This is a genomic window from Devosia sp. (assembly GCF_035944845.1).
GTDB lineage: Bacteria > Pseudomonadota > Alphaproteobacteria > Rhizobiales > Devosiaceae > Devosia_A.
On sequence record NZ_DASZAW010000016.1, the window covers coordinates 1 to 94,432 of the forward strand.

Annotated in this window: 86 protein-coding genes and 1 pseudogene; 45 read left to right on the forward strand and 42 right to left on the reverse strand. The window is 65.8% G+C overall.

Annotated features, from left to right (window positions below):
- The 3 genes from VGV07_RS02685 to VGV07_RS02695 form a co-directional block, all read left to right on the forward strand.
- Positions 1–514, forward strand: a 514-nt coding sequence (locus tag VGV07_RS02685; protein WP_326867147.1) for an ABC transporter permease subunit, incomplete at its 5' end; no start/stop codon positions are given.
- Positions 515–518: 4 nt separating this feature from the next.
- A complete protein-coding gene (locus tag VGV07_RS02690) occupies positions 519–1,547 on the forward strand; it encodes an ABC transporter ATP-binding protein (protein WP_326867148.1) in 1,029 nt (342 codons plus the stop codon).
- A complete protein-coding gene (locus tag VGV07_RS02695; RefSeq protein WP_326867149.1) occupies positions 1,544–2,467 on the forward strand; it encodes an ABC transporter ATP-binding protein in 924 nt (307 codons plus the stop codon). Before VGV07_RS02690 ends, VGV07_RS02695 begins: the two co-directional genes overlap by 4 nt.
- Here VGV07_RS02695 and VGV07_RS02700 read toward each other — a convergent pair.
- A complete protein-coding gene (locus tag VGV07_RS02700) occupies positions 2,452–2,709 on the reverse strand; it encodes a hypothetical protein (RefSeq protein ID WP_326867150.1) in 258 nt (85 codons plus the stop codon). The genes VGV07_RS02695 and VGV07_RS02700 overlap by 16 nt on opposite strands.
- A gap of 264 nt (positions 2,710–2,973) precedes the next feature.
- Here VGV07_RS02700 and VGV07_RS02705 point away from each other — a divergent pair, with 264 nt between their 5' ends.
- Together VGV07_RS02705 and VGV07_RS02710 are read left to right on the forward strand one after the other, a co-directional pair.
- A complete protein-coding gene (locus VGV07_RS02705) occupies positions 2,974–4,020 on the forward strand; it encodes a trypsin-like peptidase domain-containing protein (protein WP_326867151.1) in 1,047 nt (348 codons plus the stop codon).
- Positions 4,017–7,382, forward strand: coding sequence for a serine/threonine-protein kinase (locus VGV07_RS02710; protein WP_326867152.1), 3,366 nt, complete (start codon positions 4,017–4,019; stop codon positions 7,380–7,382). Before VGV07_RS02705 ends, VGV07_RS02710 begins: the two co-directional genes overlap by 4 nt.
- Positions 7,383–7,419: 37 nt before the next feature.
- Here the strand turns inward: VGV07_RS02710 and VGV07_RS02715 are convergent, their stop codons facing one another.
- Entirely contained in the window at positions 7,420–9,492 is a 2,073-nt protein-coding gene (locus tag VGV07_RS02715) for a hypothetical protein (protein WP_326867153.1), read from the reverse strand.
- Between the two features lie 428 nt (positions 9,493–9,920).
- Here VGV07_RS02715 and VGV07_RS02720 point away from each other — a divergent pair, with 428 nt between their 5' ends.
- Complete coding sequence (locus tag VGV07_RS02720) at positions 9,921–11,951, forward strand: hypothetical protein (RefSeq protein ID WP_326867154.1); 2,031 nt, start codon at positions 9,921–9,923, stop codon at positions 11,949–11,951.
- A gap of 295 nt (positions 11,952–12,246) precedes the next feature.
- On the opposite strand, the gene VGV07_RS02725 is transcribed toward VGV07_RS02720, so the two are convergent.
- The 7 genes from VGV07_RS02725 to VGV07_RS02755 form a co-directional block, all read right to left on the reverse strand.
- The gene (locus tag VGV07_RS02725; RefSeq protein WP_326867155.1) at positions 12,247–13,542 is read right to left on the reverse strand and encodes a S8 family peptidase; all 1,296 of its coding nucleotides are present in this window, start codon (positions 13,540–13,542) and stop codon (positions 12,247–12,249) included.
- Positions 13,543–13,599: 57 nt separating this feature from the next.
- On the reverse strand, positions 13,600–16,623 hold the full coding sequence (locus VGV07_RS02730; RefSeq protein WP_326867156.1) for a peptidoglycan-binding protein: 3,024 nt from the start codon (positions 16,621–16,623) through the stop codon (positions 13,600–13,602).
- Positions 16,620–19,334, reverse strand: coding sequence for a hypothetical protein (locus VGV07_RS02735; protein WP_326867157.1), 2,715 nt, complete (start codon positions 19,332–19,334; stop codon positions 16,620–16,622). The genes VGV07_RS02730 and VGV07_RS02735 overlap by 4 nt, the downstream gene beginning before the upstream one ends.
- Positions 19,335–19,344: 10 nt before the next feature.
- The gene (locus tag VGV07_RS02740; protein ID WP_326867158.1) at positions 19,345–20,391 is read right to left on the reverse strand and encodes a MoxR family ATPase; all 1,047 of its coding nucleotides are present in this window, start codon (positions 20,389–20,391) and stop codon (positions 19,345–19,347) included.
- A 10-nt stretch (positions 20,392–20,401) separates the two neighbouring features.
- Positions 20,402–22,054: a serine protease gene (locus tag VGV07_RS02745; RefSeq protein ID WP_326867159.1), complete on the reverse strand. Its 1,653-nt coding sequence runs from the start codon at positions 22,052–22,054 to the stop codon at positions 20,402–20,404.
- A 206-nt stretch (positions 22,055–22,260) separates the two neighbouring features.
- The gene (locus tag VGV07_RS02750; RefSeq protein ID WP_326867160.1) at positions 22,261–23,235 is read right to left on the reverse strand and encodes a substrate-binding domain-containing protein; all 975 of its coding nucleotides are present in this window, start codon (positions 23,233–23,235) and stop codon (positions 22,261–22,263) included.
- The gene (locus VGV07_RS02755) at positions 23,232–24,566 is read right to left on the reverse strand and encodes a serine protease (RefSeq protein ID WP_326867161.1); all 1,335 of its coding nucleotides are present in this window, start codon (positions 24,564–24,566) and stop codon (positions 23,232–23,234) included. The genes VGV07_RS02750 and VGV07_RS02755 overlap by 4 nt, the downstream gene beginning before the upstream one ends.
- A 420-nt stretch (positions 24,567–24,986) precedes the next feature.
- On the opposite strand from VGV07_RS02755, the gene VGV07_RS02760 reads away from it, so the two are divergent.
- Genes VGV07_RS02760 through VGV07_RS02780 form a run of 5 tightly spaced genes read left to right on the forward strand, consistent with a single transcriptional unit; the run spans position 24,987 to position 31,293 of the window.
- Positions 24,987–25,916, forward strand: coding sequence for a trypsin-like serine peptidase (locus tag VGV07_RS02760; RefSeq protein WP_326867162.1), 930 nt, complete (start codon positions 24,987–24,989; stop codon positions 25,914–25,916).
- 8 nt (positions 25,917–25,924) lie between these two features.
- Positions 25,925–26,200: a carboxypeptidase-like regulatory domain-containing protein gene (locus tag VGV07_RS02765; RefSeq protein WP_326867163.1), complete on the forward strand. Its 276-nt coding sequence runs from the start codon at positions 25,925–25,927 to the stop codon at positions 26,198–26,200.
- On the forward strand, positions 26,181–27,242 hold the full coding sequence (locus tag VGV07_RS02770; protein ID WP_326867164.1) for a hypothetical protein: 1,062 nt from the start codon (positions 26,181–26,183) through the stop codon (positions 27,240–27,242). Before VGV07_RS02765 ends, VGV07_RS02770 begins: the two co-directional genes overlap by 20 nt.
- Complete coding sequence (locus tag VGV07_RS02775) at positions 27,239–30,193, forward strand: hypothetical protein (protein ID WP_326867165.1); 2,955 nt, start codon at positions 27,239–27,241, stop codon at positions 30,191–30,193. The genes VGV07_RS02770 and VGV07_RS02775 overlap by 4 nt, the downstream gene beginning before the upstream one ends.
- A complete protein-coding gene (locus VGV07_RS02780; protein WP_326867166.1) occupies positions 30,190–31,293 on the forward strand; it encodes a trypsin-like peptidase domain-containing protein in 1,104 nt (367 codons plus the stop codon). The genes VGV07_RS02775 and VGV07_RS02780 overlap by 4 nt, the downstream gene beginning before the upstream one ends.
- A 35-nt stretch (positions 31,294–31,328) precedes the next feature.
- Here VGV07_RS02780 and VGV07_RS02785 read toward each other — a convergent pair whose 3' ends face one another.
- Positions 31,329–32,045: a GntR family transcriptional regulator gene (locus tag VGV07_RS02785; protein ID WP_326867167.1), complete on the reverse strand. Its 717-nt coding sequence runs from the start codon at positions 32,043–32,045 to the stop codon at positions 31,329–31,331.
- A gap of 298 nt (positions 32,046–32,343) precedes the next feature.
- On the opposite strand from VGV07_RS02785, the gene VGV07_RS02790 reads away from it, so the two are divergent.
- The 7 genes from VGV07_RS02790 to VGV07_RS02820 are packed head-to-tail and all read left to right on the forward strand — an operon-like array spanning position 32,344 to position 41,622.
- Positions 32,344–33,624 carry a hydroxymethylglutaryl-CoA reductase gene (locus tag VGV07_RS02790; protein ID WP_326867168.1) on the forward strand — a complete coding sequence of 427 codons (1,281 nt, stop codon included), beginning with the start codon at positions 32,344–32,346 and terminating at the stop codon, positions 33,622–33,624.
- The gene (locus VGV07_RS02795) at positions 33,621–34,547 is read left to right on the forward strand and encodes a UbiA family prenyltransferase (protein ID WP_326867169.1); all 927 of its coding nucleotides are present in this window, start codon (positions 33,621–33,623) and stop codon (positions 34,545–34,547) included. The genes VGV07_RS02790 and VGV07_RS02795 overlap by 4 nt, the downstream gene beginning before the upstream one ends.
- A complete protein-coding gene (locus VGV07_RS02800) occupies positions 34,544–36,994 on the forward strand; it encodes a PEP/pyruvate-binding domain-containing protein (RefSeq protein WP_326867170.1) in 2,451 nt (816 codons plus the stop codon). The genes VGV07_RS02795 and VGV07_RS02800 overlap by 4 nt, the downstream gene beginning before the upstream one ends.
- Positions 36,991–38,088, forward strand: a complete 1,098-nt coding sequence (locus VGV07_RS02805) for a DUF3419 family protein (protein WP_326867171.1) — start codon at positions 36,991–36,993, stop codon at positions 38,086–38,088. Before VGV07_RS02800 ends, VGV07_RS02805 begins: the two co-directional genes overlap by 4 nt.
- Positions 38,085–39,386 (forward strand): hypothetical protein, encoded by a 1,302-nt coding sequence (locus VGV07_RS02810; protein ID WP_326867172.1) that lies wholly within the window; start codon positions 38,085–38,087, stop codon positions 39,384–39,386. Before VGV07_RS02805 ends, VGV07_RS02810 begins: the two co-directional genes overlap by 4 nt.
- The gene (locus tag VGV07_RS02815; RefSeq protein WP_326867173.1) at positions 39,383–40,225 is read left to right on the forward strand and encodes a hypothetical protein; all 843 of its coding nucleotides are present in this window, start codon (positions 39,383–39,385) and stop codon (positions 40,223–40,225) included. The genes VGV07_RS02810 and VGV07_RS02815 overlap by 4 nt, the downstream gene beginning before the upstream one ends.
- Positions 40,222–41,622: an AMP-binding protein gene (locus VGV07_RS02820; protein ID WP_326867174.1), complete on the forward strand. Its 1,401-nt coding sequence runs from the start codon at positions 40,222–40,224 to the stop codon at positions 41,620–41,622. Before VGV07_RS02815 ends, VGV07_RS02820 begins: the two co-directional genes overlap by 4 nt.
- 212 nt (positions 41,623–41,834) lie before the next feature.
- On the opposite strand, the gene VGV07_RS02825 is transcribed toward VGV07_RS02820, so the two are convergent.
- The 5 genes from VGV07_RS02825 to VGV07_RS02845 are packed head-to-tail and all read right to left on the reverse strand — an operon-like array spanning position 41,835 to position 43,986.
- Positions 41,835–42,071 carry a hypothetical protein gene (locus VGV07_RS02825; protein WP_326867175.1) on the reverse strand — a complete coding sequence of 79 codons (237 nt, stop codon included), beginning with the start codon at positions 42,069–42,071 and terminating at the stop codon, positions 41,835–41,837.
- On the reverse strand, positions 42,071–42,463 hold the full coding sequence (locus VGV07_RS02830) for a hypothetical protein (protein WP_326867176.1): 393 nt from the start codon (positions 42,461–42,463) through the stop codon (positions 42,071–42,073). Before VGV07_RS02830 ends, VGV07_RS02825 begins: the two co-directional genes overlap by 1 nt.
- A gap of 2 nt (positions 42,464–42,465) precedes the next feature.
- Positions 42,466–43,035, reverse strand: coding sequence for a hypothetical protein (locus tag VGV07_RS02835; RefSeq protein ID WP_326867177.1), 570 nt, complete (start codon positions 43,033–43,035; stop codon positions 42,466–42,468).
- On the reverse strand, positions 43,032–43,724 hold the full coding sequence (locus VGV07_RS02840; RefSeq protein WP_326867178.1) for a terminase large subunit domain-containing protein: 693 nt from the start codon (positions 43,722–43,724) through the stop codon (positions 43,032–43,034). Before VGV07_RS02840 ends, VGV07_RS02835 begins: the two co-directional genes overlap by 4 nt.
- Positions 43,702–43,986, reverse strand: coding sequence for a hypothetical protein (locus VGV07_RS02845; protein ID WP_326867179.1), 285 nt, complete (start codon positions 43,984–43,986; stop codon positions 43,702–43,704). The genes VGV07_RS02840 and VGV07_RS02845 overlap by 23 nt, the downstream gene beginning before the upstream one ends.
- Positions 43,987–44,702: 716 nt before the next feature.
- Here VGV07_RS02845 and VGV07_RS02850 point away from each other — a divergent pair.
- Both VGV07_RS02850 and VGV07_RS02855 read left to right on the forward strand, forming a co-directional pair.
- Entirely contained in the window at positions 44,703–44,951 is a 249-nt protein-coding gene (locus tag VGV07_RS02850; protein WP_326867180.1) for a BrnT family toxin, read from the forward strand.
- Positions 44,948–45,250 carry a BrnA antitoxin family protein gene (locus VGV07_RS02855; protein ID WP_326867181.1) on the forward strand — a complete coding sequence of 101 codons (303 nt, stop codon included), beginning with the start codon at positions 44,948–44,950 and terminating at the stop codon, positions 45,248–45,250. Before VGV07_RS02850 ends, VGV07_RS02855 begins: the two co-directional genes overlap by 4 nt.
- 2 nt (positions 45,251–45,252) lie before the next feature.
- Here VGV07_RS02855 and VGV07_RS02860 read toward each other — a convergent pair whose 3' ends face one another.
- A complete protein-coding gene (locus VGV07_RS02860; protein WP_326867182.1) occupies positions 45,253–45,849 on the reverse strand; it encodes a hypothetical protein in 597 nt (198 codons plus the stop codon).
- Between the two features lie 286 nt (positions 45,850–46,135).
- Here VGV07_RS02860 and VGV07_RS02865 point away from each other — a divergent pair, with 286 nt between their 5' ends.
- Together VGV07_RS02865 and VGV07_RS02870 are read left to right on the forward strand one after the other, a co-directional pair.
- Positions 46,136–46,348, forward strand: a complete 213-nt coding sequence (locus VGV07_RS02865; protein ID WP_326867183.1) for a hypothetical protein — start codon at positions 46,136–46,138, stop codon at positions 46,346–46,348.
- Between the two features lie 69 nt (positions 46,349–46,417).
- Entirely contained in the window at positions 46,418–46,951 is a 534-nt protein-coding gene (locus tag VGV07_RS02870; protein ID WP_326867184.1) for an AAA family ATPase, read from the forward strand.
- 25 nt (positions 46,952–46,976) lie between these two features.
- Here VGV07_RS02870 and VGV07_RS02875 read toward each other — a convergent pair whose 3' ends face one another.
- Positions 46,977–47,492, reverse strand: a complete 516-nt coding sequence (locus tag VGV07_RS02875; protein ID WP_326867185.1) for a PadR family transcriptional regulator — start codon at positions 47,490–47,492, stop codon at positions 46,977–46,979.
- Between the two features lie 83 nt (positions 47,493–47,575).
- Between VGV07_RS02875 and VGV07_RS02880 the strand changes: the two genes are divergently transcribed.
- From VGV07_RS02880 to kduD, 8 genes are all read left to right on the forward strand, one after another.
- Positions 47,576–47,995: a DUF6194 family protein gene (locus VGV07_RS02880; RefSeq protein ID WP_326867186.1), complete on the forward strand. Its 420-nt coding sequence runs from the start codon at positions 47,576–47,578 to the stop codon at positions 47,993–47,995.
- Between the two features lie 52 nt (positions 47,996–48,047).
- Positions 48,048–48,716: a hypothetical protein gene (locus VGV07_RS02885; protein ID WP_326867187.1), complete on the forward strand. Its 669-nt coding sequence runs from the start codon at positions 48,048–48,050 to the stop codon at positions 48,714–48,716.
- A gap of 245 nt (positions 48,717–48,961) precedes the next feature.
- Entirely contained in the window at positions 48,962–49,942 is a 981-nt protein-coding gene (locus tag VGV07_RS02890; protein WP_326867188.1) for a TRAP transporter substrate-binding protein, read from the forward strand.
- Positions 49,943–50,034: 92 nt separating this feature from the next.
- Positions 50,035–50,613 (forward strand): TRAP transporter small permease, encoded by a 579-nt coding sequence (locus VGV07_RS02895; RefSeq protein WP_326867189.1) that lies wholly within the window; start codon positions 50,035–50,037, stop codon positions 50,611–50,613.
- Position 50,614: 1 nt separating this feature from the next.
- The gene (locus tag VGV07_RS02900) at positions 50,615–51,901 is read left to right on the forward strand and encodes a TRAP transporter large permease (RefSeq protein ID WP_326867190.1); all 1,287 of its coding nucleotides are present in this window, start codon (positions 50,615–50,617) and stop codon (positions 51,899–51,901) included.
- A 3-nt stretch (positions 51,902–51,904) separates the two neighbouring features.
- On the forward strand, positions 51,905–52,663 hold the full coding sequence (locus tag VGV07_RS02905; RefSeq protein ID WP_326867191.1) for a FadR/GntR family transcriptional regulator: 759 nt from the start codon (positions 51,905–51,907) through the stop codon (positions 52,661–52,663).
- Positions 52,660–53,517, forward strand: a complete 858-nt coding sequence (gene kduI / locus VGV07_RS02910; RefSeq protein ID WP_326867192.1) for a 5-dehydro-4-deoxy-D-glucuronate isomerase — start codon at positions 52,660–52,662, stop codon at positions 53,515–53,517. Before VGV07_RS02905 ends, kduI begins: the two co-directional genes overlap by 4 nt.
- On the forward strand, positions 53,514–54,275 hold the full coding sequence (gene kduD / locus VGV07_RS02915; protein WP_326867193.1) for a 2-dehydro-3-deoxy-D-gluconate 5-dehydrogenase KduD: 762 nt from the start codon (positions 53,514–53,516) through the stop codon (positions 54,273–54,275). Before kduI ends, kduD begins: the two co-directional genes overlap by 4 nt.
- A 196-nt stretch (positions 54,276–54,471) precedes the next feature.
- Here kduD and VGV07_RS02920 read toward each other — a convergent pair whose 3' ends face one another.
- A complete protein-coding gene (locus VGV07_RS02920; protein WP_326867194.1) occupies positions 54,472–57,918 on the reverse strand; it encodes an autotransporter domain-containing protein in 3,447 nt (1,148 codons plus the stop codon).
- Between the two features lie 178 nt (positions 57,919–58,096).
- On the opposite strand from VGV07_RS02920, the gene VGV07_RS02925 reads away from it, so the two are divergent.
- Positions 58,097–58,753, forward strand: coding sequence for a response regulator transcription factor (locus VGV07_RS02925; protein WP_326867195.1), 657 nt, complete (start codon positions 58,097–58,099; stop codon positions 58,751–58,753).
- Positions 58,740–60,665 carry a sensor histidine kinase gene (locus tag VGV07_RS02930; protein WP_326867196.1) on the forward strand — a complete coding sequence of 642 codons (1,926 nt, stop codon included), beginning with the start codon at positions 58,740–58,742 and terminating at the stop codon, positions 60,663–60,665. Before VGV07_RS02925 ends, VGV07_RS02930 begins: the two co-directional genes overlap by 14 nt.
- Before the next feature lie 89 nt (positions 60,666–60,754).
- Here VGV07_RS02930 and VGV07_RS02935 read toward each other — a convergent pair whose 3' ends face one another.
- The 8 genes from VGV07_RS02935 to VGV07_RS02970 form a co-directional block, all read right to left on the reverse strand.
- Entirely contained in the window at positions 60,755–61,417 is a 663-nt protein-coding gene (locus tag VGV07_RS02935; protein ID WP_326867197.1) for a dienelactone hydrolase family protein, read from the reverse strand.
- Positions 61,414–62,568, reverse strand: a complete 1,155-nt coding sequence (locus VGV07_RS02940; protein WP_326867198.1) for a mandelate racemase/muconate lactonizing enzyme family protein — start codon at positions 62,566–62,568, stop codon at positions 61,414–61,416. Before VGV07_RS02940 ends, VGV07_RS02935 begins: the two co-directional genes overlap by 4 nt.
- The gene (locus VGV07_RS02945) at positions 62,565–63,449 is read right to left on the reverse strand and encodes a phytanoyl-CoA dioxygenase family protein (RefSeq protein WP_326867199.1); all 885 of its coding nucleotides are present in this window, start codon (positions 63,447–63,449) and stop codon (positions 62,565–62,567) included. Before VGV07_RS02945 ends, VGV07_RS02940 begins: the two co-directional genes overlap by 4 nt.
- A 131-nt stretch (positions 63,450–63,580) precedes the next feature.
- Positions 63,581–64,621, reverse strand: a complete 1,041-nt coding sequence (locus VGV07_RS02950; RefSeq protein WP_326867200.1) for a dipeptide ABC transporter ATP-binding protein — start codon at positions 64,619–64,621, stop codon at positions 63,581–63,583.
- Positions 64,618–65,679: an ABC transporter ATP-binding protein gene (locus tag VGV07_RS02955; RefSeq protein ID WP_326867201.1), complete on the reverse strand. Its 1,062-nt coding sequence runs from the start codon at positions 65,677–65,679 to the stop codon at positions 64,618–64,620. Before VGV07_RS02955 ends, VGV07_RS02950 begins: the two co-directional genes overlap by 4 nt.
- A 13-nt stretch (positions 65,680–65,692) precedes the next feature.
- On the reverse strand, positions 65,693–66,817 hold the full coding sequence (locus VGV07_RS02960) for an ABC transporter permease (RefSeq protein ID WP_326867202.1): 1,125 nt from the start codon (positions 66,815–66,817) through the stop codon (positions 65,693–65,695).
- Positions 66,814–67,806 (reverse strand): ABC transporter permease, encoded by a 993-nt coding sequence (locus VGV07_RS02965; protein ID WP_326867203.1) that lies wholly within the window; start codon positions 67,804–67,806, stop codon positions 66,814–66,816. Before VGV07_RS02965 ends, VGV07_RS02960 begins: the two co-directional genes overlap by 4 nt.
- Positions 67,807–67,863: 57 nt before the next feature.
- Entirely contained in the window at positions 67,864–69,912 is a 2,049-nt protein-coding gene (locus tag VGV07_RS02970) for an ABC transporter substrate-binding protein (RefSeq protein WP_326867204.1), read from the reverse strand.
- Between the two features lie 143 nt (positions 69,913–70,055).
- On the opposite strand from VGV07_RS02970, the gene VGV07_RS02975 reads away from it, so the two are divergent.
- A complete protein-coding gene (locus tag VGV07_RS02975) occupies positions 70,056–70,784 on the forward strand; it encodes a GntR family transcriptional regulator (protein ID WP_326867205.1) in 729 nt (242 codons plus the stop codon).
- A 99-nt stretch (positions 70,785–70,883) separates the two neighbouring features.
- Here the strand turns inward: VGV07_RS02975 and VGV07_RS02980 are convergent, their stop codons facing one another.
- Positions 70,884–71,795 (reverse strand): LysR family transcriptional regulator, encoded by a 912-nt coding sequence (locus VGV07_RS02980; protein ID WP_326867206.1) that lies wholly within the window; start codon positions 71,793–71,795, stop codon positions 70,884–70,886.
- Between the two features lie 97 nt (positions 71,796–71,892).
- Here VGV07_RS02980 and VGV07_RS02985 point away from each other — a divergent pair, with 97 nt between their 5' ends.
- The 3 genes and pseudogenes from VGV07_RS02985 to VGV07_RS02995 form a co-directional block, all read left to right on the forward strand.
- On the forward strand, positions 71,893–72,222 hold the full coding sequence (locus VGV07_RS02985; protein ID WP_326867207.1) for a nuclear transport factor 2 family protein: 330 nt from the start codon (positions 71,893–71,895) through the stop codon (positions 72,220–72,222).
- Positions 72,219–73,007 (forward strand): SDR family oxidoreductase, encoded by a 789-nt coding sequence (locus VGV07_RS02990; protein ID WP_326867208.1) that lies wholly within the window; start codon positions 72,219–72,221, stop codon positions 73,005–73,007. The genes VGV07_RS02985 and VGV07_RS02990 overlap by 4 nt, the downstream gene beginning before the upstream one ends.
- A gap of 36 nt (positions 73,008–73,043) precedes the next feature.
- Positions 73,044–73,163: pseudogene (locus VGV07_RS02995) on the forward strand (integrase); the annotation flags it as partial.
- A 118-nt stretch (positions 73,164–73,281) separates the two neighbouring features.
- Here the strand turns inward: VGV07_RS02995 and VGV07_RS03000 are convergent.
- Entirely contained in the window at positions 73,282–73,953 is a 672-nt protein-coding gene (locus tag VGV07_RS03000) for a class I SAM-dependent methyltransferase (protein ID WP_326867209.1), read from the reverse strand.
- A 57-nt stretch (positions 73,954–74,010) separates the two neighbouring features.
- Positions 74,011–75,558: an MFS transporter gene (locus tag VGV07_RS03005; protein WP_326867210.1), complete on the reverse strand. Its 1,548-nt coding sequence runs from the start codon at positions 75,556–75,558 to the stop codon at positions 74,011–74,013.
- 100 nt (positions 75,559–75,658) lie between these two features.
- Between VGV07_RS03005 and VGV07_RS03010 the strand changes: the two genes are divergently transcribed.
- Complete coding sequence (locus VGV07_RS03010; protein ID WP_326867211.1) at positions 75,659–76,108, forward strand: Rrf2 family transcriptional regulator; 450 nt, start codon at positions 75,659–75,661, stop codon at positions 76,106–76,108.
- 13 nt (positions 76,109–76,121) lie between these two features.
- Here the strand turns inward: VGV07_RS03010 and VGV07_RS03015 are convergent, their stop codons facing one another.
- Positions 76,122–76,751, reverse strand: a complete 630-nt coding sequence (locus tag VGV07_RS03015) for a TetR/AcrR family transcriptional regulator (protein WP_326867212.1) — start codon at positions 76,749–76,751, stop codon at positions 76,122–76,124.
- Between the two features lie 68 nt (positions 76,752–76,819).
- On the opposite strand from VGV07_RS03015, the gene VGV07_RS03020 reads away from it, so the two are divergent.
- Entirely contained in the window at positions 76,820–77,539 is a 720-nt protein-coding gene (locus VGV07_RS03020) for an SDR family NAD(P)-dependent oxidoreductase (protein ID WP_326867213.1), read from the forward strand.
- Between the two features lie 103 nt (positions 77,540–77,642).
- Here VGV07_RS03020 and VGV07_RS03025 read toward each other — a convergent pair whose 3' ends face one another.
- Positions 77,643–77,981, reverse strand: coding sequence for a hypothetical protein (locus VGV07_RS03025; protein ID WP_326867214.1), 339 nt, complete (start codon positions 77,979–77,981; stop codon positions 77,643–77,645).
- Positions 77,982–78,485: 504 nt separating this feature from the next.
- Between VGV07_RS03025 and VGV07_RS03030 the strand changes: the two genes are divergently transcribed.
- Positions 78,486–80,918, forward strand: a complete 2,433-nt coding sequence (locus VGV07_RS03030; RefSeq protein WP_326867215.1) for a membrane-bound PQQ-dependent dehydrogenase, glucose/quinate/shikimate family — start codon at positions 78,486–78,488, stop codon at positions 80,916–80,918.
- A 3-nt stretch (positions 80,919–80,921) separates the two neighbouring features.
- Here the strand turns inward: VGV07_RS03030 and VGV07_RS03035 are convergent, their stop codons facing one another.
- The 5 genes from VGV07_RS03035 to coxB are packed head-to-tail and all read right to left on the reverse strand — an operon-like array spanning position 80,922 to position 86,350.
- A complete protein-coding gene (locus VGV07_RS03035; RefSeq protein ID WP_326867216.1) occupies positions 80,922–81,935 on the reverse strand; it encodes a c-type cytochrome in 1,014 nt (337 codons plus the stop codon).
- Positions 81,932–82,546, reverse strand: a complete 615-nt coding sequence (locus VGV07_RS03040) for a cytochrome c oxidase assembly protein (protein ID WP_326867217.1) — start codon at positions 82,544–82,546, stop codon at positions 81,932–81,934. The genes VGV07_RS03035 and VGV07_RS03040 overlap by 4 nt, the downstream gene beginning before the upstream one ends.
- Complete coding sequence (locus tag VGV07_RS03045) at positions 82,543–82,947, reverse strand: hypothetical protein (protein ID WP_326867218.1); 405 nt, start codon at positions 82,945–82,947, stop codon at positions 82,543–82,545. Before VGV07_RS03045 ends, VGV07_RS03040 begins: the two co-directional genes overlap by 4 nt.
- Entirely contained in the window at positions 82,944–85,439 is a 2,496-nt protein-coding gene (gene ctaD, locus VGV07_RS03050; protein WP_326867219.1) for a cytochrome c oxidase subunit I, read from the reverse strand. The genes VGV07_RS03045 and ctaD overlap by 4 nt, the downstream gene beginning before the upstream one ends.
- On the reverse strand, positions 85,436–86,350 hold the full coding sequence (gene coxB, locus VGV07_RS03055; RefSeq protein WP_326867220.1) for a cytochrome c oxidase subunit II: 915 nt from the start codon (positions 86,348–86,350) through the stop codon (positions 85,436–85,438). Before coxB ends, ctaD begins: the two co-directional genes overlap by 4 nt.
- A 141-nt stretch (positions 86,351–86,491) precedes the next feature.
- Here coxB and VGV07_RS03060 point away from each other — a divergent pair, with 141 nt between their 5' ends.
- Positions 86,492–87,001, forward strand: a complete 510-nt coding sequence (locus VGV07_RS03060) for a cytochrome b (protein WP_326867221.1) — start codon at positions 86,492–86,494, stop codon at positions 86,999–87,001.
- A 350-nt stretch (positions 87,002–87,351) separates the two neighbouring features.
- On the forward strand, positions 87,352–88,737 hold the full coding sequence (locus VGV07_RS03065; RefSeq protein ID WP_326867222.1) for an amidase family protein: 1,386 nt from the start codon (positions 87,352–87,354) through the stop codon (positions 88,735–88,737).
- A gap of 65 nt (positions 88,738–88,802) precedes the next feature.
- Here the strand turns inward: VGV07_RS03065 and VGV07_RS03070 are convergent, their stop codons facing one another.
- From VGV07_RS03070 to VGV07_RS03095, 6 genes are all read right to left on the reverse strand, one after another.
- Entirely contained in the window at positions 88,803–89,063 is a 261-nt protein-coding gene (locus VGV07_RS03070; protein WP_326867223.1) for a hypothetical protein, read from the reverse strand.
- Positions 89,064–89,224: 161 nt separating this feature from the next.
- A complete protein-coding gene (locus tag VGV07_RS03075; protein ID WP_326867224.1) occupies positions 89,225–90,145 on the reverse strand; it encodes a DMT family transporter in 921 nt (306 codons plus the stop codon).
- A 132-nt stretch (positions 90,146–90,277) separates the two neighbouring features.
- A complete protein-coding gene (locus VGV07_RS03080; RefSeq protein WP_326867225.1) occupies positions 90,278–90,595 on the reverse strand; it encodes a hypothetical protein in 318 nt (105 codons plus the stop codon).
- Positions 90,596–90,674: 79 nt separating this feature from the next.
- Positions 90,675–90,845: a hypothetical protein gene (locus VGV07_RS03085; RefSeq protein ID WP_326867226.1), complete on the reverse strand. Its 171-nt coding sequence runs from the start codon at positions 90,843–90,845 to the stop codon at positions 90,675–90,677.
- A gap of 42 nt (positions 90,846–90,887) precedes the next feature.
- Complete coding sequence (locus tag VGV07_RS03090) at positions 90,888–91,271, reverse strand: response regulator (RefSeq protein ID WP_326867227.1); 384 nt, start codon at positions 91,269–91,271, stop codon at positions 90,888–90,890.
- 53 nt (positions 91,272–91,324) lie between these two features.
- Positions 91,325–91,561: a hypothetical protein gene (locus tag VGV07_RS03095; RefSeq protein WP_326867228.1), complete on the reverse strand. Its 237-nt coding sequence runs from the start codon at positions 91,559–91,561 to the stop codon at positions 91,325–91,327.
- Between the two features lie 390 nt (positions 91,562–91,951).
- On the opposite strand from VGV07_RS03095, the gene VGV07_RS03100 reads away from it, so the two are divergent.
- The 4 genes from VGV07_RS03100 to VGV07_RS03115 form a co-directional block, all read left to right on the forward strand.
- Positions 91,952–92,317, forward strand: coding sequence for a hypothetical protein (locus VGV07_RS03100; RefSeq protein ID WP_326867229.1), 366 nt, complete (start codon positions 91,952–91,954; stop codon positions 92,315–92,317).
- A gap of 60 nt (positions 92,318–92,377) precedes the next feature.
- Positions 92,378–92,518: a hypothetical protein gene (locus VGV07_RS03105; protein WP_326867230.1), complete on the forward strand. Its 141-nt coding sequence runs from the start codon at positions 92,378–92,380 to the stop codon at positions 92,516–92,518.
- 55 nt (positions 92,519–92,573) lie between these two features.
- A complete protein-coding gene (locus VGV07_RS03110; protein WP_326867231.1) occupies positions 92,574–93,539 on the forward strand; it encodes a class I mannose-6-phosphate isomerase in 966 nt (321 codons plus the stop codon).
- A partial coding sequence (locus VGV07_RS03115; protein WP_326867232.1) for a glycosyltransferase family 4 protein occupies positions 93,536–94,432 on the forward strand: 897 nt, incomplete at its 3' end. The genes VGV07_RS03110 and VGV07_RS03115, both read left to right, overlap by 4 nt.

Here is a 94,432-nt window from a genome sequence, read left to right on the forward strand (position 1 = left end):
CATCTTCGTCGCCGTGCCGATCTTCCCGATCCTGGTGCTGTTCTATTTCGTGCTGCGCAACCACATGGACAGCTTCACCATGGCGCTGATCATGGCCTGCTTCGGCTGGCCGTTCGATGCGCGGCTGATCCGCTCGGTGGCGCTGGGGCTGAAGCATCGCGAGTTCACCCGCCATGCGGTGTTTGCCGGCATGAGCACCCGCAAGGTGCTGCTCGAGGAGCATCTGCCCTATGTGATGCCGATCGTGTTCGCCACCTTCATGAACAACATGCTGTGGTCGATCGGCATGGAGGTGACGCTGGCCGTGCTCGGCTTCACCAATATCAACAACCCGACCATCGGTACGGTGCTCTACTGGGCCAACTCGCACTCGGCCATGGTGGTGGGCGTGTGGTGGTGGGTGGTGATCCCGGTGATCCTGATCGTCATCACCTTCCTCGGCCTGTTCCTGCTGGCCGTCAGCATGAACGAGTATATCGACCCGCGCAGCCGGCTGCGCCGCATGGGAGCCTGACGCGATGGCCGACAATATTCTCGAGGTCGAAGCGCTCAAGGCCTATTACCAGATGAGCTATTTCGGGGTGAACCGCGAGGTGCGCGCCGTCGATGGCATCACCATGAGCGTCAAGCGGCGCGAGGTCTATGGCATTGCCGGCGAGAGCTCATCGGGCAAGACCAGCTTCATCAAGGTGCTGGCTGCCGCCATCCGCCCGCCGCTGCGGGTGATCGCCGGCAGCGCCACCTATGACTTCGGCGGCAAGACGACCGACGTGACGGTCGCCACGCCAGCCGAGATCGACGCCATCCGCTGGCGGCACCTGAGCTACATCATGCAGGGCTCGATGAGCACGCTGAACCCGGTGCGCCGCATCGGCAAGATCTTCGAGGATTTCGCCGCCCGGCCGCTGGGCCTTTCGGGCAGCGCCTTCCGCCAGCGGGTGGTCGAGCACCTGGGGCACCTGAAGCTGTCGCCGAGCGTGCTCAACGCCTATCCGCACGAGCTCTCGGGCGGCATGCGGCAGCGCGTCACCATCGGGCTCGCGACAGTGTGCAAGCCCGATTTCATCATCGCGGACGAACCGACCACGGCGCTCGACGTGGTGGTGCAGAAGGATGTGCTGTCGCTGATCAAGAACCTGCAGGCGGAAATGGGTTCGTCGATCGTCTTCGTCACCCACGATATGAGCGTGCACGCCAATATCGCCGACCGCATCGGCATCATCTATGCGGGGCGGCTGGTCGAGGAGGCGCCGACCCGCGCGCTGTTCACCGCGCCCAAGCACCCGTACTCGGCGCACCTCGTCGCCAGCCTGCCGCGCATCGGCGACACCACGCAGCGCCCGGCGCTGGAAGGGCGGCCGCCCAGCCTTGCGGCACCGCCTGAGGGGTGCCGGTTCCATCCGCGCTGCCCGCTCGCCATCGACAAATGCAAGACCGAGGCGCCGCCGCTGGTTGCCGTCGGGCCCGACCACCGCAGCGCCTGCTGGCGTGCCGACGATGTCGAGCCGCTGATCAAGGGGCACGATCGGGTGGGAGTTTCCGCATGAGTTCGCTGCTCGAAGTCGCCAATGTCTCGAAGCGCTTCCAGATGGGCGGCATTCTCGGCCGCCAGGAGGTGCGCGCCGTCGACGCGGTGAGTTTCGGCATTGCCGTCGACAAGCCCGAGATCTTCACCATCATCGGCGAGAGCGGCTCGGGAAAGACCACTCTGGCCCGCATGATCCTCGGGCTCGAACGGCCCAGCGAGGGCAGCATCCTGTTCCGCGGCGAGCCGGTGCACCACGAGCGGCGGGCCGACCGGCTGAAGTTCATGGCCAATGTACAGCCGGTGTTCCAGAACCCGTTCGAGGCGTTCAACCCGCTGAAGCGGGTCGATCGCTACCTGCAGTCGACGGCGCAGCGCTTCCTCGCGACCCGCGACAAGGCGGCGATCGATGCGGCAATGGATGGGGCGCTGCAGAAGGTGGGGCTGAGCCTTGCCGAAATCGGCGGGCGCTTTCCGCACGAACTCTCCGGCGGGCAACTGCAGCGCGTCGCCATCGCTCGGGCGCTGATCCCCAATCCGCCGCTGCTGATCGCCGACGAGCCGGTGTCGATGGTCGATGCGTCGCTGCGCATGGCCATCGTCAACCTGCTCAAGTCGCTGCGCGACGATCTTGGCGTCTCGGTGATCTACATCACCCACGACCTCGCCACGGCCTACTACATCTCGGATCGGCTGATCATCATGCAGAAGGGCAGGGTGGTGGAAATGGGCCCGGCCCGCACGGTGCTCGATCAGCCCGAGCACCCCTATTCGCAACTGCTCAAGGCCTCGGTGCTGTCGGCCGACGACGCGGGCGCCGGTAAACTGTCGCCGGCGGGAGACCTCCTGGCACTCAGCAACGACCGGTTGCGCCAGGCGGATGCCAGCCGGCTGGAAGAGCGCGGGGATGGGCGGCGCGTGCGGGTTTATTCGGCGGGATAGGCTAAGCGTGCGAGCGTGAGGCTTCTCCCTGATCTGAGTTGGCGCAGGGCGGCGTTCGCCTGAGGCGCTGCAGCATCCGGGCTCGCCGGCAACTTGCCGTTGCCGGCGGCGGCCTGTACTTCAGTCACGACCCCACTGAATTTGGCGAACGCCCTAGATTTCGACGCGGTGATACTCCCGGCGATGCGGTCGCCGACTTCGGCGAAGATCTGGCCGCGGATGGCCCCGCGGAATGTCTTCATCGATGCTCAGGTCGGCAAAGGAGCTCGCAACTGGTGCCAACACGAGCATGAAAAGTGGTGGCACTTGCAAAGATAGTGCCTTCACTTCGAATTCCGCTGAATTGACGCACTAGTTTCTTTGGTATTTGCTCCCACTATGACTGCGTTCCAGCTGGCAGATAAGAAACTCCCGCGCGGACCTGTTTTACGCGCTATCGAAAAGGCCGCTCAGGGTAACAATCGATACGCCGACTGACCGCTGCTTACGGGGCAAGGGCGGGTGCCATGTTTGAGGGTTTCAACTTCGTTGTGCTGAACGGGACGCAATTGGCGACCGTTTCGGAGACGATCGTCCTTGTTGTGCGCAACCGGCAGGATCTGAGCTTCTTTCTTAGGAAGAACGATCTGGGCGATGTCGAAGAGTTCCCAGCCGACTTGCGGCTCAGCCACCTCGTCTTCGAGCTTGTCCTTGAGAGCAGGGCCCGTGGCCGCCTGGGTCGTCTGCTGGATCGATTGCAGGCCGAGTATCCGGACTCTCCCTACATCGCCGCCTTGGCGCAGCGGCTCGAGGCCCTGCAGCCCAGCCCGGTGCCGGGCCAGGACGTCGATCGGAATCTGCAATGGCTCATCACCAAGGGCAAATTTCAGAGTCCCCTGGTGCTGGCCGACCGGATCGTCGCTGCGAGCTCGCAAGTCTGCAGGATCCAGTACCCCGTACCAGCCGGCATGGCTCAGGGAACCGGCTTCCTCGTTGGTGAGGACCTGGTTCTCACCGCCGGTCACGTGATGGATGGGGTGCTGCAGGGCAGGGGACAAAGCAGCCAGGTGCAGTTAACTTTTGGGTTCGTCGAGAGTTCGGCGAGCCGGGCCGAGCTACGGAACGTTCACCTTACCTCGGACTGGTGTGTCGCTCATCAACCGCATTCAGCGGCCGATCTCACCGCCGACAATCCAGCGGTGCCGACAGCAACGGAACTCGACTTCGCGCTGCTGCGTCTCGCGGAGCCGGTGGGCAAGGAGCGCGGCTGGGTCTCGCTCAACAATGTCCAACCACAACCGGCGGCTCCCGAACTGCTGACCGTGTTGCAGCATCCCCAGGGTCAGATGCTGAGCCTGGCGTTCGGTGCGCCGGTTACGCCTGCCGTGCCGCACCGGCTTCGCTACCGGGCCAACACCTTGAAGGGATCGTCCGGGGGGTTGGTGCTGGATGAGCAGATGATGCCCATTGCACTGCATCATGCCGGCGACCCCGAGGGACCGCTCAGGCCCAGATACAACCAGGGCATCCCCCTTATTGAGATTGCCCAAGCGATAGAGGCTGGCCATCAATGACCCGCCACGAGCTTAGGCCGGACGAACTGGGTGCGCTGCTGAGGGTTCTGCGGACGCTGTTCAGTCAAACGCGGAAACTGGACCAGGCGCTGAAAGTCGGCGATCAGACGGCCGGCCTGCTGCACTACACCAGCCGAACCGAGATCGACGAGGCCTATACCGAGGTCATTCAGACGATGACAGGCCGCGGGCATTTGGGTCGGCTACGCGACATTGTTGCCCAGCATGCCTTCGACAATACCGAGGCGGTCTCCACCTTCGACCAGGTCCTCACGGCTCTGCAAACAGCCGTGGTACCGCCACCGAATCCACCGTCTCCTCCGCCACCGGTCATTCGAGGTTACGAACTGCCCAGTCGATTGCTGGTTGAGCGACGTGCCGATGTTCGCAGTGTCGGCTATTCGCTGCTCTACTGCCGCATCGTCAATCAGGCTGCCTTACCGCCGATCGCAGAGACGCTGAAGAGCATCATCACTTCGAGGACACCCGTTCGGGAGTTCGAAGACTATTCCGACGGGTTTCTCGCCCGGATCGCCGCCCCCATTACCGCCGCCGAAGTCGCGTTGCTGATCCAGGCGTCGGCCGCCGCATCATCGGCGGGCGCCAATTCGCCGGTCATATCGGTTGCCCTGGCCCAGGCACAACTCGGAGAAAGGGAGCCGTTGCACGAGACCGACCGGCGCCTGCGCTTCGTTCGCGCCATCGCCGAGATGGGTGAGCACCAGCAGGTGCTGATCACTCGGAATGTCTATGAAAGCCTCGCGGGCGTGCAACTCGCGGCCCCCTCGGGGAACGCGGTGCGCATCGAGCATTTCGATGACTATGCCCTGTCGCAAGGTGACATCGCCGATATCTATGAAATAACCGATCCAGGCGTCAGGGCGCCAAGCGCTCCCTCAGGCGGCACCGCTGCCATGCCCGCGCAGCGGCAGCTTGTGGTTGCAGGCTTTACCGATCTCAAGCGGCTGACCCGCTCGAGCAGTTCGGTTGTGTACAGCGCCATCGACAAGAACGGCGACCACGTCGCGATCAAGGTGCTGACCGAAGATATCGGAGCGAACGAGAAGCTCAACGACGCGTTCATCGCCCCGGCGCGGGCCCTGATGGATTCGACGGACGAGGGTATCGTGCACATCCGGGAGGTGCAGGATTCCGGGCTGCCCTACTTCGTCATGGACTGGATCGACGGGGAGGATCTGGATCGGTCCATAGCCGAGGAGCGCAGCTTTGACCGCGCGCTCAGGATCGCCATCAGCATTGCCCGGTCGCTGCACCATGCCCACACCCGCAACGTTCTGCACGGCGACCTGAAGCCGTCGAACATCATCGTCAGACGTCAGGGCGACCAGCCGGTCCTGCTGGATTTCGGGCAGCTGGATTGGGCCCCCGGGGGTGCAGCCGAAACGAACCGGGGCGCCCTGGGAACGCCGCTCTATGTCGCGCCCGAATTCATCGACGACGAGGGTGAGCGGACGTCGGACCCCGACGCGCTGCTACTGACACCGCAGGCCGATATCTACTCCCTCGGCATCCTGCTGTACGAGATATTCCTCGGCGAGCCGCCCTTCGCCCTGCCGCCGACACCGCGGCCGCCACCCAGCAAGGAGCCGGCCTGGCGTGCCCTGAAGCCATATTTGCTGAGCCGGCAGGCGATCCTTGACGCACATCTGAACGCCGACCCGGTCCTGCCGCGCATCATAGATCGCGAGTTTCCCGCCGATCTCGAGGCAGTGATCCTGAAAGCGATCGAGAAGGATCCGGAAGCCCGGTATCAGACCGCGCTGGAGCTCGCCGAGGATCTGGAGCGGATCAAGAATGAGCAGGAGGTCGATGCACGGCCCCGCCTTTACGACAACATGACGGAGACGCGGGCGCGCTCGACCATGCGCGAGATCCAGCGCTGGCTTCGGCAGGGCCAGATCACGCTGCAGGAGTTCGGCCGGCTGCGGCGCGCCTTCGACCCGCTGTTGCGTCATGGACGCTCGGCCGTCGGAGAGTCGCGGCTGACCCATCTCTCCGTCGCACTCCTCTATCTGTTCGGCGCATTGCTCGTCAGTGGCGTCGGCCTCTTCCTCATAAACCATGCCCGGGCCGACCGGATCACCGATCTCGCGCAGCGCGTCCTTATCGGTCTCTCTATTCCGTTTGCCGCCGGACTGGTCTGGGCATTGATGCGGTGGCGAGGTCGCTACAGGTCGGCATTTGCCCTCGGGATCATGACGGTCTCGGCCATTCCGCTGGCGGTTATCAACACGCTCTACGAAATCAACTCGAACGCGCTTTCGTTCTCCCTCAATCGTGGATTCTCGCTGTTTGGTCGCACTGAGTTGCCGACACCAAATGCTGCTGCGCACGGCGTGGTGGAGCGCTTCGCGCATTATGCCAACTGGCAGATTTGGCTCGGGCTGGCGGCGGCGCTCGGTTGGGCAATACTGATCGCCGGGCAGTCGCGGACCATGACCATCGCGGTGGTTGGCGCGGTGCTTCTTTCGGCGATTTACGTCGTGTCGCTGGATTTTGTCGGGATCAAGTATTTTTACGAGAGGCCTGAACAGCTCTATAGTCTTGGGCTCTATCTGTTGGCCTTCATTCCAATCGCGCTGGCGTTGCCCCTGGTGGTGCGCCGCAGCGTCCTGCCGCTCGACGCGACGGTGAAGGTCACCGAAATTGCGCAGATGTCTCGCGACATGGAGCGCCGCCGGTTGTCACTGCCCTTTGTCTATGCAGCGATCATCTTCCTCGTTATCGGCACAACGATTGTGGCGATCGACTGGCCAGAGCGCCTGCTGCCATCTCTCAGCGCGGAACCCAACACCGCGCAACAGACCGTCCTTCGGTCTCTCGCTTTTGCGCTGGCGGGGAGCTTCTTCTACCTGGTTGCTGACCGGGTGGTTCGCGCCTGGTTTGCAGACGCCAATGCGGGGTACTGGTTGCTCTACTACCTGGGCAGCCTCTACGGGATCCTAGGTCTCCTCCTGGCCGACTGGTACTCACGAGCCAGCGGAGCGGGTCTGGCTATCTGGCCGCTGTTTGATCTGCCCGGCTCCGCCGATGAACAGGGCAATGCCGTGGGCATGAGCCTTGCGGTCCCCCTAGTGCTCATCGTCTGCGTGGCGCTCATCTTCGAGTCGAAGCGCCTCAATGCAAAGGCGCTGATGGCCTTCTCGGTGGCATCGCTGGTGGCCGTGGTCTGGTATGTCGAATACGCATTCTACCGGGACGGGTCGGGTCTGTGGGTTTTCCTGCTGATCGGCATCGGAGCTGGTTTCCTGGCGCTGACCTGCCTGTTCGTGATCCTGCCGGTCCGCAAGCCCGATATCGATGACGTGGCGGAGAGCCTGATCAAACCGCCCCGAAAGTAGGCGCAGGTGAACTTGCAGGCTCCGCCAGCCGCCGGCCCTAGATCTCGATCGAGGTGATGCTGCCGGTGATCCGGTCGCCGACCTTGGCGAAGATCTGGTCGCGCACCGCACGCAGGATCGATTCATCGATCGACAGGTCGGCGTAGGAGCTGCGCAGCTTGGCGTTGGTGCCGGTGAGCCTGAAGAACAGGATCTGGGTGGCGGTGGCCGAGGCTTCGACGCGGTAGGCGGCGAAGTTGAGCCGGGGTTGCTTGCCCGCGCCACCATCGACGTAGCTGATCTGGAACAGTGTCGCTTCGGCGCGCTGGCTGGCCCGGTCGAAGATGGTGAAGAAGGGCTGGTTCTCGTCCATCTTCTTGAGGCCGCTGAGCACCCCGAGGATGATGGAGGCCGCGGCGGCGCCGCCGAGTGCCGCGGTCAGCACGCTGATGATCTCCTGGTGCACCTTGAAGCCATCGCCGGATACCGATTTCAGCGAGGTCTCGTTGCGCTCGATCAGCCAGCCGCACTTCTTGAGCACGGCGACATAGCAGTTGTACCAGTTCAGCTCGTCGGCATCGGGGTGGGTGGCGACCCAGCGATCGGCCGCCAGTTGCGCGAGGAGGATGCAGTTGGCGATGGTGGAGCGCAGGTCCGCCGGCACGTTCTCGGAGAACTCGGCGATCTGCGAGCCGACGGTGATCACCTGCGGTACGCCCGGCTTGTAATCCGGTACCGCCGGCAGTTCGGCAGCGACCCCGGCCTCGAGTTCGGTTTCTGCAGGCAGTTCGAGCGCCGAAATCTCGGCGCGAATGGTGTTCAGATCCTGTGTCATGTTTCCATCCGAGATGAGGCGATGCAGCGCCCAGGCGGTGTAGCCGGTGGCGATGTCGCCATGGCCGTTGATCCGGTCGGCGGAGCCATCGAGCGCCACCAGCTTAATACCCTTGAGGTCGGGGTAGGCGTGCCCGGCAGCGGGGATCGGGCTCAAGAGCCGCTCGCCGGCGCCGCGCGGGCCGTAACCGCCCATGGCGGCATAGCGGCTGGGCGGCTCGCCCGCGGCGGCAATCTCGGCTTCGCCGAGATCCTGCCGGCGGCGCAGCGCCAGGTGGAATACGTCATGCAGCGGCATATCCTTGGCGCTGTAGGTGGTGAAGATCTGCCCAGAGACCTCGCTCAGCGCCGAGCGATAGCCGCCGGGCCCGTTGCGGCCGGGGACGCTCAACGCCATGGCAAGGTGCGACAAGGCCGGCTGCATCAACAGCATCGAGGTCACCGGGCGGCTCAAAGGGGCGCCGACGCAAACGGCCGACAGCATCACCTTGCAGCCGAACGAGTGGCCGAGCAGCCGGACCTTGGCGGCACTGGCGCCGAGCAGCTGGCGCAACAGGATGCTGACGCCGCGCGCCCCGACGGCGCCGGAGCGATCCTTCATCTGATAGAGCGAGAGCATCCTGATGATGTCGCGCGGATCGAACCCGCCATCGCCGCCCATCACCTCGGCATCGGGCAGGCCGGTCGCCGGATCGAAATTGGGTGCGCTACCGCCGCCCAGCGCGCCCAGCCGTTTCGAAGCAGCAAGCAGCGCCTCGGCATCGACTTCAGTGGCGGTATCGACCTCGTCCTCGGTTCCACCGATGGCCGGCAAGAGCAGCGTCACGAGGTCGAGCGCCTGTTCGCGGCTCAGCACGCCGGCATTGGCAAGCTCGTAGAGCCGTTGCCGATCCGGGTCTCCCAACGGCGCAGCCACCTCGGCCAGCACCTTGCCCTCCACATCGGCGGCAGCGACGGCAACGCTCTCGAGCTTGGGGCCGGGATCCTCGGCGAACCAGGCGCTGGGCCAGGTGATGCCGACAAAGATGGGGTTGAACCCGGCCACCGGGTGGGCCGCGCGCACCGTCTCGAAGGCGGCGAGGAAATCGCGATAGAGGGCCACCGCGCCCGAAAAGTCGGTGTTCCAGCCATGCGAGAACAACAGGATATCGGAATAGGGCGCAGCCCTCAGGTGATCGAGCAGCGCCCGGGCCGTCGCTGGCGATGTGCACTGTCCCCGCTCGTCGAAACGGATGATCCAGGTCGGCATCCTGGCGCCGTCAATTGGAAAGGGTCCCGTCGGCTGGAGTTGCGGCACTTCATCCCTCCTCGTACGGATACGATAAGCAGCCTGGGCGCCACTTACTAAACTGCGACGCAAATACAATTGGATATCGGTGGTTCTGGCATAACGCCGACGTCACGTTGCTTGCAACGCTGAGCAATCAATCTAGCTTTACGTCTTGATCGTTGCAAGTCATTGACAGCGCGATCGGTCGGATTGTTTGCTTGGCGGCAGGATCGGGGCTATCTAGACTGTTGAGCCAGCTGACGCCGATCGTTTGACCGGATGATTACCTCTTCGCCCGCGACATTGATGAAGATGTAGATCGGAGCGGTCGCCGGAACGCTTCGCCACTGCATCGCCTCCTTACGTCAGTGACGCGCTCTAAGTCTTTGATTGATCTCGCTTTCGAGGTGGAGAAGTCGGCAACTCTTCCTGAAGGCGCTTTCGGGAGAAAAGCGATGAACGACACCATGTCTGCAGCGGCGCTCGGCACCTCGGAGGGACAGTCCGAGGCGTTCGAAGCCCTTCTTGCCTATCGTGAACAGCAAGAGGTGGAACTCGAGGAACTGGGAGCGACGCCTGAGGTTTCGGTGCTGGCGGCGGCTCCCTCGCAGGCGGCAATTGAAGCGGCCAGGCGTGTTTCGGCCGCGGCGTTCAAGATGATCGTCGACTACGAGACGGGTGGCCGGGCGTTCTACGACAACGTCATCAAGCAGCGGCCGATCTGGCCCAAGGGTTCGTCCGGCATCACCATCGGGTTCGGCTATGACCTGGGCTATGTCAGCCTCGGTGAGTACGAGCGGGACTGGGCCACGCTGATCGCCGGGCTCTCGGCGAGCCAGCGCAGCGCGCTCGCGGCCTGCGTGGGCTTTCACAGCGGCAAGGATTCGCCCGCAAAGCTCCAGGCGCTGCTGCAGACGGTGCGCGATATCGTCGTCTCGTGGGAGGTGTCGCAGATCGAGTTCGAGGCACAGACCCTGCCCAAGTTCGCGCTGCTGACCCAGAACGCGCTGCCCAACACCGATCGGCTGAGCGGCGATTGCTTCGGCGCACTGGTGTCTCTGACCTTCAATCGCGGCGCCTCCTACTCCAAGCCGGTCAACCCCGCGAACCCGAAGGACCGCTACTTCGAGATGCGCGAGATCAAGAAGGCCATGCAGGGCCAGGATTTTGCCAGGATCCCGGTGCTGCTCAAAGACATGATCCGGGTCTGGGAGGGGACGCAGATCGAGGGTGGCATGAAGCGGCGCCGCAACGACGAAGCGGCGCTGTTCCTCGCCGGATTGGCGGCGGGCCCTGAGGTCAGCGCCGAAATGTCGATCCTCGAGGCCGGCGTTGCGGCGGCGGAAGCCGCGCTGCCGCCCGAGGCCGAGAGCACCACGGGCAAGACCGACGAAGACTTCTGGACCGAGACGGGCGAGGACGAACTGGCGGCAGCCGCCGCAGAAGGCTTCATGATCGGGGTCGCCGCCGCCGGCGCCAGCTGGGCAGCCGATGCCGTGCAGCCCGACTATGCGCATCTGGGGAGCCTCGACCAGGGGGTGCCGTTCGAACTGACCGCCGACGATCTGGCGCTGCTCGCCCGGCTCAACGATTTCGATGTCGGGGTGCTCGGCGAGGACACGCCGATCCTGTTCGGGTTGCGCGGGGCAGGGGTGGTGAAGGACCATACGAGCGGTGGCGTCGTGCTGATGGATCAGCGTCCCGACCATGTGGTGCCGCGCTGCACCATCGGGGTGTGGCACCGGCGCGAGGGCAAGGTATCGGTATTCCCCGGCTCGACCGTGCCGAACCAGGCTGCCGTGGCCAAGTTCAAGGCCGATGGCTCGGCGGGGAACCTCCTCGCAACCGGGCTCTACCACTATGTCTGCGGCCCGCACATCACCTCGCGCACCACGCCGGGGTGCTTCCTGTTGCGCAACCCGGATATGTCCAAGCGGGTGGTGGTGGTGCGCCGCTCGAAGGATGATCTCAGCTATCAGAAGACCGACGTCGTCGATCGCTGTGCGCCGGGCGACAACATCCATCCGGCGTTTTTCAGCAATGGCTCAGGGTTCAGTTCGCTCGGCTGCCAGACCGTGACGGGCACCTTCAAGGAGGGCGTGCATTCGGGGCCCTGGGCGGCATTCCGCAAGGCTGCGGGGCTCACCGATACCGATGGCGAGCCGGGCAAGCGCTATCTCTATATGCTGCTCACCGGGGCGGAGGCGCGCATCGCGTCGCGGCTGCGAGCCGATGGGCTCGCCGCCGACCCCATCGCGGCCCGCCGGTTGCGGCGGATTCGTTTCGGCTCGAGCAGCGAGGCGGCCAAGCGCTTGCAGGCCAAACTCAACCTTGCCGATCCCGATGGCGCCATGGGCCCGCTCAGCACCGAAACGCTGCACCGGGCCCAGGCCGGCATTGCCGGAGCGCAAGGCTCGGACGGTATCTACACCCCCGATATGGATGCAGCGCTGGGCTGGCAGGTGTTCGGAGCGTTGGGGATCTAGGGCGCGGTATCAGCAGTCGGCGCGCCCTCTCCCCGCAAAGGCGCGGCTATGGGCTATGGCTTATTCGCACCGGCCTCTCAGTGCTCCTCCACCGTGAAACGGGGGAGGGGGACCGCCGAAGGCGGTGGAGGGGGCGGCAGGATGCGCCGGTTTGTGTGGCCGCCCCCTCCACCAGCTTCGCTGGTCCCCCTCCCCCGCTACGCGGTGGAGGAGCACTGAGAGGCCGGTGCACAAAAGTCATACGCGAGTGCCCTCCCCCGCAGCGGGAGAGGGAAGCCTACTGAGGCATCGGTACTCACGGCGCCGTGGCGATGCCGCTGCCGCGGTCGGCGAAAGTGACTCGGGGCGTGAAGCCGCCGGATCGTGCGGTGGCCCTGATCCTCGCCCGCACGTTGGAGCCGGTGGCCGTCACCAGGTTGGCCGGCAGCCATTGCCACCAGAGCGCAGCGAGCCCTGCCACATGCGGGCAGGCCATGCTGGTGCCGTTCATCGATACCAGCCCGCCGCCCGGCTTGGCCGAGACGATGCCGACGCCGGGGGCGCAGAGCACCGGGTTGGTGTTGGAGAAGTTGGCAATATCGAACAGGCCGCCCGCCGCCTGCGAGACGGCGCCTACCGAGATGATGTCCTTGGACGCCGCGGCGGGCAGGCTGGTGTCGATGACGAAGTTGGGGTCGACCTGCCGCATGCTCTCGTTGCCGGAGGCAGCCACCACCACCATGCCTGGGCTGGCCGGGTTTTCCAGCATCAGGAAGGTCAGCAGCGCGTCGAACATGGCGAGGTTTTCGCGATAGGCCTTCAAGGCGATCGAGGTCGCGAGCTTGGGCGGCCGCCCGGCCTGCTGCAGCTGTTGCTGCATGCCGGGAAAATCGAAGCCGAGCGACATCGACACCACATTGGCGCCCTGGCCGCCGGCCCAGTGCAGGGCCTTGAGCACGGCGGCGGTGGAACCGCGCCCACTGTCGTCGAGCACCTTGCCGATCACTGCATTGGTGACGCCGCGGGCGACACCAATCCGTACGCCGTTGACATCGCGACCGAAGATCGTGCCGGCGCAGTGGGTGCCGTGGCCATGCTTGTCAGCGAAGCTGCCGCCGCCGGTGAAATCCTGGCCGACGATATTGACGCCAGCAAAGGCGGGATGGGCGGCGTCGATGCCGGTATCGAGCACTGCCACAGTCACGCCTTGCCCGGTCATGCCGGAAACATCCGCGCCGACACCGGCAACGCCCCACGAAGCCTTCGCGGCGCTCGCCGCCGCCAGCGGATCGGCCGCAGCGTCGATGCCGCCGTCCTCGGCCGATAGCGGCTCGATCAGCTCTACCGGCATCACCGGGACCACCAGGCTGTCGGGGTCGCGCTTGGCGTCCTGCGCCTCGGCTTCGCTGAACCTGGTCGATTCCAGCGCCAGCGCCCCTGCCAGCGGCTCCTCGGCTACAGCGGATTCGAGCGCGCCTCCCAGCACGCCGCCGAACTCATCGAATTCCAGCGGCGCCGCCGCCTTTTCACGCAGGCTGGTGATACCGCCGCTTCGTCCGCGCAGACCGGAATCAGCCTTGAGGCTCAATACGAAGTAATCGAGGTCGTCCATGATCGTCTCCCTGAGGTTCTTGCCTGGCAGTCTGTCGTCCTCGTCGAAGTCGGTAAGCTAGTTCGCGCTCTGGGCCGGCGGCGTCGCCTCGTTGAGCAGCGCTGCGTCGGGCAGCCCGGTCGGTGGTCGTCCGTTGTCGCGCTGCCAGCGGGCAATTGCGGCGCGGGTGGCGAGGCCGAGTACCCCGTCGGTCGGCACCGGCCCATAGCCGGCGGCCTCGAGAAACTGCTGCACCGACGGATCGAGGCTGTCGGGTTCGTCGGCCAACAGGGTTGGTCCGAGCGGCGCAGCCCGCTGCCCGATCGGGGCCGTCACCAAAGGCAGGGCGCCAATCTGGCGGGCCCGTTCGAGATCGGTAATCTGCACCACGCCATCGATGCTGGCCGATGCCAGAAGTCGGCCGTCAGCCGAAAGAAGCAGGCGCTGCACCATGGCGCCGTGCCCGGCAATGCCAATGCGGCGGAGCCCGTCGACGTCGATGAGGTAGATGCCGCCGGTGCTGTCGGCGACGACGACGAAGCTGCCATCGGGCGCCAGCTCGGCAGCGACGGCGGTGAGATCGGGGGCGAGGTTGGCGGTGATCACCTGCGGATTTCCCTGCTCTCGGATGTCCCACAGGTGTAGTCGGCCGTCCTGCTCGCGGGCCAACAGGACCGAACCGTCAGCCGAGAGTTTCAGGCCATGCTGCGCCAGTTTCGGCGGCGGGGCGTCGGCTGCAGGGTCCGGCTGCTCTTCGAACACCAGAGTTTCCATGCCCACCGCCACGGCGATGATCGCGGCGTCAGGGGACAGGGCCCAGCTTGTTGCACCCGGCACCGCAAGGGAGCCGAGCTGGATGCCGCTTTGCCGGTCAAATATCGTCAGCGTGCCATTGTCGCGGGAGGTCACCACGCGGTTGCCGTCAGCCGAGAGCTGTGTGCCGATGACCTCCGCTGTGTCGATGGGCCGCCAATCGGAGAACTGCCGAAGCCGAATGCCGTAAGTGGCGATGTCGGGGAAATTGGGGTTAAGCAGGACGAGCTGGCGGCCGGCGCCGGAATAGCGAACGTCCGGCGCCAGCACATTGATGGCTTGCTCCCCGCCACCCAGGCCATCGGGCGGCAGGACGATCTCCAGCAGGGTCCGATCCTCGGTTCTTACGAGGGCAATGGAGCCATCGTCGAGACCGATCGCAAGCTGCGTGCCCGATGGGTTGAAGGCAGCGTATCGGGCTCCGGCGGGGAGGCTGAGCTCGGTATCCGCGCCTTCGAACATCGTCGTGAGAATTGCCGTTCCGTCAGCGCGAATGATGAGCAACGCGCCGCCTGAAGGGCTGAAAACGCTCCTTGTCGGCGCTCCGCCATCGACTGCGATACTGCGGACGGCGGTGCGAAACAGGCCATCGAAGATGACGATCGAGCCGCTCGCGGGGTCATATCCGGAACTCCACCGGCCGTCGCTCGTGGAAGAGAATGGCGCTGCCAGGCCCGACACATCTGGAACAGGACCATTGCCCTCCGTCGGTGCAGTCGCGAGGGCAACCGTTCCATCGTTATTGATCGTCACTGCGTCGCCGTTTCGCACGGTCCGAAAGACGCGTATCTGCCGGCGCGTCGCGGTTGGCTCGGTCGTCGAACTGTTCTCGTCGGAGAGGACAGTTGCGTTGCTCCGGTTCCAGGAGCTGCCGCCGAGCAGCACACTGTCAGCAAGGAAGCGCTCGGGCCACCAGGCTGCAATTGTGCCTCTCTCCTCAGCGGTCACGAAACTTGGGTTACCCTGTGCGGGTCTCGACGCCACTGCCATGTCGGTGGCCGGCGAGCGAAGGCTGCCAAGGTTGCTGATGTACGCCTCGGGATTGGTACCCGACATCTGCACCGAGGCATCTATTGCGTAAATGGCGCCGGTGCCGTCGCCGGCATAGACCGTGTCGGTTCCGGGGTGCGGCGCCAGGACCCGCACATCCTCGAGCGTGCCCACCTCGCTCGATCGCACCGCTGTACCGACGAGTGGCCATTGGGCCAGCCTGATGATGTCGGTGGGCGGCGCGAACTCGAGGGCCTGCTTGGTGCTGGTATCCGATTGGGGGATTGAGGTCGTGCGCTCTCCCGCGATGATCGAGGTGGTGGCGACCGCGAACAGCCCGCGCTCGCCCACTATCGGGCCACCATCCACCGGCAGCTGGACGCGGCGCGTTCCCGCAAGGGCCGGAGCGGGCAGGAGCTTCCGGCTCTCGTGGCGCCGGTTCTGTTCGAGGATGGACGCAGCAATTTGCGGGGTGGTGCAGGCGGTGTCGTTGGGGTTGGCGTTGCGCGGCACCAGACCATCGGGGCAGCCGGCGGCGACGTTGCGCCCGGCTTCGGCCTCGGCGCGGTCGGCCAGGGCCTGGTCGCGCACATCCGGCGGCACGCAGACCAGATCGTCGACCGTGGCCTCGCGCCAGACAAAGCCGCTGCGGCAGGTTTCGGAGCCAAAACCAACGGCCTGGGCGAGCGAGCCGCTCGCCGTTGTCGTCAACTGGTCGGGCGCGAGGGTGACCGGCACCGGCAGCGCCCCCGCCAGGGCCTCGATGTCGACGACGGGGGCGCCGACATTGCGCCGCTCGCGCACGTTGCCCTGGGGCCCCAGCGTCACCGCCTCCCCGGACTGGGTGCCGACCACCAGGAACTGGTCGTCGCGGTTGCTCCACCACAGTGCGGTCACCGGATCAGCGGCGCCGTCGGGGCCGACAAGGGCGATTCCCAGCTTCTGCTGCACGCCGCCGATGTAAGCCTCGGCAACAAACCCCAGCACGGCCGGCACGATGAGGATCGCCGCGGTGGCCAACGCCACCGGCCGCGGGATGGCGGCGATTGCCTCCTGGCTCGCTGCATAGCGGGTGCGCAGTTCCGCGCTGAAACCCTCGAGCCAGCTCGGTTTGACGGGCTTCGTTTCGGGCGCGCTGTCCCTGGAAGCAGGTTGGGGCTCCGGCTTGCTGTCAGGCTCCGGCTTGGGCTTGCTCCCGGCGGCCTCCTTTGTGGCAGCCTTGGACCTCGCGCCTTCGACCTCGGAGTCGAGCTCCCAGCTCGGCCCCTTGTCGGACGGTGCGTCAGCAGGCGCGGTCATGTCGTCGCTTCCCGCTGCGTTGCCGTCGCAAGCGGCCGCCTGAAGAACCACAGGATACCGCACACGCCGCCGATCACTGCCGTCGCAACGACATAGAGCACCAGCGGCAGCCAGTGGCCGATCGGCTGCGGCGCCGGGCCGGGGGCGGGGACGAGCAAGAAGGCGATGAGGCACCAGATCAGCCCGGCGCCGAGCAGCATCAGCCGCAGTTGCTGGGCTCGCACGGCCACATCGCGGAAGATCGCCGAGAAGGCGCCACCCCTGATGACGGGATCGACCTCGGCGCGATCGCGGAACAACAGGTCGGCCATCACCGCGTCGGCGGGGATTTCGACACCCATCGCGGCTTGCCGCCAGATCGGCAGCTGCGCTTCGTGGGGCAGGTCGGCAAAGTCGGTGTGACCGGCGCCAGTTAGCATGTCGTCGATGGCGGCGCGGACACGGACGCGCTGCGGGGCGGTCAGCGCCGCAAACAGGGCGCGCCGCAGCCAGGGCGGCATCCGGCCGGCGCGGAACCAGGGCAGCAGGGAGAGCTGGGCGAGCCCTGGCTCGGTATAGAGCGGCTCGCGCACCGGCCCCCGCTCCACGACGATACGGAGCCCCAGATAGACAGTGATGGCAAAGCGGAGTTGTGGATAGGCGGCGCAGGCAGCCAGCCAGGTAAAGCCGAGGGGCCCCAGCCATGACCGCAACCCGTCCACCAGCTCGGCCTGGAAATCGTCGGGCGGTTCCGCGTCGGAGGTCAGCATCGGGTCAGCAAGCCGAATGCTGCGCGGCCTGTCGGCGGCGGCAGCCCGGCCACCCAGCAGGCGCTCGGCGGCATCGACCCAGGAGAGGACCCGCGCAACGCTGGCCCGATCCGCTCCCTCGGCGAGGTCGGTGGGCTCCAGCCGGCTTGCCTCGGGCGGCGCTTTGGGATGTTCGCCGAAGGCAAGGGCGAGGTCGGCAAAGCTCTCGGGGCCGGCCCGGCCGACCAGCGCGTTCAACGCCACGCCGAGGTTCATCTCCCGCTCACCCCATTCGGCAATGGGGACCGGGGTGAGCAACATGCGGCTCGGCCAGGCGGCGAGCTCCTCGGCCACGAAGGGCAGGGGGCGGCTGGTGAAATAATCCACCAGCTCGGCCCCATCGGTCACCAGCACCAGCCGCGCGTCGGCATGCAGCTCGCGCACGGCGCGCAGGTCCAGCACGGTATCGGCGACGGCCCTGGGCCGGCCGATGGCGCTGGGGGTGAGCGTGCGCGGATCGGGAGCGTAATCATAGACGGTGATGCTGAGGCCGCCGCGGCGCAGGCTGTCGATCAGCCGGGCGGTTCGCTCGTACTCGTGATCATTGTCGCGCAGCCGCGGCACGAGGAACAGGAAATCGGACGTGCGGCGCCTCAAACGCGGTACCAGCGTCAGGTAACCGCCATTGCGGATGGTGGAGCGGATGCTGGCAGCGGCGTTGATGCGGCGGGCCGCGCCCGGCTCGCGCCAGGAAATCTGGCGGGTGAGCTTGCGCGCCGGCCGCGGATCGGTGAGCGTCAGCGTCTCGGCCGGCAGGCTGGTGGCGATACCGGTAGCGCCGACCTCGGGGTTGGTGAGCAGCGCCCGGAAGGCCGACAACTGCGTCAGCCGGGCCCAGGCGGCGACGCCGAGCATGGGCAGGAAGGCGAGCCATTTGAGCCAATCGGGCCAACTGAGCGCCGGCTGGACGGCTGGCGGCTCGGGCTCGGTTGCCGTGTCGTCGCCGATGCCGAAGGCGGTGACATCGTCCCTGAGGGTCTGGTCTTCTGTTGCATTGCGATCGAGCGCCGGTCGGTCGACGGCATAGGGATCGCCCCGCTCGAGCGCGTCGAACGTCGCGGCGTAGCGGGTCAGCGCATAGGCGCCATCGCGGTCGCGCGGGATGGCCCGGTCGGGCGGCAGCGGCCAATCCCTCAGCATGGCGGCGAGAAACAGCCCGGGATCGTCGATAACGGCGGATTCCGCCGCATAGACCCGGGCCAGTTCGATCGGGGTGATGCTGCCCTGCTGCTCGGTGGCGGCTTCCAGTGTGACCTGGAGCGCGGCGCGGTAGCCGCGTCCGGCCTCGTCGAGCGGGGCATCGTCGGGGCCGGGGCTGGTGCCGATCGGCTCGACGGCGCTGTCGGCGCGCTTGGGCTCGACGCTGACCACCGGGTTGGTCGGCGGCGCGCTGACGATGGGGCCGGAGTCGCGACCGACGAACCACAAGCCGAGGCCGAGGGCGACAAGCACCACTGCCGCAGCGCCGAGGATCCGCGGGTCACGCAGCACAGTGCGGGCATATTCGAGCACCAGCGGCGGCAGGGTTTGCCACCACGGGTCGGGCGGCAGGGGCTGCCATGGCGGGAGTGGCGGGTGCGGCTTCGGGGGCAGGCCCGGCTGGGTCGGCAGCTCCGGCTCGAACCGGCCAGGCAAGCCGCCTTCTATGGCCGCGGCAAGCGCAGCGGCCGAGTCCCGGGTTTCCGCCAGCACGGGGGTCAGATAGCGCAGCCAGACCTCGCCGCCGGTTTCACCCGCGTTCTGCCGCCATCCCCCAGCACTGTTGAGGCCGAGGATGGTGACGATGGTATCGATGCGCTGTTGGGGCGAGACGTGCGCGAGGCCGGTGGCAATGCCGCTCCGCTGCCGCTCCTGTTCATAGCGGCGGAAGAAGGCGTTGAGCGCCCCGGCCGTCGGCACGAACCTGTAACTCTCGCCGGACATGCTCGCCTCGTTAGTGGCCCTGCTTCAGTCTGGCTTCGATCAGTTGCGACAGCGCCAGCCGGTCGTTGCGCAGCTTGGCCAGCGCCGGCACGGTGCTGCGCAGCCGGTCGGCGAGCGGCGGCGGGTCGCCCGCCGGATAGGCCAACAGTGCCGCCGCATCGATGAGTTCGGAAATGCCGGGACGCTTGTCGAGCGGCAGGGCGCGAAAACTGCCGAGCAGCGAGGTCAGCAAGGCCCGCTCCGGCTCAGGCAGCGAGAACTCGCCGGCGGCTTTGGGCAAGCGCCGGTCGAGGCCGCTGGCGATGATCCGTCCCAGCACGTCGTCGCTGGGGAAGGCGATCTCGTGGAACACGCACCGGCGCAGGAACGCATCGGGAAGCTGGCGCTCCTCGTTGGAGGTGATGATGATGATGGGCTTCCTCGCCGCCGGGATGCTGCCCGGGGTCTCGGGCGCCTTGCCGCCAGCCCCGTCGTCTCCGCTGCCCATCTCCGGCACGGCAAAGGACAGGTCCTCGATTTCGCGCAAGAGGTCGTTGGGAAAGTCCCGCGACGCCTTGTCGATCTCGTCGACGATCACCACCGAGCGCTCCGGCTGGCCGGCATGGGCATAGGCCCGGCGGCCACGCAGCAGGTGGGCGATTTCGGCCTTGTCATGCGCGTCGAGAATGGCGCGGCCAAGCGCCTGGAACTCGACATAGTCGGCTGCATCGCGCGACTGCTTGCCGCTCGCGACGGGCGATTGGGCGTCGCGGAAGCGGCTCAGTGCGTCGTAGGTGTAAAACAGGTCGCGCGATTCAGAGTTCGATTTGGTCGAAAAGAAATGGACGCGCGGAATGCCCATGCGGCGGGCGACGGCATAGCCCAGTTCGGTCTTGCCGCACCCCGGCTCCCCCGACACCAGCAGCGGCCGGCCGAGCCCGACCGCAACATCCACCGCAGCGACCAGTTCGTCGGTGAACACGTAGTTGCGCCCCTTGTCCGGCACCACCCGGCCGTTCTCGACGATCTGGCCGTCGGCGGCGCCACCGGCATTGCGTGAAAAGCTCTCGAACCACATGGCTTGCCTCCTATGCCGATCCCGTCATGTTTCGCCTGAGGATCGGCGTCACGCCGCGCTCGGCTTCCAGCATGGGCAGCTTGCCGCTGCTGAACACCGTCTCCACCTCGTCGATGAAGCTTTGCTCGTCGCCCTGCCACAGGCCCAGCACCGTCCGGCACCAGCCGCCCAGGTCGAAACTGTCGATATTGTCGAGCAGCAGGCAGACGCCGCCACCGGGCGGCCGGTGGTCGGGCGTCCACAGCCGGGTGAGGGCCTTGCGCCGCTCGCGCGTCTTGTCGTTGTCGGGCGTCGCCTGGCGATCGTAGTAGACGATGAAGACCTGCATCCGCTCGGCGCTGGCAATCGTGGCGCAGAACTGGGCGAGCGCCGGCACCAGCTGCTTTTCGCGGTTGAGATTGGCGCTCGCCACATCGATGGCGATGTCGACCGCGGTGCGGCTCGGTGATCTGGCGATGCCTTCGAGGTCGCGGCGCATCAGCTGCAGGGCCCGCTCCGGCGTCTCGCGGGCCGGTGGCCAGGTGAGGCTCATCCGTTGCCAGGCCTCGCCCGAAACGGTGCCGGCGGTGGCGTTGAGGAAAGCCTGCTCGCGGGTCTGCCGTGCTTCGAGGCCTTCATCCTGCGCGGCCAGCGACAGCCGCACCAGGCGCTCGAGGAAGTTGCGATGGCTGTCGATGTGGCGGCAGGCCAAGACATGGACGATGCCGGGCGGGCCGTTCTGCCTGTCGCGCGCCCAGGCGATGCCATCCTCGTCGCTGTCGCGATCCATCAGGATGGTCGCGGCGCGGATCCGCTTCTCGATGATGTCGCTCTGCTGGGTGGTCCGATCGTTGGGCAGGGCGACGGGCAGCACGCGCACCGGCGCCGGCGGCAGCACGCCGATAAGGTCGGAATGCTCGCGCTTCAGGTAGGCGATGATGGCCCTGATCGGCACCGCCTGGTTCCACTTGCCCATCCGGTCGGCATCGAGCTTGGGATCGCCGGCGTGATGCAGGGCCACGAGGTCGAAGTTGGCATCAAAGCAGGCGGCGCCCGATGAGCCGTGCAGCGTCTTCACATCGTGGCGCAGCCTGAGGCCGGCATCGAGCACCGCGAGCACCGCGCCGGGAGCGCATTTCTGCGGCATCACCACGAGCTTCTTAGTCATCATGCTCTCGGGCACCGCCGGGTGCTGCCAGATGAAGAGCGGCGAGCCGACCCGCGGCAATGGCGGATCGGATGGCAGCGGCAGCCAGCCGCGCGAGCTGCGCTGGTACGAACCGCGGGCCACCGGCGCCTCGCCGATCGGCTCGGCCAGGTAGATGAGGGCAAAATCCAGCTTATCAGGCTCGAAGCCGGTTTCGGCGCCGGTCTCATCGAGCCGGCTGAACGGACTCCATGGCCCCTCCCAGCGCTTCGCGAAGGGCACCCGGATGCCCTCCAGCTCCTTGCCGGTCTCAGGGTCCTCCACGAAATCGAAGCGGCAGTTCGAGACGCGGGCGAGCTGCGGATCGCGCAGCAGCGGCGCGATGACGTGGTAGTTGGTAAGCACCATGTTGCGGCCGACCAGCAGGCCGGTTCCGCCGCCCTTGTCGCCGATCGAAATGGCGCAGGTCCAGCTGGCGCGCTCCTCGGCGCGCCGTGCCAGATCGTCTCCCGGCCGGAACTGGGACAACGGATTCACGCCGACTTCCAAGGCGCCCACGATCACTCCGCCGCAAAGTAGAGTTGTGATAATGGGATACTATTTTCCGCGTAGCACGCTGTCGAGTGCATATGACGACAGCAATCGATCGATTAACCGGCCTCACGCGGCACGAACTGTTGCCGAGCGCCGCCGCCAGGGTCCGTCAATTTCGACCGATTATTGGTCTCGATGGAGGTCGAGCGCTAGCGCGGAGCACTATCTTTGTTCATCACGACCGTGGGTACCATCAGCTCGGGAAGCGGCTGCGCATGCGTCGTGTCCCCATAGCGCTGACTGGCCATGAGCATCATGGACCAATAGCCCATCTCGTTGGGCTGCTGCACGATGGTGGAGGCGAACGAGCCGTCGTTGACCGCGCCGAGCGTCACCGGGTCCTCGTCGAAGGCAACGACGGTGATCTGACCGAGTTTGCCGGCGTCCCGCAACGCCTCGAATATCCTGGGCGGGTTGTAGGAATAGAACCCGACCATGCAGTTGATGTCGGGATTGGCGACCAGCACGTCGTCGACATTGCTGCGGGCTCTGGTGAAATCGACATCGTCGCCGCGCACATCGACCAACTCGATGCCTTTGCCTGTGATCGCCTGCCTGAAGCCGGCGATGCGCTGCTGGGCGTTGGCGGCGCCAAGGAAGCCGACAAAGCCCATGCACTTGCCTTGGTTGCCGGCCAGCGCCTTGACCATTTCGTCGCCTGCCTGCGCGCCCGCCTGCGCATCATCGGTGGCAACGCGCGGGAGGCCGGACAGTTCGTCGGGGATTATGCTGTCGAGACTGACCACCGCCAAACCAGCATCGCGCGCCCTCTTGATGGCTGGCTCCAGTGCCGCGAGTTCGGACGACTGAACGGCAAAGCCAAAGGCGCCGTCAGCAATCAGGGCGTCTATACCTGCCGACTGCACTTCTGCACTGCCAGCAACTTGCCTTAGTTCCAGTTTGTGTTCGCCGGCGAACTCGGCGGCGCCGGCGGTCAACGCCACGGCGTAGTCGCTGGCGTCGTCATTCAGGATCAGGCCGATCGTGCTACCTTCATTGGGCATACCGGCGGGCTTGGGGCATTCCGAAAGGATCGGCTTCGGACAGGGTTTGACATCCGCTAGTGCGGGTGTGCAGCCGAGCAGTAGAATGCCGACAATGCAGGCGATTGCCTTGAGATTCATTTCGAACTCCCATCGAGGGCACCGGCACGGCCGATGACGTCTGGTTGCACAAATCTGACGAAGCCCAGTTCGTTGTTGTCGCCGATGGCGAACAGTTCGCGCACCGAGTCGGTGGCGATTTCGTAGGTGTCGCGAACGATGCCGACGTCGAACGCGTGCGTGACTTCCACGAGCAGCTTGCGGTCTGGCATCTGGCGAACGAATTCGACGAAGCCGCCCCAACTCATGAAGTCGCGCTCGGACTGCGGGCGATACATGGTTTCCCTCGACAGCGACGCCTGGTGCGAAATCGGCGTGGGGTTCGCCGCGGCCACGTGACCGAGCCACCCCTCGCCGAAATCGGCCAGATCAACGAACCAGCCCCAGTGGAAGGCCGAGCCGTGTGGCAACTGAGGCAGGCGCAGGCTGGAACGCTGCAGCGTGACCTGCTGGTTCGCCGGCCGGGAACCGGAAACGGCAAGGGGGAGCAGGCTCACCATCAAGGCATCCTTGGTCCAGTTGGTCGTACCAGGGTCGGCGCGCCCACGAAAGTCGATGCGGTTCGGCAAGCTGATCGTCAGCGGCCATTGCTGGCTGACATAGACCGGCAAGGAGAGGCTCTTTGCGGCGAGGTCCGCGACAATCGCCTTGGCCGGAATGGCGGAATTGTAGGTCGGTTCGCGCGCCGGGTCGCCGGCATGGTGGATGGCGATCAGGGTCCAGTGGTCATCGAAGCACGGCGAGCCGGACGATCCGGGGAAGGAGCGGGTCAGATGCCGCAAGCGGGCGCCGCTCGGCGTCATCGAAACGATCGACTTGCTGCTTCGCTCTTCGCGTAGCGGCGCGCCGACCGGATGCCCCAGCAGCGTAAGGGCGCCGCCGATCTTGGGAGCGACATCCGAGGCAGGCATGTTGATCCAGCCCCTGAGGCGGGGAGCATTCGCCGAGCCGCCAACCTGATCGTAGGCGGCGTCGGCTGAAAGCCGCACCAGCGCATAGTCGAGATGCCCCAGGCCCGGATCGAGCGCGGAGTTCGACCTCCTGTCGAGATCACTTGGCGGAGACTGCGCGAGCGACCAGCCGTTGGCCGCGAGGGAATACTCGCGCGAGATGTTGATGCGTTGTTCGTCATCGACCTGAAAGTCGAACCTGAAAACAGTGACCTTCGGATCACCGATCTCGTCGATGACGTGCTGGTTGGTCATCACGAGGTCCGGACCCACCAGAAAGCCGGTGCCGAGGCTTTTGCCTCGCGGGGCTTCGATGCGGCAAACGCGCGGCGACATCGTTGCCCAGGTGCGCGAGGGATCGGTAACTGAGGCATCGCCGGCAACGACCTTTTCAAGCGCCATGCTGGATCTCGTCACCTGTCGAAGGACTTGCCGGAGGGCGGTCTATTCTTTGCTCGCAGGCGATCGCAAAATCAATATCGAGCAACAAGATCCGGAGACCCGCGGGAATGCTGGCGCAGTCGAGCTAACCCATTGCCTTGTATAGTACATGAGGTTTTGGCGCGCCGCTATTGGCGCTACTATTCATCCAGTTGAGAATTTTCGAATACTGTGCAATGCTGGATCCTGGCATTGTCGGTTGCGATGCACACCCTAACCAGTCGGCGGCACTCAAACACCTGCGGCACGCAGCATGTTGTCCGTCGCGCATCGCATAGCGGCAATGACGAGATCGACCGTTTCTTGCCGAGCGCCGGAATCTTCGGTCGTTGAGTAACGGAGAACGTCAGGGATATTCAACCGTAGCAGAGGGGAATGCGAATGCCGGCAATGCCATCGGGGCCACACACGCCGATCAGCAATCTCGTGCAGGACGCAGAGCCTGCGATGGGGGAGGAGATTTCGCAGCCGACGCCCGGCACCTTGAGCGACGTGCTGGAGCCGGTTGATGGCGTGGAGGCGGTGCAGGCGGAAGTCCTCGAGAGCGCCGTACTGGGCGCCGATACGATCAAGGCGCCTGACGCGCAATTACCGGACATAGGCATGGCGTCGTTCCCTGATCCGCAGGCCGTGCTCGAAACGGTGCACGGGCCGGACAACCGGAAACAGATCCACCAAACCTCGGCCTATCCCTATCGGGTGAATGCCTCGCTATTGATCACCGCCCGGGATGGATCGCAGTGGATCGGCACGGCGTGGTTCATCAGCCCACGCACCCTCGCGACTGCCGCGCATTGCGTCTACATCAAGAACTCCCAGGTCTCCGGTCGGGATGGGTGGGTCAAGAGCATCCAGGTGATGCCGGGGCGTAATGGGGCGCAACTGCCGTTCGGCTCGGTCACCAGCACCGAGTTCTGGACCGTTCAAGGCTGGGCCGGCGCCGGTGACGAGAACTACGACTATGGCGCCATCATCCTGCCGACGCCCGCCGGCGCGACGGTTGGCACGCTTGGCTTTGCCAGCCTGCCGGATGCGGCGCTGAACGGCCAGGTCGCCAATGTCACCGGCTATCCGGGCGACAAGCCGAGCGGCCAGCTCTGGTATGACAGGAAGGCCATCGCCTCGGTCACGGCGAGCAAAGTCCATTACGATATCGATACCGCGGGCGGGCAGAGCGGGGCGGCCGTCTACATCATCCGCAACGGCAAGCGCCTCGCCATCGCCGTGCACGCCTATGGCGGGCCGACCACCAATTCGGGCACCCGGATCTCGTCGCAGGTGTTTGCCAATCTCAGCAACTGGAAGAAGTGAGTGCGCTCGTGGTCAGCGTCGTCAACTCGGCGGGAAGACCCGTAGCAGGGGCGAGCGTGATGTTCACCCAGGCTCCGGTCGCGGTGCCTGACGTCGCCGGGCTCACCGGCACGGATGGCCGGTTCGTGCTCGGTGCGCCCGCCCCGGGGCGGTATCGCATCGGAGTGCGCGCCGGCGAGGCCTGGCGGGAACACGAGGTCGCGGTCGAGGCCGGCGGGGCGGCCAGCATTGAGGTGACGATCCAGCTCTCGGGGGAGATCAACGATGGCCCTAAGCCCGGATGAAGACGCCTTCATCTATGCAGCACTGGTGAACCTGGCGGCCAGCGTGGCCGAACCGCGCATCGCCATTACCGGTCCAATCAACGACATTGCCATCGCGGCCGGTATTGCTTCGGGTGAGCCTGCGACGATCGTACGGCAGGCGATGAACCTCTGCATTGCAGACGGCAATCGCCTGGCGCCGCCGGCGATCGTCCGGCTCATCCAGGTGGTCGCCATCATCGAGCCGCGGATCCCCGCGGTGATCGCACGAATAACGGCGAGCTTTGCCACCAATGTGCCGCCTCCAGACACCTTTGCCGACAGCGTGCTGGCGTGGAAGGCGCCGTTCCTCGAACGCCGTCGGCTGCGCCAGGCGTTGCGGGCGCTGCTGGCGCCGCTGCCGACTTCGCCGATCGTCGTGGTCACCGGCGCAGAGCAGCAAGGCAAGTCCTATACGGCGGAGTTCATCAGCCACGTGGTGCAGGCCCATGCCAACACTATCGCGCCCTGCGTGGTGCACCTCGGCAAGGCGCAGGGGGCGGCAGTCGGGCCGGCGGAGCTGGCGCGCGACCTGGTGGCGGGAATGGGCGGTCAGCTGCGTCTTGAACCGCCCAAGGTGACCAATCTCGACCGCTGGTACCAGGAACTGGTGAGCTGGGTGACCGATGCCGGCATCCACTCCTCGCAGTTTGTGTGGTGGATCGTGCTGGACGGGTTCAACGCCGATGAGCTCAGGGCCGATACGAAAGCCTTCATCGGTCAACTTGCCAGCCGCTTGATGAACGGCATCCCGCAGCGGCGCTTTCGGCTGATCCTGCTGGATTTCGATCGCACGTCGCTACCGGTGACGCCGGGCAAGATAACCCCCGACACCACGGCGTGGATCAGCGCCGGCCACGTGTCGGATTTCGTGACGCAGCTGTTTGCCGGCTCGGGCGCCGCCGTGGATCCGGCGGGAATTGCCAAGACCGTACTCGATGGACTTGGCGACCCGGTGACCGACTTGCCGACGCTCAACCAGCGTCTGACCGACCTGATCGAGGTGGCGGAGACAGGACAATGAGCGACATCGCCGCACGTGTCAGCCTGCACCAGGATCTCACCACCAACTCGGTCATCGAGGCGCTGAAGAAGCGCCAGGCCCGCTCGCCTGCCATCCAACCAGGCGAGGTATCGCCCAGCCTTGCGCCGTATCGCGCGGCCGCGGCGGTGCTGCATGTGTTCGACCCGGCCAGGCTCAATCCCCTGGGCGGCGGCCCCGCCGGGGCACCGCCGGAGATCGGCCTGATTTCCGCGTCGGCGGTCGGCTACATCAACAGGCTGCTGCGCAGTCTTTCCATCGAACAACGGAACGCCGCGCTCGACGCGTTTGCCGACCGGGAGCAGATCCGCGATGCCCTGGCAAGCAATCCCGATCGCGAGATGACGGTGGTGCAAGGCTTGTTCGAGGCCTGGCTGAACGACAGGCTCGATATCGAGGCGCTGAGCTACTCGGAACTGGAAGCCTTGGGGCAGCTCTACGATTGGCGCATCGAGCGGCTCGGACCGCTCCCATCGCGAGCTGCAACGGAGGCCGCGCGTGCCCGGCGAGCCAGTGTAGCGCTGTTCGAACATCTGGTCGATGCCAGCTTTGTGGGCCGAAACAACGAATTGCAGACCCTCAGGGACTATGTCGGGGTGGTTTCGCCGTCGGTGTGGAGCCGGCTGCGCTCCTTCCTGTTCAGCGGCCCGGTGGCGCCGCTGGTGCTGGTTGGCCCGGGCGGAGTCGGCAAGACGGCACTGATCGGTCACTTCCTGATCGAGCACGTCAATGCTCCGGCGCTCGGCTGGTTTCCATTCGCCTACCTGCCGTTCGACACGCAGACGCTGGATGTTCGAGAGCCATGGACATTGCTGAGCGTGGCGAGCGAACAGCTCGAGGCCCAGGCGATGCCGGGGCAGGACAGCAAGGCGGCGAATGCGAAGGTGAAGGCGGCGTTTGCCGCCTTTCGCGCGGCAGTGGGCGAGTACCGCGACGAGCGAGCCAACCTCAATTCGCGAACGGCACCGGTTCCGAGCCAGAAGGGGCGGTTCGAGCGGTCGGGGCGGGCACACGATCTGCTCTATGACCGCTTTGCGGAAATGCTGCACGCGCTGGCCGACAGGTCCGGCCTGCAGCAAGACGCGTCTCAGGTCCCGGTGGTGCTGGTCCTCGATACGTTCGAAGAAGTGGTGTTTCGCACCGACGAGGACCTCGAGGGCTTGTGGCGCATGCTGACCCGCATACAGGTCGGTTTTCCCGCCCTGCGGGTGATCATTTCCGGACGCTCGCCACCCCGGCCATTCAGCGTCGGTGGCCGCGCCCCGCATACATTGCCGCTCGGGGATCTGAACGAGGCCGATGCGGATACGATGCTCGAGCGGCTCGGGGTGAAGGACCGGCCGGTTCGACAGGGCATCATCCGGCAGGTGGGGCGCAGTCCGCTTACGCTGAAGCTCGCGGCGCGGGCTGCCGAAGATGTGACGTTGACAGCGAGTGGCTTCGAGGGGCTGCGGCCAAAACGCTCGTTCCTCATGAATGTCGCCCCCGAGATCGTGCGCGGGCAGCTCTACCGCCGGATCCTCAATCACATTCACGACCCGCAGGTGCGGGCACTGGCCCATCCGGGGATGGCGCTGCGCCGGGTAACGGCGGAGCTGATCCTCAGGGTGCTGGCGCCGGTCTGCGCGCTCGAAAGCGGTGCGGTTCCCAAGGAGGAATGGGCAGACCAGCTGTTCGAGGAGCTTCGCCGCGAACACACGCTGGTGCGGCTCGATGACGATCTTTCGCTGCGCTACCGGGAGGAGGTGCGGACGCCAATGCTCAGGCTGCTGGCGGCGGATAAGCCAACCCTGGTCGAACGGCTGCACCGCGAAGCGGCAGATTACTACGAGTCGCTGCCTGATGCCGGACCAGTCGAGCGCGCCGAAGAGCTTTACCACCTGATGATGCTGGGCGAACCCGTCGAAGAGCTCGAGCCGCGCTGGATGGATGGGGTGGAGCGTTACCTCGGCTCGGCCGTGGAAGAAATCCCGGACGAGCAGAAGGTCTGGCTGGCCTCACATATGAGCATCGAGCTGACGCCGGACGTCTATGCGCGCGCCGATGTGCAGGCATGGGAACGCCTGATCGGCCGCAGGGCGCTGGAGGCCGCGCGCTATTCCGATCCCAGGCAGGTCCTCGACTTGCTGGCGGAGCGCGCCGAGCGCAGTCCGGAGAGCCCGCTCTTCGCCATCGAGATGCGAGCCCGTATGAGCCTTGGCGAAGAGGACCAGGACGAGTGTCGGCGGGCCCTCGAGCTCGGCCAGAGGGTGATCGGCGACTGGCCGATGAACAACCTGGGGCGGCTGGCCGAGATCATCTGGCTGAGCGCCCAGGCGGCGCAGCTCACTGGCGAACAGGACACGGCGCGCGCCTTGCTCCGGGACCTCGTCGAGCTGGCGGGACGGCTCAGCAGCGCCCTACCGGGGATCCAGGCGCTGACGGAACTGGTCGCGGTGACAGAGGGGGAAGAGCGTGACGTCGTCCGCGGCGACCTCGCAACACGGTTGAACGAGGTGTCGTTCGAGGAGGTCGACCGCGAGCGGCCGCTGATCCGGCTGGCCTGCGTGCGCATGGGTGCAGAACATGCCGACGTGGTGCGACGGCTGCTGCCGGCCATCATGCGCGACCTGTTCTGGCGGTTCAGGCAGGATCCTTCGACGGTGGCCAAGGCCTGGCCGGCGGTGGTCGCGGCGCTGGCCGATGCCGCCGAAGAGCAATGGCAGAGCCTCTATCGGCAAGCGCTCGCGGCGCCAGACAGCGACGAGGCCCGCCAGTCGCTGTTCGATCAGGTGCTGGAGGCGGCCTCGCAGTCGCCGTCGGACGCAGGCATGCAGGCGGCGCTGGCCATTCTGGCGGCGGAAGAGGCAGACTTGCGCGCCGCAGGGCTGGCTGGCCTCGACGAATACCGCGAGAGTTTTGAACTGGGTGGTGCACTGGAGTCGGTGGCATGAGCGAGCATCTGCCGTTCGATGACGCCAACGCTGTCGCCGATGCCATTCTCGCGGCCACGCAATATGCTCCGGCGGCGCGGCAGCTGATGCTGCGTGGCTTGCCCACTGCTCTGGCTGGCCTGATGCCGGGGGGCGGCCTGCCACCCTTGCTGGGGGTCAGGGCCGATCTCGATTTTCTCAATCGGATCGAGCGGCTGGCCGACGGTTCGGTGCCGCTGCGCACGTTCCTGCGCAATGCGCTCGATATCGCGGGGATTCTCGAGGCGATGGCTCCCGTGCGGGCGGCGCTGGCGAGGATCGACCAGACCACCTCGGGCGCCCCGCCGGTAGATGCAACGGTGACGGCGGTTCCCGAGATCAAGGAACGCATCATCGGCGGACACAACGACATGGTGTCGGCCGAGTTCATGGCCCGCGCCGTGGCGGCAGGGGGCTCGGTGGCGAAACTGGAGGTGCCCCGTTTCGATGGCGGAGTGGCCCATCTCACCAGGGGCACGCAGACGATTTACCTCGGCACCGGGTGGGTGATCGCTCCCGGATTGCTGATCACCAACAACCATGTGTTCAATGCCAGGAACGACGGCGAAGCCGCCGCGTCGGACGATGATTTCAAGCAACAGGTGATGGGCACCACGGTGCGCTTCGACTACGAGCGGCGCGAGCAGCAGGGCTCGCTCGTCAAGCTGGTTGACCTCGTCACCCGCAACGCGGCGCTCGACTACGCCATCGTGCGCATCGACGACATGGGCCGCCCCGCACTCCCGCTGTCGAGCGCGCAACTGGCGCAGGTCGTCGGGCTCGAGCCCATCCCGGTCAATGTGATCCAGCACCCGAACGGCGAGCCGCGGAAATACGGCATACGGAACAACCTGATAACCGGCGTCACCGACACCGACGTGCGATACTTCACAGACACCGAGGGTGGCTCTTCGGGCTCGCCCGTGCTCAGCGACAATTGGGACGTCGTGGCGCTGCATCGCGGCTCGACCTTTGCCAAGGACGTCACCTACCAGGGCCGCAAAGAGGCCTATGTAAACGTGGGCACCAGCATTCTCGCCATCAAAGCGGATCTGCAGCAGGCGGGCGTGGTGCTGGGGTAGTGTAAACCTGGTCCGGCCCGCCAGGTCATCAACCCTCAGCTCGCGACCGCCGCCCGCGTGGCGCGCAGTTGCTCCAGCACGTGGCGGCCGGCGCCTTCGACGTGCTGCTCGATCAGCAGGGCGGCTCCGTCGGCGTCGCCCTGCCTGATCAGGCGGATCAGCTCGCGGTGTTCGCGCATCAGCTGCGAGCGGCGGGCCAGGGTGAAGCTGTAGCTGCGGGTGACGGCGCGCAGCACTTCGCGGTTCTTCCACCAGATTTCGGCGGCGAGCCGGTTGTAGTGGCGCTCATACATCAGGGTGTGGAACTCGGTGTCGAGATCGCTGTGCAGTACCGGATCGGCGAAATCGTTGGCTTCCATCGCCTGCTGCAGGCGCTCGAGCCCGGCGATATCGGCCGGGGTGGCCATGCCGACGAACCAGCGCACGAAGCGCGGCTCGAGCGCCACGCCGATCTCGTAGGTATCGCGCACGAAATCCTGGTCGATGGTGCGAACCCGCGCGCCGCGATTGGGCAGGATGGTGACAAAGCCCTGGCCGCGCAGCAGCTGCAGCGCCTCGCGCACCGGGTTGGAGGATGAGCCGTGCCGCGCCGCGAGATCGGCGACCACGAGCCGCTCGTTGGCCTTGAGGCGGCCCGAGATGATGTCGTCGCGGATCAGCTCGTAGACCGAGGCGCCTTCTTCGGAGGCGCCTGAGGCATCGATGCCGGCGGGGGGCCTGGCGTGGTAATGGCTTGGATCGTCGGCGTTCATCTGTGGAGCATGTCCGCAAGCAACCACCGATTTCAAGCGCCAAGCGAGCGATTGCACTGTCTTGCTGGGCCCCTGCAGCGGCGGGTGCGCTGCGTGGCAGATATGGCGGAGGCCAGGCCGCGCTCAAATCGCATCGGCAAGTCATCGCCGGCGCCCGAGGTTTGGCGCGATTTGGAAGCGCGCATAATCCTGGCGTTAACTGCTGGAGGGCGCGGCAGACTTGCAGCCGGCGGGTGTTCACGAGCCTTTCAGTATTGGCTCCGCATTGTCCGTCGCGCAAAACCCTTGGGGGGCAAACTTGGCGTCGCTATTGCCGGCACGCGTGCTGAACATGCTCGAGTTGCTGCGGGCCAAGTCGAACGACACCGATCTTGCGGCGCGGCTGCGGCCGTCGGCAGCGGCCGGACGGCCGAAACGGCTGCGCATGCACCAGAGCAGTGATGCCCAATCGGCCGAGGCGGTGTGGTCGCACCTGATCGAGGCCGGCGTCTCGCCGGCGGCCAAGGCGCGGCTGGGCGATGCCGCCAGCCTCGCGGCGGCCGAAGGCTATAGCCGCAACATCGAGAACTTCATCGGTACGGTGAAGGTGCCGGTGGGGGTGATCGGGCCGCTCAGGATCAACGGGGTCAATGCCAGCGGCGACTATTATGTGCCGCTCGCCACCACCGAGGCGGCGCTGGTCGCTTCTTATGGGCGCGGCGCCGATATCGTGTCGATGGCCGGCGGGGTAAGCGCCGGCATGCTGGGCGAGGGGGTGCTGCGCACCCCGGCCTTCGTGTTCAGCGGGCTCTATGAATGCGGCGCTTTCATCAGCTGGATTGCCGCAGAGGCCGAAGCGCTGCGCGCCGTGGCCGAGGCGACGACGCGGCATGGCAAACTGCAATCGCTCGAGCCGTTCATGGACAGCGACACGGTGTTCCTGATCTGCCGCTATTCGACCGGCGATGCCGCCGGACAGAACATGGTGACGGTCGCCACCGAAGCGATCTGCGCCTTCATCGCCGCGCACTCGCCGATCAAGCCACGCTTCTCGTTCATCGAGGGCAACTTTTCGGGCGACAAGAAGGCCTCGTATCTGGGGATGTTCGCCGGGCGCGGCCGGAAGGTCTCGGCCAGTGTCGAGCTGCCCTATGAACTGATGGCGCGCACCCTGCGGGTCACCCCCGAGGCGCTGGTCGCCTATGGCCGGGTGGCGGCGCTTGGCGCGGTGCTGAGCGGGCAGCTCGGCTCGCAGGCACATTATGCCAACGGGCTCGCCGCATTCTACATCGCCACCGGGCAGGATGCCGCCTGCGTGTCGGAATCGGCGGTCGGCTTCACCCGCATGGAACCGCGCGACAACGGCATGTTCTTTTCGGTGACATTGCCCAATGTGCTGGTCGGCTCGGTCGGTGGCGGCACGGGGCTTCCCAGCCAATCGGCAGCGCTCGAGCTGCTCGGCCTCGCCGGCCCGGGCAAGGCCGCGGCCCTGGCTGAGGTGGTGGCGGCGCTCTGCCTTTGCGGCGAGATCTCGATCATCGCGGCGATTGCCGGCGGGCAGTTCACCCGGGCGCACCACAAGCTGGCGCGGCTGAGATGAGCCCCACCGTCGAGGCCGGGCTGAGCCTGCCACAGCGCTTGTGGATCTATCAGGCCGAGCGTTTCCCGCTGGGCAAGACCGCGGTGCTGCTGGCGGTGTTCACCGCCGCCGGCCTGATACTCTCGGCGCATCTGGGGGCGCGGCCGCTGCCATCGGCCTGGGTGTTCGTTGCGGTGTGGCTGGTGGCGATCGGTTTTCTGTTCCAGCTGCGGGTGGCCGACGAGTTCAAGGATTTCGACGACGACAGCCGCTATCGCCCCGAACGGCCGGTGCCGCGCGGGCTGGTGAGCCTCAAACTGCTGCGGCGGCTGGGGCTCGCGACGGCCGGGCTTTCGGTTGTCCTGACCCTAGGCATTTCACCTTTGCTGCTGGTGCCGCTGGTGCTGGCCTGGCTGTGGCTGGGGTTGATGACGGCGGAGTTCTTCGTGCCAGCCTGGTTGAAGGCGCGGCCGCTGCTCTATCTCGTCTCGCACATGGCGATACTCGCCTTCATCGATTTCTACATCACGGCTGCCGAATGGCTGCCCAATACGGCGCTGCCGCCGCCGGGGATCTGGGTGTTCGTGGTGCTGAGCTGCGTCAACGGGTGCGTGCTCGAATTCGGGCGCAAGACCTGGGCGCCGGAAAGCGAGCGCCAGGGGGTCGAAACCTATTCGGCGCTCTATGGGCCGCAGCGCTCGGTCGCCATCTGGGCCGGCTGCTGCATGCTCTCCTATCTGCTCGTCGGCAGCATCGGTACCTTGGCCGGGGCAGGGTCGATCATCTGGGGCGCGGGGCTCGTGGCGCTGCTGCCGGTGCTGTGGTTCGCCGTTCGGTTCGCCCGGCAGCCCGACCTCAAGGGGCAAAAGCGGATCGACCTCTCGGCGGGGCTCTGGGTGTTCGTCTGCTATGTGCTCGCCGGCCTTGCGGGGCCATTGTCGTGAACCAGTTCATCCACAGCATGAAGGTTGCCGCGGGGCCCGCCGTGGTAGGCGGCAAGGGCGCAACGTTGATGCGGCTCGCCGGGCTCGGCTTCGACGTGCCGGCCTTCCTCGTGGTCGAGGCGGCAGCCTTCGGCTCGCCGGAAAGCGAGGCGGCAACGGCCACGGCGCTGCTGGCGCGGCTCGACGAAGTCGGCCCCGGCCCCTATGCGGTTCGCTCATCGGCACGCGAGGAGGATGGCGGCGCCGCTTCGCATGCCGGCCAGTTCCTGTCGCTGCTGAATGTACCGGCGGCCGAAGTCCCCGCTGCCGCGCGAAACGTGTTCGAGAGCGGCGCGGCGGCCAGCGTTGCCGAATATCGCAGCTCGCGCCGGCTCGGCGCCGATGGCGGCGCCCCGGCCGTGGTGGTGCAGCAGATGGTCAATGCGCGCTGCGCCGGCGTGCTGTTCACTGCCGATCCGGTGAGCGGCCGGCGGGACCGCATCATCGTTTCGGCGATCGCCGGGCTGGCCGATCGGCTGGTCGGCGGCGAGGAGGATGGCGAGCGTTATGTGCTCGGCAAAGCCGGTGGCGTGCTCGAGCGGCCGGAGCCGGGCACCTTGAGCGAGGCCGATCTCACCGCGCTCCGCGCCCTGGCGCTCGGCGCCGAAGCGGCGTTCGGGGCGCCGCAGGATCTGGAATGGGCCTTTGCCGGCAGCCGGCTCTATCTGCTGCAGGCGCGGCCGATCACCACGGCATTGCGGCCGGGCCCGATTGCCGACCCGCTGCCGGTGGTGCTCGACAATTCCAACATCGTCGAGAGCTATCCCGGGCTGGTGTCGCCGCTGACCTTCAGCTTCGCCCAATATGCCTATGCGCGGGTCTATCGCGCCTTCATGCGGCTGGTGGGGATCGACGCTGCGACCATCGGCAGCCAGGCGGCCTTGTTCGACAACCTGCTGAGCCGGGTCGACGGCCGGGTCTACTACAACCTCGGCAACTGGTACCGGGCGCTGGCGCTGCTGCCGGGGTTTTCGAGCAACAGCGCCAATATGGAACTGATGATGGGGGTGAGCGAGCCGCTGCCGGCGGACCTCGTCGCCGCCATGGCGCCACCGCCGCAATCGCGGCTCGCGCGCACGTTCGGCCTCGCCCGTGTCGGCTGGGCGCTGGGGCGCGAGAGTTTTGGGCTCAGCCGCACCAAGCGCGGCTTTTATGCCCGGCTGCAGGCCGCCCTGGCCGAGCCGGCGTCGGTGCTCGAACAGATGCCGCTGACGGCGCTCGCCGCCGAGTATCGGCGGATCGAGGCCGACCTGCTCGACCGCTGGGACGCGCCGCTGGTCAACGATTTCCTCTGCATGATCATGTTCGGCGGTTCGCGGAAACTCATGCAGGCCTGGGCCGGGGAGGCGGGCCTCGCGGTACATTCCGACATCATGATCGGGCAGGGCGATATCGTTTCGGCCGAACCGGCGCAGCGCATCCGCGCCATGGGCAAGCTGCTTGGCGGCGACCCGGCGCTGGTGGCGGAACTCGAGGCGGGGGAGGGCGGCGGGCTCGACCGCCACCCGGCGCTGCAGCAGGCGGTGAGCGATTATCTCGAACGCTTCGCCGATCGCTGCCCTGAGGAGCTGAAGCTCGAAAGCGTGACGCTCGACCGCGACCCCTCGCCGCTCTACCGGGCGATCGCTGCCGCGGCGGCGGCCGGCGAGGGGCACGCGGTCGAACGGGTCGATCCGGCGGCGGCGCTCAAGGCACTGTTCAAGGGGCAGCCGCTGCGACGCGCGATAGCCGCCCAGGTGCTCGGCATCGCCAAGCGCCGGGTGCGCGACCGCGAGAACCTGCGCTTCGAACGAACCCGTATCTTCGGGCGCGGGCGGCGGCTGTTCCGCGCCGTCGGGGTGCAGTTCCATGCGCTCGGGCTGCTCGATACGGCCGATGACATCTTCATGCTGACGGTGAGCGAAGTGCTGGGCGCCATCGAGGGCTTTGCGGTGAGCCACGATCTGGCAGCGCTGGCCCGGCTGCGGCGCGCCGAGATGGCCGCCGCGGCGACGCGGCCCGACCCGCCGGAGCGGCTGAGCCTCAGCGGCGCCGTGGCGACGGTCGGCAGCGCCATCGCGCCCGTGGCGCCACGGGCGCGGGATGCGGCGCGCGAGCGCAGTGGCGTCGGCTGCAGCGCCGGCGTGGTGCGCGCCGTGGCGCGGGTGATCGGCGATCCGCGCACCGGCAGCCTCAGGCGCGGCGAGATCCTCGTGGCGCGCCATACCGATCCGGGCTGGATTGCGCTGTTCACCAATGCCGCAGCGATCGTCGTCGAGCGCGGCAGCCCGCTGTCGCATTCGGCGATAGTGGCGCGCGAGCTCGGCATCCCCTGCGTCGTGGCGCTGAAGGGGGCGATGGAGTGGATTGCCGATGGTGAAATGATCGAGGTGGATGGCGCGACGGGCCAGGTGCGGAGGGTGGAATGAGCGGCGCCGAAATCGCGAGCCACGCCCGCTTCGACCAGATCCGCTATGCGCAGCTCTGGGAAGATGCAGATGTGCTGAACGCCGCCCTCGGCGACCAGCGCGGCAAGGTGCTCGTCTCGATCTGCTCGGCCGGCGACAATGCGCTGGGGCTGCTGCTGCTCGACCCGGCCAGGGTGATCACCATCGATCTGTCGCCGGCGCAGGTCGCGTGCCTGAGGATGCGGGTCGCGGCCTGGCGGGCGCTCGACCATCAGGGCTTTGTCGAGCTGATGGGCTCGCGGCCGTCGCAACGGCGCGGCGCGCTGTTCGACGCGGCTGCCGCGGGTCTGCCGGCCGAGCTCATGGCGTTCTGGGCGGAGCGGCGCGAGGCAGTGCTGCAATACGGCCTGGGCGGGGTCGGGAAGTTCGAGCGTTACTTCCGGATTCTGCGGCAATATCTTCTGCCCATTGTGCATAGCCGGGCGACGATAGACGAGGTGTTCGTTTCGAAACCGAAGGCGGCGCGGGCGCAGTTCCTTGATCGGCAGTGGAACAACTGGCGCTGGAACCTGTTGCTGAAGCTGTTCTTTTCCAACGTCGTGATGGGTCGGCTCGGGCGCGATCCGGCATTCTTCGAGCATGTCGAGGGCAGCCTCGCCGAGCACGTCGCCGGCCGGCTGCGGCATGCGGCGGTCGATCTCGACCCGGCCGAGAATCCGTACCTCCACTGGATCCTGAAACCGGGGCACGGCGCAGCGCTGCCGCTCGCCTGGCGGGCCGAGCATTACGACACCATCCGGGCGCGGCTCGACCGGCTCGATATCCGCGAGGGGGCGCTCGAAACGCTGGTGGCCAGCGGCGAGAAGGCCGATGGCTTCAACCTCTCCGATATCTTCGAGTATATGAGCCCCGAAGTGTTCGAGACGGTCTACGGTTCGATCCTCGCGGCCGCCAATCCGGGGGCCCGCCTCGTCTACTGGAACATGATGGTGCCGCGCCGCGTGCCCGCCGCCTATGCCGGGCGGGTCACCCGGCTCGAGCCGGAAATCGCCGCCGGCAAGGCGGCGGACAAGGCGTTCTTTTATTCCGATTTCGTGGTCGAGGCGGTGCAGTGAGCCTCACCTGGCGCGACGGCATCTTCATTGCCGCGGTAATTGTCGGCATGCTGTCGCTGATGGGTGGAGTGCGCTATTTCGGCCGGCGCTACCACATCGGCCCGGAAACGCAGCGCAAGCTCGTGCATGTGGCGACCGGCACGGCGGCGCTGTTCTTCCCGCTGCTGTTTTCAAACGCGCTGCCGGTGTTCCTGCTGATCGGCGCAGCGCTTATCCTGATGCTGGCGCTGCGCAGCCCGGCGCTCGCCTCGGTCGGCGGGGTGCTGCATGAGGTGAAGCGCGAGTCCTGGGGCGAGATCTACCTGGCGCTGGCCATCGCCTTCACCTTTTTTCGCGGGCTGGGGGAGCCGATTCTCTACGTGCTGCCGCTGCTGGTGATCACCCTCTCCGATACTGCTTCGGCGCTGGTCGGCACCACCTATGGCAAGCGCCGCTTCGCCGTGGAGGACGGCTCGAAAAGCCTCGAAGGCGTCGTGGCGTTCTTTGTCGTCACCTGGCTGGTGGCGCTGGTGACGCTGCTGCTCCTGACCGATGCACCGCGGCTCAACGTGGTGGTGCTCTCCGCCCTCGTTGCCGCCTTCTGCGCCCTGGTCGAGGCCGATTCCTGGCGCGGGCTCGATAACCTGTTCGTCCCCATCGGCGCGCACCTGCTGCTGCAGCAATACCTGAGCGCCAGCTCGGCCGAGCTGGTGGTGGTGGCGGTCGGGTTCCTGTTGTTCCTCGGGCTGATGCTGCTGGTGGCGGAAGCATTGCGCCTGCCGCAGCGTGCGGCGCGGGGCTATGCAATCCTTTTGTTCCTGATGATCTCGCTGATGGCGCCGCACAATGCGCTGCTCACCGGCCTCGTGATCGTCGGCCAGGTATGGGCGCGAGCCATGCGGCCGGGCACCAGCCAGCGGCCCGAGCTCGATCTGCTCGCCGTCGCCGCGGTGGTGGCGCTGTTCTGGCTGATCGCCGGCGAGCTCGCCGGGCGCTCGGTGCTGGCGCTGTTCAACCTTAGCTTTGCCGCAGTGGCGCTGGGCTTTGCGGCGCTGGCGACGCGCGGCTGGTGGCGGCTCACCCTGTTGCCGCTCGGCGCGGCAATCGCCGGGCTGTTCACCTGGATCTCGGTGCTCAACACCCCATGGCACCCGCCATGGTTTGCGGGAGATTGGCCCTGGGTGGTTGCCGCTTTGGCAGTGCCGGCGGGGCTCGCCACCTTGCGGCCGGAGTTCTTCACCACGCGTCGCAGCGCCAAGCTGTTCGCTGGGGCGATGCTGGTGCCGCTGGTGTTCTATGTGAGGGGAATGGTTTCATGATCGCGCCACAGCTCATTGCGTTCGAGGACGCCAAGGCCAGCATTTTTCGTGATGCGCCGAGCTGGGAGAACAAGCGCACCGCGGCCATCGGCGCCGTGGCGTTCGGCTCGCACGCGGCCGGCGTCGAGTTGCTGGCGCGTGCCGCCGCCGAGCTCAGGGGCGAAGGCTTCGAGGCGCTCATCGGGCCGATGGATGGCGACACCTGGCACAAATACCGGCTGGTGAGCGAAAGCGACGGCACGCCACCCTTTGCGCTCGAGCCGGTGAGCGGCCCCTACGATCATGCGGCTTTCACTGCCGCCGGCTTCGCGCCGATCTCCAGCTATGTGTCGTCGCGCGCCCGGCTCGGCGATACCATCGGCGAGGCCCCGGTCAACATGGCCGGGGTAAGCGTCACCGCGTGGGACGGGCAGGGGGCCGAGCTGTTGATCGGCAAGCTGTTCGATATGTCGGGCTCGGCCTTTGCCGGTAACCGCTTCTTCAAGCCGATCAGCCGCGAGGCCTTCCTCGAGCTCTACCGGCCGCTGCTGCCGCTGCTCGATCCGCGTCACATCCTGTTCGCCCATGGCCCGGCCGGCCAGCTGGTCGGCTTCCTGTTCGGCATGCCGGATCGGGCCTCGGCGGTGCCCACCGCCATCCTCAAGACCTATGCCAGCGGTCTGCGCGGCGTCGGGCACCTCTTGGCCGACAGCTACCATCGGCGCGCCCTCGAGCTGGGCTTTACCGAGGTGATCCACGCGCTGATGCACGAGGACAATGTTTCGCGCCAGCGCAGCGAGCGGCACAGCGCCCGGGTGTTCCGCCGTTACGCGCTGATGGGGCGCCGGCTCGCGCCATGAACCTGATCGCCGGCTTTCTCGACAAAGCCGCGAGCGTCGGCCCGCGGCCGGCCATCGTCACCGGCGCCGGCGAGACGATCAGCTACGACCAGCTGGCGCTGCGGAGCGGGCGGCTCGCCGCCTCGCTGCGGCAGCAGGGGGTCATGCGCGGCGATCGGGTGCTGCTGGCGCTGCCGATCGGCATCGAGCTTTACCTCGCCATCGCCGCGCTGTGGCGGCTGGGAGCGGTGATCGTCTTCCCCGAGCCGGCGATGGGGATTGCGGGGGTGCGGCGCGCCGTGGAGATCGCGGCGCCGGCGGCGGTGCTGGTGGGCGGCATCTATCGGCTGCTGCCGGTCCTAGTGCCGCAGCTCTGGGGCACGCGGCGGCTCGGCTTCGGCGTGGCTGAAGGCGATCCGCTCGAAGTGGTCGGGCCGGAGCACCCGGCGCTGCTCTCCTTCACCTCGGGTTCCACCGGCCGGCCCAAGGCGATCGTCCGCAGCCACGGCTTTCTCGCGGCGCAGAATGCGGCGCTCCATGATCTCATCGTGCCCGGGCGCGACGACGAGACCGATCTTGTCGCCTTCCCGGTGTTTGTCATCGCCAACCTGTCGCTCGGCACCACCTCGGTGCTGCCCAACTGGCGGCTCACCCGGCACGATGCGGCCGATGGCGCAGCGCTGCTACGGCACATTGCGGCGCATCGGGTGACTCGCGCGATGGTGCCGCCGGTGATCGCCGAACACCTTGCCGACGCGGGCGGCGCACCCCTCGATGTGCTGTTCACCGGCGGCGGGCCGATATTCCCGGATCTGCTCAAGCGCCTGGTCGAGGCGCTGCCGCGCACCGATATCGTCACCGTCTATGGCTCGACCGAAGCCGAGCCGATCGCCCACCAGCATGTCGGCGCCATCACCGCCGCCGAGTGGCAGCAGATGGAGGCAGGGGGCGGCATCCTCGCCGGCACCCCGGTGCCGGCGGTGCGGCTCGAGCTCATCGCCGACGAGATCATCGTTACAGGCCCGCACGTCAACCAGGGCTATCTCGACGGCATCGGCGATGCCGACAACAAGCTCAACCGCCACGGCGAGATCTGGCACCGCACCGGCGACGCCGGCCGGCTCGACACCGCAGGCAAACTCTGGCTCCGTGGCCGGCTCTCGGCCTCGGCGGCCGGGCACTACCCGTTCGAAATCGAGACGGTGGCCCGCCAATTGCCCGGCGTGCGGCGCGCGGCGCTGGTGCCGGGGCGCGAGCCGATGGTGATCGCGCTCGAAGGCGAGGAACCGGCGCCGGGCCGCTGGACCGAACTGGCGGAGCAGGCGTTCGGGGCACGAGCCGTGAAGCTCACGATGCCGCTCGATCGGCGCCATCGGTCGAAGGTGGATTATGTGAGGCTTGGGAAGCTGGTGGAGTAGCTCAGTGCTCGCAGTCGGCGACCCTCTCCCGCTTGCGGGGGAGGGGGACCAGCGAAGCTGGTGGAGGGGGGAGCCCCGCGCGCGGGGCCCTGCTGCCATCGAGCGGGCGGCAGCAGGGGTAGGGACGGCTCGAACGTGGGGCACCCCCGTCCGACCGCCTGACGGCGGTCCCCCCTCTCCCGCAGGCGGGAGTGGGTACCCGACTGCGCCTCCTACGGCCGCGACTCAGCCATCCGCTCCAGCCGATCCACCCGCTCCGACACTGCGGACAGCTCCGCCCCCTGCCGCACCTGCTCCACCAGCGTCGCTGTCGCGGTTTCGAGCGTCCGCTCCACGGCGCGCAGGCGGCCGTCGAAGGTGGCCCAGCCGATGGCCATGGTGACCAGGAGGCCGCCGAAGGTGATGACGTGGCCGAGGTTGATGGTGAGGTCGAGCTTGGGGGAGGGCATCACCACCTCCCCAGGTTGAGCAGTTTTTCGACGAGGGTCTGGCCGCGCCTGAGGATGGCGGTGTTGGCGAATTCCTCGACGGCGTTGACCGTACCGCCGGGCAGCTCACGGAGTTCCGCGCGCTGGCCGGCCTTGGTGACGATCTGCGGCTTCACCGTCGCTACGTAGGAGCGCCACTGGGTGATGGCCCAGATGAGAAAGCCGCCGGCCGAGGCGAGGCTGATCTCACCCCACCTGCCGCTGAGGATGGCGATGAGCGTGTGCTGCATGTCGGCCGGCATCAGGCCATAGAGGGCGAGGAGGCCGCCGAGCCAGCCGGCGAACTGGCCGCCCCAGTCCCACAGACGCCGGAGCCACCAGGTTATGGCGACGGAGGAGAAGAGGGTTTTCATGATCAGAACCTCACGGTGAATGCGGCGGCGGCGAAGGCGATGAGCAGCGCGAAGCCGGTGATGAGGGCCCAGCCGGGCCAGCCCCAGTGCTTGCCGGGTTTCGGGTTGGGCGGTTGCGGGGTGGGCTCGGGGCTTGGCGCCGGGGCTGGAGCGGGCGCGTTGAGCGCATTCAGCACCTTGGCCAGCACGGCTTCGGCCTCCGAGGCGCGGGCGAGGGAAGCGTTGATACCGTCGCCGGCATAGTAGCTTTCGCCGCGCTCGACGGTGCGATGCGCCCCCTGTTGCCGGCTCAGCACCGGAAAACTCGCCCACTCGCGCGCCAGCCGGTTGCCGAAATCGCGCGGCGACAGGGTGCCGGCGGCAAACTGGTTCCAGCCGCGGCGCTTGAGCAGCGCGAGGCCGAAGTGATCCTGCAGCTCGGGCGTGAACGTCGCCGAGAGCGGCATGCCGAGCTCGGCAATGAGGCTGAGCAGCGTCGGCCGGATGATCTGGTAGCGCCCGGCCGCGCCGCTCGGCGCGCGCAGGTTCTTCACCCAGCGCTTCTGCTCGGCCAGCAGCTCTTCGAGCGTCATCGCGGTGATCGGTTTGGGCAGTGTGCCCGGCTTCTCGTTGCGATAGCCGATGATGGTTTCATAGCCGGCCTGGCCCGGCCGATTGGTCTCGAGGCCAGCGATGAAGTCGAGCAGATGAAGGTCACCTTGACGAACTGGTGCCCGACCCCGCCGGGGTTGGCGCCACAGAGGATGCGCGGGAAGCGCCCCTGGTATTTCGCCGGCACGGTAATCCCGGTCATCCGCACGCGGTTGCGCAGGAACCGGTAGATCACCTCGGTGAAATGGGTGAGCTCGTCGATCAGCAGCACATGGATTTCGGCGCCCTGGTACTTGAAGCGGTCCTTCTCGTCCTTGCAGTGGCAGAGATAGATCTTGCTGCCGTTCCAGAAGCGGATCTCGTCCTCGACGATCTGCGCAAAGCCGCATTCCACCCAGCCGCTCAGCAGCGCCCGAAAGCCCGCGGGGCCTTCCATGTGGTTCTTGCTCAGGTCTTCGCGGATGCGGCGAAACAGATAGACCTGCAGCCCGGGGATCTCCGCACACCAACTGATCGCCGCCTGGCGGATCAGGTGCGATTTGCCGCCACCGGCCGCGCCGCCATAAAGGATTTCGGTCGCTGCCGAGCCGAACGCCACCCATTGCTTGGGGTGCAGCGCCACGCGCAACGCCTCGGGGCGTCTCGCCCTATTGCTTGCTCCCTTCGGCATCTTTCGGCATCCCCTCGAAGATAATGGTTGGCCGCATGCTGCCATCGGATGAGCGATGGTCGACGGTGGCGTGCTTGGAATGCAGGTACGGCGCCGCCTTATTGGCCGCATCCACCCGCTCGCTCCGCGTCGCCGTCTCGTCGCGCATGATGGCGAGGAGGAAATCGAGCGGGGTGAGCGACGGGGCGGCGGGGGTGGTGGCCGGGGTGTCGTTCGGCGCGTTGGGCGCATTCGAGCTGGGCTTGTTGCCGACACGAGGCATGGAGATCTTCCTCGCGGTTTAGGTGCATCCCGACTGATAGAGACGGCCCCCTCCCGGCCTCCCCCATAATGGGGGAGGTGAAGAAGAGGGGCTGTGGCTCGATCGTGCCGAATACACCGGCGGAGCACCTCCCCCTTTATGGGGGAGGATGGGAGGGGGCCGTCTCTATCAGCCTGCTTGTTCCTCTCCCCGTCGGGGAGAGGGTGGATCGGCCGAAGGCCGAGACGGGTGAGGGGAACGACCGCCAGGCCACCCCACCCACCGGATGTCATCCCAGCGAAAGCTGGGACCCATCTATCGGCTGGCGCGGGCTGTGAGATGGGCCCCAGCTTTCGCTGGGGTGACACCGAGTGTGGGGAGCAAATGGTGGAAAACCACCCAACGGCTGGGCCCACGCTCTGCAATTTCCAGACGAGCAAACAACACGCGGCAACCGGGCAACGCCTATCGGCAATCCCGTCACCGTGGGCCCGGAGGCAACCCGCCGAAGCGTCCCCTCACAGTCGACCCACATAGAGGCGGCGAAGCCCGCTGCCTTGATCCTGAAGCTAGGGTGATTGCGTTGGGGGTGCAAGCGACACGGTTTGCGCTCGCCACAGGGTTGTGGTGGCTGTGGTGAACGTTGGCATTGCGGCTACTGCCAGGGTTCGATCTTGCTGCAATTTGTCGTACACGCATATTGATTGCGTCCTCATTTGCGTGTACGGATATTCATCGTGCTGATCACCTACGATGAACCGAAGCGCCAGAGCAACATCGCCAAGCACGGCCTGGATTTCGCTTCGCTCACCCTCGAGTTCTTCGAGGCGGCGATGATCCTTCCGGCCAAGGACGATCGGGCGCTCGCGATAGGCGAACTCGACGGGCAGATCGTCGTTGCGGTGGTGTTCCGCGCGCTGGGTGTGGAGGCGTTGTCGATTATCTCGATGCGACCCGCCAGCCGAAAGGAAAGGACCCTCATATGAGCAAGCCAAAATCCAGGCACCTGCTCACCGACGCTGAAGAAGCCGAAGTGCAGCGGATGATCGCTTCGGATCCGGACAATCCCGAAGCCACCGATACGCAGATAGCTCAGGCGAAGCCCTTCGCCGACGCGTTTCCCGCTCTGGCGGAGGCAATCAAGCGAGGCCGCGGGCGGCCACGGCTGGAGAACGCCAAGGAGGCGGTGACCCTGCGGCTCGACCCCGATGTGGTGGCGCGCTTCAAGGCGCGCGGTGGCGATTGGCGCACGCGGATGGCCGAAGTGATCAAGGCCGCCTCGTAGCGTTACCTCGCCCGCCCCGCATACCACGCCTCGAACCCCGCCAGATCCGGCACCCCGTGGTCCATCACCGCCTCGTACACCAGCGCGCTGGGGAGCCGCGGCTCGGTGCCGTCGCCTTTCGCCAGTTCATGCTTGATGGCGAGGATGCTGCGGCGCGACTCGTCGGTCAGCCGCGGCAGCAACGTGCGCAGATGCGCCAGGTCGGGCTGGCGCTCGGGCTGGTCGACCAGCCAGATGTCGAAGGTCCAGCTGGCGCCTTCAGCCGTGCGGACCGTCAGCCCGAGATAGAGCCCGTCAGGATATTTCTCCGGCTCGGCGTTCCAGTTGCCGGCATCGTTGCGGAAGCGGACGCCCACCACCAGGTCGGTGCGCTGCATCAGCCGGGCGCCAAGCTCAGCGAAGGCGGCGAGTGTTGCCGCATCGAGCTTGCTGCAACTGACGGTGAGGTCGATATCGCGCCGCACCATCAGGCCGAGCGCCGAACTGCCGACCCGGGTGACCGGGCCGAGCTTTTCGAGCTCTGCCGTGAGGTCGAGCGCGGCGACAAGCGCATCGGCCTCAGCCTGTAGTCTTGCCTGGCTAACCAGCAGATCGTCCATCGCGCCCGCCTCCTCGGGCAGCATGGCTACCGCAGTTTCGGCCTCCGGCCTACAGCGAAAGACGCCGCACTGCGTCGATCCAGTAATACGCGCGCAAACGATTGCGGTTCGCGAAATGTTCTTGGCCGGAAAAGGGTATTTCCGCGGGCCATTCTCTAAATGTTCCCGGTACCAGACTGTTGATCGTCGATTGGTGACAACAGTAAGTCATCTGTCGTCTGCACTGCCGCGGCGGCAACCTTTTGCGCCGCCGGCCATTGGATTTGTGCAACCGCAGAGGCCAGCCATGCAGCTCAATCCTCCTCCCCCGCCCAAGAAACCCAAGGCCGCCTTTCGCGACGGCAAGGCCGTCGGCACGCGCGAGAGCGACCTGCAGGTGCGCGCCGCCGGCCCCGAAGCGATGCGCGACCGGACCATGCGCCCCTGGACACCGCTCGACGAGGCTTCCGACGAGTCCTTTCCCGCCAGCGACCCACCGGCGGCCAATCGATTCGACTAACGAGGCAAGGTCTCGCCAGACCCCAGGAAACGTGAGACAGCACGGCACGAGCCGGGTTGGGGAGAAAGCATGGCGTTCGAACACGGACAAATCCTTATCCTGTCGGGCTCGCCCGGCTCGGGGAAATCGACCGTTGCCGCCGCGGTGGCGGCCCAGGGGGGTAGCCGCAAGGTGCATCTCCACACCGATGATTTCTGGGGCTTCATCCGGCATGGCCATATCGAGCCATGGCTGCCGGAAGCCGGGGCGCAGAACCGGACAGTGATGGCGGTCGCAGCGGCGGCGGCCGAACGCTACGCGATGGGCGACTTCTTCACCCTTGTCGATGGGGTCATCGGGCCCTGGTTCGTCGAGGCGTTCACCGGCCTCGGCGTGCCCACCCACTACGTGGTGCTGCGCACTGCGCTCGACGACGCCATCGCCCGCTGCCGGCAGCGCGGCGGCGACACACTGAGCGACCCTGCCGTGGTGGCCGCGCTCCATGCGCAGTTCGCCGACCTCGGCGAGTTCGAGCGGCACGCCCTCGATGTCACGGGACTATCGCCGGGGGAGGTGGTGGGCCGGGTCGAGAGAGCGGTGCAGGGCGGGGAATACGTGCTCTAGACGGCACCGCCAGACACGCTGCAACTCACTCCCGCGCAATCCGCTCCAGCACCGCCGCCGACGCCGCGAGGTTGGCGCTCCACAGCGCCAGCAGATCCTGCGTTCGCGGCGTTCCCGATCCCGCCGGCACCGCAGCAATCGCCGCGAGCCGCGCCACGTTCTCGCGCAGGCGCTGCGCCGTTGCCGCCAGCCGTTCGCGACCCTCCGCCGCGGGCAGGGCGTCGACCAATGCCAGGCCGGCACTCAGTTCGATCAGGTCGAAGCTGCCGAGCGCCTCGCGCAGCAGCGCGAAGAACTCGGCTTCACCCGCGGGAGTGGTCACGAACAGCGTCTTGTCGGGGCCGCGATTGCCGGCGGCCTCGGCCGCGACAGCGAGTAGCCCCTCTTTTTCCAGCTGGGTCAGCGCATGGTAGACCGAGCCCGAACGCAGCCTGGTCCAGGTTTGGACCTGCCAGTCGTCGAGCGTCTGCCTGATAGCATAGCCATGGGCGCCGCCCTTGGCCCGGATGGCGCCGAGCACCAGCAATCGCGTGACGTTCATCTTCACCTCGTGATTCCCGAGGGTAGACAAATTTGGCCAAAGTCGATAGCCAGTAGCCAAATTTGGTTACCAGAGGACATGACATGGCCAGCATTGCCGAAATCCGCGCCTTCCTGCTCGGCTTCGAGGGCGTGACGGTGCACGAGACATCGCCTGATTACTTCTCCTTTTCCGGGGCAGGGCAGAAGTTCCCGTTCGCCACTATCGTCACCCATGACGATGCCTATGACAGCGCCTCGCGGCTCGATCGCGATGGGGTGTTCCGGCTCAACATGCCCACCGACAAGGCGAGCTTCGGCGCGCTGTTTCCCGCCATCACCAGCCGGCGGGAGCTCGAGGCCGCCAGCTTCGACTATCAGGCGCTGGACACGCTGTTCCCGCACCCGCTCTATGGCCGGATGCGCTGGGTCAGCGTCATCAATCCCGACACCACCTGGCCAGATTGCCGGCAACTGCTCGAGGCGGCGCGGCAGCTGCGCGAACTCAGGCCCGACAGCTGGTAGGCGCCTTGACGTAAACAGACAGGTCTGTCTATTCTGGTTAACGGAGGCGAGAATGGCACCAGCGAAACGCAAGGCCAGCGAGACCAGCGGGTTCCGTAAGCTGCTCAGTCTCGAGCAGCAACAGGGCTGGCTGGAGAGCGGGGCAGGGCTCGAAGATGCCGACGAGCGCCCGGAATCGGTCGAACTCCGCTTCAAATACCTGGCGCGCTATCAGAAGCTCTCGGCGCGTCCGCAGGCGGCGGCTCTGTTCAAACTGCTGGGCATCTATGGCCGTGATTGCCTGCCCATGCCGCGCCGGACCGAGCGCTACTGGTGGTCGGTCTCCTGCCTGCCGTCCACCTCCGACAAGCCGCTGGTGCGGGTCAATGCCAGCTGGATGGAGTTCTTCACCCTCTATGCCGAGGGCGACGGGCTGCGCGGCCGCTTCATCCTGCACCTCAGCGATTTCACCACCGACGGCTCGGTAACGCCGGAACAGCTCGATCAGGATTGGCTCCAGCAGTCGGTCGCGACGCCCGAGGATATCGGTTGGTTCTTTCCCGCCGGCGCCGACATGTTCGGCATCAAGGCGCGCGGCGCTGCGGCACTCGAGCAGTTGCTCGCCACCCCCCGCATGCTGCGCGCCATCCGCCGCTTCAACCTCACCCACCTCAACCGCGGCCGCAACGCCTACCAGGCGAGCCACAGCTACAGCGTCGCCGATCACATGCTGGGCGGTTGAGGCCAGCCCCTGGCCTCCGAAAAGTCATCACACAACATCGCCGAGCTTGTATGTTGACACGGCGGTGCCGGCTCCTCTACGACTTTGCGCCGAGGAGATTTTCGTACTGCGACACCGAGGGAACGGCTGATGGCTCGTGCTGTCCGGCCGAGGGAGGCAGTGCGTCCGGCAGGCCTCGATGAGCCAGGCAGACCTCGAGGTCGAGCAGCGCATCGAGCGACCGACTACAACAGGGAGGAAGACCAATGTTTCAGGTGACCAAACTGGCCGCGACCGCGATGGTCGCTGCCGCCATGATGATCGGTGGGGCCGCGGCCCAGACCGTGCTCGTCGCATCCGATACGCATCCGGATGGCTACCCCACCGTCGAAGCGGTGAAATATTTCGGCCAGCTGGTCAGCGAGCGCACCGCCGGCCGCTATTCGGTCGATGTGAAGTTCGGCGCCCAGCTCGGGCAGGAGGCCGATACGGTGGAGCAGGTTCGTGCCGGCGCCATCGCCATCAACCGCACCTCGCTGGGGCCGTGGAATGGCCTCGTCAAGCAGACGATCGTGCCGTCGCTGCCCTATATCTTCAAATCCACCGCCCATGCCCGCAGCGTCATGAGCGGCCCGGTCGGCGATGAGATCCTCGCCGCCTTCGAGCCCTATGGGGTCATCGGCCTCGCCTTCTACGATGGCGGCGCGCGCTCGTTCTACACCAGCGACAAGCAGATCACCTCGGTGGCCGATCTCAAGGGAATGAAGCTGCGCACCATGCAGTCCGACATCTTCGTGGACATGATGGCGGCTTTCGGCGCCACCGCTACGCCGATGCCTTATGGCGAAGTCTACTCGGCCATCGAAACCGGCGTCGTCGACGGTGCCGAGAACAACTTCCCCAGCTACGACACCGCCAAGCACTCCGAAGTGGCCAAGTTCTACACGCTCGACGAACACCTGATCGTTCCCGAAGTGCTGGTCATTTCCAAGATGGTCTGGGACGGCATCAGCCCGGAAGACCAGGCGGTGATCCGCCAGGCCGCCAAGGACAGCGTCGCCAGGCAGTATGAGCTGTGGGACGCCAAGGTCGCCGAGTCGCGCAAGATCGTCGAAGGTTCGGGCTCGACCATCGTCGAAGTCGCCGACAAGCAGGCCTTCGTCGACGCGGTGAAGCCGGTCTACGACAAGTATGCCGCCGATCCCGAGCTCAAGGCCCTGATCGAGAAGATTCAGGCCGCCGAGTAAGCAATCGAGCGGAGCCGGGGCGGCGCAAACTGCTCCGGCTGCCGCATGTCGCCGGGCCGCCTGGGTTCGCGGCCGGGCCGGGGGAGGATGAGTTGGCAGGCATCGACGATCTGACGGCGGCGCGGCCCAGGCTGCGTAAACTGGGCCGGGCCTTGAGTGCGCTGAGCACCGCCGCGCTCTATCTGGCGGGGTTCTTCCTGGTGCTGATGACGCTGTTCGTCGGCTGGCAGGTGTTCACCCGCTACGTGCTCAACTGGTCCAACGCCTGGACCGAGCCGGCTGCAGTGTTCCTGATGAGCTGGTTCATCTTTCTCGGCTCGGCCGTCGGTATCCGCGAGAACTACCATCTGGGCTTCGACGTGCTGCTCTATGTCCTGCCCAAGAGCGGCAAGAAGTACCTGCGCACCATTTCCGATCTGGTGGTGCTCGCCTTCGCCCTCGGCATGGTGGTCTACGGCATGCAACTGGTGCTGCTGTCCTGGGCGGCGCGGATGCCGACGCTCGGCATCCCGGAAGGCGCCAAATACCTCTCGGTGGTGGCGGGCGGGGCGCTGATCGTCATCTTCGCGCTGGAGCGCCTGGTGCTGCGCTGGTCGGGCGTCGATATCGACGCCGACGTCGATCTCGATCTCGATGCGGTGCCCGACACCGGCACGGTCAAGGAGGTCTGAGATGGAACTCTGGGTGCTGTTCGGCACGTTCGTGCTGCTCATGCTGATCGGGACGCCGATCGCCTTCTGCCTCGGTGTGGCGGCCTTTGCCACGGCGCTCTACATGAAGCTGCCGCCGCTGGTGATCTTCCAGCAGGTCAACTCGGGCATGAACATCTTCACGCTGCTCGCCGTGCCGTTCTTCATCTATGCGGGCGACCTGATGGTCCGCGGCGGCATCGCGCAGCGCATCATCGATTTCGCCGGTTCGCTGATCGGCCATGTCCGCGGCGGCATGGGGCAGGTCAACATCGCCACGGCGACGCTGTTCGGCGGCATCTCCGGCTCGGCGGTGGCGGAAGCCGCGGCGGTCGGCGGGCTGATGATCCCGCAGATGAAGGCGCGCGGCTACGGCGCCGATTACGCCGTCAACGTCACCTCGATGGCGGCGCTGATCGCGCTGCTGATCCCGCCCAGCCACAACATGATCATTTATTCGATCTCGGCCGGCGGCAAGATTTCCATCGCCGACCTGTTCACCGCCGGCATCATCCCGGGATTGATCTTTGCCCTGGTGCTGATGCTCACCGCCTATGTCGTCGCCCGCAGGCGCGGCTATCCGACCGAGCCGTTTCCCGGGTTCCGCAGGGTAGGATACCTGTTCCTCGTCTCGCTGCCCGGCCTGCTGCTGATCGCCATCATCTTCGGCGGGGTGCGCTCGGGTGTCTTCACCGCCTCCGAAAGCTCATGCATTGCGGTGTTCTATGCGCTGCTGGTCACCGTGCTCGTCTACCGGCGCATGGGCTGGCGGGATTTCGTCCATGCCACCATGGGGGCGGTCCGCACCACCTCGATGGTGCTGCTGATCATCGGCACGGCCGCGGCGTTTTCCTATCTCATGGCACGGCTCGGCGTGCCGGCGCTGATGATCGACGTCCTCAACAACATCTCCAGCGACCCGCTGATGATCCTCTTGCTGCTCAATGTGCTGATGCTGCTGCTCGGCACGTTCATGGATATGGGGCCGATGATCATCATCACCACGCCGATCTTCCTGCCGGTGGTGCAGGCGTATGACATCGACCCGGTGCATTTCGGCGTCATCATGATCCTGAACCTCGGCATCGGGCTCAACACGCCGCCGGTCGGGGCGGTGCAGTTCGTCGCCTGCGCGGTCGGCAAGATCACCGTCTGGCAGGCCATGCGATCGATCTGGCCATTCTATGGCGCGAGCCTCGTCGTGCTCGGCCTCGTGACCTACATCCCGGAGATCTCGCTCTGGCTGCCGCGTCTGTTCAGGGGCACATAAAGCATGGCATCCGACCTCGGCGCCCAGCCGCGCCAGAAGCTCTCGATCCGGGTCGCGTCGACGCTCAGGGCGCAACTGCTCGCCGGCGAACTCCCGCCGGGCCGGAAGCTGCCCACCGAGAACCAGCTCAGCGAACAGTTCGGCGTCAGCCGCACCGTGGTGCGCGAGGCCATCGCGACGCTGGCGGCCGATGGGCTGGTGCAATCGCGGCAGGGGGCCGGGGTGTTCGTCGTCAACCACCCGACCGCCGGGCTGGGCATGCTGGCGGCCGAAATGGGCAGCCGGGTCTCCACCGCGCTCAACGTGCTCGAAGTCCGGCTCGGCATCGAGGCCGAAAGCGCGGCGCTGGCGGCGCTGCGCCGTAACCCCTCGCAGGAGGCGGTGATCCAGGAGGCGTTCTTCGAGTTCGAACGCCTGCTGCGGCTCGAGCAGCCGACCGGTCCGGCCGATTTTGCCTTCCACCGCGCCATCGCGGAGGCCACCAACAACCCGTTCTATGTCGAAATGCTCGACGCCCTGGGCAAGCGGACCATTCCCTGCGACGTGACTTCGCCCTTCGCCACCGAGCTGGTGCAGAGCCTCGACTACCAGCGCGGACTGCAGCAAGAACACCACGCCATCCTGAGCGCGATTTCGGCCGGCGACGCCGATGCCGCCCGCGCGGCGATGCGGGCGCACCTGTCGCGCAGCCAGGCGCGCTATCGCCTGCGGCTGCATGAACGCACGGCGCACTACGCCATGACCACCAGGGACGAGCAATGAACGACAGCCCAACCACCAGCCACCAGTCGCGTTGGGCCATCGACCCCGCCGCCGCAGCCCGCATGGGCACCGACGAACTCAGGCAGAACTTCCTGATCGAAGAGCTGTTCGTCCCGGGCGAGGCGAGGTTCACCTACTCGCACTACGACCGGATGATCGTCGGTGGCCTCGTGCCAGGCAGCGAGAAACTGCCACTCGAGCCGATCCGGCCCACCGGCACGAGGAGCTTTCTCGAGCGGCGTGAACTGATCGCGGTCAATATCGGCGGCGCCGGCAGCGTCGTTGCCGACGGCCAGCGTTTCGAGGTCGGCACCCGCGACATGGTCTACCTGGGCATGGGGCTCAACGATGTCAGCTTCGCCTCGGACGACGCTTCGGCTCCGGCCAAGTTCTACATCCTCTCGGCGCCGGCTCATGCCAGCTACCCGGCCATGCTACTCGGGATCGAGCATGCCAGGCGGCTCGACCTGGGTACGGCCGAGACCTGCAACAAGCGCTCGATCTTCCAGTTCATCCACCCCGATGCCGAGGTGCGCACCTGCCAGCTGGTGGTCGGGCTCACCACCTTCGCCCCCGGCTCGGTGTGGAACACCATGCCCTGCCATATCCACGACCGGCGCATGGAGGCCTATCTCTATTTCGACCTGCCCGAGACGGCGCGGGTCTTTCACATGATGGGCGAGCCGGGCGAGACCCGGCACCTCGTGGTCGCCAACGAGCAGGCCATCCTGTCGCCGGGCTGGTCGATCCACTCAGGCGTCGGCACCGCCAGCTACACCTTCATCTGGGCCATGGCGGGCGACAATATCGATTACACCGACATTGATCCGGTGGCGATCACGGACCTTCGATGATGGATCTCAGCGCCTTCTCCCTTGCTGGCCGTACGGTGATGGTCACCGGCGCCAATACCGGCATCGGCCAGGGCATCGCGCTCGCCGCAGCCAGGGCCGGGGCGCGTGTCGTCGGGGTCGGTCGCTCATCGCTCGAGGAAACCGCCGGGCTGATCGCCGCCATTGGCGGCAGCTTCGTGCCGGTGGCCTGCGACCTCGGCGATCTCGATGCGGCGCGGCACATGCTGCGCGAGAGCTGGGCCGCCGCGCCGATCGATGCGCTGGTCAACAATGCCGGCATCATCCGCCGCGCCGACGCGGTCGACTATTCCGAGGACGATTGGGACGCGGTGCTGTCGCTCAACCTCAAGGTGCTGTTCTTCCTCAGCCAGGAGTTTGCGCGGCTGGTGCTGGCCGAGCGGCGGCGCGGCAAGATCGTCAACATCGCGTCACTCCTGAGCTTCCAGGGCGGTATCCGGGTGCCGGCCTATGCCGCCAGCAAGCACGGCGTCGCCGGGCTCACCCAGGCGCTCAGCAACGAGTGGGCGGGGCAGGGGATCAACGTCAACGCCATCGCGCCCGGCTATGTCGAGAGCAACAACACCACGGCGCTGCGCGCCGACCCCGACCGCTCGGCCGCCATCCTCAGCCGCATCCCTGCCGGCCGCTGGGGCCAGCCCGCCGATATCGGCGACGCCGCGGTGTTCCTGATGGCGCCGGCCTCCGACTACATCAACGGTGCGGTGCTGCCGGTCGATGGTGGCTGGCTGGGGAGGTGAGGGCTGCGGAGCACGGGCAGGGCTGAACTCGATGGTCACCCCAAACTCGGTGTCATCCCAGCGAAAGCTGGGACCCAACTCTCCGCTGGCGCGGGCTGTGAAATGGGTCCCAGCTTTCGCTGGGATGACAGCCGGTGGGTGGGAGGTTCTGTGCTCTCCATCAGAAGCGGGGTGCCCCCACGTTCGAACGTCGCCCCTAGAAACTCCCGCCAAGCGACGCGCTCGCCTGATGCGACTGCCCGTTCTCCGAGATGCGCCCGTCATAGCTCGCGCCAAGCGCCAGGCCATCGGTCAGCTCGAACGCCAGCCCACCGCCGACACGCACCCAACTGACATCCCCGGGCGCCCCGGCAATGGTGAATGGCGCGGCACCCCCGGCAAAGCTGAATTCCCCTGTCGCATCCGTACCGGCAAGGCTCTGCTCATACAAAGCCCGCCCCTCAAGCGACAGGGTGCCGCTTTCCAGTTCCACCTGCTGGCCCACCGATAGCCCAACTGCCGCTGCGGCGGAGATGCTGCTGCTGGCCTCGGCGGAGAGGTTGAAGGCGCCGGCGCCGGTTTCGGTGAAGCCGGGATGGCTGAGCCAGCCGACCTGAAGCGTGCCGAGCGGCGCGATGCTGAGGCCATGCCCGAGCTCGAAAGCGTACGAGGCCTCGAGCTCGAAGTTAGCCGATTGCGTCCAGTAGTCGGCATTGGCGACCTCAGTGCTGTTGCCGATGACAATCGTCCGGTCGGTCGCGACATGCCCGGCGCCGACCGACAGCGAACCGAGCAACGTCGAAGCGCCGTCGCTCCAGCCGCCATAGGCCGCCGCCGACAGACTATCGAACGCAGTCTCGGAATTGCGCGCGGCAACGATCCCCTGGCCGTGCTGGTAGCCGAGCGCCACGCCGCCAAAGCCGGTGCCCGAGCCGAGGTCGATCCCGTTCTCGTAGCCCAGAGCCAGACCGCCGGTGCTCCAGCCGATTTCGGCGGCATTGCCGTCGCCGCGCAGCTGGCCGGTGCTGCCGAGCGCACCGATCCATGGACGCGCCGTGCCCGTTGTCGTGGCATCGTCGATGGCGCGAACGCCGATATTGCCCGGCTCCGCCGCATAGCCCATCGGCCCTGCCGCCGCGCCGGCGCCCGCAAGCCCCGCCGCCGTCCGGCGGTTCACCATCTGGCCGAGCACGGCAAAGCTCTGCTCCAGCACGTGCTGCATGGACGCATGCGCCTCGCCCGAGATGGCGTCGAGCGCGGCCGGCGCGTCTTCCTCGCTGAGGCCCTGGAACAGGGCGAACCCGGCATTGCCGGGCCCGAGCGCGAACAGCGCATCGCCGGCGGCGCACTGGTTGGCGGTGCTGCCTGCAAGGCAGAAGCTCACCGCCTCCATGCTGGAGGTGAGGCGGAAATACTGCCCGTCATGGGCGCCGGCGAAGTTGAGATAGGCGAAATTGTCGATGATCTCGGGCGCTTCGGCCACCGAGAGGTTGCCCGGCGCCGTGGTGTCGATGATGGTGTAGACGAGCCCCGGCGTGTAGGTGCTGCCATCGTCGGTGCCGTTGCCGGCCAGCACCTTGATCTTGGCCCCCGCAGCAATGGTCGCGTTGCCGGTGACATGGGTGATGTCGTTGTGGGTGCCCGCGGTGTTGCCGCCATCGCTCAGTTCGACCTCGTAGATCGAACCGGCGTCGAGGCTCAACGTGCCCGTGGTCAGCGCGCCGATCGAGTTGCCGGGCGCCAGCACCGCGCCATCGCCCACGCTGATCGCGCCATAGCTGCCGCTGCCGCCGAGCCGGGTGCCGCTCTCAGCCGCAACGCTCGAAAGGAGCGTGCCGAGCACATTGAGCCCGCCGCCGCTGACCGTCACTGCGCCGGTAAAGCTGTTGTTGCCGCTGAGCGTCAGCGTGCCGGTGCCGGTCTTGATCAACTGGCCCTGTCCCGCGAGCACGCCGCTGAAGCTGGTCGAGGCGTCGTTGCCGCCAAGCGTCAGCTGCGCGCTGCCGGCCGGATTGTTGCCGAAAGCCGGACTACCGATCTGCACGGTGCCGGCGCCGGCGAGGCTGCCGATGGTCTGGGTCTTGTTGCTGTCGATCCTGAGCGTCGCGCCCGAGGCCACCTCATAGGCGCTCCCCGCCGACAGCACGCCAATTTCGCGCGCCCGGAGCGTGCCGGCGCTGATCAGTGTCGGGCCCTCATAGGTGCTGGCGCCATAGAGGTTCAGCGTGCCGGTGCCCTTCTTGGTGAAGCCGCCTTCGCCGACGAGGCCCGGGTCCATGTGAACGCTGTACGTGCCGGTGTCGATGGTGCCGCCGCCCTCTTCCAGGGTGATGTCGCCGGTCTGGAACCCGGAGAAGAGAAATGACTGGTTGGCCGTGAGCTTCAGCGTGCCGCCATCGAATGCCACGGTGCCGGCGCCGTCGTAGCGCTCCACCTGCTGGGCGCTCAGCTGCCCGCCGCTTTCGAGCCGCAGCGTGCCGGTGGCGCCGACCTCTCCAGCCATCATCACATAGTCGCTCACCACCTGGCCGCCATCCGAAATGGTCAGCGTGCCCGACGCGCCCTCGCGCATGCCGAGATAGATCTGGGCCGCTTCGAGGCGTCCGCCATCGGTCACCAGCAGCGCGCCACCACCTTCGAGGCCGATGGTCAGGCCATCGACGCCCATCGCCCAGCTGGAGCCGGCGCCGGTGACTGTGGCGGTCGCGGTCGCGGTGCCCTCGATGCCGAGACCAGAGTCGATATAGCCCGTGCTGCTCTCGACCGTGGCGCCGCCGCTGACCACGAAACCGTCCTCAGCCGGGCTGGTCACGACAACGCCGCCATAGGCCTTGAGCCTGGTCTCCGCCCCGTCCACGCTCACGGTGCCACGGTTGACATAGAGCGAGTTGAAGATCTCGACATAGGCGCTGTCGTTGATCTCCAGCGTACCGGTGCCGTCGCGGCCGACATACATGTCGCCTTCGTCGATGTAGCTTGAGCCCGTGCCAGTGACGACGAGCTTGCCGTCGGAACCGGTCCAGTAGCCCAACCAGGTGCCATTGGTGTTGACCGAGCCGCCATTCTGGACGGTGAGCGTGCCCTTGCCGCCATAGCCCACGAACATGCCGGCTCCCGGGATCCGGGTGCTCCAGTTGGAGCCGGCGCCGTCAATGGTCACGATGCCCTCGGCGCCGGCGGAGTCGCCGATCGTGCCCTGGTTGCTGCTCACCGTGCCGCCCTCGAGGATTTCGAGTTCGCCTTTGCTGGTGGCGTCGAGGCCGAGGGTGAGGGAGGTCATCGAGTCGAAGTAGGAGCTGGGCCCGACCACCGAGATCCTGCCGGCGCCACCGTCCATGCCGATGGTGGTGTGATAGGCCTGAAGCGTGCCTTCGGAGATGCCGAGCGTACCCGCCGCGCCCTCGCCGACGCGCAGGTTACCAGCGGTCGCGGTGTCGTCGGCGGCGATCTCCGCGGCGGTCGTGCCGTTCACCACCACATCGCGGGTATTGTCCGGTTGGGCGCCGCTCCAGTTGCCGCCGGTGAACCAGTCCGACGAGACACCGCCGCCCCAGATGGCGGTCTGCGCCAGCGCCGGGCTCGCGCCGAGCGCCGTCGCCGTCAACAGGGTCGCGGCGAGCGGAGCGAGGCGCGACGCGCGGTGGCGTTCGGTGCGGCAGTGCATGGATATTCCCCCGTCCATAGACCCCGCGTGCGGGCATGAAGCCGCCGCGGGGCAGGGGGGCACTATTGAGCCGATGGCCAAGCTCACATATCGCTAGAAATAGCGACAAGCACGCAGTGGACGCCGTGCTAAAAGCTCCGGGGCACAGCCCTCGAGGGCTGGGGGCAGGGGGAGTTCTGTGGCAACAGGGTCGGTGCCGCTCAAGGTGATGGTCGTCGAGGACGATCAATCGTTCCGGGGCAGCTTCACCGCTGCCATCGCAGCCGCAGAGGATATGCATCTGCATGCCGTCGCGGAAAATGTCGCGCAAGCGATGGCGCTGCTCGATGGACCGGCCGCCGATATCCTCGTGGTCGATCTCGGTCTGCCCGACGGCTCGGGCATCGAAGTGATCCGCGCCGCCCACGGCGCCTGGCCAGAGTGCGGCATCATGGTCTCGACCACTTTTGCCGATGACCGGCACGTCATCCCCTCGATCGAAGCTGGCGCTGCCGGCTATCTGCTGAAGGACAGTTCGCAAAGCCGGATGGCCGACGATATCCGGACGCTCCATTCCGGCGGCAGCCCGATCAGTCCGCGCATCGCGCGCAAGATCCTCATGCGGTTCATGCCGCCCAACAGGCTGCCGGTAGCAAATCGGCAGCCTATCCTGTCGCCTAGGGAGCAGCAGGCGCTCGAGCTGATCACCAAGGGGTTCAGCTATGACGAGATCGCCGAGCTGATGGGGGTGACGCGCAACACGGTGATGACCTTCGTGCGCCGCATCTACCAAAAGCTCGAGGTGAGCTCGAAGGCCGAAGCGATCTTCGAAGCGCGCAGCCATGGCCTTCTATAAGCTGCTCTGGCGCTATCTGGCCGCGCTCGGCATCGTCATTGCCGCCGCCGTGGTGCTGCATCTCATCACCCAGCCGAGCGGCATTCATCTCACCGAGGCCGAGCTCGCGGTGGAAAGCACGGTCGGTTATCAGCCGCCCCCGGCAATGGTCGATCCCGCTGCGCTCGCCGGCCCCTGGGCGCCGGTGGCGCTGCCCAATGCGGCGATGCCGAAACTGGCGCTGTCACAGCAGGGGATTGGCAGAGAACCCGATACGCAAGTCACCTGGTATCGCGCCACGCTGCCCCTGGCCGTGTCGCCGGCCGACAAGGGCTATCTCTACATCCCGCGCTGGAAATCCGACGGCACGCTCGCCGTCTATATCGATGGCCGCCTGCAGTACCAGTCGCATGCGAACCTGCAATGGAACGGCTCCAACCGGCCGCTGCGCATCGCACTCGATGTCACCGAAGGGGTGGCGCCGTTCAGTTCCATCGTCATCCGGCTGCAGCATGTCAGGGGCATCGGCGGAGCGCTGTCGAGCCTCTGGGTCGGCAATTTCGACGAGGTCGGCCCCGCCTATATGGTGCGCAACTTCTTTGCGGCCGAGCTCTCCTATCTCACCGGCGCAGCCTTCCTCGCGAGCGGCGTGTTCTCGCTCCTCGTCTGGTTCGGGCGGCGGCAGGAGCGGCTCTACCTCCTGTTCTTCCTGATGTCGGCGGCGACCTTCATCCGGGGCCTCCACAACCATCTCGGGCTCGAGCGGCTGCCGATCGACGATCAATGGTTCGGCTGGCTGACGGTCAATTCCACCATGTGGATGGTGGCGGTGTCGCACCTGTTCCTGATCAGTGTGTTGCATGTCCGGGCGCGCTGGATCACCGCCATCGTCGGTGGCGCGACGCTCGCCATGGGGCTCGCGACCCTGCCGCTGCTGGAAGGGGCGCTCGACCCCACGCTCACCGCGCCCTTTGCCTATGCGGCAGCCTTCATCGTCTGCAACCTCGTCGGCATCTCGTCGATCCGCGCTGCCTGGCGGCAGCGGTCGATGGAGGGGCTGGTGCTGGCGGTGTGGGTGCTGCTCACCGCGTATCTGGGGATCAACGAACTGCTGCTGCAGAACAACCTGATCAGCATCGAGGGTTATTTCATCCTGCCGTTCGTGCAGGTGGCGCTGGTTTTTGCCTTCTTCCACATCGTCATGGCGCGCTATCTGAAAGCAATGGATACGATCGAGCAATCGAACGCCCTCCTCGGCGAACAGCTCGCGGCGCGCGAGGCGGAACTGGTGGCCAGCCACGAGCGGGTGCGCGAAGTCGAGCAGCGCGAACTGCTGTTTCATGAGCGCCAGCGCCTCACGGAGGATATGCACGATGGGCTCGGCTCATCGCTATTGGGCGCGCTGCGCATGGTGGAGCGCGGCCGGCTCGACGAGGCCGAGCTCAAGCAGATCCTGCAGGGCTGCATCGACGATCTGAAGCTCACCATCGACTCGTTGGAGCCGGTCGAAACCGACCTGCTGCTGCTGCTCGGCACCCTGCGCTTCCGCCTAGAGCCGAGGCTCGAAAGCACCGGCATCAAGCTCAACTGGAATGTGCGCGACGTGCCGCCGGTCTCCTGGCTCGACCACCGCTACGCGCTCCACATCCTGAGGGTGGTGCAGGAGGCCTTCACCAACATCATCAAGCACGCGGGCGCCACCGAAGCGACGGTCAGCACCGGCGTCGTCGCCGGCGATATCGTGGTGAGCGTCGCCGACAACGGCAAAGGCTTCGACACCACCGCCCCCCGCACCGGCCGCGGCCTCGCCAACCAGACCCGCCGCGCCAGCGCCATGCGCGCCAAACTCACGGTGGAGTCGGGGCCGACGGGGACCAAGCTGACCCTGCTGCTGCCGATCAGGCAACTGGGAGAGGGTGTGGCGGCGCAGTAGGGGCTGTGGTGCGGCAGGGCAGGGGTAAGCTTCGGACCTGTCCATGTTGTCGGAGCGTCCGGCTCGCGCCAATGCCGAATTGGGAGAAGCTACTGCAGTTCTAGTTGCGATGTCTGGCGTCGCTTCGACAGCATCCACGACCAGAAATCGGGCTTGGAGTAGACAGTGCGGCCGATCGAGTGGCCGTGTCCGGTGAGTTTTTGGAATGTCGCGTTTGCGCCGGCGGCGTGGAGTGCGGCGGCCATCTCTTCGGAGCGGGCGACAGGCAGGACGTCGTCGTCCGAGCCGTGGAACATGGTGATCGGCAGGTCCTTAAGCACGGGGGCCAAGTTCGGGATGCCGAAGCCGCAGAGCGGCGCTGCCGCTGCAAGGAGGTGGTGGTGCCAGTAGGCCACCTCGAAGACGCCGCGACCGCCCATGCTCTCTCCGGTGAGATAAATGCGTAGGGGATCGGCACTCAGCTTGCGGCAAATCTCCTCGGCAAATATCGCGACGTGCTGCACAGGCCATCCAGGACCTGGCTTCGCGAGTGGACAGACCAGATGTGCTGGTATCTCGAGGCCTTCTGCCATGAGGGAAGGCAGCGACGATTCAGCCAGATATTCGAGACTCGTTCCCTTCTGTCCAGCACCATGGAGATAGATGACCAGCGGCAGCCGCGCCTCGAGCAGCGTCGGCTCGAAATGCAGGTACTCGAACGCCATCCGGCTCATGCGTTCGCGCGAGATGCTGGAATGCGTTGGCTTGCTCATGCTGCCTTGTATCCTGCAATTGTGCCTTCATCGATCACGCAGCCGATGCCGGGGCCTTCAGGCACCCACATCACTCCCTCGGCCTGCAGCGGCAGGGGACCGGCGAGGCGCTCTCGCAGCGGGTTGGGGAAGGTGTTGACCTCGAAAAAGCTGGCATTGGGGATAACGCTCAGAGCATGCAGCGACGCGCATTGCATCAATGCGGTGCCGACGCCATGCAGCGAGAGTTCCGCTCCCGAGGCCTCGGCCAGACGCGCGATTTTCATAACCCCGGTAATGCCGCCGGCGCGGGTGATGTTGGGCATGACGATGTCGACACGCGCCGCGCTGAGCAGCAGCGAGAAGTCGTCGGTCGAGAAGTCGTTCTCGCCGCAAGCGATGCGCAACGACGTGGAGTCCTTCACCCGTCGCATGTCGGTGGTCTGCGAGCAGGGTACGGGTTCTTCCAGCCAATAGATGCCGAGAGGTTCCAGTTCCTTGGCGAAGGCGATCGCCTCGGCGACCTCGTAGCCGCCGTTGACGTCGACCATGATCTCGATCTCCGGGCCGACCGTGTCGCGAACAGCGATAATGTGCTCAATATCGACTGCCACGCCGCGGCCAGCCTTGACTTTGATGGCGCGGTAACCGGCGCTGACGAAGTCCTGTGCCGCTTCTCGGGATTCGACGGTCGTATCCTTGAACATGATCGGGCTGACATAGCATTCGAGCGACCGGCGCTGCTGAGGCCCCAGCAGTTCGTAGACCGGGCGGTTGGCGAGCTTGGCGCGCAGGTCCCAGAGCGCGATGTCGACGCCCGCCAGACCCTCCATGGTCGCACCGCGTGTCAGGCCGAGACGACGGAAGTAGAGCTCGATATCCAGCCAGATCCGGTCGGCGTCCTCGATGTTGCGCCCCACGATCATGGGCGCCAGCATGCGGTTGACCACCAGCGCACTCGCCTCTGGCAGCGGCAGGCCCCAGGCCTCGCCATAGCCGACAGAACCGTCCTCGACCTCGACCTTCACCAGCGTGGAATACTGGCCGATGCGGGGAACGGACTGGAAATGCGCCGCCGGTCGCAGGATCGATGGGGGGATGTTCTCCACCCCCCCATAGAGGTCCGCGAACTTGGCAACCAGCGGCGTTGCCTCGACGCGAACGATCTTCATTCTTTGGCCTTCGCAAACTCTTCATCCCAGCGACTGCGATCGGGACGAGGATAGGAGTCGCGATCACCCTTGGGTCGGCGCAGCAGATACTTCTGCCAGGTACCTTCGGGGCTGGACTCGAACAGGTTTGTGTAGAGCCCGTCCTCACCCTGCGAGTTGGCGGAAGAGCCCGTCGAGAAGGACGAGAACATGCAGCGGCGGATATAGTCGAGATTGTTGCGCGAGCCGTGGTTCATGTCGTGGCTGAAGACCAGCGCCGAGCCTGCCTTCAGCGGCAACTGCTTACGCATGGACCGCAGCACGTCGACATCGGTCGGCAGCGGGTAGTTGGCCTTATGACTGCCAGGGATGACGTCGAGCGCCGCGCCGTTCAGGGGCACGTCCTTGAGTGCATAGACGACGGTGACGAGATTGGCGGTGACGCGGCCGGAGAAGAAATAGGCATCGACTGGGTTCATGGGCGTATGGTTCGAGTGGTAGCCGATGGCGCCACCCTTGCCGGCGAAGTCGAGCCAAGTGGATTTCATGCGCGGGTCCACGATCAGGTGGTCGATCAGCGAGATTACCTTCGGGTTCATCGCGACCTGCAGGAAGGCGGGGTTTTCCAGCACGATGCGGGAAAAGCGCACCTTCAGCCGCGCCTCCTTGTCATGGGTCTCGCCTTCACCCTCCCTCTTGTAGATGCCAGCCCGCTTCTCGTAACCGTCCACGAGGGCGTTCACCTCAGCGAGGAGGTCGGCACTGATGGCGTCTTCGACCACGACATAGCCGTTGAGGTCGAACTGGTAGAGCTGGTTCTGGATTTCCTGGCTGACGTCGATGTTGCTGAAGCGGCTGTAGCCGGACATCTCGCTCGGGCCGACATATTGGGGGGTATCCATGCGGGGTCTCCTCGTTGGAAAAGCTGGGGGTATTGAGGCTCGCGACATCGCGAGATTTCGGGCCATGTTCGCTGCGGGGCAGGCGCGCAACTCGGCGCATGTCGTGCAGGCACCGCATGGCTGGTGGTGAGTCACGCAATCGTCTCCTCGGCGACGCCGACAAGGTTCAGTTCGTCAGCGCGATGACAGGCGACACGCCGCCCGTTGGCGCGAGCATCAAGGCTCGGCTTTTCGATGCCGCAGCGCTCGACCGCATAGGGGCAGCGCGGATGGAAATGGCAGCCGGTCGGCGGGTTGGCGGCATCAGGCACTTCACCGGCCAACATGATCCGGCGCGATTTCGACCGGGGGTCCGGCTCCGGCGCAGCCGAAAGCAGGGCCTCGGTATAGGGGTGCATCGGCTGTTCGTAGAGACTGACCGTGTCGGTGATCTCGACAATGCGGCCCAGGTACATGACGGCGACGCGGTCGCTCATGTGCTTGACGACGCTGAGATCGTGGGCAACGAAGAGGTAGCTGATGCCGAGTTGGTCCTGCAGGTCGAGCAGCAGATTCACCACCTGGGCCTGCACCGACACATCGAGCGCGGACACCGGCTCATCGGCAACGACCAGCCGGGGGTTGAGCGCGATGGCGCGGGCAATGCCGATGCGCTGGCGCTGCCCCCCACTGAACGCATGTGGGTACCGCTGCATATACTCCGGCCGCAGACCAACGAGGCGCATCAGTTCGGCCACTCGGTCCTGACGCTCGCTGCGGTTCCTCACGCCGTGTACGAGCAGAGGCTCGGCGATGATGTCGAGCACCATCATGCGCGGATTGAGTGACGAGATGGGGTCCTGAAACACCATTTGTACGTCGCGGCGCAGGCGTCGGCGAAGCTCACCGGCGGCGGAGCGCGTGTCGATCGCTGCGCCGTTCTCGGCGTAGTAGGTAAGTTCACCGGCCGTCGCGTCGAGGGCACCAACGACGCAACGAGCCGTCGTGGTCTTGCCGCAGCCGCTCTCGCCGACCAGCGACAAGGTTTCGCCGGCCTCAACCTCGAAACTCACATCATCGACCGCGTGTACGGCCCCGGTCACCTTTCGCAGCAGGCCCTTGCGGATTGGAAAGCTTTTGCTCAGCCGCTTGACCTCGAGCAGTCGCTGTCCGGATTGAGGGCGCGCGGTCATGATGCGACTCCGGATGCGGTTGTCGACAAGCTCTCGGGGGGGTGGTGCAAGAAGCAGCTGACCTCGACATCGTTGCTGGCCGGCAGCAGCTGAGGCATGTCGCGATCGCAGGTGCCGGCCATCGCCTGCTCGCAACGCGGATGGAACGGGCATCCGGTCGGCCGCAGCACTGCCGAGGGAATGCTGCCCTGCAGCACCGGCAGCCGCGATCGCGGTTTGGCGCGGATGCTGGGAATGGAGCGCAGCAGCGCCCTGGTATAGGGGTGCCGCGGGGCGTGGAAGATCTTGTCAACCGGCCCGTACTCGACCAGTTTCCCCAGATACATCACCGCCACATCGTCAGCCATTTCGGCCACAACGCCCATGTCGTGGGTGATGAGCATCATGGCCATGTTGGTCTGCTGCTGCATGGACCTGAGCAGATCGAGGATCTGCGCCTGCGTGGTCACATCGAGCGCCGTCGTCGGCTCGTCGGCAATGAGAACGCGTGGTCCGCATGACAGCGCCATGGCAATCATCACGCGCTGGCGCAGGCCACCGCTGAGCTGAAACGGATACTCGTCGATACGTCGCTCGGGACTTGGGATACCCACCCGGCCGAGAATTTCGATCGTCCGCTCGCGGGTCTCTCGCTGCGAGAGCCGGAGATGGAGTCGGAGCATTTCGCCGATCTGGTTGCCGATCGTGTAGTGGTTCGAGAACGACGTCATCGGTTCCTGGAACACCAGCGCGATGTCCCTGCCACGCACCGCACGAAGGTCCTTGGAGTCCTGGCCGAAGCCGACCAGATCATCGACCTGTCCGTCCTTGCGGCGCAGCAGGATCTCGCCGCCGACGATCTTGCCGGGACGCTCGACGATGCGGAGCACGGAACGAGCCGTGACGCTCTTGCCGCAGCCGCTCTCGCCGACGATCGCCAGCGTCCTGCCCTCATGCATGTCGAACGACACGCCGTCCACGGCCGCAACAAAGCCGTCCCGCATGGCGAAGCCAGTCCGCAGGTCTCGAACCGAGAGGATCGGCCGGTTTGGCACGCTGCCTTGTGATCTTTGCAACATCAACGCGCTCCCATCAGTGACCGTAGGGATCGGCCGCGTCGCGCAGGCCATCGCCGAGGAAGTTGAAGGCCAGGATGGCGACCACCACCGGGATGACCGGGATCATCAGCCAGGGCGAAAGCGCCACGGCCTGGACGTTCTGCGCCTGCTGCAACAACACGCCCCAACTGATCGCCGGCGGCCGCAGGCCGAGACCGAGAAAGCTGAGGGCCGTTTCGCTGATGATCATCACGGGCAGCGCCAGCGTCACCGCCGCGATGATGTGGCTCAGGAAGGACGGCACCATGTGCCTGAAGATGATGCGGAGCTTGCTGGCGCCGATCAGTTCAGCGGCAACGATGAAATCCTCCTCGCGCAGCGCCATGAAGCGACCGCGCACCACGCGCGCCAGGTCGGTCCAGCCGATCAGCGAGATGATGATGGTCAGCGCGAAATAGACCTGCAGCACGCTCCAGTCGCGCGGCATGGCGGCAGCCAGCCCCATCCAGAGCGGGATCACCGGTACAGACCGAACCACTTCGATCAGGCGCTGGATCAGCATGTCGACGGTGCCGCCGAGCAGTCCCGACAATCCCCCCAGCAGCACGCCGAGCACCAGGCTGAGGCTGACGCCGATGAGGCCGATGGTCATCGAGACGCTTGTCGCCACCATGAGGCGGGACCAGAGATCGCGACCCTGCTCATCGGTGCCGAGCAGATGAATGACCTCTGCCGCGTTGCCGTCGGCAACGCCGACCAGGTGGATATTCGCCGGAATGATGCCGAACAGCCGATACTCGAAGCCGTGGGCAAAGAACCTCACCGGCACCTTGAGTTCGGGATTCGGCGCATAGACCAGCTTGAAGGTCATGGGGTCGCGAATGCGTTCGAAACCGATGACATGCGGATTCCAGCCCGTCTCATCGAAGAGATGGATCGGCTGTGGTGGGATGAGCGCCCTGTAGGCCTCCGACGCGCTCGGATCGGCATAGGCGAGAAAGCCCGAAAAGGCGGCGACCAGGTAGAAGGCGGCCACGACAAACAGGCTGATCATCGCCAGGTAGTGACGCTGGAAACGCCACCACATCAGCTGCCATTGGGTCGCGATGTAGACGGCCTGATGATCGGCCGGCTCGTTACGAGCGGTCAGGTCGCTCATGCGATTCTCCGGAAGCGAAGGCGGGGCTCGACCCACATCAAAAGCAGGTCCGAGAGGAAGGTGCCGATGACGGTCAGCACGCCGAGCAGCAGGATGATCGCGCCCGCGAGGTACATATCCTGTGACAGCAAGGCGCCCAGCAGCAGCGGCCCGACGGTGGGAAGTGCGAGAACCAGCGACACGATGATGCTGCCGGACACCACGGTGGGCAGCAGGTAGCCGATGGTGCTGACCAACGGATTGAGCGACGCACGCAGCGGATACTTCAGGATCACGTGGCTGCGTTTGAGCCCCTTGGCCTCGGCGGTCACCACATAGGGCTTGCGCAGTTCGTCGAGCAGGTTGGCTCGCATGACGCGCATCTGCGCGGCCATGCCGGAGGTGCCCAGGATAACGGCCGGGAGCCAGAGATGGGCAAGCAGATCCCAGGCCTTGGCAAGGCTCCACGGTGCGCGCTGGAACTCGGGGGAGAACAGCCCGCCCAGGTGCACACCGAACAACTCGTAGCCGAAGTAAAGGAAGACCAGCGCCAAGAGGAAGTCGGGGATGGCGAGGCCGAGAAAGCCCACGAAGGTGAAGACGTTGTCGCCCAGCGAGTACTGACGGACGGCGGAATAGATGCCGACCGGGATGGCTACGGCCCAGGCGAACAGGATCGCCGACAGCGAGACGATAATGGTCAGCAGCATACGCTCGCCGAGGAGATCGGCCACCGGCCGCTGCCACTCCATGGAGACGCCGAAATCGCCGCGCAGCACGCGGGTGATCCACTTGAAGTATTGCACCCAGACCGGATCATCGAGGCCATACTGGGCCCGAAGCGCCTCGGCTTCCTGAGCCGAAACAGCCGTGCCGGAATTCATCAATTGCTGGACGTAGGACGTGACGTAGTCGCCAGGTGGCAGCTGGATGATGACGAAGGACAACATGCTGACGATCCATATCGTCACCAATGCCGTGAACAGTTTTCTGGCAATGAAATCGGTCATCCAGGCCTCCCAGAAGGTTGCCGGCGCGGTGCCAATAGACACCGCGCCGGCGGTGCGTCAGTTCTTCCAGAAGAAGGTTTCGGGGCGCGAGATGCCCGGCGTCATCGCGTCGGTGTTGTTGAGCTGCCGGCTGGGTACGTTGCCCAGGTCGGTCTTGGCGACACGGACGCCCATGACTGCGGGAGCAAGTCCGATGACACCGATGCTCCAGGCCTCCTCGGCCATGGTTGCCCAGATCTTCTTGCCCACCGCGATGCGGTCCTCAGGGTTGGGAAGCGACGGGGCATCGCGCCAGGCCACCATGACATCCTTCATCTCGGCCGAGGGCTCGACGCCGGACGCTCCATTGGTGGCGAACCACTCGCCCCAGCGCGGCGCCATGAAACTGTCCGCGGCGGCGGGGAACAGGTTGAAGGGCGAGGAGTAGATGCGCTCAGAATTGCCGTTGTCCCACAGCGACATCATGTTCTCGTTGGCGGCATTGCGCGTGCCGTAGAGCGTGCGATCCATCTGCTGAACCACCGCATCGATTCCGATCTTCGCCCAGTGCTGGCGGATCATCTCGCCGATCGCCGGATAGTCCACGAACGAACCGGTAACCGCGGCGATTTCGATGGTCAGGCGCTTGCCGTCGGGGCGCAGGCGGAAGCCGTCATCGTCCTTGCTGGTGAGCCCGATTTCGTCGAGCAGCGCATTGGCCTGTTCGGGATCCGTGACGGCCCAGAGCTGCCGATACTCAGCGCCAGGACTGTACGCATTGTCCTCGGCTGGAACGATCGAACCCGGCGTGCCGATGCCGAGGAAGAACGTCTCGTTGATCTGGTCACGATCGATGCCCAGACCCAGCGCGTGGCGAAACGACTTGTTGGCGATGAGTTCGGCCACCACCGGATCGGCGTCATACGACATATTGAACGATGCCATGACATTGGCACCCGAGGCCGCAGGATCGAGGTAGAGCTTATAGGAGCCGCGCTCCTGGTTCTCGATGAAGAGCGGCAGCTTGTTGACAGACAGGTGGCGGGCCTGGAAGTCGATCTCGCCGGCAATAGCCTTGAGGTTGATCGCCTCGATGTCGCTGATGAGCGTATTCACGACTTCATCGACATAGGGCAACTGGTTGCCGTCGGTGTCGACTGCGTAATAGTAGGGGTTGCGCTCGAGCACCCAGACGTCCTGATTGGCAGCCGTGGACGATTTCCACGGCGTGACCACCGGCAGGTCCGGATTGAGCGTGCCGTTATTGCGCTCCGAGAACAGCAGCGGCCAGTTGTCGAACCCGGACTCTGCCACGAGCTTGTCCAGGTCAGCTTTCTCGACAAAATCGGGATGAAACTGCTTGAGGTAATGGGCCGGAGCGAAGCCACCGCCGCCCATTGCCTGACCCCAGCCCCAGTGGCTCGAAATCACTGTCCAGCCGGCAAGTGCTTCTGGGAAGAGGAAGTTGGCCTGCGGCAGCGTGTAGCGCACCGTGACCTCATCGACCTTTTCGACCGTGCCGAGCTGACCGGCGATGGAGATTATCGCAACCTGCGACTTACCCATTTCGGGGTGCTTGACCATGTGCTCGTACCAGAAGACGAAATCGTCAGCGGTGAAGGGATGGCCATCTGACCACTTCATCCCCTTGCGCAGGTGCAGCGTCCATACCTTGCCGTCTTCCGAACCCTCGATCGACTTGGCGATGTTGGGCGTGACCTCGCTCTGATCGGGATTGAAGAACAGGATCGGGTCGCGGTTGTAGCGCCGAGCCTGGGCGCCGTCGCCCGGCCCGGTGAACGCGCGGCGGATGGGCTTTGAACTGTAGACGCCGCTCGCCTGCAGGGGCTTGACCACCAGAATGTCTTCCAGGACCGGCAGACGATCGGCGAGGGGCGGCAGTTCGCCCTTGGCGACCAGTGCGTCAAGGCTCGGCGCCTGCTGGAACTGCTTTGGGAATGCAGACACGTCTGTGACCGTCGATGGCCCCTCGATGGTGCCAATATAAGCGTCCTGCGCCACGGCGACGGTCGACGTCCCGGCCCCGATCAGGACCGCCAGAGTTGCCGCCAGTAGCGGCCGGCGCAGCAACCCAGCTGAACGCGCCATGCGTTTCGTCATCCGCATTGTTTCCTCCCAACCTGCGTTTGATCGGCGCGAACCTATGCGGCACGAAAACTCATGTAAAGAATAAAATATAATTTATTCGGCGGATGGACGGCTTGGTGGCAGGTGAGCTATCAGTGCGCATCGGGACTGAGAGGTGCGCCGTGCTGGTTCGCGCAAAGGCAGATCTAGGCAAGCTGGTCGGCGAGCCGGGGGAAACCCTCCAGGGCACGCTGCACCGCACCCTGCTGGAAATGATCCTCTTCGGCTTCTTCCAGCGCGGAGCGAGGCTCTATCCGCAGCAATTGGCCGAGCAGTTCGAGGTCAGCCTCACCCCGGTGCGGGAAGCACTGATGCGGCTGGCCACCGAAGGCTACATCGAAGCCATCCCGCGCCGTGGCTTCCACGTGAAGGTGCCAACTCCCAAGCAGATCGTGGATCTCTGGCAAGCGCGTCTGGGACTGGAGCTGACCGCCGGAGAACTTCTCATCAACCGGCTCGTCGCCGGCGAAATTACCGAGGATGACCTGGCGCCGGTTCTCGCCACACAGTCGGAACTGGAGCGGGATGGCGCGAACATGACGCACAACCGCCATACCCAGCTTAACGGCGATTTCCATCAGCAACTGGTGACGCTCAGCGGCAACGCCCTGATCTGCTCGATCTACGATGGCATCCAGTTGCAGCTGCTCGGAGCCTGGGTGGCCAATGGCCTGGAATCATGGCGCGACCGCCTCAAGCATGAGGGACGCGACCACCTCAACCTTATCAAGGCCATTCGCAAGCGCGACCACGACCTCTATGCCCGAACGCTGCGCGAACACATCGGCCGCTCCCTCGACGGCGCCCTGTCCGACCTGCGCCAGCAGAAAGTGGAGTTGCCGGCCGAGTGACGCTCCGGGCCAGAAACGGCCCCCAGCCGACGGCCGGCTCGCGCCAGAAGCGGACCTGACTCGACACCGCAAGGCGCAGCAGCGCTGCCCATACGAGGACTAAGGGTGGGTGAGCCGCCCAGCGGCGACGTCGCGGGCCAGCGCAACAAAGGCCTGGAAGGCCGCCGAAGAATTGCGTCGATTGTAGTAGTAGAGGCATAGGGGCGCGAGCGGCGGCGTCCAGTCTTCGAGAACGCGCACGAGCCGTCCCGCAGCGATATCTTCCCTGACATCGCTGTCCATGAAGTACCCGACGCCCACGCCGTTTGCCGCCGCGAACCGCGTGAGTGAGGCTTCATCCAGCGTGATCGGTCCTTCCACGTCGAGCTGCAGTTTCTCGCCGTCCTTCTCGAACCGCCATCGCAGCAGTGCGCCATCGGGAAGCCGCCCGCGTACGCAGGGGAGTGCGAGCAGGTCCTGCGGCACGCGGGGGATAGGGTGATTCTGGAAGAAGCCAGGAGATGCGGCAACCACTATGTTTCGCGTCTGTCCCAGTGGTATGGCGATTGCGTCACTGGGCACAAGATCCGCGCTGCGCACGCCCAGATCGAAGCCCGCCGCTACGACGTCGACGAGCCGCCCCTCGGTCACGATATCGATGTGAACCTGGGGATAGCGCTGCAGATAGCCCAAGACCAAAGGCGACATGATCTCGCGCGCTGCTGTAGCGAAGGCGTTGATCCGCAAGGTTCCGGACGGCGTCTCCTGTTGAGAGCGCGCAGTATTCATGGCTTCTTGGATGCCTTCGAGCGCCGGCTTGATCTGAGCGACGAAGATTCGCCCGGCATGGGTAAGCGAGACGCTGCGGGTGGTGCGATTGAAAATTCGCACGTCAAGTTCCCGCTCGAGCTTGCCCACGGCGTTGCTGATGGCCGTGGTCGACATCCCAAGTTCCAGCGCCGCTGCCCGAAACGAGCCGCAGCGGACGATGGCCAGAACCGCCTCAAGTTCGATCAGCGAATGACGAGACATTATCCCGATTACCGTGACACGCTATGCCGCTTTGTCTCGATTATCAGGGCAACAGTCCATCACTAAGTTAGCGTCATCACCACCACGGAGATGACTAATGTCACTGCACTTGGCCAAGCCGATCGCGGACTTTATCGAGGCAAATGCTCGTCTCGATCTCGACGGCATGTTGACGCCCTTTTTGCCGGACGCCGTCTTCATCGACAACGGCAAGCACTTCGAGGGGCAGGCGGCAATCCGCCATTTGTTCGAGCAAGAGGTGATCCCGGTGAGGGCGATCTTCACGCCTGAAACGGTTCGCGACGAAGACGGCCATGTCGTACTCGAAGGTCCCGCTCACGGCGACTTCACGGGCAGCCCGATCCGCTTCACCTATCGCTTCACACTGGTGAACGACGCGATCAAGACCCTGGAGACTACGGTATGAGTGTCCTGGCAGATCCTAGCGAGTTCGCCGGCCAGCGCGTGCTCGTCAGTGGTGGCACGAAGGGTCTCGGCCGCGCCACGGTCAAGCGCTTTGTTGCCGGCGGAGCCAGCGTCATTACAGCCGCCCGCACGATCAAGGATCCTGTCGAAGGCGTCGAATATGTCCAAGCGGACCTGACCACTGCGGAGGGCAGCGATGCGCTGACCAAGGCGGCACTTGAGCGACTGGGTGGTATCGACATTCTCGCCCACGTCCTCGGTGGCTCGGCGTCACCTGCGGGTGGTTTCGCCGCTCTGACGGATGACCACTGGCTCGCAGAACTGAACCTGAACCTGTTGGCGACCGTTCGGCTCGACCGCCTGCTGATCCCGACGATGCTTGAGCGGGGCAAGGGCACTGTGGTGCATATCACCTCGATCCAGTCAGTTCTGCCGCTGCCTGAATCCACGACGGGCTACGCCGCCGCGAAGGCCGCGCTCAGAACCTACAGCAAGTCGATTTCGAAAGAGCTCGGCCCCAAGGGCGTGCGGATCAATTCGGTCTCGCCAGGCTGGATCATGACAGAAGCAACCGCAGACTTTCTCGAAATTCTTAGGGCTGCAAATGGCGGCACGGTAGAGGAGGCGCGCCAGTCGGTCCTCGATGCCTTAGGCGGGATTTCAATTGGACGCGGCGCCGAGCCCGAAGAGGTGGCCGACCTCATCGCCTACCTCGCGTCTGCTCGTGCTGCCGCAATCCATGGCGCGGAATTTGTCATCGATGGCGGCACCATCAGGACCGTCTAGGAAAGGGGTATCTATTGGAGCCGGAGATTGCGATGAACCAAGGTAGCGCAACTCTATCGCAAGACCCGCAATCTGAGGGCAGTCCAGTTGCTGCTGGGTCACGCGAAGATCCAGACCACGGTGCGCTACCTCGGCGTTGAAGTGGACGACGCGCTCGGCTGGCAAGCAGATCGAACTCTAGCAATTGGCTCGAACCAAGGGTCGGTTTCGCGCCAAAAGCTGTCATTGACCAATGAACTTAGCGCAAGCGTTGCTGCTCGCTGCAACCCTCCGCTCAAACTGCATGGCCGACCCACCCCCTGAAGCTCATGCCAGCAAAGAACAGGCTGATCTGTTCGAACCCCGCGTCGGCCAGCATCGCTTCGTCCTCGTCGGGCGACAGGATGGTCAGCCTCGTGCCGATCGCCTCCCGCGCAGCAGCGAGGAGGGTCGGATTTGTGCCGGACGGTGCGCCATAAGCCGCGTGTCGGGCGATCCATTGCGACCTCTCGGGCTCGGTCTGCGGAAAACTGATGTGCATGAGCAGCAAAGGCGCCCCGGGCCTCAGGCGCTGCCGAAGCCCCGAAAGAATGCGCGCCCGCTCCGCGCGGTCGATGAAATGAAAGACCAGCAGGCAGGTCGCGCCGTCGAACTGGCCTTTCGGGGCAGCTTCGATGCCACCTTGGTGGAGGTGAACCCGATCGGCATGCGATCCCACCGTTTCCGCTGCCAGCGCAAGCATATCCGCCGAAGGATCGACCCCGTCGAATGTCCAACCGGGTTGCGCATCCGCAAGCGCCTTCAGTTCCATGCCACCACCTGCGCCCAGCACAAGAACACGTCCCTCTGGTGGCACCCGCTCGGCAAGCAGCATCTCGATCATGCGATGCAGGCTCGCAAAGCCCGGCACTTGCCGGGGAGGCCCATCCAGATAGCCTCGGCCATGTCCGGCGAAAGTGTTCTTCATCGCATCGTCCTCTGCTTGTGGTGGGCGAGGGACAGACTGCCCATCGCCCTGACATGGTTAGGCCAGCGCTTCCTGCGGACGCGGCCCGCGCAGCAGCACGAAGACCAGCAGCAGAGCCATAACGACGACGCCCGCCCACATCGCCTGCTGCCATGCCTCGATGAAGGCTTCGCGTGCCGAGCGCAGCAGTGCTGCCGACGTCGGATCGCTTGCCAGATCCAGTGCACCGGCAATGCCCTTGCTGACCTCCGCCGCTACATCGGCGGGCACGCCCGCGAGACGCCCCGCAATGGCACTCCCGTAGCCCGCGGTAAACATGGCGCCCAGCAGCGCCACGCCCAGCGATGTTCCGAACTCGCGCGTGACATCGTTGAGCGCCGAGGCGACGCCCTGCCGGTCGCGCGGCAGCGAGGAGGTGATCGCCTCGGTGGATGGCGCCATCGACAATCCCATCCCGAGCCCCATGGCGATCATTCCGGGCAGCACGCCCATATAGCCTGCATCGACTGATACCAGCGTCGACATCAGCGCCAGCCCGCTGCCGCCGAGCAGCATGCCCAGCGCCATGGTCAGCCGCTGCCCGATCCGCCTCGACAATTGTGCCGCAAGGGCAGACGACGCCATCATCAGGACGGCCATCGGCATCAGCCCGAGCGTCGCCATCAGGCCCGACCAGCCCAGAACCGCCTGGAAGAACGGGAACAGCACGACGAACACGCCGGCCTGCACGCCGAACCACACCAGCAGCGTCACAGATCCGCTCGTCAGACTGCGCTTGGCGAAAAGGCGGATATCCAGCAGGGGCGCCGGGTGCCGCAGTTCCCAAACGGCAAAGCCGATGCTTGCCGCCACGCCCGCGACGAGGCCGGCCAGCGTGACCGGCGCAGTCCAGCCCACCACAGGTCCCTTATGCAAGAAGAGGATCAGCCCGACCACGGCAACCGCCGCCAGCACCGCGCCGCCCAGGTCGAACCTGTGCGCCGAATGCTCGCGCGAGTTGGGGATGGCCCGCAGTGAGAGTAGGGCAGCTACGATCACCAGCACCACCGGCAACACGAACAGCCAGCGCCAGTCGAGCACATCCACCAAGAGTGCCGACAGAAACATGCCGAGGATGCCACCACCACCGGCAACACCGGTCCAGATGCCGATCGCCTTCGACCTTTCCTCTGCCGGAAAGGCCGAGGTGATCACCGACAACGTCACCGGCATGATCATGGCAGCGCCGACCCCGGCCAGCAGCCGCGCGCCGAGCATCACCGGCACCGAGCCGGCCAGCCCTGACGCCACATTTGCAACGCCGAACAGCACCAGCCCGACCAGCAGCACGGGCTTCCGCCCCCAGCGGTCTCCCACTGCCCCGAGCGGCAGCAGCAGCGCCGCCAGCGTAATGGCGTAGATATTGATAATCCACAGCACGTCGCCCTGTGAGCCATCGAGGGCAAGCGCCATCTGCGGCTGCGCGACATTGAGGCCGGACACGGCGGCAATCACCGCCATGAGCGCAATACAGACGGCCAGCATGATCGCGCGGCGCCGCTTTGGATCGTCGATGATCGGGTCGGCGGGCGGGCCGCCCTGACCCATGGGATTGAGGGTAGACATCGCAGCTCCTTTTCTCGTATCTTTTGCAGATACGAGACATTGGAGGCGACGTCAACCACTGTGATGGCGGAGCAGATATAGGCGAATGCGGGAGACTGGGATGAACAAGGACACGCGTCTGTCGGGCGTTCTGCATGTGCTGCTACACCTCGGCCAGGTCTCGGTTCCCCTGACCTCCGAGGTGCTCGCCAACACCATGGGCACCAATCCGCCCGTGTTCCGCCGCACCATGGCGGGCCTGCGCGAAGCCGGCTACGTGACGTCCGAAAAGGGCCATGGCGGCGGCTGGCTGCTGGCGCGGCCCCTGAGCGAGATCACGCTGCACGACGTCTATGTTGCGCTCGACCGCCCCGGCCTCTTCGCAATTGCCAGCCGCAACGAGGACACCGCCTGCAAGGTCGAACGCGCCGTCAACCACGCCTTGTCCGACACCATGGCCAAGGCCGAGGCGCTATTCATCGACACCTTCCGCGGCATCACCCTGGACAAGCTCATGCCCGAGACCGCACAGGGCCTCGGCGTCCACTGCAAGCCGATCCCTGCAGCTTGAGGCCAGCCCTCGCCTAGCCCCTCGCCAGCTCCACATAGGCCCGGCACATGGCCAGCAGCTCCACTTGCAGCGCATCGATCGCCGCTTGCGACAGGTTGCGCTCGAAGGCGTTGCGGATCGTCCCGAAGATCACGGTGACCAGCGCCAGGTTGACCATCCGCACGTCACCGAACGTTGCATCGGGCGCACTCCCCAGCATGGCCGTCGTCGCGGCATCCACGCGCCGGGCGAAGGCCTCGACCAGGGCTTCGTTGTCCATCTCGACCACCGAGCGATACAGCGCCCGCGTCACATCCGCCCGCTCGGTCTTGGCCCGCCAGTAGGTCTCGATCAGCGCGGCGAGCATGTCCGCCACCGGTCGCCCTGTCTGCGCCCGGCAGGTCGCCTCGACCTTGCCCGCCAGCACCTCGAGATAGCGCTCGTTCAGCGCATAGATCAGCGACTGCTTGTGTGGAAAGTACTGGTACATCGTCCCCACCGAGACGCCGGCCCGGTCCGCCACTCGTGTCGTGGTCAACGCCCGCATTCCGTCCGCCAGCAAAACCTGAAGGGCCGCCTCGAAAATCGCGTCCAGCGTCGCGGCCGATCGCGCCTGACGCGGCTTTTTCCGGGGAGTCAGAGTGGCGGGTGCAGCGACGGCCATATGCGAATTCTCAAACTGAAGGATGCTTCACATATTACTGCCATTCCCTGTTCTGGAAAGGATCATGCATGGAAAACATGCGCATTGCCCTCGTCACCGGCGCCAACAAGGGGATCGGCCTCGAGATCGCCCGCCAGCTCGCCGAGGCCGGCGTCACCGTCATCATCGGCTCGCGCGATGCCGGCCGTGGCGAAGCGGCGGTTGCCGATCTCGCGGAGCAGGGCCTCGCCGCGACTGCCGTGCAGCTCGACGTCACCGATGGAGCCAGCATCGCCGCCGCGGCTGCCGCCATCGAAGCCAGCCACGGCCGGCTCGATATCCTTCTCAACAATGCCGGCATTTTTGACTTCACCGACGCAGCCCCGAGCAGCGCTTCCATCTCAGCGGTCCGCAAGGTGCTGGAGACCAACTTCATCGGCGCACTCGCCGTCACCCAGGCCATGCTACCGCTGCTGCGCAAGTCGCCGGCCGGGCGCATAGTGAACCTTTCGAGTTCGCTCGGTTCGCTGAGCGTAAATTCCGACCCGACCTCGCCCTATTTCGCGCAGCGATACATCGGCTACAACACCTCAAAAGCGGCGCTCAACATGCTGACCATCCAGCTCACCGAGGAGCTGCGCGATACCAGCATCGTCGTCAATTCCGTCAGTCCCGGCTTCGTTAAGACCGACCTCACCGGCTATGGGGTGATGACACCAGCGCAAGGCGCTCGCCTCCCCGTGCAGCATGCGCTCGGCGGTGCCGACAACGGACGGTTCGTCGAACCCGATGGATACACGCCGTGGTGAATGCACGGTTGGATCGTCGGCTACCGGAAGCAGACGATAGCTCTCTGCTCCAATGACCGAATTGGGCCAGAAGGGGACTCGCCCCGCCCAAGATCGATTGTGCCTAGGAGGTCGGCATTCCCAGGCACTCGACTATTTCAACCCGATCTCCCGGGAACACGTTGAAGTGCGGATGCTTGCTGAAAAGTGCTGCCGCAGCCTCAATGGAGTCGGCTTCCACGATGACGTAGCCGGTCAATTGGTTCGTGGCGTCACGCATCCCATTGCTATCAACTGCTTTGGTTCGACCAAGCGGGCCACCGGGGTCGACGATGGAGCTCGAGTTGTCGGCCGCCCATCGACCCCACGCGGCCATACCTTGTTGCTCGGTCGCTGGATCGAGGGGTTGGGCTTTTTCCGCTTCGCTGGCGGTACCAATGTAGACTGCCAGAAACTTTGCCATTCCTCGTCCTCCTGAATGCAGAGCATGATCGTTCAGCCGGGATCGCCACTCACGCCCCAAGGTAAGATTCAGTCCTTGCTCTTAGTGCTCTCCGCCCTCTTCTTGGCGCCGCCCGGCCAGCATACCGGACAAGGGCCGGGACCACGGTATTTGTGACCTCGACTGCAGGTCTTCCAACCATTGGTCGATTTGCCTTCATTGGCCATAGCTAAATACCTCCACCCACTCCAAAATTCATGAGCGTGGCCTTAGTTCCTCCCACCGGTCGCACACTACGGGCGGGGTGACCGCTTCGGGCCAATAGCTGTCGCTGGTGTCCGCATAGCGCCAGAAGTGGACGCTGCGATCTGGAGGAATATACCCCGGGATTTGAGGCGGTGGCTGGCGAACAAATGGCTTTCCTCGGACAGCCGCTGCTGTCGCGATCTGGCTGAAGCAAACCATCGATCTGGAACGACACTGGCTTCCCCGCGTTCGCGCTTAAGCACAAGTGGGAGATCAGTGATGGCAAATGGCATCGTCAGCCAGATCGGGACGTGGTTGATCATGGCCCTTGCCGTGGTCGTGGCGTTGGCAGGACTGGCGCTTGCTGGGGGCGGCATCTACCTCATCGTGCTCGGCGGCTCGTGGTACTACACACCGGCGGGGGTGGCGCTGCTCGCCACCGCCTGGTTCCTGTTTAGGCGGTCGCGCCTCGCCGTCTGGATTTACCTTGCGCTTTTTGCTGTTACGGTCGGCTGGGCAATGTGGGAATCCGGCTTCAATGGCTGGGCGCAGATCCCGCGTGTCCTCACGCCCTTCGTCTTGCTGCTGCTCATCCTCGCCTGCCTGCCGGGCCTCCGCAGTGGGCCGCGCCTCGACCGCCGCGTCGCCTCGGCTGGTCTCGCCGGCTTTGCCGGGCTCATCATCGCGGGCGCCGTGCTCAGCGACGTCGACCATCCGCTCCGTGCGCAGGAGAACACCCCTGTCCCGCCTGCAGATGTTCCGAACATTGCAGCCCCGGTGCCCGCGAGTGTCTCGACGCCTGAGGTCGGCGCCGATTGGCCAGCTTATGGCGGCAGCCACTTGGCCACCCGTTACTCGCCGCTCAACCAGATCACGCGCGACAACGTGGGTCAGTTGCAAAAGGTGTGGGAGTTCCGGACCGGCGACCTGCCCGAGGACGATGAGCCCTTTGGCAACCAGAACACGCCTGTAAAGGTTGGCGATCGGCTGTTCGTCTGCTCGGCGCTCAACAAGATCTCCGCGCTGGACGCGGCCACCGGTGCCGAGTTCTGGACCTACGATCCGGTCGTCTCCCCCGATAATGTCGGCTACAACGCCTCGTGCCGCGGGCTGGTCTATTTCGACAACCCTGCCGCCGACCGGACCGAGCTGTGCGCGACTCGCACGGTCAATCTGACCCACGATGCGCGCATGATCGCCCTCGACACGGAAACGGGCCAGCTCTGCCCCGATTTCGGCAATGGCGGCATCGTCAACCTGTTCGAGGGCATTGGCGACACGGCGCCGGGTTTTTACGCCCCCACCTCGCCGCCCACGCTGGTGCGCGATGTGCTCGTGGTCGGCAGCCAGGTCAGCGACGGGCAGACCCGCGAGGCGCCCTCCGGCGTGATCCGGGGCTACAATGCCGTCACTGGCGAACTCGAATGGGCCTGGGACATGGGCCGTCCCGACGAGAAGGGCCTGCCGCCCGAAGGCGAGATCTATACCCCCGGGACTCCAAATTCCTGGACCATCGCCTCAGGCGATGACGAGCTTGGCCTGGTCTACATCCCGATGGGCAATTCCGCCGTCGACTATTGGGGCGGCGATCGCTCCGAGGCCGAAAACACGTACTCGACCGCCATCGTCGCGCTCGATGTCGAGACCGGCGATGTGCGTTGGCACTACCAGACCGTCCACTACGACATCTGGGACTACGATCTGGGCGGACAGGGCGCGCTGGTGGACTTCCCCACCCCGGACGGTCCGGTGCCGGCCATCATCATGCCGTCCAAGCAGGCACAGTTCTACATCCTCAACCGCGCAACGGGTGAGCCGCTGGTCGCCATCGAAGAGCGTCCGGCGCCGCAGGGCGGAGTCGAGCCCGACCGGCTGTCGCCGACGCAGCCCTACGTCACCGACTTTCCTAACCTGCTCAAGCCCGACCTGACCGAAGCCAGTATGTGGGGCATAACCCCGCTCGACCAGCTCTGGTGCCGCATCCAGTTCCGCGAAGCCAGCTACCAGGGGGTGTATACCCCACCGACGCTGGATCGGCCCTGGATCCAGTTTCCCGGCTACAATGGCGGGGTCGACTGGGGTGGCGTCGCGGTCGATCCGCAAAAGAACATCATGATCGCCAACTACAACAACATGCCCAATTACAACCAGCTGCTGCCGCGCGAGGAAGTGGATGAAATGGGCATCCTGCCGATCACTGATGTGAACTACAATCCGGAAGCCGGTGGCGGTTCGCATGGCAGCATCAGCCCACAGGCCCAGTCGCCATACGGTATCCGGGTCAACGCCGGCTGGCGGGTACCTCTGACCGGCATGCTGTGCAAAGAGCCGCCCTATGGCGGGATCGCCGCAATCGACCTCGCGACGCGCGAGGTGCTGTGGGATCGCCCGTTCGGCTCGGCCCGCAAGAACGGCCCGTTCGGCATTCCCTCCATGCTTCCGCTGACGATCGGCACCCCCAATAACGGTGGCGGCGTGATCACGGCCTCTGGCCTCTTCTTCATCGCCGCCGCAACCGACGACCTGTTGCGCGCCATCGATATCGCGACAGGCGAGGAAGTCTGGAGCGTCGAGCTCCCCGCGGGCGGTCAGGCGACGCCGATGACCTATGAGGCTGAGGGCCGGCAGATTGTCGTCATCAACGCCGGTGGCCACGACTTCATGGAAACCCCGATCGGCGACTACTTCATCGCGTACGCTTTGCCACAGTGAGGCTCAGCGGCCGTAATGGGCCGCGAGCGCCAAAATCTCCTCGTCGCCCAACGGCCCAGCCTCCGCCTGCGGGTGCCTGCCGAGGGCCTGCGCCATGATCTCGGCGCGATGGCCGCCACGGCTGGTGCCATGCTCGTTGAAGAGGTGCAACTGTCGCTCCAGATAGTCCCGATCCTGTCCGGCGAGGCGCGGATACTCCGGTCGGCCTGTCCCATGGCAGGAATCGCAGGCGGCGATGTCGCGCTCGGGAATGCCCTTTTCGGCGATGCCGGCGCCGCGGCCGCCGGACCCCGGCGACTCCGCCTGGACCAGCTTGCCGTAATAGGATGACAGTTCGGCTATCTCGGCGTCGGTCAGCCGACGCGCGACCGCGATCATCGTGCCGCTGGCGCGCGTCCCCTGGCGAAATGCCCCAAGCGCGTCGGCGATATAGTCCGGTGACTGGATGTCGAGGCGCGGGCCTGCACCACCCTCGCCGTTCTCTCCGTGGCAGGAGGCGCAGCCGCTGAGCGCGAGGCCGGCCAGCTCCGCATATTCCTCCGTCGTCATCCGGGGCATGGCCTTGAGGAAGGCAACCATGTCCCATACTTCATCGTCGCGCAGCTGGCTGGGCCAGGCCGGCATGGCTGTGTGCTTGATGCCGTGCTTGACGGTCCAGAATATCCGGGCATCCGGATGCCATTGATCCATCTGTTCGACGAGCCTGGGCGGCCTTGCCCGGATGCTGTCGGCGAACGCCTCGGGCGGCCCCGCCGGGCTGCCGTGACAGGCAGCGCACACCATCTCGTAGTGCCCGGCGGCCCGCCTTATCGCCGCAGGGTCATCGAGGTCATCCGGCGTCGCGAGCGTCGCCGACTGCAGTGTGATGGATTGCTGTGCGGCGGTGCTGAGATACCAGTCGGTGATCGCCCAGAGCCTGTTACTGGCCGCAAAATCGATGATCCCGGTCAGCGGCACGATGGCCGCTGCCAGCACTCCGCCAATCGCACCGACGATGAACGGCCGATATTTCATCATGCCGGGGCTCGTCTCAGCACCCGCCCGAGCAGAATGAGTCCGCCGATGAGGTAGACCGCCCCGCCGATCGCCAGCATCACCACACCGCCCAGCTGCTGGTCGGCGAGCGGCGACAGGCCGAGCCAGCTTTCGGCATGGCCCCCGTGGTGGCCGGCATAGAGCGGACGCGGCGCGAGGCCCAGCAGCGCACCGAGCAGCGTCATGTGCATGGAGGTAAAGAACAGCGCCATTGCGCCCCCGAGCGCCGCGTTGCCCAGGCCACGGCCAGAAAGTGCCACCAGCCAGACCAGCAGCGACACGCCGAAAAAGCTCGCCTGCTCAAGCATGAGCGCCAGTGGCATGCTGCGCGAAGCGTGGTGCAGCGCCGGCGCGTGCCAACCCCAGACGACGAGAAAATCGAGCAGGCTGACGGCAATCGGCAGCGCCAGGGCCGAGGTGATGGCGAGCCGCGGGGCCAGCGCCACGGCCAGCAGTGGCGCGGCTGTGCCCACCACCAGCATATGCAGAGTCATATGCGCGGCAAAGCTCCGCGGCACGAGGCCGGGCAACGGCCCCGCCCAGGCGAAAAGCAGCACCGCGAGCCCGGCGAGTCCTGTCAGCCGCGCGCTCATCGGCAACTCGTCAGGTAGAGCATGGGGATGGCGACATACAGCACAGCCACCGCCGACAATACGCAGAGCATCAAAGCCACATGGCTGAGGAAGCGGTGGCGCTCCTCGGCCGTGTTGTGCTCGAACTCGAAATCGTCGTCGGTGAGGCTGCGCCCCCGCACTTTCCAAAGTCTCAGGGTGGAAAGGCCGATCAACGCCAGCGCCACCATGGTGGCTGCGACGATCACCCAGGTTGCCATGTCGAGGGCAGCATCCCGCCCGAGTTTTTCGCAGTAGATGGCGGCGAAGACGTAGCAGAACAGGAAGTGCACGGCCCATACGCCCGGCGCAAAGATGACGCGCCACAGGTCGGTGCCCGTGCCTGTCTCGCGCGTTACCTCATCTGTCACTTTGCCGGTCATGCGAGTAGCGGAAACCCTCCGATCACCAGTGAAGTGAGCAACGCCTGAAATCCGGCGAAGTGCCAGTAGAGCGTCACGTTCCAGAGGTCGGCGTCATGCTGCGGCGTCATCTTGCCGAACATCGACCGCGCCACGCAGTAACCCTGCATCACCATGCCCACCATCAGGTGCGCCACGGTCCAAACCACCAGCGCCCATACGATCGCAGGGTAGGAGTTGGTGGTCGGGTCCAGCCCTGTCGTCACCGGTCCAGCGACCAGCGCCAAAACGCTGGCGCCGGCGGCCGCCAGTCCGCCGCCGAGCAGCCAGCGCGCGAGCACGACCCGCCCGGCCCGGTTGCCGAAGCGCGCAAGGAGCGTCGTCGCCCATGCCACGAGCGCCAGCACGGCTGAGACTGCCGGCCACTGCCATCCGGGCCCGTCGACTCCTTCGGGAGGAAATTGCGGGTGCACGGTCCAGAAGAAGAAATAGCCGAAAATCAGCGACAGGAAGGCCGTGAGGTCGCCGGTCATGGTGATGAACATCGCCCACCAGCCGGTGGAGCGGACACCAGAAACGTAGAGGGGCAGTTCCAGCCCGCCGCCCACGTCCTTGCCGGACTTTTCCGGGATGATCGCCGTACCGGTCCACAGCCAGCGCAGGAGCGCGGCGAGAAACACCACGCCGCCAGCCGCCGTGGGAATCCAGAGCTTGTAGGTCGAAAAGATGAACACCGCACCGAGCCCGAATGCGGCGATCATCGGCAACCAGGTGGGTTTGCCCACCCGCAGCACCTGCACAGGTTGCGCATCGAGCACCGAGGTGACCAGTGTCTCGCGCTTGCCCTCTCTCGCGTTGGCGAGAAAGCCGCGCCCTTCGTCCATGGCCGGTACGAATTCCTTGTCGTCCCAGAGCGGATAGCGGCTGTTCACTACCGGGATCGAGCGCATGCCGTAGCTGGGCACCGGCACCGGCGTTGCCCATTCGAGCGTGCCCGCATTCCACACGTTGCGGGCCACGTTGGGCTCCCGGCGCTTGGGCCGCACGCAGTCCCATGCAAAGACCAGAAAACCCGCCGCGAACACGAAGGCGCCCACGGTCGAGATGAGGTTGAGCCATTCGAGCCCAAGCCCCGCCGGATAGGTGAAGACTCGGCGTGGCATTCCCAATAGGCCCGTGAGGTGCATGGGCAGGAAGGCCACGTTGAAGCCGAGGAACATCAGCCAGAACGACCAGATGCCCAGCTTCCGCGAGAGCTGTTTGCCGCGCGAGAACGGGTAGTAGTAGTGCACCCCCGCCATCACCGGAAACAACATGCCGCCGATCAGCACGTAGTGGAGATGAGCCACGATGAAATAGGTATCGTGCGCCTGGAAATCGAACGGCGCGACCGCCACCATCACACCGGTCAGACCCCCGATGATGAAGATGGCGAGCGCGCCGATGCAGTAGAGCATCGGCACCGAGCGAACCACCGTGCCCAGCATCACCGTGGCGATGAAGGCAAAGATCTGGATGCCGGTGGGGATCGCCACGGCCTCGGACGCCGCCGAAAAGAATCCGAGCGAGATCGATGGCAGACCGGTGGTGAACATGTGATGCACCCAGAGCCCGAAGCTCAGGAAGCCTGTCCCCAGCGCGGACAGCACGATCCATGAGTAGCCGGCAATCGGCCGCTGCGCGAAGGTCGGCACAATCATCGCCAGCAGCGCAATGGCAGGCAGGAAGATGATGTAGACCTCGGGGTGACCGAAGATCCAGAACAGGTGCTGCCAGAGGATCGGGTCGCCGCCCCGCGTCACGTCGAAGAACGGCCAGTCCAGCAGGCGTTCGAGCTCAAACAGCAGGTCGCCGGCAATCAGCGGCGGGAAGGCGAAGAGGATCATCGCTCCAACGATCAGCACGTACCAGCTGTAGAGGGGCGCAAGGTTGATATGCATGCCCGGCGCCCGGCACTTCAGCACGCCCACGATCAGCTCCACCGCCGCAGCGATCGACGCCACCTCGATGAAGCTGAGGCCCAGAAGCCAGATATCCGCCCCGATTCCCGACTGCTCGGTGGAAAGCGGCGGATACATGAACCAGCCGGCATCTGGGGCCTGCCCGAAGAAGATCGAACTCGAAACGAACACCCCGCCGATGAGGAAGCACCAGTAGCCGAAGGCCGACAGCCGCGGGAAAGGCAGGTCGCGCGCGCCCAGCATGGCTGGCAGGATGAGGATTGCCACCGCCTCGAAGATCGGGACGGCGAAGAGGAACATCATCACCGTGCCGTGGAGGGTGAAGAGTTGGTTGAAGGTCTCTGCCGGGACGAGATCGTTCTCCGGCACTGCCAGTTGCAGTCGGATGATCAGCGCCAGCGCCCCGGCGAACAGCATAAAGGCGAAGGCCGTGGCGATGTACCAGAGCCCGACGGTCGAGTTGTTGACGTCTGAGAGTGCGCGCCAGCCCTTTGGCTGCGCCCACACTTGCTCCAGTTGCCTCGTCTCCGCCGTCTTCTCCTCCGGGGTCATCTGAGCTCCATCAGGTAGTCCGCAATGGCGGCACGTTCGGCTTCGGGCAGCGACTGGAAGGAAGGCATGGCGGCGCCAGGTTTGATGTGAGCCGGTGCAGTGATCCACGCGATCAGGTTCTCGCGGGTGTTCCTGAGGGTGCCCGCCCCTATGGTGCTGCGGCTGCCGAAATGGGTGAGGTCGGGCCCCACCGCGCCCGCCTCGCTCACGCCACGCACCACATGACAACCACCGCAGCCGGCGCTGAGGAAGGCGTCGCTGCGGACGCTTGCCGGCTGGCGCTGCTGCTCCGTCCACTGTTCGAAGCCACCTTCCTCATGCACCACCACGGGAAAGGCCATCAATGCATGTGAGGGACCGCAGAACTCGGCGCAGACCCCACGGTACGTGCCGGGCTTGGTAGGCGTCAGCCGCAACTGGTTGGTGCGGCCGGGAATGGCATCCATCTTGCCGCCGAGCGCCGGGATCCAGAACGAGTGGATCACATCCGTGCTCGAGAGCACGAACTCTACCGTGGCGCCGTTGGGAAGGTGCAACTCGTTTGCCGTCTCGATCAGACTGCCATCGGCCTGCTCATAGCCGAGCCGCCACCAGAACTGCTCGGCCCGCACGTGTACTCGCAGGTCCGGCGTCTCGGCCGAAGTCCAGCTCGGCAGCAGCGACAGCCCGAAGACGAGGAGAATCGCAAGGCCGACAGTGGGGAAGGCAACGCCACCTCCAAGGATCAGACGGTCGGCGAAGCGTTCGCTCTTCGGCCGCTTCCGCCCCAGGACGGCATAGATCGCTGCGCCCATGACGATGGACCACACGACCACCGCGGCGGCGAACATGAACCAAGCCAGCGCCGAGAGTTCGCCGGCGTCCTGCCCAGCTGGATGTAGCGCACTCTGCTCGAATGAACAGCCGGCCACGAGCAGACTCGTCACCGCTACATAGGTCAGCGTTATAGTGCGGTGGAAACTGCCCGGCACCTTGCCCCCAACCGTGTCCTTGTATCGGGAACGCGGAGAGGCCCGTCGAGTTGCAGTGCTGAACCAGAGCAGGAGTGCAAAATGGCCGACCGCGTTGCCCCGAAGGGCTACTCTCTCGCTCAGATCGTTCTCCACTGGACCATTGCGGCGCTGGTAGTGGTCCAACTGCTGGTCAACGAGGATATCCAGGACGCTTTCAAGGATCGTACCGACGGCGAGCCGTTCGAAGGTGAAACCGGGGCCCTGGTCCACATAACCGTCGGCCTCACAATCCTCGGGCTTGCGGCCCTGCGCCTCATCATCCGTTTCACCCGCGGCGTCCCGGAACCGCACGACACCAATCCAGTGGTGGTCAACTGGCTCGGACACGGCGCGCATGTCCTGCTTTACGCGTTTCTTCTCGCCATGCCGCTGACCGGCGCTATCGCCTGGTTCACCGGGATCGAACTCTCCGCCGAGCTACACGAGCTCGGCCGCCTCATCCTCATCCCCCTCATTCTTCTCCACGCCCTCGGCGCCCTCGCGGAGCACTATGTGTTCCGCACGAACTCGCTCGCTCGCATACTGAAGTCGGAGCCGCCGCAAACCTAACAGTCGCCTTCTCGCGCTGGCTCCTCGGAGGCGTCGGCGCGCGAGGCGGCGGAACTGGTCGACCGAGCGGTGGCGGGATACGACCGGTTGGGGCCGCTCGCCGGGTTCGATTCAAGCGCAACATTGACGTGCGAGGGGTCGGCGACCACCTGGAGGGTCAGCGTCCTGGCCGAGCAGATCGCCGCGCGCGACGCTCCCCCTGCAGCTGAAGCCCGTGCATCGAGCGTCCCCTTCGGCCAAAACAGACCAACTGCCCCTCCGCCACCGAGTGAGTTGCCGGCCGCGACCCATGGCGCTAACATTCGGTGATACCGGGATCAGCGTAGGTCACCCATCCCAGGGGAAACTGGATGGACAGGCTCTGCTCACTAGGCGCGGTCGAACTGGCGGGGCTGATCGGCTCCGGAGCAGTTCGCTCGATCGACGTCGTCGATGCGCATCTTGCCCGCATTGCGGCGGTGAACCCCACGGTCAACGCGATTACCAGCACGTTGGCAGATACGGCGCGCGAGGCGGCCGAGCTGGTCGACCGGGCCGTGGCGGCCGGCGAACAGTTGGGGCCGCTCGCCGGGGTGCCATTCACGGTGAAGGGAAACATCGACGTGCAGGGGTCGGCGACCACCTGGGGGGTCAGCGTCATGGCCGAGCAGATCGCCGCGCGCGACGCTCCCCTGGTGGCGCGAATGCGTTGGGCCGGCGCCATTCCGCTGGCGAGATCCAACCTGCCGGACTTCGCGTTTCGTTGGGACACCGACAGCGGCCTTGCCGGGCGGACGCTCAATCCATGGGATCCCGAGCGAACACCGGGCGGCTCTTCCGGCGGAGAGGCCGTGGCGCTCGCCACCGGCATGTCACCGCTCGGGTTCGGCAACGATCTGGGCGGCTCGCTGCGGATTCCCTCGCAGTTCTGCGGCACTACCGCCATCCGGCCGACGCGAGGGCGTGTGGCGGATGCGACAGTCACGGTGCCGGAGCCGTCGCTGTTTTCCCAGATGGCGAACTGCCAGGGGCCGATGGCGCGCTGCGTGGCCGACCTCAGGCTGGCGCTCTCCTTGATCAGCGCGAGAGATGCTCGGGATCCGCGATGGGTTCCAGCGCCGCTTGCCAGCCAAACCCCGATCGGCAGGGTGAAAGTGGCTGTGGTGCGAAACCCGCTCGGCGGGGGTGTCGCGCCGCAGGTTGCTGCTGGCGTCGACCTCGCAGCGGCCGCGCTCGCGGATGCTGGATACGAGCTCATCGCCCAGGAGCCGCCGCAGATCGGGGAGACGATGCAGGCCTGGGTGGATGCGATGTGGGCCGAAGTTGCGCTGCGCTGGCCGCAGATGCAGCCGATCGTTGCGCCTGGCGCCGAGGGGTTCGTCGAGGCCTTGCTGGCGAACGGACTGATGATGCCGGTCGATCAGAAAAAGCAGCTCGATACCTGGATGGCGATCCATCAGCTGGGGGCAGCCTGGGCGCAGTTCTTCGATGAGTTCCCGATCGTCCTGTCGCCGGTCTGCTGCGAGCCGCCATGGCATGCCGGCGATGACATCGCCCGGGTGAAGGAGATCCGCCACGCCATGCGCTTGGGTGTTGGCGGTGAACATCCTGGGCCTGCCGTCCTGCGCCGTTCCGGTCGGCGAGGCCGACGGGCTGCCCCAGGGGGTGCAACTGATCGGCGGCCGGTTCAGCGAGTTCCTGTTGCTGGACGCGGCCCAGGCGATCGAAGACCGGGTCCCTCGGCTGACACCCATTGATCCGAGGCCCTGAGCAGGGGCCCGTACCCGGGCGAGCCAGCGCGTCTTGAGCCTCCTCGCCGCGGTCAGGCGGGGGGGGATGCACTCCAGGTGGCGAGGGTGGGGGGAACGCCTGCCAGGCGTTCCAGATCGACGGTTTGCGACCGTTCGACGAGGACGCGGCCGGCGAGGGTCAGCAGGGCAGCGCCGTCGGCGGTGATCATGATCCAGCCCTTGGCGATCAACGGCAGGGTCAGGTGGGGCGGCACGCCCGAGCCCTGTTCGGCCAATCGAACCAGTGCAACGATTTCGGCGGGGGTCGGCCCGGCCAGTACGGCATCACGCATGATCTGTCTCCCGGTTGTGGGGACAGCAATGAGTTTGAGGGCATCCGGTTCCCAGGTGGAGCCAGGCAATTGCGACGGAACCAGCGGCCGCCTTTCGCAGGCGGCTTCCGGCTCCTCGCAACGATTGGCTTCGAGGCGCTGAAAGCGGTGCCGGGCAGGCCTCAGGGCGGCGGTGCGGCCGGGGCGGGCGCGGGCTTGGGGACGCTTTGGGCGGTGAGCACGCAGGCCGTGATGATCAACGCACCCCCGACCCAGACCTGGGCGCCCGGGAGCTCGGAATAAAAGATGAAGCCGAGCAGGCTCGCCCAGATCAGTGCCGTGTAATCGAGAATGGCAAACACCGAGACCGGCAGGCGCTGCAGCCCGTTGATGAAGAACAGGTAGCCCATGGCGCCGAGGAAGCCGACGAGCGGCACCTGCCAGCTGAGGGCGGGCGTGAGCTCGGGAATGGCGCCAAACAGGGCCAGTGGCAGCGCCAGGGTACCGGCGACCAGCGACTGGCCCAGCGACATCGCCGCCGCTCCCTCATCCTTGGAGTGATGCTTCATCACCACCAGGGTCGTCGCATAGACCAGTGGCGCGAGGACGGCGCTGCCCCAGGCGAGGAGATCGTTGGCGCCGTTGAGGACGACGACCTTGCCGCCGAATACGATCGCCGCCGAGCCGAGGAGGCCCAGCCCCAACGCGATGATGCCGCGCGGCGCGATCGGCTCCTTGAAGAACAATGCAGCGAGGACCGTGACATAGACGGGCGCCGTCATGGCGAGCGCCGTGCAGATGGCGAGCGGCAGGTGACTGGCGGCATAAAAGAACAGCGTCGCCACGACCAGCAGCATGGCCCCGCGCAACAGGTGCCGACGGAAGCGGGCAAGTTTCGGCCAATCGGCACGGGTGAGGGCGATCCAGGCGCAGAGCCAGATCGCGGCGCCATACATGCGCACGAAGACGATCTGGAAGGTGGTGAGTTCGGCGCCGAGCGCGCGCACCACCGCATCCATGCAGCACATCAGGACGACGCCCATCGCACCCAGGATGAAGCCCTTGGGGTCGACGACGGTCACCGCTGCGCTCTCTGTGGTCATCCGTTGGCGGATAAAGGCATTTGGGGAGAGGGGCAAGCGGAGAGCGGGGAGGGGGCTGGGCTCGGAGCACAGCCATGGCCGGACGCCGCGGGCGCTGGGCTGCCGGCCTCGGCGGAAAGCCGGGGCCAGCTCTCACGCCTGGGGGCTGTCACCCGCGCCGGCCTCGCCCGCGCCTTCGCGCAGGGCGTACTCGGCTTCATAAGCTGCGGTGTGGCGACGCTGCAGGCGGAGCCGGAACGCGACGCCGATACAGAAGGCGCCGAGGCCTGCGAGGACCAGCGGCACCGGTTGGGCGAGCATATCGACCTGGTAGAAGCCGCCATAAAACGCCAGCGCCAGGGCCAGCAGCGAGACAGCGATCAGCCCATAGGTGAGGGTGGAGCCATCCGGCCTGGGTGCATATCTGGCGGCAGCGGCCCGGGCATTGGCTTTGCGCAGTTTATCGGGCACGGGCACTCCTCATCGGATGAAATGCCAGCCGATGCCGGCAGGCTTCGATCGCCCCAGGACTCTTCGATAGCGCCAGGACTCAGGGCTGCTTGTAGCGGAGCACGCGCGCCATCTCGGCGGCGGTGTCCCTCAGCCCATTGGCCTGATCGAGGATTTCGCGCGCCTGCTTCAGCGTCAGGCCGAATGAGTTGGCGAGAAACCCCGCGGTATATTGCTGCTGCGGCTTGGTGTCGTTCATATCGTCGGTCACAGTGACCTCCTTGGGTTGCGGATCATGGTTGGAAGGGGGCGGCTATCCGCCGATGGCCCGGCGGGTCAGGCGCGGCGGCCCGAACACGCTCTGAACCACGCCGAGCATGTCCTCGGGTGCGAATGGCTTGCCCAGTACCGGCACGTCTTCGAATTCGACCGGCAGGTCGTCGTCGGCGGTGCAGAAGACGAAGGGGATGAGCCGGACGCGCAGCGACTGGGCGACCCGCAGCGCGGTATTGGTCCCGATGCAGTAGTCGAGCACTGCCGCATCGAAGGCGAGGTCGTCGATCAGATGCAGGGCGCCGGGCACCGCCTCGGCGAGGTGGACGACGTAGCCGGCCTCGGTCAGGCAGGTCTCGATCAGCGCCCCGGTTTGCGGGTCGTCCTCGAGGACGAGAATGCGCTTGGTCTGCTCGTCGCTCATCGTTCATCCTCCTCGGGGCCGGTATCGAAAGACGCTTTGTCGAAGACGCCTGGTCAGTCTCCCAGCAGCCCCGGCGGCAGGGTGCCGGTGCGAAACAGCAGCTGCGGTTCGTCGTAGGTGTCGGTTTCCTGGTCGATATTGGCCGAGTAGGCCCAGACGCCGGCGCGGGTCGGTCCCATGCGCTCGGCGGCGGCGATTGCAGCCTCGGGGGTTCGGGCCGGCTGCGGCGGATCGGCATCGAGCTTGCGCCCTTTGGCCCTGAAACCCTGGACGAAATACATGGTGGTCATGGCGAAACCTCCTCGAGAAACGCTGAAAATTGCGGCGGGTACGGTGCGGCATGCGAGAGGGGCGAGGGCACCTGCAGCTGCATCGCGATGCGCGACAAACGTTGCAAACGAGGGGGGATCAGACAGCCGGCGAGCCGGACGATCGGAGCCAACGATGGCTGTAACGTTGCTCCCATATGGCCGCCAATGGCGTTCAAAACAAGACGTCGCCACGAAAATAAAAAGAGTCTGATACTGGAGATTGTGGCTGATTGATCTCTGTAGCTGCAAGTATTTTTTGATATTCGAGTGCCTTGCGGAATAGATTGGACATGGCGTCAACAAGGGCGCATGAATGAGGAGCTTTCCGCTGCCCGAGCTGATTTATCGACGGATGCTCCATGATTTCATGTGAGCGTCGGGCAGACCAAGGATTTTCAAGTGCTTCTGGAGATTTATGCCACAGGAAACCGCGGCGGAGCGCGGGCGTCCGGCCCGTCGCTGATCGTTGTGGCCGATCATGTCGCGGCGCTGCCGCGTCATCCGACAGGTAAATCCTGGCGCTATCTCGCCACCATTTCCGACGACGACGCGTTGCTCGCGTCCCGGCACGACATCATCGCGGCGGCGCTCGCCGACCACGGCTTCTTCGCCAGCCGGTGGGCCCTCGGCGTCAACGCGTCGCGAGCCCCGTTGCCGCGACCGGCAGGGCGGCTCGGCAACGGCCTTGCGAGTCTGTGGCAGCGGGCGGAGCTGGCATTCCGGCAGCCCGCCTGAGCTTCACCTTTACATCTCCGATCCACCCAACCCCGCACCCCGGTGCAGAAGGAGCCCGCTATGGCAAAGGGCCAGAAACACGGCAATCGCGAAGCCAAAAAGCCCAAGCAGCTGAAGCTTGTCCCCAAGGCAACGCCGGGAGGCGGGCTGCTCGACAGGGCGGCCCCCGCAGCATCGCCTGGCACCCGGAAGGCGACCTAGGGGGGACTCCGTTCAGTACCCCGCACGACGACGCAATTGAACTCAGGAGACGACCATGACCATGGAACTCGCATCCGTCAGGGTGGTCCGCAAACCCTGGGGCAAGACCGATCTGCGCCCGTGGAGCGAATTCGGTCATGATGGTACCGCGGTCGGGGAACTGTGGTTCCAGCGGGCTGACAAAGAGGCCCCCGAGCCCAAGCTGCTGCTGAAGCTCCTGTTCACCGACGAACCATTGTCGGTGCAGGTGCACCCGGACAACAGCTTTGCCCGCTCCATCGGACTGCCGCACGGCAAGACCGAGGCCTGGTACGTGCTGTCGGCTGACAAAGACGCGCAGGTGGCGCTCGGCCTCAAGCGCGAACTGACGCGGCCGCAACTGCGCGCCGCCATCGAGGATGGCTCGATCGTCGAACTGCTGCACTGGCAGGATGTGGCGGTGGGCGAGGGGTTGCTGGTGCCCGCGGGCACCATCCACGCCATCGGCGGCGGGCTGGTGCTGGCCGAAATCCAGCAGCGCAGCGACGCCACCTTCCGGATGTTCGACCACGGGCGCCAACGCGAGCTGCATCTCGATGGCGCGGTTGGGGCGGCGGTTGCCAGTCCCGCTATCGCCCAGTCGGCCCCGCTGCGGCTGTCGGAGGCGCGCGATGTCGTGGCGCAAAGCGCCTATTTCGTCCTCGAAACCATCGAGCTGACGCCCAATTCGCATTGGGAGATCGATGCGAGCAACGAGACCTGGGTGCTGATCCTCGAAGGCGAGGCGGCCTTCGACCTCACCCAGGTGGCGGCGGGCGAAGCGATGTTCCTCGAAGGGCATCGTGCAACCGTGCGTACCGGCGAACGCGGCGCCCGGGGCCTGATGGGCTACGCGGCCAACGCCCCGCTGCCGAACCTCCTGGTCGGTCGCAACGGCATCCCCATCGAGGTGATGGCCGAGCGCTTTCCCGAACTGGGGCTGGGGCGCCAGATGAAGACACCGGCAGGAGCGCCAGCGCGACCATGGGGGGTCCGCTCATGAGGCCGATCCACCGCGTCGCCTTCATCGGCAATTCGCTGCCGCGCCGCTGCGGCATCGCCACCTTCACGACCGACCTGCAGGGGGCGCTGGCCGGCCGTGCCCCTGTCATCGAGACCTCGATCATCGCCATGACCGATGCCGGGCTGCACTACGATTACCCGGCGGACGTCGGCTTCGAGGTGCGCCAGGAGGAGTTTGCCGACTATGCCGCGGCCGCCGATTTCATCAATGCCGGCGGTTTCGACGTGGTGTCGTTGCAGCACGAGTTCGGCATTTTCGGTGGTGAGGCAGGGGGCTACATCCTCACCCTGCTCGAGCGGCTGACGGTGCCAGTGGTGACGACGCTGCACACCGTGCTCGCCGAGCCGACCGCGGCCCAGCGACGTGTCATCGAGCAGATCCTCGCGCTCTCCGCCCGGGTCGTGGTGATGGCCGACAAGGGGCGCGAGCTGCTGCTCGGCAGCTATGGCGCGCTCGAGACCCAGATCGAGGTGATCCCGCACGGCATCCCCGATGTCGCCTTCGTCGAACCCGACGCCGCCAAGGCGCGGCTCGGCTTTGCCGACAAGACGGTGATCCTGACCTTTGGCCTGCTCTCCCCCAACAAGGGGATCGAGGTGATGATCGACGCCATGCCGGCGGTGCTCGCGGCGCGGCCCGACGCCGTCTACGTGGTGCTCGGAGCCACCCACCCTACCTTGGTGCGCGAACAGGGTGAGGCCTATCGCGAGGGCCTCGTCGCCCGTGCCGCCAGGCTCGGCATCGCCGAGCACGTGGTGTTCCTCAACCAGTTCGTCGACCGGCCGTCTTTGCTCGATCACATCTCGATGTGCGACGTCTACGTCACGCCCTACCTCAACGAGGCGCAGATGACCTCGGGGACGCTGGCCTAT

Bases quoted from the DNA above. Each gene is read 5' to 3' on its own strand.
- VGV07_RS02690 (WP_326867148.1), top strand. From the start codon at position 519: ATGGCCGACAATATTCTCGAGGTCGAAGCGCTCAAGGCCTATTACCAG.
- VGV07_RS02695 (WP_326867149.1), top strand. From the start codon at position 1,544: ATGAGTTCGCTGCTCGAAGTCGCCAATGTCTCGAAGCGCTTCCAGATG.
- VGV07_RS02700 (WP_326867150.1), bottom strand. From the start codon at position 2,709: ATGAAGACATTCCGCGGGGCCATCCGCGGCCAGATCTTCGCCGAAGTC.
- VGV07_RS02705 (WP_326867151.1), top strand. From the start codon at position 2,974: ATGTTTGAGGGTTTCAACTTCGTTGTGCTGAACGGGACGCAATTGGCG.
- VGV07_RS02710 (WP_326867152.1), top strand. From the start codon at position 4,017: ATGACCCGCCACGAGCTTAGGCCGGACGAACTGGGTGCGCTGCTGAGG.
- VGV07_RS02720 (WP_326867154.1), top strand. From the start codon at position 9,921: ATGAACGACACCATGTCTGCAGCGGCGCTCGGCACCTCGGAGGGACAG.
- VGV07_RS02725 (WP_326867155.1), bottom strand. From the start codon at position 13,542: ATGGACGACCTCGATTACTTCGTATTGAGCCTCAAGGCTGATTCCGGT.
- VGV07_RS02730 (WP_326867156.1), bottom strand. From the start codon at position 16,623: ATGACCGCGCCTGCTGACGCACCGTCCGACAAGGGGCCGAGCTGGGAG.
- VGV07_RS02735 (WP_326867157.1), bottom strand. From the start codon at position 19,334: ATGTCCGGCGAGAGTTACAGGTTCGTGCCGACGGCCGGGGCGCTCAAC.
- VGV07_RS02740 (WP_326867158.1), bottom strand. From the start codon at position 20,391: ATGTGGTTCGAGAGCTTTTCACGCAATGCCGGTGGCGCCGCCGACGGC.
- VGV07_RS02750 (WP_326867160.1), bottom strand. From the start codon at position 23,235: ATGAATCTCAAGGCAATCGCCTGCATTGTCGGCATTCTACTGCTCGGC.
- VGV07_RS02755 (WP_326867161.1), bottom strand. From the start codon at position 24,566: ATGGCGCTTGAAAAGGTCGTTGCCGGCGATGCCTCAGTTACCGATCCC.
- VGV07_RS02760 (WP_326867162.1), top strand. From the start codon at position 24,987: ATGCCGGCAATGCCATCGGGGCCACACACGCCGATCAGCAATCTCGTG.
- VGV07_RS02770 (WP_326867164.1), top strand. From the start codon at position 26,181: ATGGCCCTAAGCCCGGATGAAGACGCCTTCATCTATGCAGCACTGGTG.
- VGV07_RS02775 (WP_326867165.1), top strand. From the start codon at position 27,239: ATGAGCGACATCGCCGCACGTGTCAGCCTGCACCAGGATCTCACCACC.
- VGV07_RS02780 (WP_326867166.1), top strand. From the start codon at position 30,190: ATGAGCGAGCATCTGCCGTTCGATGACGCCAACGCTGTCGCCGATGCC.
- VGV07_RS02785 (WP_326867167.1), bottom strand. From the start codon at position 32,045: ATGAACGCCGACGATCCAAGCCATTACCACGCCAGGCCCCCCGCCGGC.
- VGV07_RS02795 (WP_326867169.1), top strand. From the start codon at position 33,621: ATGAGCCCCACCGTCGAGGCCGGGCTGAGCCTGCCACAGCGCTTGTGG.
- VGV07_RS02805 (WP_326867171.1), top strand. From the start codon at position 36,991: ATGAGCGGCGCCGAAATCGCGAGCCACGCCCGCTTCGACCAGATCCGC.
- VGV07_RS02815 (WP_326867173.1), top strand. From the start codon at position 39,383: ATGATCGCGCCACAGCTCATTGCGTTCGAGGACGCCAAGGCCAGCATT.
- VGV07_RS02820 (WP_326867174.1), top strand. From the start codon at position 40,222: ATGAACCTGATCGCCGGCTTTCTCGACAAAGCCGCGAGCGTCGGCCCG.
- VGV07_RS02825 (WP_326867175.1), bottom strand. From the start codon at position 42,071: ATGCCCTCCCCCAAGCTCGACCTCACCATCAACCTCGGCCACGTCATC.
- VGV07_RS02830 (WP_326867176.1), bottom strand. From the start codon at position 42,463: ATGAAAACCCTCTTCTCCTCCGTCGCCATAACCTGGTGGCTCCGGCGT.
- VGV07_RS02835 (WP_326867177.1), bottom strand. From the start codon at position 43,035: ATGACGCTCGAAGAGCTGCTGGCCGAGCAGAAGCGCTGGGTGAAGAAC.
- VGV07_RS02840 (WP_326867178.1), bottom strand. From the start codon at position 43,724: ATGCCGAAGGGAGCAAGCAATAGGGCGAGACGCCCCGAGGCGTTGCGC.
- VGV07_RS02845 (WP_326867179.1), bottom strand. From the start codon at position 43,986: ATGCCTCGTGTCGGCAACAAGCCCAGCTCGAATGCGCCCAACGCGCCG.
- VGV07_RS02855 (WP_326867181.1), top strand. From the start codon at position 44,948: ATGAGCAAGCCAAAATCCAGGCACCTGCTCACCGACGCTGAAGAAGCC.
- VGV07_RS02860 (WP_326867182.1), bottom strand. From the start codon at position 45,849: ATGGACGATCTGCTGGTTAGCCAGGCAAGACTACAGGCTGAGGCCGAT.
- VGV07_RS02865 (WP_326867183.1), top strand. From the start codon at position 46,136: ATGCAGCTCAATCCTCCTCCCCCGCCCAAGAAACCCAAGGCCGCCTTT.
- VGV07_RS02870 (WP_326867184.1), top strand. From the start codon at position 46,418: ATGGCGTTCGAACACGGACAAATCCTTATCCTGTCGGGCTCGCCCGGC.
- VGV07_RS02875 (WP_326867185.1), bottom strand. From the start codon at position 47,492: ATGAACGTCACGCGATTGCTGGTGCTCGGCGCCATCCGGGCCAAGGGC.
- VGV07_RS02880 (WP_326867186.1), top strand. From the start codon at position 47,576: ATGGCCAGCATTGCCGAAATCCGCGCCTTCCTGCTCGGCTTCGAGGGC.
- VGV07_RS02885 (WP_326867187.1), top strand. From the start codon at position 48,048: ATGGCACCAGCGAAACGCAAGGCCAGCGAGACCAGCGGGTTCCGTAAG.
- VGV07_RS02890 (WP_326867188.1), top strand. From the start codon at position 48,962: ATGTTTCAGGTGACCAAACTGGCCGCGACCGCGATGGTCGCTGCCGCC.
- VGV07_RS02900 (WP_326867190.1), top strand. From the start codon at position 50,615: ATGGAACTCTGGGTGCTGTTCGGCACGTTCGTGCTGCTCATGCTGATC.
- VGV07_RS02905 (WP_326867191.1), top strand. From the start codon at position 51,905: ATGGCATCCGACCTCGGCGCCCAGCCGCGCCAGAAGCTCTCGATCCGG.
- kduI (WP_326867192.1), top strand. From the start codon at position 52,660: ATGAACGACAGCCCAACCACCAGCCACCAGTCGCGTTGGGCCATCGAC.
- kduD (WP_326867193.1), top strand. From the start codon at position 53,514: ATGATGGATCTCAGCGCCTTCTCCCTTGCTGGCCGTACGGTGATGGTC.
- VGV07_RS02920 (WP_326867194.1), bottom strand. From the start codon at position 57,918: ATGCACTGCCGCACCGAACGCCACCGCGCGTCGCGCCTCGCTCCGCTC.
- VGV07_RS02930 (WP_326867196.1), top strand. From the start codon at position 58,740: ATGGCCTTCTATAAGCTGCTCTGGCGCTATCTGGCCGCGCTCGGCATC.
- VGV07_RS02935 (WP_326867197.1), bottom strand. From the start codon at position 61,417: ATGAGCAAGCCAACGCATTCCAGCATCTCGCGCGAACGCATGAGCCGG.
- VGV07_RS02940 (WP_326867198.1), bottom strand. From the start codon at position 62,568: ATGAAGATCGTTCGCGTCGAGGCAACGCCGCTGGTTGCCAAGTTCGCG.
- VGV07_RS02945 (WP_326867199.1), bottom strand. From the start codon at position 63,449: ATGGATACCCCCCAATATGTCGGCCCGAGCGAGATGTCCGGCTACAGC.
- VGV07_RS02950 (WP_326867200.1), bottom strand. From the start codon at position 64,621: ATGACCGCGCGCCCTCAATCCGGACAGCGACTGCTCGAGGTCAAGCGG.
- VGV07_RS02955 (WP_326867201.1), bottom strand. From the start codon at position 65,679: ATGTTGCAAAGATCACAAGGCAGCGTGCCAAACCGGCCGATCCTCTCG.
- VGV07_RS02960 (WP_326867202.1), bottom strand. From the start codon at position 66,817: ATGAGCGACCTGACCGCTCGTAACGAGCCGGCCGATCATCAGGCCGTC.
- VGV07_RS02965 (WP_326867203.1), bottom strand. From the start codon at position 67,806: ATGACCGATTTCATTGCCAGAAAACTGTTCACGGCATTGGTGACGATA.
- VGV07_RS02970 (WP_326867204.1), bottom strand. From the start codon at position 69,912: ATGCGGATGACGAAACGCATGGCGCGTTCAGCTGGGTTGCTGCGCCGG.
- VGV07_RS02980 (WP_326867206.1), bottom strand. From the start codon at position 71,795: ATGTCTCGTCATTCGCTGATCGAACTTGAGGCGGTTCTGGCCATCGTC.
- VGV07_RS02985 (WP_326867207.1), top strand. From the start codon at position 71,893: ATGTCACTGCACTTGGCCAAGCCGATCGCGGACTTTATCGAGGCAAAT.
- VGV07_RS02990 (WP_326867208.1), top strand. From the start codon at position 72,219: ATGAGTGTCCTGGCAGATCCTAGCGAGTTCGCCGGCCAGCGCGTGCTC.
- VGV07_RS03000 (WP_326867209.1), bottom strand. From the start codon at position 73,953: ATGAAGAACACTTTCGCCGGACATGGCCGAGGCTATCTGGATGGGCCT.
- VGV07_RS03005 (WP_326867210.1), bottom strand. From the start codon at position 75,558: ATGTCTACCCTCAATCCCATGGGTCAGGGCGGCCCGCCCGCCGACCCG.
- VGV07_RS03010 (WP_326867211.1), top strand. From the start codon at position 75,659: ATGAACAAGGACACGCGTCTGTCGGGCGTTCTGCATGTGCTGCTACAC.
- VGV07_RS03015 (WP_326867212.1), bottom strand. From the start codon at position 76,751: ATGGCCGTCGCTGCACCCGCCACTCTGACTCCCCGGAAAAAGCCGCGT.
- VGV07_RS03020 (WP_326867213.1), top strand. From the start codon at position 76,820: ATGGAAAACATGCGCATTGCCCTCGTCACCGGCGCCAACAAGGGGATC.
- VGV07_RS03025 (WP_326867214.1), bottom strand. From the start codon at position 77,981: ATGGCAAAGTTTCTGGCAGTCTACATTGGTACCGCCAGCGAAGCGGAA.
- VGV07_RS03030 (WP_326867215.1), top strand. From the start codon at position 78,486: ATGGCAAATGGCATCGTCAGCCAGATCGGGACGTGGTTGATCATGGCC.
- VGV07_RS03035 (WP_326867216.1), bottom strand. From the start codon at position 81,935: ATGATGAAATATCGGCCGTTCATCGTCGGTGCGATTGGCGGAGTGCTG.
- VGV07_RS03040 (WP_326867217.1), bottom strand. From the start codon at position 82,546: ATGAGCGCGCGGCTGACAGGACTCGCCGGGCTCGCGGTGCTGCTTTTC.
- VGV07_RS03045 (WP_326867218.1), bottom strand. From the start codon at position 82,947: ATGACCGGCAAAGTGACAGATGAGGTAACGCGCGAGACAGGCACGGGC.
- ctaD (WP_326867219.1), bottom strand. From the start codon at position 85,439: ATGACCCCGGAGGAGAAGACGGCGGAGACGAGGCAACTGGAGCAAGTG.
- VGV07_RS03060 (WP_326867221.1), top strand. From the start codon at position 86,492: ATGGCCGACCGCGTTGCCCCGAAGGGCTACTCTCTCGCTCAGATCGTT.
- VGV07_RS03065 (WP_326867222.1), top strand. From the start codon at position 87,352: ATGGACAGGCTCTGCTCACTAGGCGCGGTCGAACTGGCGGGGCTGATC.
- VGV07_RS03070 (WP_326867223.1), bottom strand. From the start codon at position 89,063: ATGCGTGATGCCGTACTGGCCGGGCCGACCCCCGCCGAAATCGTTGCA.
- VGV07_RS03075 (WP_326867224.1), bottom strand. From the start codon at position 90,145: ATGACCACAGAGAGCGCAGCGGTGACCGTCGTCGACCCCAAGGGCTTC.
- VGV07_RS03090 (WP_326867227.1), bottom strand. From the start codon at position 91,271: ATGAGCGACGAGCAGACCAAGCGCATTCTCGTCCTCGAGGACGACCCG.
- VGV07_RS03095 (WP_326867228.1), bottom strand. From the start codon at position 91,561: ATGACCACCATGTATTTCGTCCAGGGTTTCAGGGCCAAAGGGCGCAAG.
- VGV07_RS03105 (WP_326867230.1), top strand. From the start codon at position 92,378: ATGGCAAAGGGCCAGAAACACGGCAATCGCGAAGCCAAAAAGCCCAAG.
- VGV07_RS03110 (WP_326867231.1), top strand. From the start codon at position 92,574: ATGACCATGGAACTCGCATCCGTCAGGGTGGTCCGCAAACCCTGGGGC.